This window comes from Nocardia vinacea (assembly GCF_035920345.1).
GTDB lineage: Bacteria > Actinomycetota > Actinomycetes > Mycobacteriales > Mycobacteriaceae > Nocardia > Nocardia vinacea_A.
Map to the genome: position 1 here is coordinate 5394346 of NZ_CP109149.1, position 115343 is coordinate 5509688.

Annotated in this window: 109 protein-coding genes and 2 pseudogenes (2 of these 111 only partly in view); 62 read left to right on the forward strand and 49 right to left on the reverse strand. The window is 66.0% G+C overall.

Translation table 11 applies throughout. From position 1 onward, the window contains the following. Together OIE68_RS24680 and OIE68_RS24685 are read left to right on the forward strand one after the other, a co-directional pair. Window positions 1-108, forward strand: the final stretch of a protein-coding gene (locus tag OIE68_RS24680) for a cytochrome P450 (protein WP_327093475.1). It extends 1119 nt beyond the left edge of the window; only the last 108 of its 1227 coding nucleotides appear in the window; its start codon lies off the left edge, out of view; it ends in the stop codon at window positions 106-108. Next, window positions 105-590: a glutathione peroxidase gene (locus tag OIE68_RS24685; protein ID WP_327093476.1), complete on the forward strand. Its 486-nt coding sequence runs from the start codon at window positions 105-107 to the stop codon at window positions 588-590. Before OIE68_RS24680 ends, OIE68_RS24685 begins: the two co-directional genes overlap by 4 nt. Before the next feature lie 45 nt (window positions 591-635). Here the strand turns inward: OIE68_RS24685 and OIE68_RS24690 are convergent, their stop codons facing one another. From OIE68_RS24690 to OIE68_RS24710, 5 genes are all read right to left on the reverse strand, one after another. Next, window positions 636-1217 carry a TerD family protein gene (locus OIE68_RS24690; protein ID WP_063045919.1) on the reverse strand — a complete coding sequence of 194 codons (582 nt, stop codon included), beginning with the start codon at window positions 1215-1217 and terminating at the stop codon, window positions 636-638. A 79-nt stretch (window positions 1218-1296) separates the two neighbouring features. Beyond that, window positions 1297-2652, reverse strand: a complete 1356-nt coding sequence (locus tag OIE68_RS24695; protein ID WP_327093477.1) for a cytochrome P450 — start codon at window positions 2650-2652, stop codon at window positions 1297-1299. A gap of 202 nt (window positions 2653-2854) precedes the next feature. Beyond that, complete coding sequence (tuf, locus tag OIE68_RS24700; protein ID WP_327093478.1) at window positions 2855-4030, reverse strand: elongation factor Tu; 1176 nt, start codon at window positions 4028-4030, stop codon at window positions 2855-2857. A 275-nt stretch (window positions 4031-4305) separates the two neighbouring features. Further along, complete coding sequence (locus OIE68_RS24705; RefSeq protein ID WP_327093479.1) at window positions 4306-6144, reverse strand: serine/threonine-protein kinase; 1839 nt, start codon at window positions 6142-6144, stop codon at window positions 4306-4308. A 174-nt stretch (window positions 6145-6318) separates the two neighbouring features. Next, window positions 6319-7494, reverse strand: a complete 1176-nt coding sequence (locus tag OIE68_RS24710) for a serine/threonine-protein kinase (RefSeq protein WP_327093480.1) — start codon at window positions 7492-7494, stop codon at window positions 6319-6321. 129 nt (window positions 7495-7623) lie between these two features. On the opposite strand from OIE68_RS24710, the gene OIE68_RS24715 reads away from it, so the two are divergent. From OIE68_RS24715 to OIE68_RS24730, 4 genes are all read left to right on the forward strand, one after another. Further along, window positions 7624-8394: a deoxyribonuclease IV gene (locus OIE68_RS24715; protein ID WP_327093481.1), complete on the forward strand. Its 771-nt coding sequence runs from the start codon at window positions 7624-7626 to the stop codon at window positions 8392-8394. A 327-nt stretch (window positions 8395-8721) separates the two neighbouring features. Beyond that, entirely contained in the window at window positions 8722-9651 is a 930-nt protein-coding gene (locus OIE68_RS24720) for a TauD/TfdA family dioxygenase (protein ID WP_327101791.1), read from the forward strand. A 134-nt stretch (window positions 9652-9785) separates the two neighbouring features. Next, window positions 9786-10994 (forward strand): CaiB/BaiF CoA-transferase family protein, encoded by a 1209-nt coding sequence (locus OIE68_RS24725; protein WP_327093482.1) that lies wholly within the window; start codon window positions 9786-9788, stop codon window positions 10992-10994. A gap of 222 nt (window positions 10995-11216) precedes the next feature. After that, on the forward strand, window positions 11217-12125 hold the full coding sequence (locus OIE68_RS24730) for a hydroxymethylglutaryl-CoA lyase (RefSeq protein ID WP_327093483.1): 909 nt from the start codon (window positions 11217-11219) through the stop codon (window positions 12123-12125). Between the two features lie 234 nt (window positions 12126-12359). Here OIE68_RS24730 and OIE68_RS24735 read toward each other — a convergent pair whose 3' ends face one another. Both OIE68_RS24735 and OIE68_RS24740 read right to left on the reverse strand, forming a co-directional pair. After that, window positions 12360-13211, reverse strand: coding sequence for a GNAT family N-acetyltransferase (locus OIE68_RS24735; RefSeq protein ID WP_327093484.1), 852 nt, complete (start codon window positions 13209-13211; stop codon window positions 12360-12362). A gap of 65 nt (window positions 13212-13276) precedes the next feature. Further along, complete coding sequence (locus OIE68_RS24740) at window positions 13277-13618, reverse strand: hypothetical protein (protein ID WP_063721640.1); 342 nt, start codon at window positions 13616-13618, stop codon at window positions 13277-13279. Window positions 13619-13845: 227 nt separating this feature from the next. Here OIE68_RS24740 and OIE68_RS24745 point away from each other — a divergent pair, with 227 nt between their 5' ends. Beyond that, complete coding sequence (locus OIE68_RS24745) at window positions 13846-14328, forward strand: hypothetical protein (protein WP_327093485.1); 483 nt, start codon at window positions 13846-13848, stop codon at window positions 14326-14328. 51 nt (window positions 14329-14379) lie between these two features. On the opposite strand, the gene OIE68_RS24750 is transcribed toward OIE68_RS24745, so the two are convergent. Further along, window positions 14380-15534 carry an acyl-CoA dehydrogenase family protein gene (locus tag OIE68_RS24750; protein WP_327093486.1) on the reverse strand — a complete coding sequence of 385 codons (1155 nt, stop codon included), beginning with the start codon at window positions 15532-15534 and terminating at the stop codon, window positions 14380-14382. A 9-nt stretch (window positions 15535-15543) separates the two neighbouring features. Next, on the reverse strand, window positions 15544-16716 hold the full coding sequence (locus tag OIE68_RS24755) for an acyl-CoA dehydrogenase family protein (RefSeq protein WP_327093487.1): 1173 nt from the start codon (window positions 16714-16716) through the stop codon (window positions 15544-15546). Window positions 16717-16935: 219 nt separating this feature from the next. Here OIE68_RS24755 and OIE68_RS24760 point away from each other — a divergent pair, with 219 nt between their 5' ends. Beyond that, window positions 16936-17697, forward strand: a complete 762-nt coding sequence (locus OIE68_RS24760) for a hypothetical protein (RefSeq protein ID WP_327093488.1) — start codon at window positions 16936-16938, stop codon at window positions 17695-17697. Between the two features lie 4 nt (window positions 17698-17701). Here the strand turns inward: OIE68_RS24760 and OIE68_RS24765 are convergent, their stop codons facing one another. Continuing rightward, entirely contained in the window at window positions 17702-18868 is a 1167-nt protein-coding gene (locus tag OIE68_RS24765; RefSeq protein ID WP_419150795.1) for an epoxide hydrolase family protein, read from the reverse strand. Window positions 18869-18981: 113 nt separating this feature from the next. On the opposite strand from OIE68_RS24765, the gene OIE68_RS24770 reads away from it, so the two are divergent. Further along, a complete protein-coding gene (locus OIE68_RS24770; protein ID WP_327093490.1) occupies window positions 18982-19941 on the forward strand; it encodes a YafY family protein in 960 nt (319 codons plus the stop codon). Window positions 19942-19998: 57 nt separating this feature from the next. Further along, the gene (locus OIE68_RS24775) at window positions 19999-20328 is read left to right on the forward strand and encodes an MmcQ/YjbR family DNA-binding protein (RefSeq protein WP_327093491.1); all 330 of its coding nucleotides are present in this window, start codon (window positions 19999-20001) and stop codon (window positions 20326-20328) included. A gap of 9 nt (window positions 20329-20337) precedes the next feature. On the opposite strand, the gene OIE68_RS24780 is transcribed toward OIE68_RS24775, so the two are convergent. Beyond that, window positions 20338-21168, reverse strand: coding sequence for a hypothetical protein (locus OIE68_RS24780; RefSeq protein WP_327093492.1), 831 nt, complete (start codon window positions 21166-21168; stop codon window positions 20338-20340). Window positions 21169-21374: 206 nt separating this feature from the next. Here OIE68_RS24780 and OIE68_RS24785 point away from each other — a divergent pair, with 206 nt between their 5' ends. Genes OIE68_RS24785 through OIE68_RS24800 form a run of 4 tightly spaced genes read left to right on the forward strand, consistent with a single transcriptional unit; the run spans window position 21375 to window position 24667 of the window. Further along, window positions 21375-22097 carry an alpha/beta hydrolase gene (locus OIE68_RS24785; RefSeq protein ID WP_327093493.1) on the forward strand — a complete coding sequence of 241 codons (723 nt, stop codon included), beginning with the start codon at window positions 21375-21377 and terminating at the stop codon, window positions 22095-22097. Between the two features lie 47 nt (window positions 22098-22144). Further along, window positions 22145-22522, forward strand: coding sequence for a hypothetical protein (locus OIE68_RS24790; protein ID WP_327093494.1), 378 nt, complete (start codon window positions 22145-22147; stop codon window positions 22520-22522). Beyond that, entirely contained in the window at window positions 22515-23816 is a 1302-nt protein-coding gene (locus tag OIE68_RS24795; protein ID WP_327093495.1) for a PPE domain-containing protein, read from the forward strand. Before OIE68_RS24790 ends, OIE68_RS24795 begins: the two co-directional genes overlap by 8 nt. After that, a complete protein-coding gene (locus tag OIE68_RS24800; protein ID WP_327093496.1) occupies window positions 23798-24667 on the forward strand; it encodes an ESX secretion-associated protein EspG in 870 nt (289 codons plus the stop codon). Before OIE68_RS24795 ends, OIE68_RS24800 begins: the two co-directional genes overlap by 19 nt. Window positions 24668-24702: 35 nt before the next feature. On the opposite strand, the gene OIE68_RS24805 is transcribed toward OIE68_RS24800, so the two are convergent. Both OIE68_RS24805 and OIE68_RS24810 read right to left on the reverse strand, forming a co-directional pair. Continuing rightward, complete coding sequence (locus OIE68_RS24805) at window positions 24703-25326, reverse strand: phosphoribosyltransferase (RefSeq protein ID WP_327093497.1); 624 nt, start codon at window positions 25324-25326, stop codon at window positions 24703-24705. 11 nt (window positions 25327-25337) lie between these two features. Continuing rightward, window positions 25338-26192, reverse strand: coding sequence for a carbon-nitrogen hydrolase family protein (locus tag OIE68_RS24810; RefSeq protein ID WP_327093498.1), 855 nt, complete (start codon window positions 26190-26192; stop codon window positions 25338-25340). Between the two features lie 62 nt (window positions 26193-26254). On the opposite strand from OIE68_RS24810, the gene OIE68_RS24815 reads away from it, so the two are divergent. Next, window positions 26255-28048 carry a DEAD/DEAH box helicase gene (locus tag OIE68_RS24815; RefSeq protein ID WP_327093499.1) on the forward strand — a complete coding sequence of 598 codons (1794 nt, stop codon included), beginning with the start codon at window positions 26255-26257 and terminating at the stop codon, window positions 28046-28048. Window positions 28049-28135: 87 nt separating this feature from the next. Then, a complete protein-coding gene (locus OIE68_RS24820) occupies window positions 28136-31528 on the forward strand; it encodes an AAA domain-containing protein (protein WP_327101792.1) in 3393 nt (1130 codons plus the stop codon). A 120-nt stretch (window positions 31529-31648) separates the two neighbouring features. Here OIE68_RS24820 and OIE68_RS24825 read toward each other — a convergent pair whose 3' ends face one another. Both OIE68_RS24825 and OIE68_RS24830 read right to left on the reverse strand, forming a co-directional pair. Further along, a complete protein-coding gene (locus tag OIE68_RS24825) occupies window positions 31649-32836 on the reverse strand; it encodes an amino acid deaminase/aldolase (protein ID WP_327093500.1) in 1188 nt (395 codons plus the stop codon). A gap of 39 nt (window positions 32837-32875) precedes the next feature. Next, complete coding sequence (locus OIE68_RS24830; RefSeq protein WP_327093501.1) at window positions 32876-33355, reverse strand: TetR family transcriptional regulator; 480 nt, start codon at window positions 33353-33355, stop codon at window positions 32876-32878. A gap of 419 nt (window positions 33356-33774) precedes the next feature. On the opposite strand from OIE68_RS24830, the gene OIE68_RS24835 reads away from it, so the two are divergent. Next, the gene (locus tag OIE68_RS24835; protein ID WP_327093502.1) at window positions 33775-34521 is read left to right on the forward strand and encodes a tyrosine-protein phosphatase; all 747 of its coding nucleotides are present in this window, start codon (window positions 33775-33777) and stop codon (window positions 34519-34521) included. 1 nt (window position 34522) lies between these two features. On the opposite strand, the gene OIE68_RS24840 is transcribed toward OIE68_RS24835, so the two are convergent. Together OIE68_RS24840 and OIE68_RS24845 are read right to left on the reverse strand one after the other, a co-directional pair. Further along, a complete protein-coding gene (locus tag OIE68_RS24840; protein ID WP_327093503.1) occupies window positions 34523-35791 on the reverse strand; it encodes a class I adenylate-forming enzyme family protein in 1269 nt (422 codons plus the stop codon). A 164-nt stretch (window positions 35792-35955) separates the two neighbouring features. Then, window positions 35956-36792, reverse strand: a complete 837-nt coding sequence (locus OIE68_RS24845; protein ID WP_327093504.1) for an enoyl-CoA hydratase/isomerase family protein — start codon at window positions 36790-36792, stop codon at window positions 35956-35958. A 101-nt stretch (window positions 36793-36893) separates the two neighbouring features. Between OIE68_RS24845 and OIE68_RS24850 the strand changes: the two genes are divergently transcribed. The 6 genes from OIE68_RS24850 (at window position 36894) to OIE68_RS24875 (ending at window position 48166) form a co-directional block, all read left to right on the forward strand. Next, the gene (locus tag OIE68_RS24850) at window positions 36894-37919 is read left to right on the forward strand and encodes a glutathione S-transferase family protein (RefSeq protein ID WP_327093505.1); all 1026 of its coding nucleotides are present in this window, start codon (window positions 36894-36896) and stop codon (window positions 37917-37919) included. Window positions 37920-38031: 112 nt separating this feature from the next. Beyond that, window positions 38032-38763 carry a hypothetical protein gene (locus OIE68_RS24855; protein WP_327093506.1) on the forward strand — a complete coding sequence of 244 codons (732 nt, stop codon included), beginning with the start codon at window positions 38032-38034 and terminating at the stop codon, window positions 38761-38763. Beyond that, window positions 38760-39734: an ABC transporter ATP-binding protein gene (locus OIE68_RS24860; protein ID WP_327093507.1), complete on the forward strand. Its 975-nt coding sequence runs from the start codon at window positions 38760-38762 to the stop codon at window positions 39732-39734. The genes OIE68_RS24855 and OIE68_RS24860 overlap by 4 nt, the downstream gene beginning before the upstream one ends. After that, the gene (locus tag OIE68_RS24865; protein WP_327093508.1) at window positions 39731-40513 is read left to right on the forward strand and encodes an ABC transporter permease; all 783 of its coding nucleotides are present in this window, start codon (window positions 39731-39733) and stop codon (window positions 40511-40513) included. The genes OIE68_RS24860 and OIE68_RS24865 overlap by 4 nt, the downstream gene beginning before the upstream one ends. 102 nt (window positions 40514-40615) lie before the next feature. After that, window positions 40616-44287, forward strand: coding sequence for an ABC transporter ATP-binding protein (locus OIE68_RS24870; RefSeq protein ID WP_327101793.1), 3672 nt, complete (start codon window positions 40616-40618; stop codon window positions 44285-44287). Window positions 44288-44383: 96 nt separating this feature from the next. Beyond that, window positions 44384-48166 (forward strand): multifunctional oxoglutarate decarboxylase/oxoglutarate dehydrogenase thiamine pyrophosphate-binding subunit/dihydrolipoyllysine-residue succinyltransferase subunit, encoded by a 3783-nt coding sequence (locus tag OIE68_RS24875; protein ID WP_327093509.1) that lies wholly within the window; start codon window positions 44384-44386, stop codon window positions 48164-48166. A gap of 199 nt (window positions 48167-48365) precedes the next feature. Here the strand turns inward: OIE68_RS24875 and OIE68_RS24880 are convergent, their stop codons facing one another. Continuing rightward, on the reverse strand, window positions 48366-50009 hold the full coding sequence (locus OIE68_RS24880) for an alkaline phosphatase D family protein (RefSeq protein ID WP_327093510.1): 1644 nt from the start codon (window positions 50007-50009) through the stop codon (window positions 48366-48368). 134 nt (window positions 50010-50143) lie between these two features. Beyond that, entirely contained in the window at window positions 50144-50779 is a 636-nt protein-coding gene (locus tag OIE68_RS24885) for a TetR/AcrR family transcriptional regulator (RefSeq protein WP_327093511.1), read from the reverse strand. Between the two features lie 68 nt (window positions 50780-50847). Between OIE68_RS24885 and OIE68_RS24890 the strand changes: the two genes are divergently transcribed. From OIE68_RS24890 to OIE68_RS24905, 4 genes are all read left to right on the forward strand, one after another. Next, a complete protein-coding gene (locus OIE68_RS24890; protein WP_327093512.1) occupies window positions 50848-52386 on the forward strand; it encodes an NAD(P)/FAD-dependent oxidoreductase in 1539 nt (512 codons plus the stop codon). 23 nt (window positions 52387-52409) lie between these two features. Continuing rightward, window positions 52410-53267 (forward strand): SDR family NAD(P)-dependent oxidoreductase, encoded by an 858-nt coding sequence (locus OIE68_RS24895; protein WP_327093513.1) that lies wholly within the window; start codon window positions 52410-52412, stop codon window positions 53265-53267. Window positions 53268-53294: 27 nt separating this feature from the next. After that, window positions 53295-54221: an alpha/beta hydrolase gene (locus OIE68_RS24900; RefSeq protein WP_327093514.1), complete on the forward strand. Its 927-nt coding sequence runs from the start codon at window positions 53295-53297 to the stop codon at window positions 54219-54221. 184 nt (window positions 54222-54405) lie between these two features. Continuing rightward, window positions 54406-56196: a long-chain fatty acid--CoA ligase gene (locus tag OIE68_RS24905; RefSeq protein WP_327093515.1), complete on the forward strand. Its 1791-nt coding sequence runs from the start codon at window positions 54406-54408 to the stop codon at window positions 56194-56196. A gap of 58 nt (window positions 56197-56254) precedes the next feature. On the opposite strand, the gene OIE68_RS24910 is transcribed toward OIE68_RS24905, so the two are convergent. After that, on the reverse strand, window positions 56255-57121 hold the full coding sequence (locus OIE68_RS24910) for an alpha/beta hydrolase (protein WP_327093516.1): 867 nt from the start codon (window positions 57119-57121) through the stop codon (window positions 56255-56257). An 88-nt stretch (window positions 57122-57209) separates the two neighbouring features. On the opposite strand from OIE68_RS24910, the gene OIE68_RS24915 reads away from it, so the two are divergent. Continuing rightward, entirely contained in the window at window positions 57210-57767 is a 558-nt protein-coding gene (locus OIE68_RS24915) for a CGNR zinc finger domain-containing protein (RefSeq protein WP_327093517.1), read from the forward strand. A 57-nt stretch (window positions 57768-57824) separates the two neighbouring features. After that, window positions 57825-59459 (forward strand): molybdopterin-dependent oxidoreductase, encoded by a 1635-nt coding sequence (locus OIE68_RS24920; protein WP_327093518.1) that lies wholly within the window; start codon window positions 57825-57827, stop codon window positions 59457-59459. Between the two features lie 115 nt (window positions 59460-59574). On the opposite strand, the gene OIE68_RS24925 is transcribed toward OIE68_RS24920, so the two are convergent. The 3 genes from OIE68_RS24925 to OIE68_RS24935 all read right to left on the reverse strand — a co-directional run bounded on the left by OIE68_RS24925 (window position 59575) and on the right by OIE68_RS24935 (window position 62986). Then, complete coding sequence (locus OIE68_RS24925) at window positions 59575-61056, reverse strand: DHA2 family efflux MFS transporter permease subunit (RefSeq protein ID WP_327093519.1); 1482 nt, start codon at window positions 61054-61056, stop codon at window positions 59575-59577. A gap of 66 nt (window positions 61057-61122) precedes the next feature. Further along, window positions 61123-61806, reverse strand: a complete 684-nt coding sequence (locus OIE68_RS24930; protein ID WP_327093520.1) for a PadR family transcriptional regulator — start codon at window positions 61804-61806, stop codon at window positions 61123-61125. 217 nt (window positions 61807-62023) lie between these two features. Then, complete coding sequence (locus OIE68_RS24935; protein ID WP_327093521.1) at window positions 62024-62986, reverse strand: glycine betaine ABC transporter substrate-binding protein; 963 nt, start codon at window positions 62984-62986, stop codon at window positions 62024-62026. 147 nt (window positions 62987-63133) lie between these two features. Here OIE68_RS24935 and OIE68_RS24940 point away from each other — a divergent pair, with 147 nt between their 5' ends. From OIE68_RS24940 to OIE68_RS24955, 4 genes are read left to right on the forward strand one after another with little or no spacing between them, the layout of a single operon-like run. Then, window positions 63134-64081: an ABC transporter substrate-binding protein gene (locus tag OIE68_RS24940; RefSeq protein ID WP_419150796.1), complete on the forward strand. Its 948-nt coding sequence runs from the start codon at window positions 63134-63136 to the stop codon at window positions 64079-64081. A gap of 8 nt (window positions 64082-64089) precedes the next feature. After that, window positions 64090-65238 (forward strand): ABC transporter ATP-binding protein, encoded by a 1149-nt coding sequence (locus OIE68_RS24945; RefSeq protein ID WP_327093522.1) that lies wholly within the window; start codon window positions 64090-64092, stop codon window positions 65236-65238. Continuing rightward, window positions 65235-65897, forward strand: coding sequence for an ABC transporter permease (locus tag OIE68_RS24950; protein ID WP_327093523.1), 663 nt, complete (start codon window positions 65235-65237; stop codon window positions 65895-65897). The genes OIE68_RS24945 and OIE68_RS24950 overlap by 4 nt, the downstream gene beginning before the upstream one ends. Continuing rightward, a complete protein-coding gene (locus tag OIE68_RS24955) occupies window positions 65894-66610 on the forward strand; it encodes an ABC transporter permease (protein WP_327093524.1) in 717 nt (238 codons plus the stop codon). The genes OIE68_RS24950 and OIE68_RS24955 overlap by 4 nt, the downstream gene beginning before the upstream one ends. 3 nt (window positions 66611-66613) lie before the next feature. Here OIE68_RS24955 and OIE68_RS24960 read toward each other — a convergent pair whose 3' ends face one another. Next, complete coding sequence (locus OIE68_RS24960; protein WP_327093525.1) at window positions 66614-67051, reverse strand: MarR family winged helix-turn-helix transcriptional regulator; 438 nt, start codon at window positions 67049-67051, stop codon at window positions 66614-66616. Between the two features lie 88 nt (window positions 67052-67139). On the opposite strand from OIE68_RS24960, the gene OIE68_RS24965 reads away from it, so the two are divergent. Both OIE68_RS24965 and OIE68_RS24970 read left to right on the forward strand, forming a co-directional pair. Further along, window positions 67140-67775, forward strand: a complete 636-nt coding sequence (locus tag OIE68_RS24965; RefSeq protein ID WP_327093526.1) for a maleylpyruvate isomerase family mycothiol-dependent enzyme — start codon at window positions 67140-67142, stop codon at window positions 67773-67775. A gap of 150 nt (window positions 67776-67925) precedes the next feature. Then, complete coding sequence (locus OIE68_RS24970) at window positions 67926-68342, forward strand: CBS domain-containing protein (RefSeq protein ID WP_327101795.1); 417 nt, start codon at window positions 67926-67928, stop codon at window positions 68340-68342. 66 nt (window positions 68343-68408) lie between these two features. Here the strand turns inward: OIE68_RS24970 and OIE68_RS24975 are convergent, their stop codons facing one another. The 4 genes from OIE68_RS24975 to OIE68_RS24990 all read right to left on the reverse strand — a co-directional run bounded on the left by OIE68_RS24975 (window position 68409) and on the right by OIE68_RS24990 (window position 72820). Beyond that, entirely contained in the window at window positions 68409-69605 is a 1197-nt protein-coding gene (locus tag OIE68_RS24975; protein ID WP_419150559.1) for an NAD(P)-dependent malic enzyme, read from the reverse strand. Between the two features lie 474 nt (window positions 69606-70079). Continuing rightward, a complete protein-coding gene (locus OIE68_RS24980; RefSeq protein WP_327093528.1) occupies window positions 70080-71651 on the reverse strand; it encodes an FAD-binding protein in 1572 nt (523 codons plus the stop codon). A gap of 51 nt (window positions 71652-71702) precedes the next feature. Then, window positions 71703-71963, reverse strand: coding sequence for a hypothetical protein (locus tag OIE68_RS24985; RefSeq protein WP_327093529.1), 261 nt, complete (start codon window positions 71961-71963; stop codon window positions 71703-71705). 2 nt (window positions 71964-71965) lie between these two features. Continuing rightward, a complete protein-coding gene (locus OIE68_RS24990; RefSeq protein ID WP_327093530.1) occupies window positions 71966-72820 on the reverse strand; it encodes a PHP domain-containing protein in 855 nt (284 codons plus the stop codon). A gap of 62 nt (window positions 72821-72882) precedes the next feature. Between OIE68_RS24990 and OIE68_RS24995 the strand changes: the two genes are divergently transcribed. Beyond that, window positions 72883-73959 (forward strand): magnesium and cobalt transport protein CorA, encoded by a 1077-nt coding sequence (locus tag OIE68_RS24995; RefSeq protein ID WP_327093531.1) that lies wholly within the window; start codon window positions 72883-72885, stop codon window positions 73957-73959. A gap of 3 nt (window positions 73960-73962) precedes the next feature. Here OIE68_RS24995 and OIE68_RS25000 read toward each other — a convergent pair whose 3' ends face one another. The 3 genes from OIE68_RS25000 to OIE68_RS25010 are packed head-to-tail and all read right to left on the reverse strand — an operon-like array spanning window position 73963 to window position 76024. Then, entirely contained in the window at window positions 73963-74544 is a 582-nt protein-coding gene (locus OIE68_RS25000) for a suppressor of fused domain protein (protein ID WP_327093532.1), read from the reverse strand. A gap of 4 nt (window positions 74545-74548) precedes the next feature. After that, window positions 74549-75040 (reverse strand): general stress protein, encoded by a 492-nt coding sequence (locus OIE68_RS25005; RefSeq protein WP_327093533.1) that lies wholly within the window; start codon window positions 75038-75040, stop codon window positions 74549-74551. A gap of 12 nt (window positions 75041-75052) precedes the next feature. Next, window positions 75053-76024, reverse strand: a complete 972-nt coding sequence (locus tag OIE68_RS25010) for a CoA ester lyase (RefSeq protein ID WP_327093534.1) — start codon at window positions 76022-76024, stop codon at window positions 75053-75055. A 64-nt stretch (window positions 76025-76088) separates the two neighbouring features. Between OIE68_RS25010 and OIE68_RS25015 the strand changes: the two genes are divergently transcribed. The 9 genes and pseudogenes from OIE68_RS25015 (at window position 76089) to OIE68_RS25055 (ending at window position 85658) form a co-directional block, all read left to right on the forward strand. Continuing rightward, window positions 76089-77396 carry a magnesium transporter MgtE N-terminal domain-containing protein gene (locus OIE68_RS25015; protein ID WP_327093535.1) on the forward strand — a complete coding sequence of 436 codons (1308 nt, stop codon included), beginning with the start codon at window positions 76089-76091 and terminating at the stop codon, window positions 77394-77396. Beyond that, window positions 77386-77979, forward strand: coding sequence for a DUF1003 domain-containing protein (locus OIE68_RS25020; RefSeq protein WP_040695080.1), 594 nt, complete (start codon window positions 77386-77388; stop codon window positions 77977-77979). The genes OIE68_RS25015 and OIE68_RS25020 overlap by 11 nt, the downstream gene beginning before the upstream one ends. A 118-nt stretch (window positions 77980-78097) precedes the next feature. Then, a complete protein-coding gene (locus tag OIE68_RS25025; protein WP_327093536.1) occupies window positions 78098-79561 on the forward strand; it encodes a lytic transglycosylase domain-containing protein in 1464 nt (487 codons plus the stop codon). A gap of 140 nt (window positions 79562-79701) precedes the next feature. Further along, the gene (locus tag OIE68_RS25030; RefSeq protein WP_327093537.1) at window positions 79702-80565 is read left to right on the forward strand and encodes a lytic transglycosylase domain-containing protein; all 864 of its coding nucleotides are present in this window, start codon (window positions 79702-79704) and stop codon (window positions 80563-80565) included. Window positions 80566-80585: 20 nt separating this feature from the next. Then, entirely contained in the window at window positions 80586-81722 is a 1137-nt protein-coding gene (locus OIE68_RS25035; protein WP_327093538.1) for an Mrp/NBP35 family ATP-binding protein, read from the forward strand. A 513-nt stretch (window positions 81723-82235) separates the two neighbouring features. Next, window positions 82236-82505 (forward strand): annotated as a pseudogene (locus OIE68_RS25040) (DivIVA domain-containing protein); the annotation flags it as partial. Between the two features lie 1376 nt (window positions 82506-83881). Beyond that, window positions 83882-84463, forward strand: coding sequence for a DNA-3-methyladenine glycosylase I (locus OIE68_RS25045; protein WP_327093539.1), 582 nt, complete (start codon window positions 83882-83884; stop codon window positions 84461-84463). A 180-nt stretch (window positions 84464-84643) separates the two neighbouring features. Beyond that, window positions 84644-84811 carry a DUF3117 domain-containing protein gene (locus OIE68_RS25050; RefSeq protein WP_011211259.1) on the forward strand — a complete coding sequence of 56 codons (168 nt, stop codon included), beginning with the start codon at window positions 84644-84646 and terminating at the stop codon, window positions 84809-84811. Between the two features lie 16 nt (window positions 84812-84827). After that, window positions 84828-85658 (forward strand): putative RNA methyltransferase, encoded by an 831-nt coding sequence (locus tag OIE68_RS25055; protein WP_327093540.1) that lies wholly within the window; start codon window positions 84828-84830, stop codon window positions 85656-85658. On the opposite strand, the gene glgA is transcribed toward OIE68_RS25055, so the two are convergent. After that, window positions 85634-86791, reverse strand: coding sequence for a glycogen synthase (glgA, locus tag OIE68_RS25060; protein WP_327101796.1), 1158 nt, complete (start codon window positions 86789-86791; stop codon window positions 85634-85636). The two genes, OIE68_RS25055 and glgA, sit on opposite strands and share 25 nt — an antisense overlap. A gap of 137 nt (window positions 86792-86928) precedes the next feature. Between glgA and glgC the strand changes: the two genes are divergently transcribed. Then, window positions 86929-88143, forward strand: coding sequence for a glucose-1-phosphate adenylyltransferase (gene glgC, locus OIE68_RS25065; protein ID WP_040695098.1), 1215 nt, complete (start codon window positions 86929-86931; stop codon window positions 88141-88143). On the opposite strand, the gene OIE68_RS25070 is transcribed toward glgC, so the two are convergent. The 3 genes from OIE68_RS25070 to OIE68_RS25080 all read right to left on the reverse strand — a co-directional run bounded on the left by OIE68_RS25070 (window position 88144) and on the right by OIE68_RS25080 (window position 89440). Then, complete coding sequence (locus OIE68_RS25070; protein ID WP_327093541.1) at window positions 88144-88338, reverse strand: hypothetical protein; 195 nt, start codon at window positions 88336-88338, stop codon at window positions 88144-88146. A 90-nt stretch (window positions 88339-88428) separates the two neighbouring features. Continuing rightward, entirely contained in the window at window positions 88429-88686 is a 258-nt protein-coding gene (locus OIE68_RS25075; RefSeq protein ID WP_327093542.1) for a hypothetical protein, read from the reverse strand. A 121-nt stretch (window positions 88687-88807) separates the two neighbouring features. Beyond that, on the reverse strand, window positions 88808-89440 hold the full coding sequence (locus tag OIE68_RS25080) for an O-methyltransferase (RefSeq protein ID WP_371856482.1): 633 nt from the start codon (window positions 89438-89440) through the stop codon (window positions 88808-88810). Between the two features lie 390 nt (window positions 89441-89830). Between OIE68_RS25080 and sigE the strand changes: the two genes are divergently transcribed. The 8 genes from sigE (at window position 89831) to OIE68_RS25120 (ending at window position 96283) form a co-directional block, all read left to right on the forward strand. Beyond that, window positions 89831-90436, forward strand: a complete 606-nt coding sequence (sigE, locus tag OIE68_RS25085) for an RNA polymerase sigma factor SigE (protein WP_419150797.1) — start codon at window positions 89831-89833, stop codon at window positions 90434-90436. A 90-nt stretch (window positions 90437-90526) separates the two neighbouring features. Then, window positions 90527-90913 carry a hypothetical protein gene (locus tag OIE68_RS25090; RefSeq protein ID WP_040695126.1) on the forward strand — a complete coding sequence of 129 codons (387 nt, stop codon included), beginning with the start codon at window positions 90527-90529 and terminating at the stop codon, window positions 90911-90913. A gap of 10 nt (window positions 90914-90923) precedes the next feature. Beyond that, window positions 90924-92477, forward strand: coding sequence for a trypsin-like peptidase domain-containing protein (locus OIE68_RS25095; protein WP_327093544.1), 1554 nt, complete (start codon window positions 90924-90926; stop codon window positions 92475-92477). Window positions 92478-92532: 55 nt separating this feature from the next. Continuing rightward, window positions 92533-92949 carry a Sec-independent protein translocase protein TatB gene (gene tatB / locus OIE68_RS25100; RefSeq protein WP_327093545.1) on the forward strand — a complete coding sequence of 139 codons (417 nt, stop codon included), beginning with the start codon at window positions 92533-92535 and terminating at the stop codon, window positions 92947-92949. A gap of 140 nt (window positions 92950-93089) precedes the next feature. Further along, on the forward strand, window positions 93090-93944 hold the full coding sequence (locus OIE68_RS25105) for a hypothetical protein (RefSeq protein ID WP_327093546.1): 855 nt from the start codon (window positions 93090-93092) through the stop codon (window positions 93942-93944). Between the two features lie 235 nt (window positions 93945-94179). Beyond that, a complete protein-coding gene (locus OIE68_RS25110; protein WP_327093547.1) occupies window positions 94180-94743 on the forward strand; it encodes a hypothetical protein in 564 nt (187 codons plus the stop codon). A 301-nt stretch (window positions 94744-95044) separates the two neighbouring features. Further along, entirely contained in the window at window positions 95045-96121 is a 1077-nt protein-coding gene (locus OIE68_RS25115; protein ID WP_419150798.1) for an XdhC family protein, read from the forward strand. Continuing rightward, window positions 96122-96283, forward strand: coding sequence for a hypothetical protein (locus OIE68_RS25120; protein ID WP_327093548.1), 162 nt, complete (start codon window positions 96122-96124; stop codon window positions 96281-96283). 106 nt (window positions 96284-96389) lie between these two features. Here OIE68_RS25120 and OIE68_RS25125 read toward each other — a convergent pair whose 3' ends face one another. Beyond that, window positions 96390-97631 carry an NAD(P)/FAD-dependent oxidoreductase gene (locus tag OIE68_RS25125; RefSeq protein WP_327093549.1) on the reverse strand — a complete coding sequence of 414 codons (1242 nt, stop codon included), beginning with the start codon at window positions 97629-97631 and terminating at the stop codon, window positions 96390-96392. 20 nt (window positions 97632-97651) lie between these two features. Then, window positions 97652-98137 carry a MarR family transcriptional regulator gene (locus OIE68_RS25130; protein WP_327093550.1) on the reverse strand — a complete coding sequence of 162 codons (486 nt, stop codon included), beginning with the start codon at window positions 98135-98137 and terminating at the stop codon, window positions 97652-97654. A 211-nt stretch (window positions 98138-98348) separates the two neighbouring features. Here OIE68_RS25130 and OIE68_RS25135 point away from each other — a divergent pair, with 211 nt between their 5' ends. After that, window positions 98349-99173 carry an SCO6745 family protein gene (locus OIE68_RS25135; protein WP_327093551.1) on the forward strand — a complete coding sequence of 275 codons (825 nt, stop codon included), beginning with the start codon at window positions 98349-98351 and terminating at the stop codon, window positions 99171-99173. 198 nt (window positions 99174-99371) lie between these two features. On the opposite strand, the gene OIE68_RS25140 is transcribed toward OIE68_RS25135, so the two are convergent. From OIE68_RS25140 to OIE68_RS25150, 3 genes are all read right to left on the reverse strand, one after another. Further along, entirely contained in the window at window positions 99372-99764 is a 393-nt protein-coding gene (locus tag OIE68_RS25140) for a hypothetical protein (protein WP_327093552.1), read from the reverse strand. Next, window positions 99761-100027, reverse strand: coding sequence for a hypothetical protein (locus OIE68_RS25145; protein ID WP_327093553.1), 267 nt, complete (start codon window positions 100025-100027; stop codon window positions 99761-99763). Before OIE68_RS25145 ends, OIE68_RS25140 begins: the two co-directional genes overlap by 4 nt. Before the next feature lie 76 nt (window positions 100028-100103). Beyond that, a complete protein-coding gene (locus OIE68_RS25150) occupies window positions 100104-100361 on the reverse strand; it encodes a hypothetical protein (RefSeq protein ID WP_327093554.1) in 258 nt (85 codons plus the stop codon). Window positions 100362-100519: 158 nt separating this feature from the next. Here OIE68_RS25150 and OIE68_RS25155 point away from each other — a divergent pair, with 158 nt between their 5' ends. Genes OIE68_RS25155 through OIE68_RS25165 form a run of 3 tightly spaced genes read left to right on the forward strand, consistent with a single transcriptional unit; the run spans window position 100520 to window position 101807 of the window. After that, window positions 100520-101395 carry a helix-turn-helix transcriptional regulator gene (locus OIE68_RS25155; RefSeq protein ID WP_327093555.1) on the forward strand — a complete coding sequence of 292 codons (876 nt, stop codon included), beginning with the start codon at window positions 100520-100522 and terminating at the stop codon, window positions 101393-101395. After that, window positions 101392-101598: a DUF397 domain-containing protein gene (locus tag OIE68_RS25160; protein WP_327093556.1), complete on the forward strand. Its 207-nt coding sequence runs from the start codon at window positions 101392-101394 to the stop codon at window positions 101596-101598. Before OIE68_RS25155 ends, OIE68_RS25160 begins: the two co-directional genes overlap by 4 nt. Then, window positions 101595-101807 (forward strand): DUF397 domain-containing protein, encoded by a 213-nt coding sequence (locus OIE68_RS25165; RefSeq protein WP_327093557.1) that lies wholly within the window; start codon window positions 101595-101597, stop codon window positions 101805-101807. Before OIE68_RS25160 ends, OIE68_RS25165 begins: the two co-directional genes overlap by 4 nt. A 277-nt stretch (window positions 101808-102084) precedes the next feature. Here OIE68_RS25165 and OIE68_RS25170 read toward each other — a convergent pair whose 3' ends face one another. The 6 genes from OIE68_RS25170 to dapE all read right to left on the reverse strand — a co-directional run bounded on the left by OIE68_RS25170 (window position 102085) and on the right by dapE (window position 108326). Next, window positions 102085-103026 (reverse strand): glucosyl-3-phosphoglycerate synthase, encoded by a 942-nt coding sequence (locus OIE68_RS25170; RefSeq protein ID WP_327093558.1) that lies wholly within the window; start codon window positions 103024-103026, stop codon window positions 102085-102087. Beyond that, on the reverse strand, window positions 103023-103904 hold the full coding sequence (folP, locus tag OIE68_RS25175; protein WP_327093559.1) for a dihydropteroate synthase: 882 nt from the start codon (window positions 103902-103904) through the stop codon (window positions 103023-103025). Before folP ends, OIE68_RS25170 begins: the two co-directional genes overlap by 4 nt. Before the next feature lie 143 nt (window positions 103905-104047). Then, window positions 104048-105817 (reverse strand): long-chain-acyl-CoA synthetase, encoded by a 1770-nt coding sequence (locus OIE68_RS25180; protein WP_327093560.1) that lies wholly within the window; start codon window positions 105815-105817, stop codon window positions 104048-104050. A 4-nt stretch (window positions 105818-105821) separates the two neighbouring features. Continuing rightward, window positions 105822-106424: a TIGR00730 family Rossman fold protein gene (locus tag OIE68_RS25185; RefSeq protein WP_327093561.1), complete on the reverse strand. Its 603-nt coding sequence runs from the start codon at window positions 106422-106424 to the stop codon at window positions 105822-105824. After that, window positions 106418-107224, reverse strand: a complete 807-nt coding sequence (locus tag OIE68_RS25190; RefSeq protein ID WP_327093562.1) for a TIGR00730 family Rossman fold protein — start codon at window positions 107222-107224, stop codon at window positions 106418-106420. The genes OIE68_RS25185 and OIE68_RS25190 overlap by 7 nt, the downstream gene beginning before the upstream one ends. Before the next feature lie 10 nt (window positions 107225-107234). Further along, window positions 107235-108326 carry a succinyl-diaminopimelate desuccinylase gene (dapE, locus tag OIE68_RS25195; protein WP_327093563.1) on the reverse strand — a complete coding sequence of 364 codons (1092 nt, stop codon included), beginning with the start codon at window positions 108324-108326 and terminating at the stop codon, window positions 107235-107237. 64 nt (window positions 108327-108390) lie between these two features. Here dapE and OIE68_RS25200 point away from each other — a divergent pair, with 64 nt between their 5' ends. The 3 genes from OIE68_RS25200 (at window position 108391) to OIE68_RS25210 (ending at window position 111629) form a co-directional block, all read left to right on the forward strand. After that, window positions 108391-108807, forward strand: a complete 417-nt coding sequence (locus tag OIE68_RS25200; RefSeq protein ID WP_327093564.1) for a hypothetical protein — start codon at window positions 108391-108393, stop codon at window positions 108805-108807. A gap of 70 nt (window positions 108808-108877) precedes the next feature. Further along, window positions 108878-109825, forward strand: a complete 948-nt coding sequence (dapD, locus tag OIE68_RS25205) for a 2,3,4,5-tetrahydropyridine-2,6-dicarboxylate N-succinyltransferase (RefSeq protein WP_327093565.1) — start codon at window positions 108878-108880, stop codon at window positions 109823-109825. Between the two features lie 1138 nt (window positions 109826-110963). Beyond that, window positions 110964-111629, forward strand: coding sequence for a class F sortase (locus tag OIE68_RS25210; RefSeq protein ID WP_327093566.1), 666 nt, complete (start codon window positions 110964-110966; stop codon window positions 111627-111629). Between the two features lie 81 nt (window positions 111630-111710). Here OIE68_RS25210 and OIE68_RS25215 read toward each other — a convergent pair whose 3' ends face one another. The 3 genes and pseudogenes from OIE68_RS25215 to OIE68_RS25220 all read right to left on the reverse strand — a co-directional run bounded on the left by OIE68_RS25215 (window position 111711) and on the right by OIE68_RS25220 (window position 113967). Then, a complete protein-coding gene (locus tag OIE68_RS25215; RefSeq protein WP_327093567.1) occupies window positions 111711-112769 on the reverse strand; it encodes a hypothetical protein in 1059 nt (352 codons plus the stop codon). 33 nt (window positions 112770-112802) lie between these two features. Continuing rightward, window positions 112803-113348 (reverse strand): annotated as a pseudogene (locus OIE68_RS47155) (cutinase family protein); the annotation flags it as partial. A 487-nt stretch (window positions 113349-113835) separates the two neighbouring features. After that, the gene (locus OIE68_RS25220; protein ID WP_327093568.1) at window positions 113836-113967 is read right to left on the reverse strand and encodes a hypothetical protein; all 132 of its coding nucleotides are present in this window, start codon (window positions 113965-113967) and stop codon (window positions 113836-113838) included. A 425-nt stretch (window positions 113968-114392) separates the two neighbouring features. Between OIE68_RS25220 and OIE68_RS25225 the strand changes: the two genes are divergently transcribed. Then, window positions 114393-115343, forward strand: partial view of an ice-binding family protein gene (locus tag OIE68_RS25225; protein WP_327093569.1) — the 5' portion only. It continues 201 nt past the right edge of the window; the window shows 951 of its 1152 coding nt (coding positions 1-951); its start codon is at window positions 114393-114395; its stop codon lies off the right edge, out of view.

Here is a 115343-nt window from a genome sequence, read left to right on the forward strand (position 1 = left end):
AATGCGATCGCCGATGCGATGCCCGAGATCAGCCAGGTCGCCGATCCGGTACGGTTGCGATCGGGGTGGATCAACGGAATCAAGAACTGGCAGGTGCGATACGAATGAATATCCGCAACATTCCCCTACGTACCCTCTCCGGCGACCCGGCAACACTGGGCGAATTGGTCGGAGATAAGGCGGTACTGCTGGTCAATGTGGCCTCCAAGTGTGGGCTGACGCCGCAGTACACCGGACTCGTCGAACTTCAGAAAACTTATGGCGACCGCGGTTTCAGCGTGGTCGGCGTGCCGTGTAACCAGTTCATGGGCCAGGAGCCGGGTACCGCCGAGGAGATCGCGGAATTCTGCTCGACCACCTATGGCGTCGACTTTCCGCTGCTGGAGAAGACCGATGTCAACGGCGACGAGCGCCATCCGCTCTACCAGGCGCTGGTGGAGACCGCGGATGCCGACGGCACGGCCGGTGATATCCAGTGGAACTTCGAGAAATTCCTGATCGATCGCGAGGGTGCGGTGGTCGGCCGATTCAGGCCGCGCACCACACCCGATGATGCGGTCGTCGTGTCCGCGGTCGAATCGGCTCTGTAGTAATAGGAGCCGGAGCTCGTCCGAGCTCCGGCTTTCGCTGCCTGCTTACGCCATCGCGAAGCGCAGCAGGGCCTGCTTATCGCCCTGCTTGATCTTGCCCTTGCGGTTGAGCACCTCGAGCTGCCAGCTTCCGCCGTTGCGGAACGCCTTGGCCACGGCATTGGCGTTGTCGGTGCCGAGCAGCGACGGCCAGATATCGGCCACCTGCTGGGCGCTGCCGCCGGTCGCGTCGTAGACCTTGAAGCTGATGTTGTTGGCCTTCTCGAACGACGAGCCCTTCTTGAATGCCGCGGCCACGAAGATGATCGCGTCGATGGCCTCGGGCACATTCGCGAAGGTGACGTGCACCGATTCGTCGTCGCCGGAGGCTGCGCCGGTCTGTTCGTCGCCGGTGTGCTGGACCGAACCGTTGCCGAGCGGGTCCAGGGAGTCGAGACCGGCGAAACGCACCGGCTCGGCGCCCTGCATAAGGATGGCGATCAGATCCAGGTCCACACCGCGCTTGCGGCGCAGTAATCCGACCGCGCCGCCGCTGGTGCCCCCCGATGGGTCCCAGCTCACCCCGACTGTCAGCTTGGTGATGCCGTTGAGATCAGCGGCGCCATCTTCCTTTTTGAGCGTGATCATGTCTTCACCCTACAAGCGAACTCGGAAGTCCATGGGGCCCAGAATCTTCCCGCTCACGCTCTCATAACTGGGCGTTTGCCTAGACCTTTCGCCGCCTGCGGTAGCGCACCGCACAGGGCTGTTGCAACTGCACCACCATCTTGCTGTGGTCGTTGCGGTAGCTGTCGGATGGTTGTGCCATCTCGAATTCCCAGTCCCGCAGCAGTATCGAGAAAATCGCCTTGAGCTGCATGAGCGCGAAGGCCGCACCGACACAGCGATGCCTGCCCGCCCCGAAGGGGATCCAGGTCCAGCGGTTGACGATATCCGCCTGATTCGGATCGATATAGCGGTTCGGGTCGAACAGATCCGGATTCGGGAAGTCCTCCGGAATCCGGTTGGAGATGGCCGGAGTCGCCGCGACCAGATCGCCCGGTGCGATGCGATGTCCGCACACCTCGAATTCGCCCTGCGCCACCCGCATCAGAATGATCAGCGGCGGATGCAGCCGCAGCGTCTCCTTGACCACCGCCTCCAGATTCGGAATCTGACGCAGCGCGCCGAAACTGATATCGGAACCGTCGGCGTACAATTCGTCGAGTTCATCGACGACGCGACGCAATTCCGCCGGATGCCTGAGCAATTCGATGACCGACCACGCCGCGGTACCCGAAGTGGTGTGATGTCCCGCGAACATCATCGAGATGAACATCCCGGTGATTTCGCTCGCACTGAATCGCGGCTGCCCCTGCTCGTCCTTGATCGAGATCAGGATGTCGAGCATGTCCCGATCTTCCTTGTTCGCCGGCGGATTCGCGGCGCGGCCGTCCATGATGCCCTGCACCAATTCGACCAGTTCCGCGCGGGCGGCGTCGCGGCGCTGGAAGCTTTCGATCGGCGCATACGGATCCACATAGGCCAGCGCGTCGGTGCCGCGCTCCAGATCGTGGTAGAGGTGCGCGAAGCGTTCGTCGAGTTCATCGCGGAAGCGCTTGCCGATCAGGCAGGCCGAGGAGGTATAGATGGTCAGCTCGGCGAAGAAGTCGAGCAGGTCGATCTGGCCCTCGTCGCCCCAGTTCGCCAGCATGCGCTCGACCTCGCCCTCGATGGTCGCCGCATGCCCGCGCATTTGCTCCGCACGCAATGCCTGGTTGTGCAGCATCTCCTTGCGGCGCTCCGGACTGGCGTCGAACACCACACCCTCGCCGAAAATCGGCTTCATGAACGGGTATGCGGCGGCCTGATCGAGATCCTCATCGCCGGACCGGAAGAAGAACTCATTGGCCTCGGCGCCGGACAGCAGAATCACATGCCGCCCCGCGAGATCGAACGCCCCGACATCCCCGCATTCCACCCGCACCCGCCGCATCAAAGCCAGTGGATCGACACGGAATTCCTCGAGATGCCCGTGCTCGTGATCGCCTCCGGAAACCCGCAGCGGCTTGACCAGGGTCATGAAATCCTCCTGGGATATCTGTCCACACACATGATGGACATGTGTCTGGACAGTACTACGATGACCATGGGCAGGCAAGGCTCAGCGCCCGACTTCGGATGCCCTGCACCCCTGCGCTCGGGAACGTTGCTGACGTGACAAAATACGACAACTTCCGGCCGCCGGGTTGGGCATACACGATGTATGCCCAACCCGGCGGGAACTAGCCGACGGTCAGGACGGTGCCCGCGCCGACGGTCCGTCCGCCTTCGCGGATGGCGAAGCCGAGGCCCGACTCCAGCGGGACCGGACGGCCCAATTCGACTGCCAGGTCGATGGTTTCGCCGGGCCGGCCGACCGCGATGTCGGCGGGCAGCGTCACGTTGCCGACGACGTCACCGGTACGCACGTAGAACTGCGGGCGGTAGCCGGTGGCGATCGGTGTGCGCCGACCGCCCTCCGCCGTGCCCAGCAGGTACACGCGCGCCGTGAACCGGGTGTGCACCGCGATGCTGCCCGGTTCCGCCGCGACCTGCCCGCGACGCACCTGACCGCGCTGCACGCCGCGCAGCAGCAATGCGACATTGTCGCCCGCTTCCGCGAACTCCATTGTCCGGCCGAAGGTTTCCACCCCGGTGACAACGGAGGTCAGCTCCTCGCCGCCGTAGAGCTGCACCCGATCGCCGAGGCGAATCCGGCCACGCTCCACCGCACCGGTGATGACGGTGCCCCGACCGGTAATGGTCAGGACGTTCTCCACCGGCAGCAGGAACGGCGCGTCGGTGTAGCGGACGGGCGTTGGCACATGGGTGTCCACGGCGTCCAGCAGGTCGAGCAGCGCGGCGGTCCACCGCGAATCCCCTTCCAGCGCACGCAAACCCGAAACCCGCACGACCGGCAGTTCCATACCCGGGTACCCCTGGGCGCTGAGCAGCTCGCGCACCTCGAGCTCGATCAAGTCGAGCAGTTCCGGATCACCCGCGTCGGCCTTATTGAGCGCGACCACGATGTGCTCCACCCCGACCTGACGCGCGAGCAGCACATGCTCGGCCGTCTGCGGCATGACGCCGTCCTGCGCCGAGACAACCAGGATCGCCCCGTCGAGCTGGGACGCACCGGTGATCATGTTCTTTACGAAGTCGGCGTGCCCCGGCATATCGATGTGCGCGTAATGCCGTGTGGCGGTTTCGTATTCGACGTGCGCGATATTGATGGTTATCCCGCGCAACGCCTCCTCCGGCGCCCGGTCGATCCGCTCGAACGGCACGAAGTTACCGCCACCGCGCTCGGCGAGCACCTTGGTGATGGCGGCGGTCAACGTGGTCTTGCCGTGATCGACATGGCCCATGGTGCCGATATTGAGATGCGGCTTGGTCCGCACATACGTCTTCTTGGACATGACTTCCCTGACTAGGAAATGATTTCCGGCGATCTCGCCGTGGGACCTCTCTGCGACGGGCCACCTTCCCCGTCAGAGGTCCCGAGACATCCCGGGGAAGGTCAGCTTCGGGCGCCGTCGAAGTGCGCCGCAGCCACTGCTGCGGACGCTGCCAGGGCAGCCGCCATCGCGTCCGCGACCGCGGACTCCAGAGCGATGGTGTGGCCGAACATGCGTAGAACTGTACGGGCCGAGCGGAACCGGGCGCGAGCCATTTTTCGCGCCCGGTTCGGCTGTCAGTTCAGTGGGGCCGAGCGCCACCAGCGCAGGACCTTGTCCTGAGCACCCGCCAAACCGTCGGCGTACATGAGGAATTGGGCCCGCTTGCTGTCGCCGGTGAACGCGGTGACGATCTTCGGCCCGTCGTTGACGAACTTGTAGTTGGTGTAGGTCTTGCCGCCGTTGGTGTCGGTCGACTTGGTGGCGTCGGAAGGCAGGTTGCTCAGCGCCTTCTGCACATCGGAGGCGTTCTTGTAGACGTAGATCGTGTAGAACGGGTCGTCGTTGTCGCCGCCGCCGTAGCAATCCCACTGCGCGGTCCAGGCGCCGAAGTCCGGCGTACCCGGCGTGGGCAGGGTCAGGTCGCCGGTCTTGTGGGCATTGCATTTCGCGCCGTTGTAGCCGACCGAATCGGATTCGCTGGCGGGCACCATGCGCGGGAACTCTTTGCTGATCGCGGCCGCGGTCGCGCCCACCGAGCCGCTGCCGCCGTTGGACGAACTCGACGAGGTCGTCGTGCTGCCGCCACCGGAGTTCGACGAACCACCGTTCGATACCACGCCGATGATCGCGAGCACGATCACCATCAGGATCACCAGACCGACGCACAGTGCGACGATCAGCCCGACATTCGATTTGCGCTGCGGCGGGGCGGGCGGGCGGGGCCCGCTCATCGGCGGCCGGGGCGCGAATCCGAGCGGCTGCTGGTTGTAGGGATTGCTCGGATGCGGTTGCTGTTGGGTCAGCGCGGTCTGCACCGGCGGGGTGCCCTGCGAAGCGGGATTGACGGTCGTCGGCGCCGGCGGCTGTGGCTGCACGGTGTGCGGTGCGCTTGTCTGCGGGTACGGGCCGCTGGTCTGCGGATACGGTCCGGCGGTCTGCGGGTACGGCCCGTTCGTCACCGGATGCGGCGTACCGGTCACGGGCATCGGCTGCCCGGTGACCGGCCGTGGCGCACCCGTCACCGGAATCGCCGGTCCGGTACCCGGGCGCGGGCCGACCACCGGCATCGCCGGGACACTCGGATTGGCGAACGCCTGCTTGGCGGCTTGCGCGAACTCCGAGCACGAGGCGAACCGGTCGTCGGGCCGCTTGGCCATGGCCTTCGCCAGCACCCCGTCCAGTTGGAAGGGCAGTCCTGGACGGACGCTGCTCAATGCCGGGGGCGTGCCCTGCAGATGTCCCTGGATCACCGCCGCCGGATTGGTCGCGGCGAACGGACCGGACCCGGTGAACAGCCAGAACAGCGAGCAGGCCAGCGAATACTGGTCCGAGCGGTGATCGAGCGATGCGCCGGTCAGCTGTTCGGGTGAGGCATAGGCCAGAGTCGCGGTGAAGGTGCCGGTCTGGGTGAGGTGGCCGGTGTCGTCGCGCAGCCGCGCGATACCGAAGTCGGTGAGGTAGACCCGCTCACCGCGCCCGCCGCCCGAGCGGGCCAGCAGAATATTCGCGGGCTTCACATCGCGGTGCAGTACGCCCATGCCGTGCGCGTAGTCGAGCGCGTCGGCGGTCTCCTTGATGATCTGGACCGCGCGTTCCGGCGGCAGCGACTTGGGATCGACCGATGCGGCATCGATGCCATCGATGTACTGCATCGAGATCCACAGCTGTTCGTCGTCGAGGCCGCGGTCGTAGACGGTGACGATATTCGGGTGATCAAGCTGGGCAACCAGATCCGCCTCCCGCTCGAACCGCGCCCGCACCTCCTTATCGAAGAACATCTCCCGATTCAGCAGCTTCAGCGCCGTCATCCGCGGCAGTCGCGGATGTTTTGCCAGGTACACCGAACCCATGCCACCGCGACCCAATTGCCGATCGATGACATAACCGGCGAATACGTCACCGCTGGCCAGCATGTCTGCTCCACTTCCCGCCGCCCACCGGGACCCACCGATGAACGGGCGTACAGCATAAGAATGCGCGATCAGGACCTCCTGACCACGGAAAACATCGAAACCTTAGCAGGATTCGCTTAAGCCCTGGTTATCGTCGACTTATAGGTATCGCATGCGACATCGGATCGTTTCCGGCTATGGCGGAGGGCGCGGCGCTGATCCGGGCGGCGTTCTGCCGGGGCGACGTGGGATATCGGGTAGGGCGATGGTGCCGGGACGCGGCGAACGGCGTGGCGGCAGCGGCAGGCGCGGCTGGGACGTTCGCGGAGACTCGGGGGTGCTACGGTTGGTCGGCTCGGACGGCCGGGCGGTTCTGCTGCTGCCGACCCGCTCGGAAGTGTTGGGGGGCACCGCGTTTCGGGACGGCACCGGGTTCCGGGCCGGACCGGCATCGCGAGGAGGTTCGGTGCCGGGATGCGATTCGGGACCCATGCCCATCGGCGGGCGATACGGACCGTTCGCTTGATGCGGGTGCGGCGCGGACGACACCAGCGCCCGCCGAGCCGCCACGGCGAATTCGGTACAGCTGCCGAAGCGGTCCGCGGACCGTTTGGCCATGGCCCGCGCCAGCACCGCGTCCAGCGCGGGCGGCACGTCGGGGCGATACCGGCGCAGCGACGGTATCGCCCCATACAGATGCCCGTTGATGACGGCCATGGGATTCGCCCCTTGGAACGGCCCGACACCGGTCAGCATCCAAAACAGCGAGCAGGCCAGTGAATACTGGTCGGCCAGGTAATCCGGCGTACCGGTCAGTTGTTCCGGCGCGGCGTATGCCAGCGTGGCGGTAATGGTTCCGGACGAACTCAACGTGGACTCGCCGTCGCGCATGCCCGCGATGCCGAAGTCGGTGAGCAGCACCCGTTCCGGCTGTCCGATCGGCGCCTTGGCCAGCAAGATATTGGCCGGTTTCACATCGCGGTGCAGCACACCGTTGCCGTGTGCGAAATCCAGGGCGGCCGCGGTATCGGCGACGATCTGCACCGCGCGGCCCGGCGCGAGCACATTGACATCCGCGCAGGACGCATCCGCACCCGGCACGAATTGCATCGAGATCCACAGCTGCTGATCCTCGGCGCCGCGGTCGTAGACCGTGACGATATTCGGATGGTCGAGCTGGGCGACCAGATCGGCCTCCCGCTCGAAGCGGCGCCGGATCTCGGCATCGGTATACAGCTCGCGCTTCAACAATTTCAGCGCGGTCAGGCGCGGCAGGCGCGGATGCTGGGCCAGGTAGACGGTGCCCATACCGCCCTGGCCGAGCACACGTTTGATCGTGTATCCAGCGAAAACATCGCCAGTTCGCAGCACAGTGGATTCACCCCCCGTATCGGGTCGAGCATCTGGATCCTACCGATGTATCTGTTCGCACGGTCTGGACGCAACATGTTCGTTGCGGTGCCGAAGACGTTGTCGGTGGCACTCGTTAGGCTCGGCCCCATGCGCATTGGAGCACACGTCCGGCTCGACAGCGATCCGATCGGCTTCGGTGAAAAACTCGGCGCCGATGTCATCCAACTGTTCGTCGTCGACCCGCAGAGTTGGGACAAACCGACCCCGCATCCGCGGACCGAGGAGATCCTCGCCAGCCCGATCGATGTGGTGGTGCACTCGTCCTATCAGATCAATGTGGCCAGCCTGAACAATCGCCTGCGCATGCCGTCGCGCAATGCGGTCGCGCAGCAAGCCAAGGCCGCCGCCGATATCGGCGCGTTCGGTCTGGTGGTGCACGGCGGCCATGTCCGCTCCGACAGCGAACTGGAGACCGGAATCGATAACTGGCGCAAGCTGTTCGAGCGTCAGCAGGACAAGGGCGGCTTCGCGGTGCCGATCCTGATCGAGAACACCGCGGGCGGCAACCACGCCATGGCCCGGCATTTCGATTCGATCGCCCGGCTCTGGGACGCGGTCGGCGATTTCGGCGCGGGCTTCTGCCTGGACACCTGCCACGCCTGGGCGGGCGGTGAGGATCTGGTCGGCGTCGTCGAGCGGATCAAGGCCATCACCGGCCGCATCGACCTGGTGCACCTGAACTCCTCCCGCGACGAATTCAATTCGGGCGCGGACCGTCATGCCAATTTCGCGGACGGGACGATCGATCCGGAGTTGCTCGCCGAGGTGTGCCGGACGGCGGACGCGCCGGTGGTTCTGGAGACGCCCGGCGAGGGTGTCGCCGAGGATCTGGCGTACTTGCGCGAGCACGTCGGCTGATCGCCCCGCCTTCCGCCGCCCCCTCCGAGGTGAGGCACGGGGCCGAGGGGACATCAGCGGACCCAACCGAACAGCTCACAGAGGGTAGTCGAATGGTGGCCCGAAACGCCCACCGACAACGGCCATTTGACTACCCTCGACAAACGCTCGACCACCACCCCATCGAGGGCAGGAATGGCGGCTCTGCGACATGCACTGAGCCGCCATGTGAATCCGCTCGGCGGGGCGTGGGGTTGGGATCAGGGCGACGGAAACCCTGGTTGGGGTGCGGGTTTCGGTGATGTGCTCGGGGCGCATCAACCGATTCAACCCAGCGAAGGTGATCTCATGACGGTCGACTACGCCCAGACAACCGCCACCGTGACCAAAATCGGCGCTCGCATCGGCGCCCAGGTCGACAATGTCCGGCTCGGCGGCGATGTGGACGCGGCAACCGTCGCGGTGATCCGGCGCGCGCTGCTCGAGCACAAGGTCATCTTCTTCCGCGGCCAGGACCATTTGACCGAGGACGGGCAGTACGAGTTCGCGCAACTGCTCGGCACCCCGACCACCCCGCATCCGACGGTCACCTCGCACGGCGTCAAGAGCCTGGCCATCGACTCGGAGTACGGCCGCGCCAATAGCTGGCACACCGACGTCACCTTCGTCGACCGGATCCCGAAGGCCTCCATCCTGCGCGCGGTCACCCTGCCGACCTACGGCGGCTCCACCACCTGGGCCTCCACCGTCGCCGCCTACGATTCGCTGCCGGAGCCGCTTAAGCGCCTGGCCGAGAGCCTGCGGGCCGTGCACACCAACCTCTACGACTACGCCGCCACCGACGTCGACCGGAGCAACCCGAATACCGACGCCTACCGCGCCGAGTTCCAGTCCGACTACTACGAGACCGAGCATCCGGTGGTGCGGGTGCACCCGGAGACCGGTGAGCGCGCACTGCTGGTCGGGCACTTCGTCAAGCGCTTCGTCGGGGTCTCCACCAGTGAGTCCCAGGCCCTGTTTCGCCTGTTCCAGGACCGGGTGACCCGGCTGGAGAACACCACCCGCTGGAACTGGCAGCCCGGTGACGTCGCTATTTGGGATAACCGCGCCACCCAGCACTACGCCGTCGACGACTACGACAACCAGCCGCGCAAGCTGACCCGGATCACCCTCGCCGGCGATATCCCGGTCGCGGTGGACGGCGTCAAGAGCACCTCGCTTCACGGCAATGCCGAGCACTACTCGATCATCGAGGAAGTTTCCCCACTGGAGTCGTGACGGCGACCGCACGGCTGCCGCAGTAGCTCCGATTGTGCTGCGGCAGTTGAGGGGCCGTGCGATCGCTTTACCGGACTTCGTGCTGGTACCAGGTCGGGCCGCTGCCGGGCGGCGCGATAGTACAGACTGATGCCATGAGCATCAGCCCGCTGGACGGGGTTCGCGTCCTGGAACTCGGCAATTACATCGCCGCGCCGACCGCTGGTCGCATCCTCGGCGATTTCGGTGCCGAGGTGATCAAAGTGGAGCGGCCGAAGGCCGGGGACGAGCTACGCAACTGGCGACTCTACGGCGGCGATACGTCGATGCTGTACCGCACCATCAACCGGAACAAGAAGTCGATCACGCTGGATCTGCGCACCGAGGCGGGCCGGGGCATCGTCCTGGATCTGCTCCGGCACTGCGATGTGCTGCTGGAGAACTTCCGGCCGGGCATGCTCGAGAAGTGGGGCCTCGGTCCGGAGGTGCTGAACGAAGTCAATCCGGATCTGGTGATCACCCGGATTTCCGCTTACGGGCAGACCGGGCCGCTGGCCGCGCGGCCCGGTTTCGCCGCGGTCGCCGAGGCGGTCGGCGGGCTGCGCGAACTCGTCGGTGATCCGGATCGGCCGCCGGTGCGGGTCGGCGTGTCCATCGGTGATTCGATCGCGGGGATCTACGCGGCGTTCGGCACAGTGATGGCGCTGTTCCAGCGGCAACGCACCAATACGTCGATACCGCTGGGGGAACGCGTCATCGATGTGGCGCTGAACGAGGCGATCCTGTCGGTGATGGAATCGCTGGTGCCCGACTATCTTGCGTACGGCATCAACCGCGAGCGGGTCGGCGGGCGGATGGAGGGCATCGCGCCGAGTAATGCCTACCCGACCAGCGACGGCGCGAGCATCATCATCGGCGGTAACGGGGACGCCATCTTCCAGCGCTATATGGAGGTGATCGGCCGTCCCGATCTGGCTGCCGATCCGGAACTGCAGGACAACGCCGGACGCTGGCGCAATCGCGAACGGCTCGACGCGTCCATCGCCGAATGGACCGTGCGGCACACCCGCGACGAGGCGCTGAAACTGTTGGAGGCGGCGGCCATTCCGTGCGGCCCCATCTACACCGCCGCCGATATCGTCGTCGACGAGCAGTACAAGGCGCGCAATATGATTCAGCCGTTCCCGGTGGATGTCGGTGCGCCGCAACCGAAGACGGTCGGCTTTCCCGGCATCGTCCCGGTGATCGGTGGAAAGTCCCTGCCCATCCGCAATGTCGGACCGGACCTGGGTGAGCACACGCGAGAGGTGCTGTCGGAACTGCTCGGAATGAGCGATGCCGATATCGCCGGATTGGAGGCGTGATGCGCGCCGGTATCGATGGAGTGGAGGCGGTATGACGCGACGGGTATACGGCAGGCGTCGACCGCCGGGGCGCAGTGCGCGCGAAGTGAGTGCGCCCGGACATGCGCGTCCGACGGTGCATCCCACCCCTGCTACGAATGAAAAGCCCTGCGGTGGGGTGATGTGCGTGCCGCCGCATGTGCGTCAGGCGCCGCCGGTCCGGGATGCACCGGAGGACGAGTGATGCTGCGCGATGTGACATTGCGCGACGGGCTGCAGTTGACCGGAAAGGTGCTGCCGGTCGAGCGCAAGGTGGATATCGTGCGCCAACTGCTCGCCGTGGGCGTGCCCGCACTGGAGATCGGGTCGATGGCGCGTCCCGATCTGGTGCCGCCGATGGCCAACACCATGGAACTCATTGCCGCGTTGAGTCCCGAAGAGCTGCAACGCTGTTGGGTCTGGGTAGCGACACCGCGCCATGTGGAGAAGGCCGCCGCCGCGGGCGTGCGCAACTTCCAGTACTGCTTCTCCGCATCGGACGCGCATAATAAGGCCAATATCGGCCGCAGCACCGAGGACAGTGTCGCCGCGATGCCGGATGCCGTTCGGTTGGCGCGGGAGGCGGACGGCGAAATCCAGCTCTGCCTCGCCACCAGCTTCACCTGCCCGTTCGACGGTCCCGTCGATCCCGAGCGAGTTCTGGCCATCGCCAACGACCCGCGCACGGAGGGCGCTTGCGACATAGTCATCGCCGACACTCTCGGCCAGGCTCACCCGACCCAGGTATCGGAGCTGATCTCGGCCGTGCGCGACCGAACCCCGCACCGCCGCATCGTCTTCCACGGTCACGACACCTGGGGCATGGGCGTCGCCAATACCCTCGCGGCCCTGCAAGCCGGAGCAACCATGGTCGACGGCTCCCTCGGCGGCCTCGGCGGCTGCCCCTTTGCCCCCGGCGCCAGCGGCAACACCTCCACCGAAGACATCCTCTTCGCCACCCGCCCCACCTGGTTCACCCCGCCGGTCCTGGCAGAGCTGGTCGGCCTCACCGAAGACCTACTGGCCGAGCTCGACGAACCCAACCGCTCCCGCACCGCCGAAGGCGCCCGCTCCAAAGCCGCCGCCTTCGAATGGGTCACCTCCGCCCCCTGACCGCCGCACAAGCAGTGCGTACCTCGCAAAAGCCATAGCCGCTGCGAGGTCACCCGATGCCTATGCGACACCGGCGACTTGCTCAGTCCTGGCAGACGGAGTCGAGGATTTGGGAGCGGTGGCCGGTGCCTTTTTGGATGGCGTTGTAGTCGGCTTCCTCGCGGGTGCGGCCGCGGCCGGAGGTGTACCAGGTTGTGCCCTCTAAAGAAGCGCACAATGTTTGGCGTAGCGCGATCAGGGAGTGATTGTGGCCGAGGTGAATTGGTAATCCACGAAATCGCGGACGGGTTCGAAGCCGATGGCGCGGTAGATGCGGTTCGCGGTGGAGTTGGCGATGTCGGCGAAGAGGCAGACGTTCAGGTTGTTCCAGCGCAGGGTGCGGGATACGTGGGCGGTGAGGATGCCGGCGTAGCCGTTGCCGCGGTGGGCGGGTGGGGTGTAGACGGGGCCGATTCGGGACCAGCCGAAGACCGGGATCTGGTGTGCGGCAAGGGAGACGGGCTCGCCGTCGCGCTCCCACAGCCACCAGCGACCGGTCGCGATGCGGTTCCGGATGGCGATGGCGGTCAAGGTCGGCGGCGGCATACCGGATTCGAGACGCATGGCTTCGGTCCATTCGACGCACAGCCCGACATCGGAATCGGTTGCACGACGGGCTGTTCCGGGGGCATCCGGAAAGTTCAGGTCCGCGAGCCGGTAGAGGCGGGTCGAGTACATCTCCCGATAGCCGACACCGTGCTGTTTGCCCCAGTGTTCGGCGAATTCGGTGGCATCATCGGTCGCGCCCTCGACCCCACCCGCATCCGCGGCGACCTCGGCCATCGCATCGGCAACGGGCACAACACTTCCCGTGGGCAGCTCACCGAGATACACGCCGCGGCCGGCCGCACGCATGGCGGCGCCGATCACTGTCGCGTCGTCGTCGTGGACGGACAGGAACCGCGAGCAGTCGGCATCGACCTGCATGCCGGTCAGGTGGTTGGCGATCCCGGTGGTGATCACCGTGTGTCGCAACGGATCGCGCAGCAGAAACGACTCGGCCAGCGACCGGAACCGTGCGGCATCGGCGGTGATCTCGATCCTCATACCGAATTACGCTAGAGCCCGAAAGCCCTGCGCGCTCGCGATTTTCCGCGCCGCCGCGGCACGGTTCAGCTGGTTCGATCCGCGCGTAGCTTCAACAGCACCAGACCAGCTGTGCACGCCAGAATCAGTCCGGCGACAGTGATTTCGACGTGCAGTCCGGCGATGCCGAGCACGGCTCCGACGATGCCGCCGATGAAAATCAACCAGGCCGTTATCCGCGACAAAATCGTGGACAGCGTGCGCACTGGCGGGTTCGACACGACTTGCTGCGAAGTTTCCGGGGCCGCTGATTCGTCGGCCGTGGCGGAGGCTCGCAACGGAGTTGTCGAGTAAGCTCCCATCATCAACTCCTCGATGACGCCGATCAGAGTATTGCCGTCGCCCGATTTCCACCGCGCGTCTCTCATCTAGGTACTGGCGTCTCACGCGTAACTTTGATCACACACGCTACGGCTCGGGACGTGGTTCGGCCACGACACGTGCCCGCGACACGCCGAAGAGACCAATTCGATATCTGAATCATCGCTGTTTAATCTGCACTGGGGCCGCGCATGCCCGGCGTGTGCTCTCGCCTGGCCGGGTCGACCGGCCTCGATTATTGTGAGCCCCACTCGAACGACGAGGAGTGTCACCGATGGAGAGCAGCAGGGCCAAGATCGCCGGTCCGGTGATCGCCGCGGGCGCGGTCTCGCTCGGACTCGTTCTCATCGGCGCCTGCGGACTCGGCAAACACGACACCTACGTCGCACCGCCACCGATCAAATCCGCCAATGATGACGCCGTCCCGGCCGTGCGCTACGGCACCAGCACCTCGGCGGCACCGAAGGTGTTCATCCCGCCGTCGCCGAGTTGGCAGGTCGCGCGCCCGGGACCGCCCCGCAAGTCGGTCGATTTCACCGTTCCGCCGTCGGCCGTGCCGGAATCCACGACCCGAGGGCCACGGAACTCCACGCCGTACGCCGCTCCGACAACCGAGCCGGTGCCCGCCTTCACCACCGAGATCGAGCTGCCGCCGACCACCCAGCCGCGTCCGACCACCGTCGACCCGGCCATCGAAGAACCGCCGACGACACGTCGCGTACCGGCGGCCACCTCACCGGGCCAGAGCGACGAATAGCAAAACGGCGGCGCATGCCTCGCACGCGCCGCCGTTCGGAACTACCGGGCCCTACAGCTCCGGCAGGTCGTAAGAACCGACCTGCGCACTGAGCACCCGCAAATGCTCCAACCCACCACCGAGCGTGCGCTCGATCGCGGTGAGCCGAGCGACGTAATGGCTCACCGGATACTCCGCGGTGACGCCGATGCCGCCGTGCATCTGGATCGCCTCCTGGCCGATATGCCGAGCCGAGCGACCGACCTGCAGCCGCGCCCGCGACGCGACGACCGCGTCCACGGAGCTTGCGGAGTGGCCGAGAGATTCAGCATCGGCACCATCGGCCAGCGACGCATTCACGTAGAGGCTCATGCTGCGCGCCAATTCCAGCGAGACGTACATATTCGCCGCGCGCTGGGTCAGCGTCTGGAACTTCGACAGCGTGACGCCGAACTGCTTGCGCGTCTTCAGATAATCCGTCGTCAGCCGCAGCGCCTCCTCCATCGCACCGATGGACTCCGCGCACAGCGCGGCCTGGGCGTGCCCGATCGTGACCTGCACCGCCTCGGCGGCGTCGATATTGTCACCGAGCAGTTCGCCTGGCACCTTGTCGAATTCGATCTGCGCACCACGCTGACCATCGAGCGTCCGGTACGACTTGCGCTGCACTCCGGCCGCATCCACCAGGAACAGTCCGATGCCGCCGGTCGGCAGCACCGCGCTGACCACCAGCTCATCGGCGCTGTCACCGTGCGGAACCGGATTCTTCAGACCCGTCAGCACCCACGAATCCCCCTGCTGCACAGCGGTGGTCGCGAGTTCGGTGGACGGCCAGCGCACACCGGGCTCGGCATGCGCGAATGCCAGCAGCTTGGTACCGCCGGTCACCTCGGGCAGAATCCGCTGCCGCTGTTCGGCACTGCCGACCCGCGCGACCAGACCGCCCGGCACCAGCACCGCATCCAGCAGCGGTTCGGGTGCCAGCCGGCGCCCGATCTCCTCGAGTACGACCATGGTCTCCACCGGACCGGCGCCGACGCCGCCGTCCTCCTCGGTGAAGCTCAGGCCGAGCACGCCGAGTTCGGCCAGCTGGTTCCAGACATCGCGGCTCCAGCCGAGTTCGGTGTCGGTGACCTTCAGACGGGTCTCGGAATCGTAGTTACGGGCGAGCAGGTCGCGAACCGTGTCGCGCAGCATGACCTGCTCATCGGTGAGTTCGAAATCCATGGCGGCGCCTCACAATCCGAGGATCGTGGAGGCGATGATGGTGCGCTGCACCTCGCTGGAGCCTCCGTAGATGGTGGTCTTGCGGTAGTTCAGATAGCTGGGGCCGCTGCGCTGTGCCCAACCGGGCGAGGCGATATCGGCGGCGTCGACCGGGAGTGCGTCCTGGCCCGCGATATCGAGCAGCAGCTCGGTCGCGGCCTGCTGCAGTTCGGAACCGCGCAGCTTGAGCACCGACGAAGCCGGATTCGGCTTACCGTCCGAAGAGTTCGAAACCACGCGCAACTGGGTCAGTTCCAGTGCGAGCAGTTCGTTCTCCAGTTCGGCGATACGCGCGGCGAATACCGGATCCTCGAGCAGGGTGCCCGAACCCGACTTGGTCTGGCGCGCGTAATCCTTCGCGACACCGAGCTTGACCTTGGTGCGCCCGACACCGGTGATGCCGGTGCGCTCGTTGCCGAGCAGGAATTTGGCGTAGGTCCAGCCCTGGTTCTCCTCGCCGACCAGCTGATCGGCGGGCACCCGCACGTTCTCGAAGAAGACCTCGTTGACCTCGTAGCCGCCGTCGATCAGCTTGATCGGGCGGATGGTGACGCCGGGAGACTTCACATCGAACAGCAGGAAGGAGATGCCCGCCTGCTTCTTCGGTGCGTTCGGATCGGTGCGGACCAGGCAGAAGATCCAGTCCGCGTACTGGCCGAGGGTGGTCCAGATCTTCTGGCCGTTGACGATGTAGGAGTCACCGTCGCGCACCGCGGTGGTGCGCAGCGAGGCCAGATCGGATCCGGCGTCGGGCTCGGAGAAGCCCTGGCACCACCAGATATCCAGCGCGGCCGTCGGCGGCAGGAAGCGCTCCTTGATCTCCTGCGAGCCGAATTGCGCGATCACCGGGCCGACCATCTGGGCGTTGAACGTCAGCGGCTCGGGCACCGAGGCCAGCTGCATTTCGTCCTGCCAGATGTGGCGCTGAATCGGCGTCCAGTCCTTGCCACCCCATGCGACCGGCCAGTTCGGCACTGCCAGACCGTGGTCGTTGAGGATCTTGTGCGAAGTGACGATGTCCTCGCGGGACAGTTCGTGGCCGTATTTGACGCGGTCACGGATGTCGGCGGGAATCTCGGTCCGGTAGAAGTTCCGCAGCTCGTCGCGGAAGCCCACCTCGTCGGGCGTCAGACTTAGTTTCATACACATCTCCCGGTGTGTCTCGTACGTCCGCGTCAAACCTACCCCCCGGTAATCTCTCACTGTCGAGTGGGTCACAAGGGCAGATCGGGTATCTGTCGCACGTCGGCCCTCAGCGGCCGGTCCAGTTGGTTGTGAGTCCCTGGGCGGCGTAAGCGACGAACTGGTACGTTGCTGCACGTGGGGCGGAGCTATCCCGGTGTTCGGTATCGAGGAGAACGAGTGAACGGCAGATCCATCGCACGCGCCGCCGCGGCAGTGACCTCTCTCGGCATCGGCGCGGTCCTCGCCCTCACCGGTACGGCGGTCGCCGAGCCATCCACTGTCGATACCGGACTCGAACAGCTCACCACCGATGCCGGATCCGATCCGGCCGCGCAGGCGGGCGTCGGCGCGCTCAGCCAGTTCACGAAGATGGTGGATATCGCCGAACTGCGCAACGTCTCGGCTGCCTTCACCCCGTTCGCCTACGCCGCCCCGACCTTCGGCTGCGGCAGCATCGGCCCGGTCACCACGATCATCGCGGCGGCCTCCACCGACGGCTCCAACCCCAATGGCGCCGCGGATCCGCTGCCCGGCACCCTGCGCTTCAGTGCGACGCCCGCGCATTCGGGCGCACCGATATCCTCCGGGCTCGTCGTGGCCTGGCTGAACGTCAATACCGGTGCGAGCGGCCTCACCACTCTCGACGACCGGACCGAATACAACATGCCGACGCTGTCGAAGACCGTGACCAGCGGTCCTGGCACGGTCATCGCCTCGATGTGGGGAATGATCGACTACCCGTTCGCGCATTGCGTAATGACGCCGACGGTCGGAATGTTCTACGTTCCGGATCTTCCGGTGCTGCCGCCGGCGCCGGCGCCGGAGAGCGCCGCACCGGCACCGGCACAGCCCGCCTCGACTCAGGACCCGGTGGCGCCGGCCGCCCCGAACCACGCGGACTCCGTATCACGGGACGAAATCGCGCACCAGAACAACTGAGCGCTCAAGCCACCTTGCCGAAGAACGCTCGGATATCGGCGACGTGCATATCCGGCAGTTCCATCGGCACGAAGTGGTTTCCGGTATTGCCCTCGGGCCAGTGCGCAATGGTGTTGTCGCGCTCGGCGAGTCGCAGCATGAGTGCGGAACCCCCCGCGTAGACACCCGTCGGTACCGCCTTTTGGCCGGTAGGCCAGACGAATCCGCCGTCGCCGAGTCCGTTGTACATCGGCCAGGACGACGTCCCAGCCGTGTTGGTGAACCAGTACAGGCTGATATTGGTCAGCAGATGATCGCGGTCCATGACGTCCTCGGCCAGTTCGGCCAACGGGGTGAACTCGTTGAATTTCTGCATCAGCCAGGCGAGCAGGCCCACCGGGGAATCGGTCCAGGCATGCGCGAAAGTCTGTGGCGCGGCACGCAATAGCACGTGGTGGTTCACGCCGCCGGACATCCAGCCCTGCATCTGGTCCCATTCCGCGCGTTCCTCGGGCGTCATGGTCGGCACATCGGCCTCGGTCGGCATGCCGATACCGCCATCGATATGCACACCGACCACACGATCCGGTGCGATAAGGGCGATTTCGGGTGCCACGTAGGCCCCGAGATCACCGCCCTGGGTGCCATAGCGCTGGTAACCGAGCCGATCCATCAGCTCGACCCACATCTCGGCCACCCGACGCACCGTCATCCCGGTCTCCTTCGGCCCTTCGGAGAATGCGAAACCGGGCACGGACGGGACCACGACATGGAACGCCTGCGCCGGATCGAGTCCGTGGGCGCGCGGATCGGTCAGCAGGCCGATGGTTTTGGTGAATTCGACGAACGAATTGGGCCAGCCGTGGGTCAGGATCAGCGGCAGCGCATCCGGCTCGGGCGAACGCACATGCAGGAAATGCACGTCCAGGCCGTCGATTTCGGTGATGAACTGCGGGAACTCGTTCAATGCCGCCTCCTGGGCCCGCCAGTCGAATCCGGTGCGCCAGTACTCGGCCAGCTCCCGCAGATAGTCGACCGGAACACCGCGCTCCCAGCCCTTGCCCTGCAGCTGCGCCGACCAGCGGGTGCGGACCAGCCGGTCGATCAGATCGTCGATATCGGCCTGCGGGATGTCGATCCGGAAGGGGCGAATCTCGTTCAGCCCACCCGTCTCCCGACCGCCACCCCTCATCGAATCGCTACGCGATGCTGTATTCATTTCAACTCCTAGCTCTTGGGTACATCGAGTACGTTAGAAGTCATATAGGACAATCTAAGTCCTAGTTATTTGGAATCCTGAAAATCATGAACGACACCCCCGCCCGCCTGCTGCGCCTGCTCTCCCTGCTGCAGACACCACGTGAATGGCCGGGTAGCGAACTCGCCGATCGCCTCGGCGTCACCGACCGCACCGTGCGCCGCGATATCGACCGGTTGCGCGACCTCGGCTATCCGGTCGAGGCGACGATGGGTGCGACCGGCGGCTACCGGCTGGTGGCCGGTACCGCGATGCCGCCGCTCCTGGTCGATGACGACGAGGCGGTCGCCATCGCGGTCGGGCTACGCGCCGCCGCCGGATCCGCCATCGTCGGCATCGAGGAGGCCTCGGTCCGCGCACTGGCCAAGCTGGAACAGGTGTTGCCCGCCAAATTGCGCCGCAGGGTGCGGGTGCTCGGCACCGCCCTGGTGCCGCACACCGACGACGCCCCGGCCGTCGATCCCGAGGTGCTGACCGCGCTGGCCGCGGCCATAACCAACAGGGAGCGGGTACGTTTCGCGTACCGGGGCGAATCCGGTGCCGAAACCCGTCGCCATATCGAACCGGTCGGGCTGGTGCCGTCACGGCGTCGCTGGTACCTCGTCGGCCACGATATGGACCGCGACGACTGGCGCATCTTCCGAGTCGATCGCATCGACCGACCGCAACCCACTGGAGCCCGCTACAGCCAGCGAGCACTGCCCGCCGCGGATCCGGCCGCCTATGTGGCGGGTCGCCGAACCGATTGGGGCACGCCGTCCTTCCGCGTCCGCGTGACCATCCAGGCCCCGATCGGCCGGGTCGCCGGCCGTCTCGGCGACTCCCCCGGCGATATCGCACCAATCGACGACGACTCCTGCCGACTGGAAGCCACCCGCGACGACGACCCGACCTGGTTGGCATACCGCCTGATCGAACTCGGCGCGAACTTCCGAGTCCACGAGCCGCCCGTCCTGGTGGAGCGGTTACGCACGATCGCGTCGCGCATAACCGACGCCGTCACTTGATGGCCGACGAAGCGATGTGCACGATAGGAGTCCGATTTCCGAACCGGAGGCTGAACCGTGCTCGACGCCGACGACGTGCGCCGCATCGCGTTGTCCTTTCCCAAGACCTTGGAGAAGGAACGCTGGAACCATCCCACCTTCGATGTGGCGGGCAAAATGTTCGTCACCATCCCCGACGATCAGACCTCGTTCGCCATCCGCTGCCCCAGACACGATCGCGAAGAACTCATCGCCGCCGAACCGGACAAGTTCTGGGTCCCGCCGCACGAGGCGTCCTCGTCCTGGATCCGGGCCCGGCTCTCCGCCGTGGAAGATATCGACGAACTGTACGACATCCTGCTGGATTCCTGGCGTCAGGCCGCACCCCCCGACCTCATCGAGGACTGACCGATTCGCTCAGTGCGGCAGGTGAATCCGCAGGATCGCGCCGCTCTCGGTGCCGGCGAGGAGTTCGTCGGAACGGCCGGGCACGACGACCACCGATGTCATCGGTTGGCCGGTGAGTACGGCACATGCGGTATTCGCGGCCGGGTCGACTCGAACCAGTTGGCCGGTCAAGGTGGTCACGTAGAGCACGCCCGCGTCAGTGATGACGAGATCGTCTACGAAGTCCGGTATTCCGGGTGACACCGTCAAGTCGGCGACCACGGCGACGCCGGCTGGATCGTCGATCGGAAAGCGCACGATCCGACCGAGCGGATTGCCGTTCATGCTGACGTAGATCGAATTGTCCTGCACCACAATGCCATTGGAACCGATGTACTTCGCCCGCGCCGTCCAGTCCGCATCGACGTTGCCGTCCGGACGGATCCGGATCACGCCGAGGCTGGATGCGACGTACAGATTGCCCTGCGCATCGAAGGCGGCGCCGTTGGGCATGGTGAATCCGGAGGCGAATACCGCAGGCCTGGGATCGTCGGGGTCGAAGCGCACCACCCCACCTGGACGGACCACGCTCGTCGGTGATTCGCCGAAGACGACGTAGAGCAGGCCGTCGGGCCCGAGCCGAATCGCGCCCGGGAATTCGACCGGCACCGTCGCGGTCAACCGGCCCGCGCTGTCGTAGCGCTGCACCTCATTGCGGTACAGCCGCGATACCCACAGGTTGCCCTGCGCGTCGTACCCCACGTTCTCCGACCAATCGAGCACCGGCAGACCGGCGGGCACGGCCGTCGCCGCCTGGGCCGGTGCGCATGCGGCGACCGCACCCGGTTGGGGCTCGGCCATGGCGGCCGACGCATCCACGCCGGCACAACCCAGCGAAAATGCGACAACCCACACTCGTACGTTCGGACGATAGAGCTTCCTCACAGCGAACCTCGACTCTCTTGCCCGACCCTCGGCCGGATGTCCAGCCACCTTGTCAGATATGAACTCAGCAGTAGTTATGTCAGGAACTCGACTGCATCGCTGCGAGTTGCCAGTATTTACGAATGCCTTTCTTCGACGGAGCGCGGGGCCGGATGCATTATCGGCGGTGGCCGGTCGGCAACCCGATGGCAATTGCGGTGCTCTTGCCCGGAATGGGCCAGCACAGCGGCCACTACCACCGCTTCGCCCGCCCCCCGAAATCCGCGGGGATCGAAGTGTGGGCGCTGGACACCGCGGGGCACGGATTGAGCGAGGGCGATCCGAATAATCCCGGCACGCTGGTGGAACTGGTGGCCGACGCGATGCAGCTGATCGAGCTGGTCCGCGCGGAACTACCGGGTACGCCGCTGATCCTGATGGGCCACTCACTCGGGGCCGTCACCGCCCTGGGCATCCTCGGCGCGGCGGTGCCGGATCAGAACAGTGCGGCCGACGAATTGCACGGACTAGAGGCCAAGTACCCGCTGCGGCCGAGCCTGCCGCCGAGCGAGCTGGTCGGGCTGGTGCTGTCGGGAGTGCCGAAGCGAGCGCTCGGTGGTGGCGCACCCGGTGCGCCCGGCACGCCGTTACCGAGCACCCTGCCCATCCTCGCCGTGCACGGCATCGAGGACCGACGGGCGCCGATCGATGCGATGAGGGTCTGGACTCGTCGCCACGATTGGGTAAGTTTGCGTGAGTACGCCGACGCCGGGCACGACCTGTTGCACGAGCCGGTGCACGCGCGGGTCGCTGCCGACATCGCGGACTGGATGCAGGGTGTCGTCGTGGGGTTGGCGCACCGGTGAGTTGATCACGGCTGCGCGGGCAGCACGACGAGGAAGGGGGCAGCGAGATGTCGGACGTGACAACTCTGAATCAAGCGATCGACGACGGCCAGCTCTGGATCGATGGGGTACTGGTCGCCGAGGGGGCACACGAGCAGTGCGCCAAGCGCTATGAACAACTCGCCGATGAGGTCGAGGGCCAGATCGCCGTATTGAGCGGGGCCACTTCGCTTCCCGGCTTCGGCGGCTTCGATTCCGGTGCGGCGCTGCGGCGCGGCTTCGAGGACAAGGCCGATGGCGCGATCACCCGATTGCGCGCATACGCCGACGCCGCGCGGGCGCTCGCGCAGACCTTCCGTGCGGCCGGAGCTGCGTACACCCAGGCCGATACGGATCTGGCAGCGGCGGTCGGTCAGGTCGAGGTGGCGGGAGCCGCGCATGCGTAAGATGCCGCACTCCGGTGAGAAGACGCCCATTCGGTATGCCGACCCCAGCTATACGGACCCCAACTACGCGCAGACCGTCGAAATCTTCGACAACCTGTCGCATCGGGAAATCCACGACGGTGTCCAGCTGATGAAACCGGTTGTCCTCGCGGCCGGACAGCAAGCGTGGCAGGACAGTTCGACTGGTCTTGCCACCGCAGTCGAGCAGGCGCACAGCGAGATTCGAGCCGCGATGGCCGATGGCTGGCGCGGTGCCGCGGCGGACTCCGCCGCCGACGCGGTACGTGAATTCGAGCGGCAGGGACAGCAACTCGCGGATGTCATGGCCGCGGTCGGTCAGCGAATCGGCCAGGCGGGCGATGCCGCAGAGGCACTTCGCGCGGCTGTAGTCGAACCATCCGGCCAGACAACGGATCTGGCTGGCGCACTGCTGGATCCGACCAAGGCGACCGAGAACACCGCCACCCAGAAATCCGCCGATGGCACTCGACAGGACGTCGTGCAGGCGATGGACAGCATCTACACAAATGTGTTCATCTCGACCGGCTCCAGTGTGCCCGCCTTCCCGGATGCGATGACTGCCGACGTGCCGCAGCCGTCCGACACCACACCGGCCCCGCAGGTGTCCACCACGCCTGCCCTCGACACCGGAACGCAAACCCTCACCACCCCAATGGCTTCGATTACCGCGCCGGTGCCGACCACACCGTACACCACCGTCGAGCCAGTCGCCGCGACGACCCAACCGGCGGCCGCGCCGACCACCGTGACTCCGTTGAGCACCGCCGCCGACACTACGCCTGCCGCCGCCAAACCCGTTGTGCCGACGGCAGATTCCCCCGCATCGACCACCCCCGCCGCAGCCACCACCACACCGACGACCACATCGGATCGCTCGGTGCGAACGGGTACCGCCGCACCGGTGGCCACCGCCGCGTCCACCTCGGCGGTGGCCCCGACCGTTCCCGGCACCTCGAACACCGACGACGAACGCAAACGCGATGAGCGCAAACGCGATGCGAGTGGCGATGCCATCAACGGCGTCGGCGCGGGCGCCGTCGGCGGACTCATGGGCGGCGCCATGGTCGCGGGTGACAGCCCGCGCTCCGGCATGAGCACCAGCGCGGCCGCCGCCCGCGCACAGGCCCGCGAAGAGGACGAATACGACGACGATTACCACTTCTTCGACGACGATCTGACCTTCCTGGAACCGGCCGATGACGGCGGTGAGCTGATCGGCGATATGGATCCGACGACGCCCCCGGTCGTCGGCGAATGGACCGAACTGGAGTGAACTGGACGCTGACCCCGGACCAGTTCGCCATGGCCTGGGCCCGCACCGATGGCGACCGCATCCCCTACCCGCTCGCCGTCCGCCTCTCGGCTCGCGACACCGCCGAGCGCGCCGCGCAACTCCCCGCCCTGAACCGTTGGTGCGACGAGACTCTCGACGCCGATCTGGAGGGGGCATTGCGGGTGCTCACACGCCCCACCGTGCGCATCGAGGTCTTCGGGGAGCGCGGCACGGCAGAGCCGTCGGCGGTCGATGGCGGGCCGAACGGCACGGTCGAGGCGACGGGTTTGGTCGAACAGACCGGTCCCGTAGTCGCCCAGCCTGGCATCGCGGCCGAATCGCGTCCGGTGCGTGTACTCGGTGCGATCGCCGGGGATATCGCGGTGGTCGCGGCACAGCGCGCGGGTGCGACCACCGATCGCGGCGGCGATATCCGACTGTTCGTCGATCGCGTGAAAAACCTTTCCGCACGGATTATTTCGGTGCTGCCGGAGAATTCGCCCGGCACCACTGCGCAACTGACCGCACCGCTGGCCCGAGTCACCGAGGACAGCCGGGATCTGGTGACCGTGCCGGTGGCCGGACCCACCACACCGACCCGAATTCGCAGGCTGCTCAGGCAATCTCGTGACGGCATCGGCCAGATCGTGGTGTCGGTGCGTCGAGCCGACGGCGAACTGCATCCGTTCGGAGCGCTGTGCTGGATCGACGTGATCGGCGACGGCAGATACTCGGTGCGCACCGGGGTCGATGTCGATATCGTGCCGGTCACCGCGCAGCGGTTCACCGCACAGCTACGGCCGATGGTCACCGCGGCCGAACGCACCCTCACCTTCGCTGAACGCTGGTGAGATTTGCCTATCGGTCGACGAGACGACGGGGCATCTCATACAAGGAGCGCAGTGACCTCGTCGTCTTCCAGTTGATGGAAGTCGCGGTACGCCATTCCGACACCGCCGAGCGAGCGCGGCACCCACGGGCAGACCACCTCATCCGCCTCGGCTGCCACCCGGCGCAACGCCTCGGTGGACGACACCGGCACCGCGACCACGATCCGCGTCGGCTGGTGCAACTGGGCGACCCGGCAGGCGACAGCCACCGTCGCCCCGGTTGCCATGCCGTCGTCCACGATCACCGTCGTGCGGCCGGAGATCGGAATAGGTTTGGCATCACCGCGCCACATCTCGCGTCGGCGTTCGAGTTCGGCGCGTTCCACATCCTCGACCTCGGCGAGCTGCCGCGTCGTTATCCCGGTGTGCGACAACACATCCTGATTGAGCACCCGGATCCCTTCCTCACCGATCGCGCCCATCGCCAGCTCCGGCTGCCACGGCACACCGAGCTTGCGGACCAGCAGGATGTCGAGATCGCCCCCGATGACCCCGCACACCGCGGCCGCGACCGGAACCCCGCCGCGGGGCAATCCGAGCACCAGCGGTTGCATCGCACGCAGGTGGCCGAGTTCCAAACCCAGCGCGCGACCGGCCGCTGTCCGATCGGAGTAGATCATCCGAATTAACGCTACTCCGGTGCACGGCCGGTAATCGCGAATCGCCGCAATGCCAGGCTGGGGTTGCTCCGGCGAACCGTAGCCAGCTGTTCGAGGTCGATATCCGCGGTGAGTACGCCGGGTTCGTCGCCGAGTTCGGCGAGGACGACACCGGTCGGGTCGATGATCATCGATGCGCCCGCACCGCGCGGTGCGCATTGATCGGCGGCGGCCACATAGACGGTGTTCTCGATGGCACGCGCGCGCAGCAGCGTCGTCCACTGATCCACCTTCGCCGGACCGGGAATCCACTGCGCGGGCAGTACCAGCACCTGGGCTCCGGCGGCCGCGACGCGACGGCAGCCTTCCGGGAAGCGAAGATCGAAACAGGTCTGCATGCCGAATGTCACACCGCCGACCGTGAAGGTGGCAGGGGCCTCGATCGCACCCGCCTCGACGACATCGGATTCGACATATCCGAACGCGTCGTAGAGATGCACCTTGCGGTATATCGTCACCAGGTTCGCGTCGGGTCCGAGCACGACGAGGGTATTGCGGATCCGCCCGGCCTCCGGCGCCACCTGCTCGACCGTTCCGGCGACCAGATACACCCCGAATTCGCGTGCGATTTCGCCGAGGCCGGTGACGAACGGCCCGGTCAGCGGTTCGGCGACGGCCACGACCCGTTCGTCGAGCCGAGCCACGGCAAACATCGAGTATTCGGGCGCGACCACCACCTTCGCACCCCGTTCGGAGGCGGCGCGAACGTGCGCGCGCAGAGCTTCGAGATTGGCGAACGGATCGGTTCCCGCTGCGAATTGGACCACCGCCACAGCCACCGCTGACGCCGCCGGTACGTGATGCGCGGACACGCTTTCGGGTTGCATACGTCTCACCGTATTGGCCCGGTGGCCGGGACGACCACTGCGAGGCAGTAAACTCCTGGTCAATGAGTACCAATCAGGTCGACAGCGTTCCTGGCGACAACGACAGGGACAACGACGGCCCGACCTTCGCCGATCTCGGCATCGATGACCGCGTCCTCGCGGCCATCGCCGATGTGGGCTATGAGTCGCCGTCGCCCATCCAGGCGGCGACCATTCCACCGCTGCTCGACGGCGCCGATGTGGTCGGGCTGGCCCAGACCGGCACCGGCAAAACCGCGGCGTTCGCCATCCCGATCCTCATGGGTATCGAGGCGACCGGCAAACTTCCGCGCGCCCTGGTGCTGGCACCGACGCGCGAGCTCGCGATCCAGGTCGCCGAGGCGTTCGGTCGCTACGCCACCCACATCCCCGGACTGCATGTGCTGCCGATCTACGGCGGCCAGGCCTATGGCGTCCAGCTCTCCGGTCTGCGCCGCGGCGCGCACGTCGTGGTCGGCACGCCGGGCCGGGTGATCGATCACCTGGAGAAGGGCACGCTCGACCTGTCGCAGCTGCAGTATCTGGTGCTCGACGAGGCCGACGAGATGCTGAAGATGGGGTTCCAGGAGGATGTCGAGCGCATCCTCGCCGACACCCCGCGAGAGAAGCAGGTCGCGCTGTTCTCCGCGACCATGCCCTCGGCGATCCGTAGCATCTCCAAGAAGTATCTGCGCGAACCGGTCGAGATCACCGTCAAGTCGAAGACCTCCACCGCGACCAACATCACCCAGCGCTGGGTGCAGGTCTCGCATCAGCGCAAGCTCGATGCCCTCACCCGGATCCTCGAGGTCGAGTCGTTCGAGGCGATGATCCTCTTCGTGCGCACCAAGCAGGCCACCGAGGAGCTGGCCGAAAAGCTGCGCTCGCGTGGTTTCTCCGCCGCGGCGATCAATGGCGATATCGCGCAGAACCAGCGTGAGCGCACCATCGGCCAGCTGAAGTCCGGTGCGCTCGACATCCTGGTCGCCACCGATGTCGCCGCGCGTGGACTCGATGTGGACCGCATCTCGCATGTGGTCAACTACGACATTCCGCACGACACCGAGTCCTATGTGCACCGCATCGGCCGCACCGGCCGGGCCGGGCGCAGCGGTGAGGCGCTGCTGTTCGTCGCGCCGCGGGAACGTCATCTGCTCAAGTCGATCGAGCGTGCCACCCGGCATCCGCTGACCGAAATGCAGCTGCCCAGCGTCGATGATGTGAACACCCAGCGCGTCGCCAAATTCGGCGATTCGATCACCGAGAACCTCAGCTCGACGAATCTGGCGCTGTTCCGCAAGCTCGTCGAGGACTACGAACGCGAGCACAACATTCCGCTCGTGGATATCGCGGCGGCGCTCGCGGTCAGCGGCTACGACGGCGACAACTTCTTCATGGAGCCCGAACCGGAGCCGGTCGAACGCCCGCAGCGCGAACGCATGCCGCGCGGGGATCGGCCCGCGCGCCGGTTCGAGGGCGAGGACCGCGGTCCATCGCACCACCGCGCGAGCGGAGCCGAATTGGCGACCTACCGGATCAGTGTCGGCAAGCGGCATCGGGTGGTGCCCGGCGCGATCGTCGGCGCCATCGCAAATGAGGGCGGACTGCGCCGCAGCGATTTCGGCCATATCAGCATCCGTCCGGACCACAGCCTGGTCGAACTGCCCGCCGACCTATCCTCGGAGACGCTGGATGCGTTGCGGCGCACCAGGATCAGCGGCCAGCTGATCCAGTTGCAGCTGGATTCCGGTCCGCCCGGCGCACGTCCGTTCCGCGCCGGACCGCGTCGGGATCGCGACGGCGGGAAGCGACCGGAACGGCGCAAGCCACGCTCCTGAACCGGGGAGGGGTAAACCAAGGTCAACGCGGCTAGCTACAGTGTTGCCGTCCGTGTCCGGCGAAGACACAGGAGGCCGCGTTTGATCGTGTTCGGTGATCGTGTCGTCTGTTCCGCCGTCGACCTGGTGCGCGCGGCGCAGTGTGAATTCGAGTTGCTGCGTGTCCTCGATACCGAACTGGGCACCATCGCGGGCACGGCGGATGTGGCGCCGGATCATGCGCAGCGCAGCGCATTCGACGATGCGCGCGCACGCAGGCTCGCGGATTTTCGTGATCGGTTCGGCAGTCGGATGGTGGAGATCCATTGCGCCGCCCACGATCCGGCGGCCGATCCCGAAAGATATATCGCCGCGCTGCGGGCCGCCAATGCCGAGACAGTCGCGGCACTGCGGGCCGGTGCGCACGTGATCCACGGCGCCACCTTCTTCGACGGAAAATTCGTCTGTAGCAGCGATTTTCTGGTTCGAGCCGGTCATCGGGTGCGCTATACCGTGCACGGCACCGCGGCGGGACCACCGGATCGGATCGACGCGGCACTCGAACTCGCCGCCTGCGCCGACGCTTTGGACCGCAGCGGCGCGCTCACCGCTCCCCTGGTCCGGTTGTACCTGGACGAGAACAGCGAGACCCTCGCGCTCACCGATCTGCTGCCGGTGTATCTGGCTCGGCGCGGTCGGGTGGAACGGATCCTGGAAGACAAACTGAGCGAGTTGCTGCCCGTGCAGTGGGGCGATCCGCGCTATCTCGCCTGCGGCCACTGCCCGACCTGCACCAGCGCGATTTCGGCGGCACGCGACCTGCTGCTGGTCGCCGGTATGCCGCGCACCGCGCGGGCCAGGTTGCGCGAGGCCGGGGTGAGCACCATCGACCGGCTGGCGAGCAGCACCGCGACCGTGCCCGGCCTCCCGCCGCGTACCTTCAGTGCACTGCATCGCCAAGCCGAAATCCAGCTGGCTCGAGAAGATTCCGGCCGGCCCACCCACACACTGGTCGACGCGATCGCGCTGGGCGCGTTGCCGCCACCGTCACCGGAGGATCTCTCACTAACCATCGAGGAAGACTCATCGGGTCGACTGCTCGGTATCGAGGTGGGCGGCAACGGCACGGTCCATCTGGCCTTCCGCGCCCCTTTCGGCGCGGCGCGCGCACCGTATCGGGCGATGGCCGATATCGCCGACGAGGAGGCCGGGCAGCGGCGCGCTTTGGACGAGGTGCTCGACTTCGTCGCGCAAAGGCTGCGGATGTATCCGGATATACGGGTGTACCACTACACGTCCGGCGTGCGCTCGGCGCTGCTGCGGTGGACCGGTCGGCACGGGGTCGGCGAGGAGACCGTCGAGGATCTGCTGCATGCCGGTGTGCTCGTCGATCTGTATCCGATCGTGCGCAATGCCCTGCTGATCGGGGAACGCTCCTATCGGCTGAGTCGACTGCGGCGGCTGCTGCCGAATGCCGCGGGCCAGGAACGCGATTGCGTCACCGTGCTGCGGCTACGCGACTGGCTGCTGGATCGGGTGGCCGAACGGCGCGTGGACTCGGATGCGGTGCTCCTGGATCAGGCGAGTTCGTGGTGCCTGGTGCCGAGTCCGGAGGAGCCCGATCCGCTGCCGCCGTCGCGGCCGTCGTCGATCGAGGCCGCACTCGCGGAATTCGCGGCGGCACAGGGCGAGCCACGCCATCCCGCGGCATTGATGGCGGCGGCGCTCGGCTATCACCGGCGCGAACGGCAGCCGCTGTGGTGGGCACATGCCGACCGGCTCAGTCATCCGGTCGACGAATGGGCCGACGCGCCAGGGGTATTGGTGGCCGATTGGGGCACGGTCGACACCAAATGGCATCGCAGCCCACACCAGCCGACCATGCGCAGGTACCTCACACTGACCGGACGCATCGGCATCGGCTGGGGCGGCAGCGATACCGCGGGCGGCGCCGCGACCGGCACGGTGCTGACGCCGGGCGCCACCGTGTACACCTTCTACGATCAGCCGGTCGCCGCCGGGATGATTACCGCCGTCGGCCGACGCGCGACCGCCACCGCGACCGTGCTCGGCTGCTCGGTGGACGCGAACTTCGACGACACCGTGCGGCTGGAGGAACTACTGCCGCACGGCTGCGAACCCTACGACGAGCTGCCGACCGCGATCGCACCCGGCCTGCCCGCCTGGGACGAGAATATCGAGACCGCGGTCGAATTCGCCGCCCAGCAACTGCTGATGGCACTACCGGAGATCCCGGCGGGCGCGGTCTTCGACATCCTCGCCCGCCGACCCCCGCGCCTACGGCGTGCCGAGCGGCTACCGGATGTGCACGGCGACCACGCGGCGGCCATCACGGCCGCGCTGCGCGATCTCGACGATTCCTATCTCGCGGTGCAGGGGCCGTCGGGCACGGGCAAGACCTCCACCGTCGCCAGGGCGATCGAACGTCTGGTCACGCGGCACAAGTGGCGCGTCGGCATTGTCGCGCAGACGCATTCGACGGTGGAGAGCCTGCTCGACATGATCGTCGCGATGGGCGTGCTGCCGGAACTGCTGGCCAAGAAGGATGTCGAGGCGGTGGCGCCGGAGTGGTCGGTGATCGACGGCACGCGTTATCCGCGGTTCCTGGACAATGCGGTGAACGGCTGCGTAATCGGCGGCGTACCGGCCGATTTCGCCGATGACGCGGTGGTGCCCGGCGACAGTCTCGACCTGCTGGTGATCGCCGATGCGGGCCGCTTCCCACTCGCCGATACCGTCGCGGTCGCGGTGAGTGCGCGCAATCTGTTGCTGCTCGGCGATCCGGCTCCGTCCGCGGCACGCAGCGCGCATCCGGAACCGGTCGACGAATCGGTGCTCGGCTGGCTCACCGAGGGCCGCCACACCCTGCCCGCCGACCGCGGCTACTTCCTGGACCGCACCTGGCGGATGCACCCGCGCGTCTGCGATCCGATCTCCCGGCTGTACTACGACAACCGGCTGCGCTCCAACGAAACCGTCACGCTCGCGCGGCAATTGGAGGGCATCGAACCCGGCGTGGAGACGGTGCTGGTGGCACACAGCGGCGATTCGACCGAATCGATGGCCGAGGCCCGCGAGGTGGTCCGCCGGGTGCGTGCCCTGCTCGGGGTCTCGTGGATGACCGGTGCGATGACGCGACGGCTGCATCCGCACGACATCCTCGTGGTCGCGCCCTACAGCGCCCAGGTCGGACTGATCCGAACGCTGCTGGCCCGGGCCAAGATCGAGGATGTGCTGGTCGGCACCGCCGAGCGATTCCGCGGTCGGGAGGCGGCGGTGGTGCTCATGTCGATGACCACCTCCAGCCCCGCCGACGCGCCCTACGGTATGCGATTCCTGCTGTCGCGCAGCCTGGTTCAGGCGACGCTGTGCCGGGCCATGTGGAAAGCCGTCATCATTCGGTCACCATTGCTCACCGAATATCTGCCGAGTACGCCGGACGATCTATCGGATCTGGCGACATTCCTACAACTCAGCTGAATATTTCTTTCAGCATTTGCTCGATTCGTGACCAAAATATTCAGTCCGAACCGGTTGGTTCTTTTAGTGAATTTCGATCTTGAAATTGCGATCACGCGCAATTCGCAATTAGCCGCCGGCTCAGCCGAAGCAGTTGCCCTCACCGCGATAAGTGGGCACCGTTGTCCGCGTGCCGTCCGCATCGACCAAGTGGACGTGGTTGAACCGCTCGCACAACTCCCCGGCCTTGGCATGCCGGAACCACACCCGATCGCCGATCCGCAGTTCGGCGGCTCCTGAGAGCGGCGTCTGCACCTCGCCCGCGCCCTCGGCGCCGAGCAGCTTCAGGCCGGTCGGCCACGCCGGCTTCGGCACCCGGGACGCCCCGGCCGGTCCGGAGGCGATGTACCCGCCCGCGAAAACCGTTGCGATGGACGGGGTCGGCTTGCGCAGCACCGAGGTGGCGAAGAACAGCGCTGGGCGCGGGGTGAAGGCGCGGTAGTGATCGAACAGCGTCGGTACATACAGCCCGGAGCCTGCGGTCACCTCGGTGACATCCGGATCGGTGACGCTGACCTCGATGGATCCGGAGCCACCGCTATTGACGATCTCCAGCTTGCCGACCACCGAGCGCACCGCGTCCAGAACTTGTCTGCGCCGCTTGCCGATTTCGGCCGCCGAGGCCCGCTTCACCAGGCGTACAGCGATATTGGAGTCGGGCAGCCCGGCGATCTGCGCCTCGTATGTCATTACGCCGACCACGTCGAATCCACGGTTCACAGCCTCGCGCGCGAGCGCGGCGACCTGTTCGGGAGTGCGCACCGGCGAGCGCCGAACACCCAAGTGCAGGGGTCCGATTCGCAGCGAGGCGTCCACATCGAGGCAGATCCGGGGCCGCACCAGATCGGTGCCGACCGCGGCGCGGATCAGGTCCAGCTGCGCGACATCATCGACCATCAACGTAATGGATTGGCGCAGTGTGTCATCGGTCGCGAGTTCGGCGAGCGCCGCGCGGTCGACGGTCGGATAGCCGAGCAGTACATCGCGCGCGCCGAGGCGGACCAGCCAGATGGCCTCCGCCAATGAGTAGGACATGATGCCCGCGAAGCCGCCGGACGCGGTGAGCTCGGCGCCGAGCACCTCTTCGAGCACCGCGCGGCAACGCACCGATTTACTCGCGACGCGGATGGGCACTCCACCCGCGCGACGGACCAGGTCAGCGGCGTTGACGCGCAGCGCGGTCAGGTCGAGAGCAGCCAGCGGCGGGTCCAGCTCGGCCGTGGCCGCATGCAGTGCGACAATCGGCGACGTGTCTGTCACCAGACCCACTCAACCACCAAACTGGTCAAACGTCCAGTACTGCGGGAATCAGACTTCGGCGGCCCGGCCGGCCAGGCTGCTGACCAGGTCGTCGAGCACCACCAGCATCGTTTCGTCATTGCAATCCGCGAGCCAGCGCAGCACCGTGCCCTGCAGCATCGAGACCACGTAGGCCGCGATGGCATCCGTCGGCTCCAACCACTGCGCGCCCGAACGGTCGGCGCAGAGATCCAGGAAGCTCGCGACCTCGGAGTCCATCTCGCGAAACAGGGCCGTGGCCTGCGGGTCGGCGACACATTCGGTCTGCGCCTCCCACCGTTCGGCCAACTGATGCGCGGTCGCCTCGTACCTGCGGGCCTGCTTGGCCGGAGCCGCCTTGACCAGCGGCCAGTACGCGCTCACGCCGGCATGCAGCAGCACCCGAAGTGCTCGCACTCCGGTGAAATCGAGCGAGGCGGCCGCCTTCTCGACGGCCTCGCAGATGGTCGGCCGCAGCCTGACCGCTGCTATTTCTCCACGTACGCTCAACGACGACTCCCTCGAGGAAAGAACTCGCGCACCCTCGTCGGCGCGACTCGCTGACCATGACAGGCAGCTCTCACGAATCCCCCGCTAGGGAATTTCCTGGATGCCCAGTCCAACATTCATCAATGGTAGAGGGTTTCCAGGTTTTAAGAACGGGTTCGATGGGTATTTCCAGACTGGAAGAATGTTTTGTTACCCAACCGGAATCCCACTGCGATCGAGCGGTGTTCACCGGAATCGCCTCCCTGGGCGTCACTCTCGCGTCTGCCCAACGCGAGATAGACCATCGATCAGACTACGGTACGAGGCGGTACCGCCCCGATATCCTGTGGCGGATCACACACCAATACCTCGCGAACTGGACGGCAGACGGTTCCGCGATCGACACCGTGCCGACACCGCGAGGTAGCTAGCCTGGACCGGTGACTCTCTCGCCCTCCGCCGACCAGTTCTATCTGACCGGCACGTTCAACTTCCGCGATCTCGGCGGTCTGCGCACCGTCGACGGCGCGCGGATCCGCCCCGGCGTGCTGTTGCGCTCGGCTCAGCTGAGCGGCCTCGATCTGCCCGGACACGCGATCCTGCGCGAACTCGGCGTTACCGATGTCTTCGACCTGCGCGGGCCGCGCGAGATCGAGCACATCGGCCACGACAATCTGCCCGAGGGCGTGCGACTGAATGTCACACCGTTCGACTCCCGGATGGCCGAGGCGCCGCCGCACGATGCGCAGACCGACGCCGCTTTCCCGCACATGCTCGAGGTCTACCGCGACTTCCCGGCCCGGCCCGAGGCAAATACCGCGATCATCGCCATCGCCGAGACGATCGCCCACGGCGACGGCGCGGTGCTGGTGCATTGCGCGGCGGGTAAGGACCGCACCGGGTGGGCGATCGCGACCCTGCTGCGCGCGGTCGCGGTCGGCGAGGCCGATGTGCGCGCCGACTTCATGGCCAGCAATGACGCCGTCCCCGCCCTGCGCGCCATGATGGCGCCGAAACTCACTGCGGGAGCCGAACTTTCTATCGATATCCTCGGCGTGCGCGAGGACTACCTGCGCATCGCGACGGATACGGTGCACGATAGCCACGGTGATTTCGAGACCTACCTGACCGCCATCGGATTCACCGCCGACCTGCGCGCGCGATTGCGCGACCGCATGCTCGTGTGAGTCACCCCGCCTGCGCCCGCTCGCGTCGGACCAGACCGTCGGCGTCGATGCTGACCTGATCGCCGGTGTGGAACCAATTTCCGGTGAAGCGGTCCGCGGTGGTCTCCGGATCGTTCCAGTAGCGGTGGGTGACATTCGGTCCGCGACACAGCAATTCGCCGTGCCCGGTCTGCGCCTGCGGCCCCCACAGCGCCAATTCGGTACCGCCGAAGGCGAATCCGAGCACCGGATCCGCGCCGGGCGCGGTATCGGTGTCGTCGTCGACGACCAGGCCGATACCGCTGGTTTCGGTCGCGCCCCAGACCGACCACCGCCGCGCGGCCGGGAACATATCCCGCAGGGGGGCGGCCAGATCCGCGGGATCGGTGGGAGCGGCGGCACGTTCGCCGCGATGCCCGGCATTGCTGACCCTAACGATGCCCTCGGTACACAGTCCCTCGGTGCGCAGCGCCGCGAGTTCGGGCAGCAGGCGGGCGAAGACGCGTGGTGTCGCGGAAACCATATCGATCCGTTCGGAGACAATGGTTTCCGCGAGACTGCGACTATCCGGCGCGAGGACGACCGTGCCGCCGACCGCGAAGGTCGGTAGCAGCTGGTCCACGCAGCCGCTCGCATGCGCCAGCGGTAACAGCACCAGATTGCGCAGCCCGTCGGTCGGCAGATCCAGCGCCGCAACGACAGAACGGATCGCGGAAAGCAGATTTTCGTTGGTCAGCTCGACGCCCTTGGGCGCGACGGTGGCATTGACCGGACACGGCCCGGCGCCACTGGTGTAGCAGAGCAGTGCCAGATCGTTCAGGGCCGCACCGTCATCGATGAAGGCGGCGCCGTCGGGCAGTTCGTCACTGCCATCGCCGAGTACGAGATCGGTACTGCTGTCGGCCATCACCCGCTCGGCCACCGCATCGGGCAGTCCGTCGTGCACCAGCACCGGGACCGCGCCGCTGAGCAGCGCCCCGAGGAAGGCCTGTACCCAGCGCACGCCCGTTGGCATGTGGATGGCGACCCGGTCGCCGTAGCCGATGCCGTGTTCCTGCAGACCGCCCGCGATGCGGGAGGCGGAGTGCCACAGTTCCCGATAACTCAGCCGGGGGCCGCCGATCTCCACCACCGCCTCCCTGGTCGAGAAGGCGTGCACCTGCAGATCCAATAGTTCGGTCAGCGCCGGGGTGAGGTTGCCGTAGCGCAGCACCCCATCGGCGCCGCGGGCCAGCGGGGCGTCGCGGGCATGCGGACGGTTGAGTGGATATTCGACCAAAAACTGCGACATGAATCCTCCGCACGCGCCTCGAGCTGCAGGCCCTTGCGACTATATGACGCGAGTCACATTTTCGCTGGCATAGGCGGTGAACTCGCCGACGCTCGTTCAAGCGCGGGGCTAATGGCGGACTCCGTCCGGCAGCGCCCGATTATGCGAGGAACGTGTCCTGGCTGTCACCGGCCGGTGTAAGTCGCCTTTCCCGGTCCGACCTCCAGGAAGCTACGCACCGCGCCGCGCAGATCCGCCGTGTCGAACAGTGCACCGGACACCTCCGGCGTCACCGAATCCGCGTGCGCCACACCGCCGGATCGCCACGCCTCGATGATCTGCTTGGTCGCGGCATGCGCCCGGGTCGGGCCCTGGGCCAGACGATTCGTCAATTCCCGTGCGGCGGTGTCGACATCGTCGTGGATGGCGTTGACCACGCCCCATTCGGCCATGGTCGCGGCGTCGTAGAGGTCACCGGTCATCACGAATTCGCGGGCGCGGCCCGAACCAGCGCGCTCGGCCAGTCGCTGTGGCCCGCCCATCGACGGCGTCAGGCCGACGACCGTCTCCACCAGCCCGAATTTCGCCTTCGGCGCGGCCAGGATGATGTCGCACGCCAGGGCCATTTCGAACGCGGCGGTCAGGGTCAGGCCGTGCGCGGCGAAGACCACCGGACACGGCAGCGCCTCCAGCGGATGGATGATCTGCGCGAACAGGGTGCGCCACAGCTCAGCGCCCTGCTCGGTCGCTCGGGGGACGGTAGCCGACGAAGTCGGCGGGGTGGGTGAGAGGAGCCCGTCGAAGATGTGCACGTCGACGCCACCCGAGACCAGCTTGCCCTCGGCCCGCAGCAGCACCGCGCGCGGCGGGTTGGCCGACAGCTCGGCGAGATCCTCGACGAGCGCGTCGAGCATCGACCGGTCGAACAGGTTCAGCGGCGGATTGGCCAGGGTGAGGGTCGCGACCTCGGCGCCGGCGTCGGTGGTTTCCCGGGTCAGCCTCGTGGCCTTGGTATCACTCATTCGGCAAGAGTAGGCACACCCACCCCGCCGGCTGCCATCCCCGGGCTCCCCGGCCCCGTTGGCGGGCATCTTCTCAGGCGTCGATCTGCGAGACTAGGCGAGTGACCAAGTCGGTATCGGAAAATGGCTCGTACGTCGAAGCCGGTGAGTTCAAGCGAGATACGAATTACATCACCACACGCATTACCGCCGACGGCCGCGACGGGTATCCGGTCGAGCCCGGCCGCTATCGGCTGGTCGCGGCGCGGGCCTGTCCGTGGGCCAACCGCACGCTGATCGTGCGCAGGCTGCTGGGACTGGAAGAAGTCATCTCGCTCGGGTTGTGCGGACCGACGCACGACAGGCACAGCTGGACCTTCGATCTGGATCCCCGTGGGGTGGATCCGGTGCTCGGCATTGCCCGGTTGCGTGATGCGTACCTTGCGAGATTCCTGGACTATCCGCGCGGCATCACAGTGCCCGCGGTCGTCGATGTCCCCACCGGGCAGGTGGTGACCAACGACTACGCGCAGATCACACTCGACTTCGCCACCGAGTGGACCGCATTGCATCGCCCCGGCGCGCCGCAGCTATATCCGCAGGAGTTGCGGGCCGAGATCGACGAGGTGAACCTGGCGGTCTTCCGGGATGTCAACAATGGCGTCTACCGGTGTGGATTCGCCGGAACGCAGGACGCGTACGAGGCGGCCTACGATCGACTCTTCGCGCGGTTGGACTGGCTGTCCGAACGCCTCACCACCCAGCGCTACCTGGTGGGCGACACCATTACCGAGGCCGATGTGCGGCTGTTCACCACGCTGGTCCGCTTCGATTCGGTCTATCACGGCCACTTCAAGACCAACCGCTCCAAACTGACCGAAATGCCGGTGCTCTGGGCCTATGCGCGCGATCTGTACCAGACACCCGGATTCGGTGACACCGTCGATTTCGCCCAGATCAAAGAGCACTACTACGTGGTGCACGCCGATATCAACCCGACGCAGATCGTGCCCAAAGGTCCGGATCTGACCAACTGGCTGACCCCGCACGGCCGAGAAGCGCTGGACGGCAGGCCATTCGGCGAAGGCACCCCGCCGCCACCGCCACCGCTCACGGAAAGGGTCCCCGCCCTTCGCGAACCGGCGTGATCGAACCGACACGCTGGGAACCCGGCCGACCGGGTACATCGTTGTCATGACGAGTTGATGGCGGCCGGTGCAATAAGGTCGTTCCGTACGGGCGGAAGAGGAGGATATCGCCGTGTTCAAAGGCACGTTCGAGAAGACGGTGGTCCAGCTACTCGATACCGGGTCGCGCCTGCAGGCGCCCGCGGTCGCCAAGTACGTGGACCGGCTGCGGCGTTCGCATCCGTCGGAGAACCCCGCGCAGATCATCGAGCGGCTGGAGCACCAGTACCTGCTCGCGGTCACCGGCAGTGGCGGTGCGGTCGGCGCGACGGCCGCGGTGCCGGGAGTCGGCACCATCGCGGCACTCGCGGCGGTCAGTGCCGAGACCACCTTCTTCATGGAAGCGTCCGCGGTGTTCACGCTGGCCGTCGCGGCCGTGCACGGCATCTCCCCCGAGGACCAAGAGACGCGGCGGGCGCTGGTGCTCGCGGTCGTGCTCGGTGAGAGCGGGATGGAGATCGTCGAGAAGACGGTCGGTCATTCGGCGAAGAACTGGGGCACGCTGTTCGCCAATAAGATTCCCGGCCTGTCGAGCATGAACGATTCGCTGCTCAAGCGATTCATCATCCGCTTCATCACCAAGCGGGCCGCATTGATGGCCGGCAAGGTGGTGCCCGCCGGAATCGGAGCGGTGATCGGCAGCGTCGGCAATCGGGCGCTCGGTAAGACCACGATCAGCAACGCGCGCAAGGCATTCGGCCCCGCGCCGGTGACCTGGCCCGCCGATCGGCAGCTCGTCATCGACGCCGACCCGCTGCCCGCCCTGGATCCGGCCAAGCCGCAACCCCCGACCACGCCACGATGAGCGCGGGCCGACCGCTCGCCTTCTCCGTCCGCGGCCTGACCAAGCGCTACGACCTGGTCACCGCGGTCGAAAACGTGAGCTTCACCGTGCCGTCCGGTACCACCGCCGCCCTGGTCGGCCCGGCGGGCGCGGGTAAGTCGACAATCCTGCGGATCCTGCTCGGTCTACACCAGCCGACGTCCGGAACCGCCGCGGTCGGCGGGCCGGGCTCGCGGCGGCGCGACGGATCCGCGGTTGTCGTCGGCGGCATGTTGCAGCCACGTGGACTGCACCCGGCTCGAAGCGCGCGTGATCATCTGCTGGTCTATGCGGCGGCCGCGGGAGTCGAGGACGCGCGGGTCGACGAGGTGATCCAGGTGGTCGGCCTCGGTGAGTTGGCGAGGACACGGGCGGGCGAGCTGTCGGACGGATCGCAAACCCGGCTGGCCCTGGCAACCGCGCTGCTGGGCGACCCGCAGCTGCTGATTCTCGACGAGCCATCGGCCGGTCTCGACGCGGCGGAACGCGCCTGGCTGGCGGACTTCCTGCGGCGGCACACCCGTCGCGGTGGCTCGGTCCTGTTATCCAGCGAAAGCCTCGCGAACGTGATTCCGATGGCGGACAACATCATTGTCGTGAGCGAGGGCTCGGTGGTCTATCAGGGCACCCCTGCCCGGCTTCGGCGCGGACACCCCGATCGACTGGTCGTCGCCGCATCGACCCCGATCGCACTCGCGACCATGTTGGCCGCACAGGGCTTCACCGATGCGGTGATCCGCCCCGACGGACGCCTCGCCGTCGCCGAAGCGACCGAAACGCAGATCCGCGCGGCCGCGACGACGGCCGGTGTGCGCGTGGACAATATCGCCGCCGACCAGATCCATCCCGACCGAGTGCTCGCCTCATTGGTCAAACCGGCCCGCCCACCCCAGCCCGCCCCCTATGCCGGGATCGCACCGCAGCAACCGACCTCCTACGGGATTACACGATGATCGCCGTTCTGCCACCGGACCTCGTTCCGGCCGTCAACTCCGAGGTGCGCAAGGTCAGCACACTGCGCGCCGGCCGAATCCTGGCCGCGCTGATTCCCGCGGTCGCCCTCGTCGCGTGCACGGTGACCGCACTGCTCGCCGGACCCGCCGATCCGAAATCCAATCCGGCCACGGGCGCGGCGACCATCGGGCTCTATATCGGTCTCGCGGTCGCGATCGTGGTGGCCGGAGCCTTCGGCGCGGCCGGTGCGGGAGCCGAATACCGTTACGCGACAATGCCGACCACCGCCCTGTTCGCCTCCGACCGGGACCGGCTCGTCGCCGCGAAGTTCCTCGTCACCGCGGGCTTCGCCCTGGCAGCGACCTTCGTCGTCGAACTCATCGCCTTCGCCTGCCTGCTCGGTTTCGGCCGCGGCAAATTCGACTTCGGAGTGCGCTTCCTCGCCGTCCTCGGCGGCGGGCTGCTCGCCGCGGTCTGCTGGTCCCTGATCGGCGCCGGCCTGGGCCTGCTGCTGCGCACCTCCACCACCGCGGTCGTGGCGATGCTCGGCTGGCTGGTGATCATCGAACCGTTGATCTGGGTCGTCGCTAAAGCAATCGGCCTCGCCGGAGTGGTCACCGTCCTGCCCGGCTCCGCCACTGTCAGCACCGTCGCCGTCGGTTCCTTCAAAGACAGCGACTTCCTGGCCCCCACCCCCGCCGCCCTGGTGGTCCTCATCCTCTGGACCATCGCCGCCGCCGGTGGGGCCTGGTGGTTGCTGCGCACCCGCGACATCTGATCCGGCCCCGGCCGCGGGGAACAAACAGCGGTGCGGCACGTGTCATTACCGTCGGTACCAGCACGACAAGACGGGGTGAGCAGCGGAGTGACCGAGCGCGATATGGGTTGGATGCGCAGATTGTGGACCGAGTGTTGGGGCCACCGGGGAACGGTCACGGGCATCGCGATCGCATTGACGGCCGGAGCGCTGGTCGAGATCTCCGCGCCACTGCTGACCAAGCGGGCGGTCGATGCGACCGGAGTCGGTGACACGTCCGTCATCGGGACCATCGCGGCTCTACTCGCCCTTGTCGCATTCGGCCGCTTCTCGGCGGCCTTCGGACGCCGCATGTTGGCCGGACGGCTTTCCCTCGATGTGCAGCACTCGCTGCGTGTCAGTCTGCTCGCCTCGCTACAGCGATTGGACGGCGCCGGGCAGGACACGCTGCGCACCGGACAGGTGGTGTCGCGTTCGATTACGGATCTGCAGTTGGTGCAGGGCCTTTTGGCGATGACGCCGCTGTCCGGGTTGGCATTGCTGGAGTTCCTGCTGGCCGCCGCAGTGATGGTGTGGCTGTCGCCACCGCTGGCCGCCGTCGCATTGCTGGTGGTCCCGGCAATCGCAGTGCTGGTGTATCGGATGCGGCCTCGACTGTACGCGGCAACGTGGTCGGCGCAGCAGCGAGCCGCCGAGGTCGCACAACATGTCGAAGAGACCGTCACCGGCGTCCGGGTGGTCAAGGGCTTCGGGCAGGAAGCTCGGATGGTGCGGGTGCTGGAGGAACAGGGGCGCGTTCTCTACGCCGAGCGCATGCGCGCCGCCAAGATCAATGCGCGCTTCGCGCCCGTGGTGACCACGATTCCGCAAGCCGGGCTGGTCGCGGTGATTGTTGTGGGCGGACTGCTCGCCCTGCACGGCGTCATCGGAATCGGCACCTTTCTCGCCTTCTCCGCATACGTCACCACCATGACCGTCACCACCCGCACCATGTCCTCGGTGGTGATCATGGCCCAGCTGACCAGGGCCGCCGCCGAGCGCGTCTACCAGGTCATCGACGCCGCGCCCGAAATCGCCGACCCGCCCGCTCCCGCCGAACTCCCCGATGGGCCCTTGGGCATCGAAATCGATTCGCTGACCTTCGGATTCGAGCCCTCGCAACCCATCCTGCGTGACCTCGATCTGACCGTGCAGCCCGGCGAAACTGTCGCCATCATCGGCCCGGCGGGCTCCGGAAAGTCAACGCTCTCACTGCTTCTCCCCCGCTTCTATGCCCCGGAGTCCGGCACCATTCGCCTATTCGGATCGACCGCCACCGCGGAATCCGCTGAGCAAGTGGATATCGCTGACCTGCGCGCATCCGATTTACGCAGCGCGGTCGGGGTGGTGTTCGACGACCCATTCCTGTTCAGCGACACCATTGCCGCGAATATCGCACTCGGCCGACCAGCGGCCACCGACGCCGAAATCCGCTATGCCGCGAAGCTTGCCGCGGCCGACGAGTTCATCACCGAACTCACCGACGGCTACGACACCGTGGTCGGCGAACGCGGATTGACGCTCTCCGGCGGGCAGCGGCAGCGAATCGCTCTGGCCAGGGCGCTATTGGCGCGGCCACGGATTCTGGTGCTCGATGACGCGACCTCCGCGGTCGATGCGGTGACCGAGGCGGCCATCTTCGAGAAGCTGCCCGATGCGGGCGGACGCACCACACTGATCCTGGCGCATCGGGAATCCACACTGGCCCATGCGGATCGGGTGATCCGGCTCCCCGGGCCGGTCTCACACGCCACCGATGAAGCCACAATCGCCGACATCCCACGGTCAGCCGGTTCCCGACGCACCGCAACACCCACCAGCGGCCCCGGCGGATTCTCCAGCGCCGCAGCCGATCTCAGCGAAACCCCCGAATTGCGCCGTACCCTCGAACGTCTGCCACCGGCCACCGAACAACCCGACCTGGACGACGAACAGCTGCGCCAACCAGACCCCGGATTCCGACTCACTCGCCTGTTGCGCCCGGTGCGCCGACTGGTTCTGACCGTAATCACCCTGCTCGCACTGGACACCCTCATCGGCGTCGCCTTCCCACCGATCGTCCGCTATGCCATCGATTCCGGTGTGAGCGGCCATGACTCGAGCGCACTCGCCCGGGCGGGCGCGCTCGGCGCGGCCTTGGTCGTGCTCGGTCTCGCGGTCGGCGCGGCGACCACCGTCCTCACCGCCCGCAGCGGCGAACGCGTCCTCTTCGGCCTCCGCGTGCGCAGCTACGCCCATCTGCAACGGCTGGGATTGGACTACTACGAGCGCGAGCTGTCCGGTCGCATCATGACCCGGATGACCACCGATGTGGATGCACTCTCGACCTTCCTGCAAACCGGCGTCGCGACCACGCTGATCGGCGCACTCACCCTGGTCGGTATCGCGGTGGCGCTATTGGTCATCGATGCCTCGCTGGCCGCTGTGGTGCTGATCGCGCTGCCGCCGCTGCTGGTCGCGACGGCGCTGTTCCGCCGCGTCTCCTCGACCGCCTACACCGTCTCGCGCGAACACGTCTCGACCGTCAATGCCGATTTCCAGGAAAACGTCGCCGGACTGCGCGCCGTCCAGGCCAACCGGCACGAGCCGATCGCCGCCCGCCGCTTCGCCGAATACTCCGATCGCTACCGCGCCAGCCGGATGCGCGCCCAGCGCGCGATCGCCATGTACTTCGCCTTCGTCATCGCCTGGGCCGATCTGGCGCTGGCCGCGGTCGTGTACTTCGGCGCGCGCGAAGTCGCCGAGAACACCACGACCGCGGGCACACTCATCGCCTTCGTGCTCTACCTGCAGCTGCTCTTCGGCCCGATCCTGCAGTTGTCCCAGGTTTTCGACGGCTACCAGCAGGCGCGCGTCGGTCTGCGCCGCATCGGCGACCTGCTGCGCACCCCGTCCTCGATCGCCGCCGATCCACCGGACGCGACCGCGATCGACCACGGATTGCGCGGCGAGGTCGTCCTCGACGACATCCGATTCCATTATCCGAGCACCGAGAAGCCCGCCCTCGACGGAGTGTCATTGCGGATTCCGGCCGGATCCACACTGGCTTTGGTCGGATCGACGGGCGCGGGCAAATCGACCATCGTCAAGTTGCTGGCCCGCCTCTACGATCTGCCCCGCGACAATCCGGGTGCGATCGCCGTCGACGACATCGACATCCGCGACTACCGCCTCACCGACTATCGCGCCCGGCTCGGCATCGTCCCCCAGGAAGCTCACCTCTTCACCGGCGACGTCGCCAGCAACATTGCATTCGGGAAACCTTCCGCGACCGAAGCGGAGATCGCGGCCGCCGCCACCGCGGTCGGTGCGGCCGACATGATCGCGGCGCTACCGCAGGGCATGCGTCATCCGATCGGCGAGCGCGGCCGCGGCCTCTCGGCGGGCCAACGCCAACTGATCGCACTCGCCAGGGCCGAATTGGTCCGTCCGGATCTACTGCTGCTCGACGAGGCCACCGCCACCCTCGATCCGGAGACCGAGGCATCGGTGCTGGTAGCGAGCCGATCGCTGACGCGCGGCCGGACCACCGTCGTCGTGGCACACCGGCTGGGCACCGCCGCGCGAGCCGATCGGATCGCCGTCGTCGAACGCGGACGAATCGCCGAAATCGGGCCGCACGACACATTGGTTGCGGCCGGTGGCCGCTATGCCCAGCTATGGGCGGCGGCCAGCGAAGCGGGGGGAATATTCTCGGGTGAGGACGGGTCGTCATCTTTGGGATCGGGGTTGTCCGGTGGTCAGTCGATCCACTGATTTGCTGCTGGGCCTATCCTCAGAGAGGGCGCATCGGCGCGCATCCGCTGATCCCCGTGCCGGGCACGTCACAAACGTCGCAGCGCGAAGAACGAAATGAGGCGAACACCTGCTGTGAGCAGCTCAACTTCCCAGTTCGGACAGAACCAGTGGCTAGTCGATGAGATGTATCAAAAGTACAAACAGGATCCATCTTCCGTCGATGAAAGTTGGCACGAGTTCCTCGCCGATTACACGCCCGAGATCCCGGGTGATTCAGGTAACAGCGCCGCGCCAGCGGCCGCGCCCGCGCAGGTGGCCACCCCGGCACCGGCCCCCGCGCCGGTGAACGCGGCCCCCGCCGCTGCGGCCCCCGCTCCGGCAGCGCCCGCACCCGCCGCACCCGCCGCACCCAAGCCTCCCGCGCCCGCGAAGCCCACCACCCGTGCGCCGCAGACGACGCCCGCGCCGACCTCGAATGCCGCGCCCACCTCAGGCGCGCCGAAGCCCGCCGACACCGCTGCCGACGAGGCAAAGGTTTTGCGCGGCCCGGCCGCCGCCGTGGTCAAGAACATGTCCGCGTCGCTGGCCATCCCGACCGCGACCAGCGTGCGCGCCATTCCGGCGAAGCTGATGATCGACAACCGCCTGGTCATCAACAACCACCTGGCCCGCACCCGCGGCGGCAAGATCTCCTTCACCCACCTGCTCGGCTACGCGATCGTGCAGGCGGTCAAGTCGTTCCCGAACCTGAACCGGCACTTCGCCGAAATCGACGGCAAGCCGAACTCGGTCACTCCGGCACACACCAACCTCGGTCTCGCCATCGACCTGGCGGGCAAGGACGGCAACCGCTCGCTGGTCGTCGCGGCCATCAAGGGCTGCGAGGCCATGACCTTCGGGCAGTTCCACACCGCCTATGAGGACATCGTGCGCCGCGCCCGCGACGGCAAGCTCGGCATCGACGACTTCACCGGCGTCACCATCTCGCTGACCAACCCGGGCACCATCGGCACCGTGCACTCGGTGCCGCGGTTGATGCCGGGCCAGGGCGCGATCGTCGGCGCCGGCGCGATGGAGTACCCCGCCGAATTCCAGGGCATGAGCGACGAGCGCATCAACGAGCTCGGCGTCGGCAAGTTGATGACCCTGACCTCGACCTACGACCACCGCATCATTCAGGGCGCGGAGTCCGGCGACTTCCTGCGGACCATCCACAACCTGCTGATCAGCGACGAGTTCTACGACGAGATCTTCCACGGCCTCGGCGTGCCCTACGAGCCGGTGCGCTGGCGCAAGGATGTCAAGGAACGCGGCGTCGACAAGAGCACCCGCGTGCTCGAGATGATCGCGGCCTATCGCAACCGCGGCCACCTGATGGCCGACACCGATCCGCTGCGGTTGGTCAAGGACAAGTTCCGCAGCCATCCGGACCTCGATGTCACCCAGCACGGCCTCACCCTCTGGGACCTGGACCGCACCTTCGATGTCGCGGGCTTCCATGGCCAGGAGCGGATGAAGCTGCGCGATGTGCTCTCGGTGCTGCGCGATGCCTACTGCCGCCACGTCGGTGTGGAGTACACCCACATCCTGGAAACCGAGCAGTTGCAGTGGATTCAGGAGCGGGTCGAGCAGAAGCACGTCAAGCCGACTGTCGCACAGCAGAAGTACATCCTGAACCGGTTGAACGCGGCCGAGGCCTTCGAAACCTTCCTGCAGACCAAATACGTCGGGCAGAAGCGCTTCTCGCTCGAGGGCGCCGAAACCGTCATCCCGATGATGGACGCCACCATCGACCAGTGCGCCGAGCATTCGCTCGACGAGGTCGTCATCGGTATGCCGCACCGCGGTCGCCTCAATGTGCTCGCCAATATCGTCGGCAAGCCGTACTCGAAGATCTTCACCGAGTTCGAAGGCAATATGAACCCGGCCGCCACCCACGGCTCCGGCGACGTGAAGTACCACCTCGGCGCGCGCGGCACCTACCTGCAGATGTTCGGCGACAACGAGATCGAGGTCTCGCTGACCGCCAACCCCTCGCACCTCGAGGCGGTCGACCCGGTGCTCGAGGGTCTGGTACGCGCGAAGCAAGACCTTTTGGACAAGGGCGACGGGCCGGAGGGCTTCTCCGTCATGCCGCTGATGCTGCACGGTGACGCCGCATTCGCGGGTCAGGGTGTGGTGGCGGAGACGCTGAACCTGTCGGGGCTGCGCGGTTACCGCGTCGGCGGCACCATCCACATCGTGGTGAACAACCAGATCGGTTTCACCACCGCACCGGAGAACAGCCGCTCCACCGAATACTCCACCGATATCGCGAAGTTCATCGGTGCGCCGATCTTCCACGTGAACGGTGACGACCCGGAGGCCTGCGACTGGGTGGCGCGTCTGGCGGTCGACTTCCGCCAGAAGTTCCGCAAGGACGTCGTGATCGACATGATCTGCTACCGGCGTCGGGGCCACAACGAGGGCGACGACCCGTCGATGACCCAGCCGTACATGTACGACGTCATCGACACCAAGCGCTCGGTGCGCAAGGCGTACACCGAGAGCCTGATCGGCCGTGGCGACATCTCGCTCAAAGAGGCCGAGGACGCGCTGCGTGACTACCAGGGTCAGCTGGAGCGGGTCTTCAACGAGGTTCGCGAGCTGGAGAAGTACGTCCCGGAGCCGAGCGAATCGGTCGAGGACGACCAGCAGGTGCCGGCTACGGTCGTGACTGCCGTGGACAAGACCGTGCTGCAGCGCATCGGCGACGCCTTCCTCGGTGTCCCCGAGGGCTTCAATGTGCACCCGCGCGTCAAGCCGGTGCTGGAGAAGCGGCGCGAAATGGCGTACGAGGGCAAGGTCGACTGGGCCTTCGCCGAGTTGCTCGCCTTCGGCACGCTGATCGATGAGGGTCGCGCGGTGCGCCTGACCGGTCAGGATTCGCGTCGCGGCACCTTCACCCAGCGCCACTCGGTGATCATCGACCGCAAGACGGCCGAGGAATACACCCCGCTGCACAACATCGGCAGCTCCAACCCGGGTTGGTTCGCGGTGCACGACTCGGCGCTGAGCGAATACGCCGCCGTCGGCTTCGAATACGGCTACTCGCTGGGCAACCCGGACGCACTTGTGTTGTGGGAAGCGCAGTTCGGTGACTTCGTCAACGGCGCGCAGTCCATCATCGACGAGTTCATCTCCTCCGGTGAGGCCAAGTGGGGTCAGCTGTCGGAGGTCGTGCTGCTGCTGCCGCACGGTCACGAGGGTCAGGGCCCGGACCACACCTCCGGTCGCATCGAGCGCTTCCTGCTGCTGTGCGCCGAGGGCTCGATGACGGTCGCCGTGCCGTCCACCCCGGCGAACTACTTCCACCTGCTGCGCCGCCACGCACTCGACGGCATCCGCCGCCCGCTGATCGTCTTCACCCCGAAGTCGATGCTGCGCAATAAGGCCGTGGTCTCGGACCTGAAGGACTTCACCGAATCGAAGTTCCGCTCGGTCTTCGACGAGCCCACCTACGAACAGGGCGTCGGCGACCGCAACAAGGTCAAGCGCGTCCTGCTCACCAGCGGCAAGCTCTACTACGAGCTGGTCGCCGAAAAGGCCAAGCAGAAGCGCGAAGACGTCGCCATCGTGCGCATCGAGCAGCTCTACCCGCTGCCCAAGTTCCGCCTCAACGAGGCACTGGCTGGTTATCCGAACGCGACGGATATCGCCTGGGTCCAAGAGGAACCGGCCAACCAGGGCGCCTGGCCCTTCTTCGGCCTGAACCTCCCGGAACTCCTCCCGGAGCGGTTCACGAAGTTGCGCCGGATCTCCCGCCGCGCCATGTCGGCTCCTTCTTCGGGTTCGTCGAAGGTGCATGCCGTGGAGCAAGCCGAAATCGTGGGCGAGGCCTTCGAGCCGACCGCGTAGTTTTCGCTGACCGAACGCCGGGCCGAATCCGCTCTTACTCAGAGTGATTCGGCCCGGCGTCGTTCGTACCTGACTTCGGGCAGACGCGTACGCTCGCGGCGAGTAGCGCGCGGCAGCGTTGCCGTAGCTTCTGACGATTCGGGGCCGCACTGCTCGGCTCTCCGGACATCGACGACCGCCGCAGCAACAAACCTACGGCTTACCGCGGTGCCGGACCTGCCGTTCGAGGATCAGCGGCCTGATCGGTGTGCTCGCTGGGGCGCGATGTCTCAACCACACCCGGGATCCGGTCTTGCACAACGAAACTCGCGCGGGTGCGGATCGGGGCGCCGGGGCGGCGAACATAGGGGACGACGCGGAAGTCGGTGCGCCACACCGAATGGTCGAATTCCACTCGGACGTATCCGCGTTGGGAGTTGAAGAATTTCATATCCGGGTTGGCGACAAGGAGGTTGCGGCCGGTGGGGTTGACATCGGTGCCGTCGCCGCCGGTTGTTATCGATGTGCCGGTGAATTCGGCTGCTACGACGGGGGATTCGGGGGTGGTGTAGTCGGGCCGGAGGTCGGCGGCGTAGTTGTGGTGGCGGTCGCCGGTGATGACGACGAGGTTGTGGATATCACGAGCGGCGGCGGTGGCGAGAACGGTGTTGCGGTCGGCTACGTAGGCGTCCCAGGCGTCGGTGCCGAAATTGGTACCGGGGCCGGGGTCATAGTCGGATTTCGCCATGGCCACCTGGTTGCCGAGGATCTGCCAGCGGACGGTGGAGTGGGTGAGGCCGTCGAGCAGCCAATTTCGTTGTGGTGCACCTAATATCGAGCGGTCGGGCGAGAGTCGGTCGGGACAATCGTCGCCGATATTGCCCTTACCGCAGGTCCCTCCGGTGCGGTATTGGCGGGTGTCGAGCATGGTGATGTCGGCGAGGTCGCCGAAGGTGTAGCGGCGGTGGATGCGCATGGTCGGGCCGGACGGCAGGGCCTCGATGCGCAGTGGCTGATGTTCGTACATCGCTTGGAAGGCGGCGGCTTTGCGGCGGCGGAACAGGGCGGGGATGCGGTAGATGTCGAGACCGAGGCCGGGGTTATCGGCGGACCAGTTGTTGTCGATCTCGTGGTCGTCGAAGGTGACGAGCCAGGGAAAGGCGGCGTGCGCGGCGCGCAACGGTTGTTCGGCCTTGGCCTGGGCGTAGCGCAGCCGGTAGCCGGGTAGATCGACCGCTTCAGCGGCCAGGTACGGCTCCACCGACATCCCCTCGCGGCCGCGGTTCCAGCCCCTTTCGTAGATGTAGTCACCAAGGTGCACAACCAGATCGAGGTCTTCGGCGCTCATATGCTCATAGGCGGTGTAGTAGCCGGAGGCCCACGATTGACAGGATGCGAACGCGAATCGCATGCGCGCAGTGGGCTGCCCGAGCGGCGGAGCCGTTCGGGTGCGACCGATCGGCGAAATTGCCGAGCCCGCGCGAAATCGATAGAAGTACCAGCGATTCGGCTCCAATCCGCGCACTTCGGGATGCACGGAATGCGCGAGTTCGCGCGTCGCGACCGCTGCCCCCCGGGCAACCACCTGCTGAAACTGTTCGTCGTGCGCGACCTCGTACTCCACGGTGACCGGATGCTGTGCCATCCCCCCGAGCCCGTCCGGCGCCAGCGGATCCGGCGCGAGCCGCGTCCACAACACCACCCCATCCGGCAGCGGCTCCCCCGAAGCCACCCCCAACGTGAACGGATCCCCCAACCACCGCGGCGCCCGAAACCGCCCACTGCTCGCCGCGGACGCCCCCACCAACACCGCAACCGATCCAGCGGTGCCGAACCGCAACAACTCCCGCCGCGACAGACCCATACGTCAGGGTATCCCCACCAACGCCCCCACCCGCCTGCCGAAGCACGCTGACGTCGAGCACACCAATTCGTGGCACTCCGCAGCGGACATCTTCCAGGAGTGCTCAATCGAGCGAATCGCCCACAGTCCGCAGATCACCCACGCAGGGCGGCGGCCAGTGCGGGATTCAGCGAAAGTGCCACGGCGAGTAGGGATTCGACCAAGAGGTCGACCAACTGCTCGCGGGTGATTATTTCGTGGCGGAGCCAGGTGAGAGTAGTTTCCTCGACGAAGGCGATCCAGCCGCGCATGGCGAGGATGAGGCGAGGACGGTCGGCGTCCGGAATGTCGACGGGCACTTCGGTCAGGATGATGTCGATGATGACGTTGCGGGTCTGGTCGACGAGCGGAAGCACCTCGGCGCTCACGCTGGCCGGGCCGCGCAGCAGCGATACGTACGAATTGCGGTTCTCGCCGACGTACTCGATGTAGCGCTCGATCGAATCGCGCAGCATCTCGAATACGCCGAGGGTGCGGTCGGGTGCGACGCGCTCCAGTAGCTCGGCATTGGCGTGGCGGACTATCGCCAGTTGGAAGTCCTGTTTGGTCGGGAAGTAGTGGAAGAGCAGGCCGCGGGAGATCCCGGCTTCCCCGGCGATTTCGGTGATCGAGATGTCTTCGATGGCGCGGTCCCCGAGCATCTTGGCGCCCAGGGTGATCAGTTGTAGACGGCGCTCTTCCGGGCTGAGCCGGGTGCGCTTGACAGTTTCTCCGGTGCCTCGACTACTCACGGGCCCATCTTACTGAACGCTGCTCAATACTGTTGACTCATGCTCAATAGGACCGTAGTCTGGATTATATGAGTCGCAAGGTTACAGACAAAGCTGTCGGCAACCGGCCAGCCCGCCACGTCAAGACCATCATCATCGGCAGCGGTTTCGCTGGTCTGGGCCTGGCGATCCGGTTGAGCAAGCAGGGCCGCAACGATTACCTCGTGTTGGAACGCGGCAGCGATGTCGGCGGCACCTGGCGCGACAACACCTACCCGGGCGCGGCCTGTGATGTGCCGTCGCACCTGTACTCGTACTCGTTCGCGCTGAACCCGAATTGGTCGCGCTCGTTCTCCAAGCAGGGCGAGATCCAGCAGTACATCCAGGGCGTCGCGCGCGAGTACAACGTGCTCGACAAGCACCTGTTCAACTGCGACGTGACCGCGGCCCGCTGGAACAACGCCACCAACCTGTGGCATATCGAATCGACCCGGGGCAGCTTCACCGCCGACACCGTGGTGTCCGCCGTCGGCGCGCTGTGCGAACCCGCGCTCCCGGATATCAAGGGCGTCAACGGTTTCGAGGGCGAGATCTTCCACTCCGCCCGCTGGAACCACGACGCCGATCTGACGGGCAAGCGCGTCGCCATCATCGGCACCGGAGCCTCGGCCATCCAGATCGTGCCGTCCATCGCCGCACAGGTCGCGCACCTGGACGTCTACCAGCGCACCGCGCCGTGGCTGCTTCCCCGCATGGACCGCCCGTACACCCTGCCGGAGCGTCTCGCCTTCCGGCACATCCCGGGCTTCCAGCGACTATCCCGCGCCGCCATCTACGCCGCGCGCGAAACCCAGGTCGTCGGCCTCGCCAAGGTTCCGGCACTGATGCAGGCCTTCGAGCTGATCGCCAAGGCCAAGCTGCAGCTGGAGATCCGGGATCCCGAGCTGCGCAAGAAGGTCACCCCGAACTTCCGGATCGGCTGCAAGCGCATGCTGATCTCCAACGACTACTACCCGGCGCTGACCCGCCCGAATGTGGACGTGGTCACCGACGGCATCGCCGAGGTGCGCGCGAATTCCATCGTCACCAAGGACGGCACCGAGCGCGAAATCGACGCACTCATCGTCGCGACCGGCTTCCACGTCACGGATTCGCCGACCTACAACGCCATCTCGGGCAAGGACGGTCGCACGCTGGCGGAGGTGTTCGACGAGATCGGCCAGCAGGGCTACAAGGGGTCGGCCGTCGCCAACTTCCCTAATATGTTCTTCCTGCTCGGCCCGAACGTCGGCCTCGGCCACACCTCGATGGTGTACATGATCGAATCCCAGATCAACTACATCGCCGACGCTCTCGCCACCGTCGATCGCCTCGGCCTGCGCACGGTCGAGGTGAAGCGCGCGACGCAGGACGCCTACAACCAGGATCTGCAGGGCAAACTGGTGAAGAGCGTGTGGAATACCGGCGGCTGTGCCAGCTGGTACCTGGACAAGCACGGCAACAACACCACACTGTGGCCGGACTTCACCTTCGAATTCCGCAGGCTGACCAAGAATTTCGACGTGTCCGCGTATGAAACGACGACCGTCGACACCGCACGAAACGATCTGAAAGTGGTGGCACAGTGAATACCGCATCGCGAAGCGATTCCGTGAGGGGTGGCGGTCGGGCGACGGGTGGGCGCAGTGACGCTTACTTCAAGGGCAAGGTCTGTGTGATCACCGGGGCGGGTTCCGGCATCGGCCGCGCCCTCGCGGAGAACCTGGCCAGGCGCGGCGCCAAACTCGCGCTCTCCGATATCGATACCGACGGCCTGGCCGAGACGGTGCGCCGCTGCGAGGCGTACGGAGCCGAAATCAAATCCGACCGGCTGAATGTGGTCGAGCGCGAAGCGGTGCTGCTGTACGCCGACGCCGTAAAGGCGCACTTCGGCAAGGTGCACCAGATCTACAACAACGCGGGCATCGCCTACCACGGCGAGGTGATCCGCTCGGAGTTCAAGGACATCGAGCGCATCATGGACGTCGACTTCTGGGGCGTCGTCAATGGCACGAAGGCCTTCCTGCCGCTGCTGATCGAATCCGGCGAGGGCCACGTCGTCAATGTCTCCAGCCTGTTCGGCCTGATCGCGGTCCCGGGCCAGAGTGCATATAACGCAGCCAAATTCGCGGTGCGCGGGTTCACCGAATCGCTGCGCCAGGAGATGCTGGTCGGCAAGCATCCGGTCAAGGTGACCTGTGTGCACCCCGGCGGCATCAAGACCGCCGTCGCCCGCAACGCCACCTATGCCGAGGGCATCGACAGCCAGAGTGCCGCATCGCTGTTCGACAAGAAGCTGGCCATTCACACACCGGAAATGGCCGCGCAGACCATTACCGAGGGCGTCCGCAAGGGACACGGTCGCGTGCTGATCGGTTGGGAGGCCAAGGTGCTCGACCTGTTCGTCCGGGTCACCGCCTCCGGCTACCAGCGCATCGCCGCCGCGGTGAACCGTCCCTTCCTACCCTGAACCAGCGCAGGGAATCGAGGAAAACCTATGCGTGACATCAACATTCCGCTACCCGTCGCGCGAGCGCTGCTGAGTCCGATTTTCCGGGTCTCACTGAACGCGCGACTGCCCTGGCAGATGCAGCGGCTGCTGCTCGATATCGGTTCGCGCGCACAGTTTTTGCCATCGGGCACAACCGTGCACCGGCTCAGGCTAGGCGGGCGACCCGCGGAAAGAATCACCGCAGGCTCGGCCAGGCCCAATCCGAACGCAGGCGCGGTGCTCTACCTGCACGGCGGCGGCTACGCGGTCGGATCGCCGGCGACGCACCGTTCGCTGGCCGCCCGGCTGGCGCACGAAACCGGCTGCACCGTCTATGTTCTCGACTACCGACTGGCGCCGGAGCACCCGTTCCCGGCCGGACTCGAGGACGCCGAATCGGCATTCCTGGAACTGGTCGGCAATATCGGTTACCGCCCCGAACAGATTGCGCTGTCGGGTGATTCGGCGGGCGGCGGGCTATCGCTGGCCACCGCACAGCGGCTCATCGCCGAACACGGCTACACCCCGGCCGCGCTCGGCCTGATCGCACCGTGGGTGGATCCGAATCAGGTCCCGGACAAGTTCCGCGATCTGGTGATCAACCGGCCGTGGTCGCGCGCATGCGCCGCGGCCTATCTCGGCGACGGGGACGGCAAGGACACCGGCTACGCACCGCTGCACGGTGAACTGCGAGGTTTGCCGCCGACGTATGTACAGGTCGATGTCAGCGAACTGCTGCATGCGCAATGTGTGGAGTTCGTCGCCGCGCTGCGGACAGCGGGTGTGCATGCCAGGTTCACCGAGAGCAAGGGGCTATGGCACGTCGCGCAACTGCAGGCCGCGCTGGTCGGACCGGCCGCGGCGGCGCTGACCGAATTGGCCGATTTCCTACGGGAAGCCATCCAGCCGGTCACGCTGCGCGACATAGGATAGAGAGTGCCTCACCTGCGCTCGTTCAAGCGCGTGAATACAAAATCGACGCCGCCCCGCCCGGGCCCGGCCGGACGCTGACCCGTCCGCCGATGTCGAACCGGCCCGGTTTTCCGGTGGCCGGAGTGACGTCCCGGTCACAGGTGTCGTAGATTACTGGCGAGTAAACCCACGTGGAAGGGCACTGATGCGAGAGTTCGAAGCCCCGGCTTCCTACACCGTCCCGGAAGATGCGAACAATTCCGATAACGTCTTCCGGCATGCCGAGCAGTCGCCCGGCGCGGTGCTGTTCAACGTCACCGAAGGTGGCGGCTGGCGGGAAATCAAGGCCGCGGAATTCGCCAAGACGGTCACCGATGTGGCCAAGGGCCTCATCGCCTCCGGTCTCGAGCTCGGCGATCGCGTCGCCATCATGGCCCCGACCCGCTACGAGTGGGTGCTGCTCGACTTCGCCATCTGGGCCGCCGGCGGTTGCACCGTCGCCATCTACGACAGCTCGGCCGCCGAACAGGCCAAGTGGATCCTGCAGGACTCCGCCACCAAGCTGCTGGTGGTCGACAGCGATAAGCACCGCAAGGTCATCGATGAGATCGAGGCGGGCGCGCTGCCGGATCTGAAGGAGACCCTGCAGATCGACAAAGGCGCCGTCGACGATCTGATCGCGCGCGGCGCCGACCTCGAGGACGCGACCGTGCACGCGCGCCGCGCCGAGGTCAATGCCAAGTCCCCGGCCACCCTGATCTACACCTCGGGCACCACCGGCCGCCCCAAAGGCGTCATGCTCTCGCATTCGAATCTGTACGCGGAGTCGAAGTCCGACCGGATCGCGCTGAACAGGTACGTCGCCGAGGGCAAGAAGACGCTGATGTTCCTGCCGCTGGCGCACGTGTTCGCGCGTGCCGTCACGCTGGCCGCATTCGACGCCAAGGTGATCGTCGCGTTCACCGCCGACTGGTCCACCTTGGTCGAACAGTTCGGCAGCTACCGCCCGCACTTCATCCTCGCGGTGCCTCGCGTGTTCGAGAAGGTGTTCAACAGCGCCAAGCAGAAGGCTCACGACGGCGGCAAGGGCAAGATCTTCGACGCGGCCGCCGATACCGCCATCGCCTACAGCCAGGCCCTCGACAACGGTGGTCCCGGCCTGGTACTCAAGCTCAAGCACACGGTTTTCGACAAGCTCGTCTACAGCAAGCTGCGGGTCGCGCTCGGCGGTCAGTGTGAGGCGGCGGTCTCCGGCGGCGGACCGCTCGGTGCGCGCCTCGGCCACTTCTTCCGCGGCGTCGGCGTCACCATCTACGAGGGTTACGGCCTCACCGAGACCACCGCGGCCGTCACCGTGAACACTCCCGGCAATATTCGCGTCGGCTCGGTCGGCAAGCCGATCGAGGGCCATGCGGTCAAGATCGCCGAAGACGGCGAACTGCTGCTGCGCGGATCGGTTGTCTTCAACGGTTACTGGGGCAATGCCGAGGCCACCGAGGAAGCGTTCACGGACGGCTGGTTCAAGACCGGTGACCTGGGCGCTGTCGATGGCGACGGGTACGTCACCATTACCGGCCGCAAGAAGGAAATCATCGTCACCGCGGGCGGTAAGAACGTCTCCCCCGGTCTGATGGAGGATTCGCTGCGGGCCCACCCGCTGATCAGCCAGGTAATGGTGGTCGGCGACGGACAGCCCTTCGTCGGCGCGCTGATCACCCTCGATCCGGAGGCCCTGCCGGGCTGGAAGGAACGCAACAACCTGCCCGTCGAGACCCCGATCGAGCAGGTGATCGAGAATCCGGCGCTGGTCGCGGAGATCAATGCGGCGGTCGCGGATACCAATAAGAAGGTCTCGCATGCCGAGGCGATCAAGAAGATCCGCATCCTGCCCGTCGACTGGACGCAGGAGACCGGTGAGCTGACGCCGAAGATGTCGCTGAAGCGGGCCGTGGTGATGAAGCAGTACGCGTCCGAGGTGGAGAAGATCTACAGCTGACGCTGATTTTGCGAGGCGCCGTCCGCGAGTTGCGGGCGGCGCCTTTGCTTTCGGCTGGTCACCTGGTCCGATCCAGGAAACCGGCGATGAGCGGCGCGATCTCGGATAGGTGTGTCTCCAACGCGAAGTGGCCCGTATCGAAGACGTGCAGCTCGGCGTCCGGGAGGTCTGCGAGATAGGCGTGCGCGCCGGGCTCGGGGAAGAAGGGGTCGTTCGAGCCCCAGACGATGAGGGTAGGCGGGGTGTACTTGCGCAGCCACTGCTGCCATTCGGGGTAGGCAGCGACATTCGACTTGTAGTCGAAGGCGAGGGCTGCCTGGGCCTCTTTGCGGCCGGGCAGGTCGAGGAAGTACTGATCCAGGATCCACGATTCGGGGCTGAGCACGGTCGGGTCGGGGACGCCCTGCTCGTACTGGCCGCGGGTTCCTTCCAGTGTGAGCAGACCGCGAATCGTGTCTTCCGCTCCTTCGTCCTCGGGCCGCAGTGCGGTGAAGTCGCGAGCGAGGTCCGACAGTCCCGCCTCGTAGGCATTGCCGTTCTGGACTATCAGGCCGTTGACCCACTCGGGGTGGCGCAGCGCGATGCGGAAGCCGACCGGAGCGCCGAAATCGAAGACATACATGGCGAACTCGCGCAGTTCCAGCCCTTCGACGAAACCCTCGACGACATCGGCCAATCGCTCGAACGAGTAGTCGAAATCGGCTGGTGCGGTGGTGTTTCCGAAGCCCGGGTAGTCCGGGGCGAGCAGCCGGTACTGCGCGCCGAGCACATCGAAGAGCCTGCGGAACTGGTGCGAGGCCGACGGAAAACCGTGCAGCAGCAATAGCACCGGAGCGTCCGCGCGGTTGGGGACCGATTCGCGGTAGTGGACCTCGACGCCGTCGACATCGATGTGGCGGTGGTGGATGGCCGGCAACTCGATCATGGCTTCACATGCTTTCTTTACGTGATGTTGCATTAGTTCTAGCCTATCGACTCCTAATGTGTCAACTGCTCCATGTAGCATTAGAGCCATGAGTGAAGCTCTGCTGATCGGCGAGCCGTTGGCGTTGGACCTGGTCAATACCCGGCCGACCGATGTCGATCTGCTGGCAACCCCGGAGGACCTCGCGAATTGGCTTGCGCTGCAGGCCGAACGGCACCCGGAGCTGGCGGTTGCACACCCCACTTCCGCCGACCTCGCCGCCGTTCATTCGGTGCGCGACCACAGCAGCGCCGTCCTCGACGCACTGCTCCACGATCGTCGCCCACCCATCGATGCATTGCGCGAACTGAATGCCGCACAGGCCGCCGCGCCCGCGATCCGACAGCTCGAGTGGGGCGGCGATGCGGTGATCGCGACCGTGCGTCGCACTGGCACGGCGGCAGAGAGGCTGGCCGCCGTCCTGGCCGAAGCCGTCGCCGACCTGCTCACCGATCCATCGATTGGCAAGCTGAAGCGCTGCGAGGCCGACGACTGCGTTCTGCTGTTCCTGCCCGCACACCCGCGCCGTCGCTGGTGCTCACCCGAACGCTGCGGCAACCGGGTCCGCGTCGCCCGGTACTACCAGCGGCACAAGTCCGCGGACTGACGTTCACGTCACCGAATGGTCATACTCCCCGACCGCACTCGGCAGTAGGCTCGGACCATGGCTGAACTGCGCTTTCGGGTGGCGGCCGGCATTGTCGCCGCCGGTCTGGCACTCGGCGCGTCCGAGCTCGTGGCCGCCTTCGTCGGCCCCGACAGCGCACCCCCCAACGCTCTCGGCTCCACCGTCATCGACCACACCCCGGACGGCCTGCGCGAATGGGTCATCCAAACCTTCGGCACCAATGACAAGACCCTCTTGTTCGTCTGTATGGCACTCGTGGCGGTGCTGGTCGCCGGATTCATCGGAGCCATCGAACGAACAGATCACCCGCGAGGGTCCTGGCTCCTGGCCGCCCTCGGCCTGCTCACCGCGGCCATCGCCTTCGGCCGCACCGGACTCTCCGCCGCCTGGCCCACCGTAATCGGCGTCGCCGCAGGCATTTACGCCCTCCGCATCCTGACCTCCCGCATCGACGACGCAGCGGCCGCCGCGCCGGTGGGCGTCGCACCGAAGGCCGCATCCGGCGGCGAAACGGTCACGGCTGAAGAACTAGCGTCGAGCAGCGCAGGGACGGCGGCCCGTTCGACCGCAGCGGCGGCCGAGAAGGAACCTTCGGCTTCGGGGGCGCAGCGGCGACAGGTGTTGCGGGGCATTGCGATTACGGGTGGGCTGGCGTTGCTCAGTGGGGTGGGCGGGCGGCTGATCGGGGCACAGCGGCGGGATGTCTCCGGTGAGCGGGCGGCGATTCAGTTGCCGGAGCCGAGTGGGCCAGCCGTTTCGCTCGCACCCGATGCGGATTTGAAATTGCCGGGGCTGACGCCGTATCTGACGTCCAATAGCGACTTCTATCGGATCGATACCGCGCTGATCGTGCCGCAAGTATCCGTTGACGATTGGTCGTTGCGGATCCACGGGATGGTGGATCACGAAATCCAGCTCAGCTGGGACGATCTCGCCAAACGCACGCCGGTCGAGACACTGGTGACGCTGGCCTGTGTATCGAATCCGGTCGGTGGCGATCTGATCGGCAATGCAAGCTGGCGCGGCTACCGCTTGGGCGAGCTGCTCGCCGAGGCCGGACCCCATCCGGATGCCGATATGGTCCTGTCGCACAGCATCGACGGCTTCACCGCGGGCAGTCCGCTGGCCGTACTCACCGACGGCCGCGATGCACTGCTCGCCGTCGGCATGAACGGCGAACCCCTCCCGGTCGCACACGGCTATCCGGCCCGACTGGTCGTTCCCGGCCTCTACGGCTACGTCTCCGCCACCAAATGGGTGACCGAACTGGAGATCACCCGCTTCGACCGGGCCACCGCCTACTGGACCCGTCGCGGCTGGTCCGCCTACGGCCCCATCAAAACCGGCACCCGCATCGACACCCCGCGCGCCCGCGCCGAACTGCAACCGGGCCGCACCGCTATTGCCGGCGTCGCCTGGGCCCAACACCGCGGCATCCGGGCCGTCGAAGTCCAAATCGACGACGGCCCATGGCAACCCGCCCGCCTGTCCACCGAGCAATCCATCGACACCTGGCGCCAATGGGTCTACGAGTGGAACGCCACCCCGGGCCCCCACACCATCCGCGCCCGCGCCACCGACGGCACCGGCGAAACTCAAACCGAAGCCCGCGCCCCCGTAGTCCCCGACGGCGCCACCGGATATCCATCCACCACTGTCACCGTCGGCTGAAGCGGAGACGATCATCGATCTGCCGATCCGGCGCGGTTCGACTGGAGTCGACTCGCCGAACTGATCCGCTGACGAGTGTGCCCCGTGCGCGAATTACGCACGGGGCACACAGAACTCAGACGCCGACGGTGTCGGCCTTGGCCAGGTTGGTCTTCGGGCCGGATGCGGCGGATTGGCCGTGCCGGATGAAGAGGGCCGAGGCGATTACACCGATCAGGAGGATGCCCGCGGGGAGCAGGATGGCTTGGCTGAGGGCGGTGCTGAAGGCGTCCTTGACGAATTCGGGGATGGGCCCTTGGCCCGCACCGCCTTCGGAGACCTTGCCGCCGCCGAGGCCATTTGCGCTCATGCGGGACGCGACCAAAGCGCTGATCGCGGCGCTACCGAGTACCGAACCCACCTGACGGGTCGTGTTGTAGACACCCGCACCCGCACCGGCCAGCTGGACCGGCAGGTTGTGCGTGGCAGTGGAAGCCAGTGGCGCCCAGATGCAGGCGTTGGCGAAACCGGCCAGCGCGCCCGAGAGCATGAACCACACCAATGAGGAATGCGGTGTCATCACTGCGGCGAACCAGAAGATCGAGGCCGAGAATCCGATGAATCCGATGGTCGGCACGAGACGCGGGTGCAGCCTGTCGGAGACCTTGCCGATGATCGGCGCGAAAACGCCGGTGACGATCGCCATCGGGGCGAATGCCAAGGCGGACTTGGTCGGTGACAACTCCCGCACCGCCTGCAGGTAGAAGTACGCCGGCACCATCAACGAGGTGACCGCGGCGCCCATGGCCGCGATGGCCACATTCGACATCGCGAAGTTGCGATCACGGAACAGCCCCAATGGCAGCAGCGGCTCACCGGTATTGCGCGACTGATTCACCAGGAACACCGCGAGCACAACAACACCCGCGCCGATCATCAGCCAGATGCGCAGCGACCAGTCGTAGGTATTGCCCTCCTGGATACCGAAGACCAGCAGGAACAGACCGATACCGCTCAGCACCACACCCGGGATATCGAACTTGTGCTCATGCGTCGGCAGCACCGGAACCAGCCAGACCGCGAACGCGAACGCGACGATGCCGACCGGAACATTGACGATGAAGATCCACTCCCAGCCGAGCCCGTCGACCAGCACACCGCCGAGGATCGGGCCGACCAGCGTGGCGAGACCCGCGACACCGCCCCATAGACCCATGGCCGCACCGCGTTTATCCGGCGGGAAGGTCCTGGTGATCACCGCCATAGTCTGCGGCGTCATCAGCGCGGCGCCGAGCCCCTGGACTGCCCGCGCGGCGATCAGCATGGCGATCGATCCGGACAGACCGCACCACAGCGAGGCGGCGGTGAATACGGCCAGACCGATCAGGTACAGGTTCTTGGGCCCGTAGCGATCGCCGAGCCGACCGGTGACCAACAGCGGCACCGCATAGGTCAGCAAGTACGCGCTGGTCACCCAGATGACCTGGGAGATGTCGGCCTGCATATCCTTCATGATCGCCGGATTCGCGACCGCGACGATGGTCATATCCAGCAGGATCATGAAGAAGCCGACGACCAGCGCGGCCAGCGCTAGCCACGGATTACGTTGTGTGGTCATGGATTTGGTTCCTATCTCGGATGTCTGTTCCGGAGGGCGTGCGCACACCGGTACACATCAGGGCGGTCACGCACTGGCCTCGTTCCAGCGGCGCGGCACCGGGGGTGGTTCGGAATGTTCCTGGTCGGACCAGGGGTGCTGATGTTCGGTTATGCGGGCGCCGGTGGCGGGGTCGAATTCGTCCCATTCCATCTCGCCGCTGTCCAGTTCGGAGATCAGGTTGCCGACCCACGCAATCTCGGCGGCGATGGTGGCATGCAGGTACGGGAGCACGATCCAGTAGCGCCGCGGCACGGCGTGTATACCTGCCCACTGGCTCATCATGTCGATATCGGCGAGGTCCTGCGCCAATCGCTCGACCCGCTCCCGCAGTAGCGCGAGCACTTCCGGCGCGGGCAGGTTGTGCGCTTCCGCGAGCGCGACCGGGAATACCGGGTATTCCCGCCCGGGATTGCGCAGGATCTCGGCGACCCGGGAACGCAATGTCTCCCGGCCGCTTTCGGTGATCCGGTAGGTGGTTCGCTCCGGCCGATTCCCGTCCCGGTCGACTCCCTCGGCCTGCACCATTCCTTGGTCGGCCAACCGCGTCACCGTGTGATACAGCGAGCCCGGCCGCACCTTCACCAAGATGTCCTCCCGACGGGCGATCAGCAGTTGATACGCCTCGTAGGGATGCATGGGCCGCTCGTCGAGCAGCGCGAGCACGGCGATCGCCAATGGCGTCACCGCCAGGCGCGCGTGCTGCCCCATTTTCGGTCACCTCCTGCACAACGCTCGTGGATGCGAGATCGAATTCCCGGAGCACGATAGCCACGGCCACCGACATACTCCGCATCAAATACTCCACGTGGAATATACGGTGCGGAACAGTCCGCCCACAAGACCGCAGTATCGAACGGAAATGTGATCGGCGACATAGCAAACGGCCCGAGCGTAATCGCTCGGGCCGTCGTGACCAGATGATTTGCTAGAGCGCGTGGTTGTCCAACCAGGTGCGCGCCACCTCCGCGGCAGCGGCACCTTCACGGACCTTGCGGATCATCTCCGCCAACTCATCGGTCGTGAGCTCACCCGCGACGTAGTTCAGCTTCTTGATCTGCCGATCATCCAGCAGACCTTTGCGGTAGACCGCAAGCACATTCTCGGCTCGCACCGCGTAGTCGTTATCGGCGAGGACCGTCAGCCCATCGGTCGCACCGGGGGTCAGCACGGGCGGACCGGTCAGGATTCCGGCCTGGATTTCGCCGTCCAGCAGTGCCTTTCGCAGCGCAGTCGCGTCGGGATAGGGCCTGGTACCGGCGAAGTCACAACCGGCAATCCGCACGGGCGCCGCCGTTTGCAGCACACCCGGCACCGACGCCACCCCCGCCTGGATTTCGCCACAGCGCGGTGCGAGCGCGCCGAGCGACCGGACCTCCTTGCCCGCGGCTTCGGTCAGCAGCACCCGGGCTCGCATATCCGTGCCGTCGGCCGGATCGGAGACCGCCAGCCCTTCCGGCAGCGACCGGTTCAACTCCTCGGTCACCGACAGCCGAACGGGTGCGGACTTGTCCGCCACCTCGGTCGTCACCTCGGGCTTACGCGCCTGCGCATCGGCATTCAGGAAGGTGAGCAGTTCGCCGCTGTGCTCGCCGACCACCGTCACCGTGCCCGCATCCAGTGCGGCCAGATAGTCCGCCCGACTACCGAGATCGGCGGTGACCGAGGTGCGCGCACCGGTCCGCGCCAACGCGCCCGCATAAATTTGCGCAAGCAGATTTGATTCCATCGAATCGCCCGCGCCGACCGCTATCGTCGGGCCCGGATTGTCGCTTCCACAGGAAACGGCCAGCCCGACGGCCGTGACGACCACGATCCGTGCGAGCATCCGCCTCGACGCGGCCAACCCCATCCGGCGACACCAACCTTCGGTAGTGAACAGGAACTGCATGCAGCGGGCAATATGAACAACCAGAATGTACCGGGTGGCCGTGCGAGCACGGCTTCTCGCACCGCCCGTCATGCCGGAAGGACTCCAGTGAAAACCACGATCAACCCCGATGCCGCGCGGCACGGGCGGTTCGCGCTGCGGCTGACGCTGCGCGCCGCCCGCATTCTCGTCGCCGCCGCGGCACTGGCCGCCGCCATGATCCTGTCCGCCTGTGGTAACTCCGATCCGCTTGCGGCCAAGGGCAATTGCGACGGCGACGGGCTGACCGTCGGCTCGGCGAACTTCCCGGAATCGGAAACGGTCGCGAATATCTACGCGGAAGTGTTGCGCGCCAACGGATTCAATGTCGACACCAAACTCAATATCGGTAGCCGCGAAGCGTATATCCCGGCACTGCGCCAGTGCGCGATCTCGGTGATTCCGGAGTACAACGGCAACCTGCTGCAGTACTTGGACAAGAACGCCACCGCGACCAGTTCCGCCGATATCGACGCCGCCCTCACGAAGGCACTGGGTTCCACGGGTTCGGGCTCCGATCTAGCCGTCGGCACCCCAGCCCCGGGCCAGGACTCGGACGCGGTCGTGGTCACCAAGGCCACCGCGGAACGCTGGAACCTGCACAGCATCGCCGATCTGGCCGCACATTCGGCCGAGGTGAAATTCGGTGCGCCCGCCGAATTCCAAGAGCGCGCAGGCGGTCTGCCCGGTCTGAAGAAGAACTACAATCTGGATATCGCCGCGAACAATTTCGTGCCGATCGCGGACGGCGGCGGACCCGCGACGGTGCGCGCATTGGTCGAGGGCACGGTGACCGCGGCCAATATCTTCACTACCTCCCCGGCGATCGCGCAGAACAATCTGGTGGTCCTGGAGGATCCGAAGCACAACTTCCCCGCCCAGAATGTCGTGCCGCTTTTCAACTCCGCCAAGAAGACCGATAAGGCGCTCGCCGCGCTCAACGCGGTCTCCGCGAAACTCACCACCGACGAACTGCTGAAGCTCAACGAGGCGGTCTCCGGTAGCAGCAAGACCGAACCCAAGGCCGCAGCACAGCAATGGGTCGCCGCCCAAGGGCTGAACAAGCCCACCGGGTAGGAGCCAGCGTGTCCGATATCGAATTCAGCCGTATCAGCAAGACCTATCCGGACGGCACGCACGCTGTCTCCGAACTCGATCTACACATCGAATCCGGTTCGTTCACCGTCTTCGTCGGACCGTCGGGCTGCGGCAAGACCACCTCGATGCGCATGATCAACCGGATGATCATTCCCAGTTCGGGCACCATCACCGTTGGCGGCGCGGATATTTCGACGGTGAATCCGGTCAAGTTGCGGCTCGGTATCGGATACGTGATCCAGAGCGCCGGACTCCTGCCGCACCGCACCGTCGTCGACAATGTCGCGACCGTACCTGTGCTGCAAGGAGTTCGGCGTCGCGCGGCCCGCGCGGCGGCACTCGAGGTGCTGGACCGGGTCGGGTTGGACCGATCGCTGGCCAACCGGTATCCCGCGCAACTCTCCGGCGGCCAGCAGCAGCGGGTCGGGGTGGCCAGGGCACTAGCCGCCGACCCGCCGGTGCTTTTGATGGACGAACCGTTCAGCGCGGTCGATCCGGTGGTGCGCGAGGAGTTGCAGGCCGAAATGCTGCGGCTGCAAGCGGAATTGCGCAAAACCATCGTGTTCGTCACCCATGACATCGATGAGGCGGTGAAACTCGGTGACCGGATCGCGGTATTCGGACCGGGCGGCGTCCTACAGCAGTACGACGAACCACAGCGCGTACTGGCCGCGCCCGCAACAGATTTCGTGGCGGGCTTCGTCGGACGCGATCGCGGCTATCGCGCACTGTCGTTCCGCAGTGCGGATAGCCTGACACTGCACGAGATTCACACCGCGACCGAACCCGAACTCACCGAATTGCGGCTGGACCCGGGCGAATGGGTATTGGTGGTCACCGATTCCGGTGTTCCGCGCGGGTGGATCGATGTCACCGGCGTAGAGAGCATTCGAGCCGGGCGGGCATTGCACGACAGCATCGCCGCGGGCGGCTCGCTCTTCCCACCGGACGGCGACCTCCGGCAGGCGCTGGACGCGGCGATCTCCTCACCGTCGGGAATCGGTGTCGCCGTTGACGATTCCGGTGCCGCTCGCGGCGGTATCCGGGCTCCCGAGGTGCTCGAGCAGCTCGCCGGGCAGCGCACGCTGGAGGACGACGAGCGCAATCGGCATTTCTTCGAAACCGAAAACGTATGAAGTATCTGATCGACAACTTCTCCGAGATCATGGGTTTCACCAGGACCCATCTGTATCTCGCCTTGGTGCCGCTACTGCTCGGGCTGATCATCGCGATTCCGGTGGGCGCGTTGGTGCGCCGGATCTCCTGGCTGCGGCGCGTCACGGTGACGGTGGCCAGCCTGTCGTACACCATTCCGTCGCTGGCCCTGTTCGTGATTATTCCGCCGCTGGCCGGGATTTCGACCATCGATCCGCTGAATGTGATCATCGCGCTCACCGTGTATTCGACGGCGCTGCTGGTGATCGCGGTGCCGACGGCACTGGACTCGGTGTCGCCCACCGTCATCGACGCCGCCGACGCCGTCGGCTTCAGTTCGCTGCGGCGCACCGTGACCGTCGATATGCCTTTGGCCATACCGGTTTTCGTCTCCAGCCTGCGCGTTGTGGTGGTCACGAATATCGCCATGGTTTCGGTCGGCGCGCTGATCGGTGTCGGCGGGCTCGGCAAACTCTTCACCCAGGGCTATCAGCGCGACTATCCGGACGAGATCGTCGCGGGCATCATCGTGACGCTGGCGCTGGCCTTGATCTTCGACCGCCTGGTGTACGCCATCGGACGCTGGGCGACCCCGTGGACGCGCGCGGACACCAGGACGGCGAAAGGCGCTGCGGCATGAACCTTTTCATCGATGCCTGGCACTACTTCACCGACGGCGCGAACTGGAGCGGCCCGGCCGGTATCCAACACCGCATCGCCGAGCACCTCTGGTACAGCTTCCTGACCGTCGTCGCCTCCGCGGCCGTCGCGCTCCCGCTCGGGCTGGTGATCGGGCACACCCGTCGCGGTTCCGCGCTGCTGGTCGGATTCGCCAATGCCATGCGCGCCCTGCCCACCCTCGGCCTGCTCACCTTCCTGGTGCTCGGCCTCGGACTCGGCCTGATTCCGCCGCTGCTCGCACTCGTCACGGTCGGCATTCCGCCGCTACTGGCCGGTGCCTACGCCGGAATCGCCAATGTTCCGGCCGATGTCGTGGACGCCTCACGCGCCATGGGCATGACCGAGCGCCAGATCCTGTTCCGCGTCGAGGTCCCCAACGCGCTGCCGATCCTGCTCACCGGACTGCGTGGGGCCACCCTGCAAGTTATCGCCACCGCCACCATCGCCGCCTTCGTCAACCTGGGCGGCCTCGGCCGCTACATCTTCGACGGCATCGCCGTCTACCGCTACGACCGGGTCCTGGTGGGAGCCCTGCTGGTCGCAGTCCTCGCCATGGTTATGGACGGCCTGCTGGCTATCGCGGTCTGGGTCAGCGCCCCCGGCACGGGCCGCCTGCGCCGCACCTCTCAGCTGCCCGTCACCCCTGCCGGAATCCTGCAGACCGCGGACTAGAGCTCAGGCATAGAGATCGGTGATCTCGCGCAGCCGGGCCAACGTCTCGCGCAGCTGCCGCATGCGCTGCGCACCGAGGTGCGTCGCCCACTCGGCCTCGATCCGGTCGGCGACGGAGTTCGCGTACGCCGCCATCTTCGCCCCGCGTTCGGACAGCACGACCAACCGCGCCCGACCGTCGCTCGGATCCGGCACGCGCTGCACATAGCCGGCGCGCTCGAGCTGATCGACCAGGAATCCGGCGGTCTGCTTGGTGACCTGGGCCTGCTCGGCCAATTCGGTCAGGCGGCTGCCATCGGGACCGATGCGCGCCGCGAGCCGCCCCTGGGCGACGGTGACGTCGTCGTATCCGGACTCGGCGAGATCGGCGAAGATCCGGTCCTCCATCGATCGGTGGGCAATGAACATCAGCAGGCCCACATTCATATCGTCGTCGGCCATCCCACTCCTTGACGTTGATCAGATAAGCTTACTATATTGGTAAGTCTATCTGACCAATTCTACAAGAGGTCCGACCCGGGAGCGCACCATGGACCGCGAAACCTGTTGGCAGACCATCGAACAGCAACGGCGCGCGATTGCCGACCTGCTGGCCGACCTTTCGGCCGACGAGTGGGAAACGCCGTCATTGTGCGCGGGCTGGCGAGTCCGGGAGGTCGCCGCGCACATCGCGCTGACACCGCAGCCGCCCCCGATCGGCGTCATGGTCGGCACCGGGATCCGCGCGCGCGGCAACTACAACCGGTTCATCGATGACCTCACCAGGCGATACGCGAAACATCCAGCCGCAGAACTTGTTTCGGCGATCCACGCCAACGCCGGTTCCCGGAAGCTGCCCAAGCTCACCAACTATCGCAATATCCTGTTCGACACGATGGTGCACGGTCAGGACATCGCGATTCCGCTCGGTCGCACGATCGAGATCGAACCAGCGGCCGCAGCCGCCGCAACCGCCCATGCGGTAACCGTCGGATGGCCGGTATGGGATAACCACCGCCTCGACGGCATCCGCTTGGTCGCATCCGACGTCGACTGGACCCACGGCAGCGGACCGGAGATCCGCGGCCCGATCACCGCACTGTTACTCCTGGTCACCGGCCGCTCAGCAGCAATGGACCTGCTGGCAGGCGACGGCGTCGCGGCGATGACCGCTCGCCTGCGCTGACCGCCCGAGCATTGACCAATGATGTGACATGGGTCACGATGTGACGTGCCGCAGGAGTTTGCTTCGCGGATGCTCGACACACGATCGCGGAGCCGAATTCTGCGGGATCACTCATCCGAGACCAGGAGGCGTACCGTGAACAGTCGCTCTATGAAGGCGCGCGACATCATGCACGAAAACGCGGAGTGGATCCCCGCCGACGAAACGCTGGATCGGGCCGCGCAGATGATGCGCAGGCTGGATATCGGCGCACTGCCGATCGGTAGCGACGACCGGCTCGTCGGCATGCTGACCGATCGCGACATCGTCGTGAAATGCATTGCGATGGGCCATGATCCGAGCAAGGTACGGGCCGGGGATCTGGCGGAGGGCACCCCTCGCTGGATATCCGCCGATGCCGATGTCCGCGAGGTGCTGAACATGATGGAGCATGATCGGATCAAAAGGCTGCCGGTGATCGACGACAAGAAGCGGCTCGTCGGCATGATCTGCGAATCCGATATCGCAAAGAACCTCAGCGACGCCGAAATCGCAAAATTCGTCTCGGCCGTCTTCGTTCCGCACTGATCAACCCGCACAGAGCGATACAGGGCTGCTCACGTGAGTGAGCAGCCCCGTATTTCCGGGTCGAAATTACGCGACGCCCTCCGCGCGGGCGGCGGCGGCCACGGCCTCGGCGACAGCCGGGGCAACGCGCGGGTCGAGCGGGCTCGGCACGATCTTGTCCGGGGCGATCTCATCGGCGACGACGCTGAGGATGGCATCGGCGGCGGCGATCTTCATGCCCTCGGTGATGCGGCGCGCGCCCGCGTCCAGCGCGCCCTTGAAGACGCCGGGGAACGCGAGGACATTGTTGATCTGGTTCGGGAAGTCGCTGCGCCCGGTGGCCACGATCGCGGCGTACTTGTGCGCGACATCGGGGTGGATCTCCGGATTCGGGTTCGACATGGCGAACACGATCGACTCCGGCGCCATCGAGGAGATCAATTCCTCGGCGATGGTGCCCGCGGAGAGTCCGAGGAAGACATCGGCGCCGGCCAGCGCCTCGGCCGCACCACCGGCGAGCCCGCGTGGGTTGGTGCGCTGCGCCAGTTCGGCCTTCACCGCGTTGAGATCGCCGCGCTCGGTGTTGACGATGCCCTTGGAATCGAGCACGATCACGTCCTTGACGCCCGCGGCGAGCAGGATATTCGTGCACGCCACACCGGCCGCACCGGCGCCGGACACCACGACCTTCATGTCATCGATGGCACGACCCTGCACCTTGGCCGCGCCGTTGAGGGCGGCGAGCACCACGATGGCGGTGCCGTGCTGGTCGTCGTGCATGACCGGGCAATCCAGGGCCTCGATGAGCCGCTGCTCGATCTCGAAGCAGCGCGGGGCCGAGATGTCCTCCAGGTTCACCGCGCCGAAGCTCGGGCGAAGCCGGATGACGGTCTCCACGATCTCGTCGACGTCCTTGGTGTCCAGGACGATCGGGATCGAGTTCAGTCCGGCGAACTTCTTGAACAGCGCCGCCTTGCCCTCCATCACGGGCAGCGAGCCGCGCGGGCCGATGTCGCCGAGACCGAGCACCGCGGTGCCGTCACTGACTACCACGACGAGCCGGTCGGTCCAGGTGTAGCGCTTGCACAGCGCCTCGTCTTCCGCGATCGCCAGGCTGACCTTCGCCACACCCGGGGTGTAAGCGATGGAAAGGTCGCGCTGGGTGTCCAGCGGTGCGGTGAGTTCGACCGAGAGCTTGCCGCCTAGGTGGCCCGCGAAAATTTCTTCTTGGGTGATTTCGGAAAGGCTTGCGGTGGCATTCGCTGCGTCAGTCACAGATGACACGATTTCACTCCTGGTCGGGTCGGACAAGCCGGGGGGACGGTTACCGCCGGGTACATGGGTATTAGCTGTTTCACACGCTCATCGAGTGCGCTGACCGGGACATTTCGGGTCGAGCCGAGAGCGTCGGAAAAGCGACGATCTACTACCGAAACGTGGCGCGGCACTGATCCGCAGGGCGAAGGTCGGACGGGTGTGTCCGTACAAAACGTGCAGGTCTTTTCGAGCGACCTGCAAGCAGTCGCTAACGATGGGGATCCTCGGGTCGCGACGGTGCGTCGCGAGGCGGTGATCGCCGTTGTTCCCGAACCCGGCGGTGGCGTAGGCGGGAATCCGCAACATTCTGCCAGCCGGGAGGACGCATTGCCAAACCGGCGTGTCGTATCCCGGTCGAGCGTCATCTCTCGAGGGTAGGTCGCGGGAATTACCAGGGGGTAAGCAGAAACTCGCAGTTCGGTAGCGGTATCCGGTGAGCTGTCACAACGGGAGCGGATCGGCCGCGGTGAGTTCCGGCCGCGCCGGTGGCCCGGGCATCATATCGGCAACCCCGGCGCGCACCCACACCGCCTCGAGTCCGCCGGAGGTCAGCCGCACCCGCCAATCCGCCGCTGCGCCAGGATGATCGGTGCGCCGGTGCATCCCGCGACTCTCCGCGCGCGCGAGCGCACTGTATTTGGTCCAGCGCGCCACCGCCAGCAGCGCCGCCGCCTGCCTGGCGCGCAACCGGTCCACGCCGAATCCGCCGAGATCGAAGTCGGCGCCCGGCCACATGGCGTCGAGTTCACCGATGCTGTCGCGCAGACTTCCCGCGCTGCGCCAGTAGCTGCGCCGCAATGGCAGCGTGTGCTCCTGCACCAACCCGATCACCGCGCGCGGATCGATGCGGGCCACCGGATTCAGTCCCGCACCGGCCACCTCGCGCACCGGGCCCGTCACGCCGCGCCCACGTGCGAAGCTCGCGGCACCCTTTCCGGCCCACACACCCGAGGCGATGGCCCATGCTCCGCCCTGACCGCCGAAGCCGCTGACCGCGCCCGTGATCGGCTCGCGCGTCATCACATCGCCCGCACCGTAGAGCCCGGCCACGGTGGTCGCGCAGTCGGTCCCGCCTATGCGCAACCCGCCGGTCCCGCGGACCGTCCCCTCGAGCACCGCGCGCAGCGGTACGCGGCGGGTGTGGTCGACCAGCCCCTGTCTGGAGAGCCACCGCCGGACCGGGTAGGGCACATCATCCAGGGCCGCGTAGATCCGGCGACCATCCGCGATCGCGGTGAATGCCGCCGAGCGATGACCGGTGATCTCCGCACCGGATTCGTCGTAGAGCGTCGCGAAATGCAGTGCCAGCCCGGGGGCGAAGGCGGTGTCGCGGGGTCCGGGCACATCTGGTACCAGACCGTAGGCGCTGGAGAATTCCATGCCCGACAGTTGCGCGCCCGCCTCGGCGGCCAGCAGCAGTCCGTCGCCGGTATCCACATCGGTGCCCGCGCCGCCGGAGAGGAAGGCGCAGCCGCCGGTGGCGACGACGACCGCCCCGGCTCGGATGGTCCAGATCCGAAAGCCGTTGTGCCGCTGCACACCGACCGCACCGGCGACCACGCCGTCGCGATCGACGAGCAGTTGCAGGGCGGGATGGTGATCGAGAATGCGCACTCCGGCTTCGAGCAGGCTGCGGCGCATCCGGCGCAGATAGCCTGCGCCGTCGAGGCATACGCGCAAGGGTGTTGCGCCGTTACCCTCACCGGGAAACCGATAACCCCACGCCACGAGCTGTTCGATCCGCCGGTGCGTTTCGTCGAGTACGCGCAGCATCCATTCCGGTTCGGCGAGCCCGCCGCCGTGTGCGTATGCGCGCCGCACCGCCTCATCTCGCGCGGTCCCCGGCGGGATATTCCACAGCGAGGTCGTCCCGGCGGCGGTCGGCCCGCTGGCACCGCAGCGGCTTTTGTCGACGAGCGTCACCCGAGCGCCCGCGGTGGCGGCCGAGATGGCGGCCCAAGTCCCGGCGGGGCCGCCGCCGAGGACGAGCACATCCGTCTCGAATTCCGTCACAAATAGAAATGTTCGGCCACAATTCACGCGCCCGCAACCATTACCGATTTATCAGCTCCACCACTGCGTCCACAGCAATATCCCGGCGACAATAAAAACGACCACCGATCCGGAAAAAGCTGCCAATCCCCGATGATGATCTGAAAAAATTTGTGCGCCGAGGCCGATCGCCGAGGTGGCGACATGCCACGTCACCGATTCGCCGCCGGGTCCGGGAAAGCCGCGCCGAGCAGCGATTACCGCGGTACCGACAACGACGAGGGCCAGCACGAACATCCCACCGGCGACGATTCCGCTGAGTCCGCGCAGCACTCTCACGAGGCGATCACCGGCACGCCCGTCGCTTTGCCCGCGAGTTCCTCGAATTGCGCGGGGTCGGTGGTGAATTCACCTAGCCGGATGGTTTTGTTGGATCCGTGATAGTCCGATGAACCGGTGGTGATGAGACCGAGTTCGGCGGACAACTCCGTCAGCAGCGCGCGATCGGCCGCGGAATGGTCCGGGTGATCGATCTCGAGCCCGCCGAGTCCGAGCGTGGCCAGTTCACGAATATCGTCGATCGCCAGCAGCCGTCCGCGCTTACGCGCCCGAGTGTGCGCGAGCACGCTGACCCCGCCCGCGGTCGCGATCATTTCGACGGCCCGGCGCAGCGGTGTATCCGCCTTCTCCGCGTAGTAGGGGCCGTGCGGGGCCAGCAATTCGGTGAAGGCCGCGTCCACAGTCGGCACCACACCGGCCGCGACGAGCGCGCGTGCCAGATGCGGACGGCCCGCTGACGGTCCGGCCGAGGCCAGGACCGCATCCGGATCGATGGGTAGTCCGTCGTCGCGCATGCGCTCGGCCATCGCGCGCAACCGCTCGACGCGTTCGGCGCGCAAGCGTTCCCGCTCGTCGGCGAAACACCGGTCGGTCGGGTCGAAGAGGTATGCCAGCAGATGCACCGGGACCGGCCACCCGTCCTCACCGAGCCCGATACACGACATCTCGATGCCCCGCACCAGCGTCAACCCCTTCGGTAGCGCGTCGACCGCTTCGGCCCACCCGGCGGTGGTGTCGTGGTCGGTGATCGCGACGACGTCCAGCCCGGCCGCCGCCGCGTTGCGGACGAGTTCGGCCGGGGTGTCGGTACCGTCGGACGCGGTCGAATGGGTATGCAGGTCGATGCGCACGCCTTCTTTCATACCGTGCGCTCACACGGCGCACGCACGCGCACGCGACGTAGCATCGGTCGGTGCCATCAATTCCGCCGCTACCGTCGTTCCGGAGCCAGAGCCGGGCACGTAGGCAACTGCCCCATATCCCGGTCCCCACAGCGCGTGCGGTGGTCGACTGTGCCGTATACATCGACGGCAGGCGGCTGCCCGGCCATTTCAGCCATGCGGACGCAATGGCCGAGGTCAGCAATCGCGGAGCCGGATTCGTATGGGTCGGACTGCACGACCCGGACGAGTACCAGATGGCCGATATCGCCAAGGTCTTCGACCTGCACCCCTTGGCCGTCGAGGACGTCATCCACGCTCATCAGCGGCCGAAGCTGGAACGCTACGACGACACGCTGTTCCTCGTCCTGCGCACTGTCAGCTACGTTCCACACGAAATCCATTCGGTCAGCGAGATCGTCGAGACCGGCGACCTCATGGTCTTCACCGGCCCCAATTTCGCGGTGACGGTTCGGCACGGTGAGCACACCGGACTAGCCGGTGTCCGAAAGGAATTGGAGGATCGTCCCGACCAGCTCATGCTCGGTCCCGGTGCGGTGCTGCACGCGGTCGCCGACCACGTCGTGGATTCCTATGTGGCGGTGGCCCAGTCGGTCGAGAACGATATCGACGAGATGGAAGAAGAAGTCTTCACACCGCGCAGCGCGGTGACCATCGAATCGATCTACCAGCTCAAGCGAGAGGTCGTCGAGCTGCGTCGCGCGGTGAATCCGCTAGGCACCGCGCTCGAGGCACTCGGCCGCAACACCACAATGCCGTTACCCAAGGAAATTCGGCGTTATCTGCGCGATGTCGCCGATCACCACACCGCGGTGGCCGAGCGGATCAACGATTTCGACGAGGCGCTCAGCGCTCTGATCACCGCGGCGCTCGCCAAGGTCGGCGTGCAGCAGAACACCGATATGCGCAAGATCTCGTCCTGGGTCGCCATCGCGGCGGTGCCGACGATGATCGCCGGCATCTACGGGATGAATTTCACACATATGCCGGGGCTGGAGGCAACCTGGGGCTTCTGGATCGTCATCGTGATCACCCTCGCCATCTGCCTCGGACTGTACGTCAACTTCCACCGCAACAACTGGCTCTGAGAACTACAGCGACGCAGCGCCTCTGGCCGGATCATGCACATCGATCCCGGCCTCGGCCCACGCATCACGCAACGCCTGCGCACCGCGCACCCGCACCCAGGCCGCCTCGGTCGCGGTCACCGGAACCACCGCGAAGTACCGCACCGGTTCGGCGGGTTCGGGCAGCGTGACTTCGGGAATATCGCTGTCCCCCAACAGCACCGCGGTGAACGGCGCGTCGCGCCACATCGGCTCACCCAGATCGAGCAGCGCATCGGCTTGCAGCACAACACCTTCCACGGCGGGCGCCGCGGCGAGCACGCCGAGCGTGCGGGCGAGTCCGGAACTCGGGCCGACCCCGGCACGCAGCGTCAGCACCAATTCGGCCCGCGGCCCGCGCACCGGATCGGCGTGCAGGTCACCGGGATCGCCCATGGGATGACGTGATCCGCCGAGGGTCACGTAGTGCACCAGCTCGTCGCCGGGAATGCGCAGAATCTCGATTGGCTCCAAGCCCAGGAAGGTCACCGACGCGGAGTCGACACCCGTCGAGGCGGCACCGAAGTGATCCAGCACCTCGGCGCGGACCTTGTCCACAACTTCCATGCGCTCAGATCGCCAACCGCGCCAGCATGTCCCGAGCCTGCTCGGCCGACTTCGGGTCGCACAGCACGTCATAGCGGCCCGCCACCAACTGCATCGTGGAGGCGAAATCGCGCTGTCCCCTGGTCGCCGCGTACGGGATCGAGGTGGAGATGACGCCGAAGATGATGCCGCCGACCAAGCCGACCAGCACCGGCGCGAAACCGCCGCTGGTGGTGAACAAGCTCAACAGCAGGCCGAGGAACAGGCCGAGCCACGCGCCCGAAACCACCCCACCGCCGATTACCTTGCCCCAGGTCAGTCGGTACAGCACGCGCTCGACCTGCATCAGGTCCACGCCGACGATGGTCACGTCTTGCACAGGGAACTCGTTGTCGGCCAGGAAGTCGACCGCCTTCTGCGCCTCGGCATAGGTCGGATACGAGCCGACCGGCCAGCCCGATGGCGGCGTCGGCAGACCCTGGCGCGCGCGATTCGAGTTCCCCAAGGGATTCGTCATATCTCTATTCTGCTATTCCGAACCGGAGTTCGGGGGTGTGAAACGCGTGGTCCCCATCTCTGGAGACCTCAGCATCCCCGCAGCTCGGCCCTTATCAGCGATTACCTGAGCCATCTTCGCGCTGGCCTCATCGATCATTTCGTCGCCGAGCATTACCGCTCCGCGCGCACCGCCTTTTTCCGAGGTGTGGAAGGCGTAGGCATCCAGAATCAGCTCGGCGCGATCGTAATCGGCCTGGCGCGGACTGAAGATCTCGTTCGCGGCTTCGATCTGTCCGGGATGCAACACCCATTTACCGTCGAAACCGAGTGCCGCGGTGCGCCCGGCCGCCCGGCGGAATCCATCGATATCCCGAATTTGCAGGTAGGGACCGTCGATTGCCTGCAGGCCGTGCGCGCGGGCGGCGAGCAGGATGGTCATCAGAATGTGGTGGTAGGCATCGCCGGTGTCATAGCCCTCGGGCTGTTCACCGACCACCAGCGTGCGCATATTGATACTGGCCATGAAGTCGGCCGGACCGAAGACCAGGGTCTGCACCCGCGGGCTCGCGGTGGCGATCTCATCTATATTGCGCAACCCCATGGCGTTCTCGATCTGCGGTTCGATTCCGATCCGCCCGACCTCGAGCCCGCTGGCCTTCTCCAATTGCGTGAGCAGCAGGTCCAGGGCCTGCACCTGACCGGCATCGGTCACCTTCGGCAGCAGAATCGCGTCGAGTGCCGAGCCCGCGCCCTCGACCACGGTGATCACATCGGCATAGGTCCACCGGGTGGTCCAATCGTTGACCCGCACCACCCGCAGCTGATCGCCCCAGCCGGTGTCGTTCAGCGCGGCGACGATATTCGCGCGGGCCTCGGCCTTGGCGGCGGGCGCTACCGCATCCTCCAGATCGAGAAATACCTCGTCGACCGGCAAGCCCTTGGCTTTATCGATCATCTTCTTGCTGCTACCGGGGCAGGCGAGCACCGAGCGGCGCGGCTTCATGATCACTCCCGTCGATCGTGGCATGGTGTGAGTACCGGTCCGCGAACCCTCTAACCTGACAGCCATGGCAGCAACCAGGGTGTACGTCGCCAGGCTGGCCGGACTGGTGGTACTCGGCCCGGACGGCGAGTCTATCGGCCGCATCCGCGACGTCGTCGTGGCCGTCCGCTACGACCGCCAGCAACCCCGGGTGCACGGCCTGGTTGTCGAATTGCCGTCCCGGCGCCGGATTTTCGTACCGATGCTGCGGGTGACCACGATCGAACCCGGTGTCGTCGCGCTCAATACCGGCACGGTGAGCCTGCGCCGCTTCACCCAGCGTCCGGGCGAGATGCTCGCCCTCGCGCAGATCGTGGATTCTTCGGTGCGCGTTGATGATCCGGATCTGCCGGATCTCGCGGATGTCGATGTGCTCGTGGTCGATCTGGGCATCGAACAGACCCGGACCAGAGACTGGCGGGTCACCAGGGTCGCGGTGCGCGGACATCGCAGGCTCGGCCGCCGCCGGACCGTGCATGTAGTGGACTGGATGCAGGTCAGCGGGCTGACGCCGTACGAGATCGGCAGGCCGGGCCAGGACGTCACCCAGTTGCTCGAGCAGTTCGAGGGCCTGCGTCCCGCCGATGTCGCGCATATGCTGCGCGAACTTCCCGAGAAGCGGCGCATCGAGGTGGCGATCGCACTCGACGACGAGCGACTCGCCGATGTCGTGCAGGAACTTCCCGACGACGACCAGGTCGATCTGCTCGGCCATCTCGAGGTGCGCCGCGCGGCCGACGTGCTCGAGGCGATGGATCCCGACGACGCCGCCGACCTGCTCGGCGAACTGCCGAAGGGTGAGCGGGAATCGCTGCTGGCACTGATGGATCCGGAGGAGTCCGAACCCGTCCGCAGGCTGCTCGAACACTCGCCCGATACCGCGGGTGGTCTGATGACGCCGAAACCGGTGGTCCTGACTCCGGCCACCACCGTCGCCGAAGCGCTTGCCCGAGTGCGCAATCCGGATCTGACACCCGCGCTGGCCACCATGGTGTTCGTGGTGCGGCCGCCGACCGCAACGCCGACCGGCCGCTTCCTCGGCACGGTGCATTTGCAGCGACTGCTGCGCGAACCCCCGGCACACCTGGTCGGCGGCATCCTCGACACCGATCTGGCTCCCCTGCGTCCCGATGCCTCGCTCGGGGCGGTGACCCGCTATTTCGCCACCTACAACCTGGTCTGCGGTCCGGTGGTGGACGAGGAGAACCATCTGGTCGGCGCGGTCAGTGTGGACGACGTGCTCGATCATCTACTACCGGAAGATTGGCGCGAGCAGGAAGATACGGCCCACGACGCGGTCGTGGGCCACGAGGGGGTAGCCGATGCCGAGTGAGAAGACTCCGGCGCGCCAGCGCCTGGAAACGCCGATGGAATCGCGGTTCCGCTTCGATTACGACGCCGAGGCGCTGGCCCGCTCCAGCGAGCGGGTCGCCCGATTCCTCGGCACCGGACGCTATCTCGCGATCCAGACGATTGTGGTGATCGTCTGGATCCTGCTGAACGTCTTCGTGATCGCGCTGCGCTGGGATCCGTATCCGTTCATCCTGCTCAATCTCGCGTTCTCGACCCAAGCAGCGTATGCCGCACCGCTGATCCTGTTGGCGCAGAACAGACAAGACAATCGCGACCGCGTGTCGCTGGAGGAGGACCGCACCAGGGCCGCCCAGACCAAGGCCGATACCGAATTCCTCGCCCGCGAGCTCGCATCGCTGCGGATCGCGGTCGGCGAGGTTGCTACGCGCGACTACTTGCGCAGGGAATTGGAGGAAATGCGAGAGGTGCTGGACCGGATCGAGGCCGCGCAGTCACCCGATTCCGAGTCGAGCCCCGATAAACCGCCGAAGGCCAATCGCAAGAAAAGCTCCGGCAGAAAGCCGGGCACAGTTCAGGTTTCACCGCCAGTTGCTGACGATTGACAGGAAATGCTCAACAAGGTTGTGACCCACGGGTAACCTGGACGACGTTGTCCCGAGCGGACGGGCAGGGGATGTCCCGGACAGGCGCTCTCACGACGTAGAGGATTGGTGTGGCCGAATGCGAATCTCTGCTCCGATAACCGTCTCGGCCCTGGTCGTCGCTGGTCTTGTGGCCACGGGCTCGGGTACCAATGCCACCCAATCCACCACTCCCGATACCGCACCCGAGGCTTTGCTCGCGGCGTCGACCGGGCCGTCCGCCGCCGACGGAACATCCGGCAACACCGGCGAAGCCGCATTGTCCCGGACAGTTGGTCTCCTTCCGGTAACGCCGGAGGCTCCCCGCAAACTTCGAGCAATGACTCCGCTTGCGGACGGCACGCCACTGTTCGCGGGTTCGGTGCCGTTGCACGACATCGCCCTGCCCGCCACCGGCGGCGCGCTCGGGATCCCGGAAATCGTGCTCGCGGCCTATCGCAATGCCGAACTCGCACTGGAATCCTCGATGCCCGGCTGCGGTCTGTCGTGGAGTCTGCTGGCCGGTATCGGGCGGATCGAATCGCTGCACGCGGGCGGCGGACGCACCGACGCCGCGGGCACCACCGTGACGCCGATCTTCGGACCCGCGCTGGACGGCTCGCTACCGGGCAATGAGGTGATCAAGGCCGCCGACGGCACCGCGGTGCGCGCCATCGGGCCGATGCAGTTCCTGCCGAGCACCTGGAGCCGGTACGCCGCCGACGGCAACGGTGACGGTATCGCCGACCCACACAATGTCTTCGACGCCTCGCTCGCCGCGGGCAAGTACCTCTGCTCGGGCGAGTTGAACCTGCGCGATCCGCAGCAGGAACTGCGCTCGGTGCTGCGCTACAACAATTCGCTCGCCTACGCCGCCAATGTGCTGAGCTGGTCGGCGGCCTACCGCACCGGCGGCACTCCGAGCCAGGTGAACATCTCCCCCGATCTCATCCCGCCGGGTACCGCGCCGATCACGACGGGCGCGGACATGTTGGCCGCATCCACGTCGACACCGAAGACCACCACCACGACCGAACTGCCGCCGAATACCGTGACCATCCAGACGCCGACCGAGGTGATGATCACCATCCCCGGTCTGCCGCCGATCCCCTGCGGCATCTTCTGCCCGCGGCCGGTACCCAAGCCGCCGTGCGATCCCCAGCAGGTGGCTCCGGCGCAGCTGCCCGCACCCGGCGATCCGGCGCAGTCGCCCATCGCGCCGGCGCAGACCTACGGTGCTGTGGAAAACGGTGAGCCGAAGGATCCTCAGCAGCAGAACCAGCAGCATCCGGATCAGCAGCAGCCGCAGCGGCAACCCGCCAATTGCACTCCGGCTCAACCGGATGCGGCCCAGCCCGCGCCCGCACCGAATGCACAGAATCCGGCGCAGTCGCCGGGCGAAACGCTGCAGAGCACCCTGGAGAAGACACCGGAGCCCGGTGTGGCCGATGCGCCGGAGCCGACGCAGACCGAAGCAGCTACCCCGCCGCCCGCACCGGGCATCACGCTCCCGTTCGGCATCGTGATCCCGCTGCCCGCCCCAGCACCGGCCCCGCAGGGCTGAGACCAGGACCGATATCGAAACGATGACGCCACACCGAGACCCGATAACGAAGCAGTAACAAAAAGGTCTCGAATGCGGTACTCTCTACTTCGTCCATCACGAAGGGCTCGTTATCGAGTCAATTGGAGGGTCACCGCACAGTGGGGCGTCACCGAAAGCAGTCGCCTGCGACGATCAAGCGCAGCTCCGTAATCGCATTGACCGGATTGGTCCCCGCTGGACTCGTGGCCGTCGCCGCGTCCGCAGGCACCGGCGATCCGACCGCAACGTCTGTCCTGCAACACATTCCGGGGGACGATCAAGACGACCAGGCGGCGAGACTTTCGGTCGCCGCGGAACCGGCGGCGACCGAATTCGTCGCGAACGCAATGGCAAAGCAGACGCCGAGTGCGCCGCCGATCGTGAAAACCGTTGCGCTGCCCGATGGTAGGCAACCGGCCGCACTGCCACCCGGTCCGCTCGGCATTCCCGGCGTCGCCGTCGCGGCATATCAGAACGCCGAAAACATACTCGCCGCCGAGAATCCGGTCTGCGGAATTCCGTGGTACCTGCTCGCCGGTATCGGCCGGGTCGAATCGACGCACGCCTTCGGCGGTAAGGCCGATGCGGACGGCAACCCGCTGACACCGGTCTACGGTCCGGTGCTCGACGGCAGCCTCGCGGGCAACCACGTCATTCGTGATACCGACGGCGGCTCGCTGGACGGACTCAGCGGATACGACCGCGCCATCGGCCCGATGCAGTTCCTGCCGGAGACCTGGAAGCGCTACGGCGCCGACGGTAACGGCGACGGCATCGCCGATCCGCAGAATCTGTTCGACGCGACACTGACCGCGGGCAGGTACCTGTGCGACGGCGGGCTGAATATGCGCGATCTCACCCAGCAGACCCGGGCGATCCTGCGTTACAACAACTCCATGGCCTATGTCGCGAATGTGATGGCGTGGGCCGGGTCTTATGCCTCCGGCATCGCACCGAAGCCCGGGGACCTGCCGCGAATCTGAGACAACGTAAAATTCATGCCATGCCAGTGGTAACGGAAGTGGATGTACGGGGAGCCCTCGCGAAGGTCGACGATCCGGAGATCCGCAAACCGATCACCGAACTGGGCATGGTGAAGAGCATCGCCATCGGTGCCGATAGCAATGTCCATATCGAGGTCTACCTGACGACGGCGGGCTGCCCGCTGCGCACCGAGATCACCCAGCGGGTCACCAAGGCGGTGGCCGACGTCGCAGGCGTCGGCGCGGTCACGGTCGACCTCGATGTGATGAGCGATGAGCAGCGCACGAATCTGCGCAAGCAGTTGCGCGGCGACTCCGCCGATCCGGTCATCCCGTTCGCCCAGCCCGGTTCGCTCACCCGCGTCTACGCGGTGGCCTCCGGTAAGGGCGGCGTCGGAAAGTCCAGTGTTACGGTCAATCTCGCCGCCGCGATGGCCGCGCGCGGTCTCTCGGTCGGTGTGCTCGACGCGGATATCTACGGTCACTCGATTCCACGGATGCTCGGTACCGACGCGCGCCCGACTCAGGTCGAGCGGATGATCATGCCGCCGCAGTCGCACAATGTGAAGCTGATTTCCATCGCCCAGTTCACCCAGGGCAATACGCCGGTGGTGTGGCGCGGTCCGATGCTGCACCGGGCGCTGCAACAGTTCCTCGCCGATGTGTTCTGGGGCGATCTCGATGTGCTGCTGCTGGATCTGCCGCCCGGCACCGGCGACGTCGCGATCTCCATCGCGCAGCTGATTCCGAATGCGGAGATCCTGGTCGTCACCACCCCGCAGCCGGCGGCCGCCGAGGTCGCCGAGCGCGCCGGTGCGATCGCGCTGCAGACCCGGCAGCGGATCGCGGGCGTCATCGAGAATATGTCCTGGCTCGATCTGCCCGACGGCACCCGGATGGACCTCTACGGTTCCGGTGGTGGCCAATCCGTCGCCGACCGTCTCACCCGGGCCGTCGGAGCGAATGTGCCACTGCTGGGCCAGATTCCGATCGAGCAGGAATTGCGCGAGTCAGGCGACGAGGGCACCCCGATTGTATTGCGCAATCCGGAGAATCCGGCCGCCAAGGCACTGCTCGAGGTCGCCGACAAACTAGCGGTGCGCCGCCGCGGACTCGCGGGCATGTCACTCGGAATCGACACCACGCGCCACCAATAGCCACAGGCCACACCCGCAGCTAAGGCGCTGCTCGAAATCGCCGACAACCCCGCGGCGCACCACCGCAGACTCGCAGGCATGCCACGGGAATCGACATCACGCGCCACCTAAAGCCGCAGGCCACACCTGTCACTGCGGATCACACCAGTCACCGCAGGCTACATCGCAACTGCGGGCCACACAGTCACCACAGGCCCCAGCTGTCGTGACGGGCCACAGCTGTCGTGACGGGCCGCACCGACACCGCGGGCAACATCTGTCACCGCATGCCCCGGTCCATCGCGGGACACACTGGCGGCTGGGTGAATCTCACCTTTCGTAGGGGAGTGGCCGCCCTGCGGCGCTTTCATAATCGCGGGTCCTCGTCGGGCCGCGACTGCGCCGTGCCGACTCGGATCGACCGGGCGATCGCACAGCTCGGCGGCCGATCACATGACCGCTCTGCAATTCGAGGTCCAATTTTCGCGGGCGGGCGGATGTCAGGTGTCGGCGTTGGCCAATAAGCTCGGGGACATGCTCACGCTGCTGTTGTACGTGCTGATCGTCGGCTTGGTCGCCGCGGTGCTGTTCCTGCTCGCCAGTGCGGTCTTCGGGCGAGCCGAGGAACTCGGACCACTGCCCGAGGGAACAACGGCGACCGTGCTGCCCGCCGAGGGCATCAGCGGCGCGGATGTGCGCGCCCTGCGCTTCCAGCAGGTGGTGCGTGGCTATAAGGCCGGTGAAGTCGACTGGGCGCTGACCCGGCTCGCGGCCAGAATCGACGAGCTGCAACTCCAACTAGCCGAGGCGCGCGGCACCCAGACCCCGAGCGTCCAGCTCCCGAAGCAGCCGCAGCCGAGCGCGCCGCACCAACAGCCCCAGCCAGCACCCGCGCAACCGAACGGCACGATCGCCCAGCCCCAGGCCCCGACCGGCCAGCCCCAGGTACCGACCAGCCAGCCCCAGGTGCCAACCGGCCAGCCCCAGGTACCGACTGTCCCGCCAAACGGCTCGACTACCCGGCAAGCACCGACCGTCCAGCCACCTGCGGCCCCGCAGCAGCCACCGACCGTCCCGCCGAACGGCACAGCGCCCCAGGCACCGACCGCACAACCATCGGTCGCCCCGCCACAGCCACCGACCGCCCGGCAGGCCACTCCCCTCCCGCCGAACGGCACGATTGATCCGCCAGTCCCGACCGGCCAGCTCCAAGCGCCGGCAGTCCCGCCGAGCGGCTCGACTACCCCGCAGGCACCTGCTGTCCAGCCGCCAGCGGGTCGACCGCAACTGCCGACCGGCACGGCTCAGACTCCTATCGCACAACCATCGGTCGCCCCGCCACAGCCACTGACAGACACAGCGCCCCAGGCCGGCACAACCCAAGGACCGATCGCACAGCCGTCAGTCGCCCCACTCCAGATGCCGACTATTCAGACCACGACTGTCCCGCAGAACGCCGCGATCGCCCAGCCGCCGACCATGCAGCCCTCCGTCACCGCTACGCAGGCTCCGACCGCGCAGCACGGCCCGGGCGCGCAGCAACTCCCAACCACACAGCAGGCCCCGACCGCACAGCAAGTCCCAACCACACAGCAGGCCCCGGGCGCGCAGCAAGTCCCGACCGTGCAGCAAGTCCCGGCCGCACAGCAAGTCCCAACCACACAGCACGCCCCGACCGCACAGCAACTCCCGACCGCGCAGCAGGCCCCGGGCGCGCAGCAAGTCCCGACCACACAGCAACTCCAAACCGCGCAGCAGGCCCCGGGCGCGCAGCAAGTCCCGACCGTGCAGCAAGTCCCGACCGCACAGCACGCCCCGACCGCACAGCAACTCCCAACCACACAGCAGGCCCCGGGCGCGCAGCAAGTCCCGACCGTGCAGCAAGTCCCGACCGCACAGCACGCCCCGACCGCACAGCACGCCCCAACCACACAGCAAGTCCCAACCACACAGCAAGTCCCAACCACACAGCAAGTCCCAACCACACAGCAAGTCCCAACCACACAGCAGGCCCCGGCCGCACAGCAAGTCCCGACCGCGCAGCAGGCCCAGGCCGCGCAGCAGACCCCAACCGCACAGCAAGTCCCAACCGCACAGCAACACTCGGCCGCACACCAAGCCCCGGGAACGCAGCACGGCTCGTCCGCGCAGCAACACATGCGATTCGGGGTGGGCCGGTAATGACCGCCGAAATCACTGTGGCCGCGGCGGATACGACCGAATCCGACGGCAAGATCCGCTGTCCGTGGTCGGAGGGCTCCCAGCTTTATCGGGATTATCACGACAACGAATGGGGCAAACCGCTGCACGGCGATGACGCCATGTTCGAGCGTATGTGCCTCGAGGCATTCCAATCCGGTCTGGCGTGGATCACCATTCTGCGCAAGCGTCCGGCCTTCCGAACCGCATTTGCCGGGTTCGCGATCGAGCGGGTGGCCGCCTTCGGCGATGACGATGTGGCGCAGCTGTTGGCCGACCCCGGCATTGTGCGCAACCGGGCCAAAATCGAGGCGTCGATCGCCAACGCCCGGGTGGCCGCCGCGCTCGATATCGGACTCGACGAGTTGATCTGGTCCTTTGCACCGGCCGCACGTCCGCGCCCGCGCGCGATTGCCGAGGTGCCCGCGACCACCCTCGAATCCATAGCTCTGGCAAAAGAATTGAAGCGGCGCGGGTTCCGCTTCGTCGGCCCGACGACGGCCTACGCGCTGATGCAGGCGACCGGAATGGTCGACGACCACCTGGCCGATTGCTGGGTCTAGGGAGGACGGCCCAACACAGGCCGAGCGGTCACATTTCGAACTCAGGTATCCGTCCACTCCGGCGATAGGGAAGAATGGGACGGGTGTAGCTCGCCAAATGCCGGCGAGCTCACTAGTTGGTGACAACTGGAGTTCCAAGAAAGTGCGCAGCATATCGCGCAGATCTGGAGGGAGCAGAGGATGGCGGCCATGAAGCCCCGCACCGGGGACGGTCCCCTCGAGGCAACCAAGGAAGGGCGTGGAATCGTGATGCGGGTTCCACTCGAGGGTGGCGGGCGTTTGGTCGTTGAGCTCACGCCGGATGAAGCGGCAGCGCTCGGTGACGAACTGAAGAGTGTCACCAGCTAATCCCACACTCGCTGATGTGGCCGGTCTGCTGGCCTGTCCGGAATGCGGCTCCGAAATGGAGTCGCGGGATCGGGCGCTGCGCTGCGGACAAGGGCACAGTTTCGACATCGCCAAACAGGGTTATGTCAGTCTGTTGACCGGTGCGTCGACGAAAATGACCGGCGATACCTCGGCGATGCTGGACGCGCGTGCCGCGTTCCAGGTCGGGGGACATTTCGCGCCGATCGCCGATGCGGTGGCCACGGCTGTCGCAGCCGACGATCCGGTGTTCGACGGCGCCGCCGTGCTCGAGGTCGGTGCCGGAACCGGCTACTACCTGGCCGCGGTGCTCGATGCCGTTCCAGCTGTCGGGATCGCATTGGATGTGGCCAAACCCGCGGCCCGACGCTGCGCCCGTGCCCATCCGCGTGCCGCCTCGGTACTAGCCGACGCCTGGCGCGGACTGCCGGTTCGAGACGGTGCGCTGCAGCGAGTGATCTCGGTTTTCGCACCACGTAATCCGAGCGAGGTCGCCAGGGTCCTCACCGCCGACGGCCGGTTCGTCGTCGCCACACCTACCCCACGTCATCTGGCCGAGCTTGTCGGTCCACTCGGCATGGTGACGGTCGACCCGGACAAGGACCGCCGTCTCACCGATGCCATGTCCGGCCACTTCGACGCGGTAGACCGCACTGTCGTCGAATATCCGATGAAACTCACCGCCACCGATATCGGCAACGTGGTGGCGATGGGCCCGTCCGCCCACCACGCGACCAACCACCTGGATGGCCTACCGGACGCGCTCGAGGTGACGGCCTCGGTCCAGATCTCGACCTACCGACGTCAGAACTTGCGAACCTGGTCGTAGATCGCCACGGTTTGTGCGGCGATCTGCAGCCAGTCGAATTCGGCGATGGCACGGTGGCGTCCGGCAGCGCCGAATTCGGCGGCGAGCACCGGATCACCGGCGACCTCGTTGACCGCCGCAGCCAGATCGTGTTCGTACTGCTGCGGCGCATTCGCGTCGTAGTGCACCAGACGACCGGTCTGTCCGTCCACGACCACCTCCGGAATACCCCCGACATCGGAGGCGACCACCGCCGTCGCACATGCCATGGCCTCCAGGTTCACGATCCCCAGCGGTTCGTAGACCGAGGGGCAGACGAACATCGTGGCCGCGGCCAGAATCTGGCGAATCTGCTCGGTCGGCAGCATCTCGCGCACCCAGAACACATTGCCGCGCGCGTTGGTGAGTTCCGCGACGGCTGCGGCGACCTCGGTTTCCAACTCGCGGGTGTCCGGCGCGCCCGCGCACAGCACCAACTGGATCTCCGGATCGAATTCGCGGGCGGCGGCGAGCAGATGCCCGACCCCCTTCTGCCGGGTGATGCGACCGACGAAGGCCACCATCGGCAGGTCGGAACGCACACCCAATTCGTCCAGGATCGTGCGGGATCCGCCGACGGGCGGTTCCGGATGCCAGACGGTCGCGTCGATGCCGTTGTGCACCACGTGAACCCGGTCCGGATCGATCGTCGGATAGGCGTCGAGCACATCGTGGCGCATACCCTCGCTCACCGCGATGATCGCATCGGCGTATTCCACGGCATTGCGCTCCGACCAGGACGACAGCCGGTAGCCGCCGCCGAGTTGTTCGGCCTTCCACGGCCGCCGCGGCTCCAGCGAATGCGCGGTCAACACATGCGGTATCCCATAAAGGGTCGCGGCGAGATGTCCGGCGAGCCCGGTGTACCAGGTATGCGAATGCACCACGTGCACCTCACCCGCGGCATCGGCCATCCGCAGCTGGGCCGACAGCATCTGCATCGCGGCATTCGCGGCGTAGAGCATCGGATCCGGTTGGTGGACTACGGCATCCGTGCGTGGCACGCCCATGCAATGCACGGTCACCTCGCACAATTGCCGCAATTGCGCGGCCAACTGGGTGACATGGACACCTGCCCCGCCGTACACCTCGGGGGGATACTCGCGCGTCAACATAGCAACGCGAAGCCGGTCGTGATCGCCGGCTCCCGCCCCCGCACCCCCACCGCCCGTGCCGAAACTCACGGCTTCAAACTAGACGTTCACTTCGGCATGGGCCACCTGTACCCGCGTCGCGCGGTAGTTTGGCAGGTGTGAGGAGCCAGCCGCACGTACTCGGGATCGTGCTCGCCGGTGGCGAGGGTAAGCGCCTGTTCCCCCTCACCGCGGATCGGGCCAAGCCAGCTGTCCCCTTCGGCGGTGCGTATCGACTTATCGACTTCGTACTCAGCAATCTCGTCAACGCGGGCTATCTGCGCCTGTGCGTGCTCACCCAGTACAAATCGCATTCACTGGACCGGCACATCTCGCAGACCTGGCGGCTTTCGGGTTTCGCGGGTGAATACATCACGCCGGTGCCCGCGCAGCAGCGCCTCGGTCCGCGCTGGTACACCGGCAGCGCCGATGCGATCATGCAGTCGCTCAACCTGATCTACGACGAGGATCCGGACTACATCGTGGTCTTCGGCGCGGATCACGTGTACCGGATGGATCCGGAGCAGATGGTCCAGCACCACATCGACTCCGGCGCGGGCGTCACGGTCGCGGGCATCCGGGTGCCGCGCAGCGAGGCGAGCGCCTTCGGCTGCATCGACTCCGACGAGTCCGGACGGATCACCCAATTCCTGGAGAAGCCCGCGCATCCGCCGGGTACACCAGACGATCCGAACGTCACCTTCGCCTCGATGGGCAACTACGTCTTCACCACCAAGGTGCTGGTGGATTCGATCCGCGCCGACTCCGACAACTCCGATTCCGATCACGATATGGGCGGCGACATCATCCCGGCGCTGGTCGCCGCGGGCGAGGCCTCGGTCTACGACTTCGCCGATAACGAGGTGCCCGGCGCGACCGAGCGCGACCGCGGCTACTGGCGCGATGTCGGCACCATCGACGCTTTCTACGAGGCCCACATGGATCTGGTCTCGGTGCATCCGGTCTTCAATCTCTATAACAAGCACTGGCCCATTCGCGGTGCGGCGGAAAATCTGCCGCCGGCCAAGTTCGCGCAGGGCGGGCTCGCGCAGGAGTGCGTGGTCGGAGCCGGTTGCATCCTGTCTGCCGCGACCGTGCGCAATTCGGTGCTCAGCTCCAATGTCATGGTCGACGACGGCGCCACCGTCGAGGGCAGTGTGATCATGCCCGGTGTCCGGATCGGGCGCGGCGCGGTGGTGCGCCGCGCGATTCTGGACAAGAACGTGGTCGTCGGCGAGGGCGAGATCATCGGCGTTGATCTGGATCGGGATCGGGATCGCTTCGCGGTCAGCAACGGCGGCGTGGTGACCGTCGGCAAGGGCGTCTGGGTCTGACTATGTCGGATTCGACGGACAGAACGGCGCGCAGGCACCGGGTGTTTTCGGCACGGTCGTGGCCGGTGACTTATCGCCGAAATCGGCGGTGACGACCAACAGCATCAACACAACGGCGAGACCGAGCACCAGCACAAGAATGATCGCCGACCAGCCCCAGTTGATCGGGTCTCGATCATCGTTGTCGCGAAACACGCTGAACCTCTCCCCGACGGCCACTCCCGGGACATCCTCTACTCCTTGATACCCAGTCGGCGGCGGTTTCGCGCGAAATATTTCCGACAGTTATCGCGGGCCGGGTTCCGGTGGCGCGACGGTGACCGTGCAGAACGGTTCGCAGGGACCGGGAGTCAGTGGAACTTTTGTGCGCTCGGTGCCGAAATCAGCATTACTGACCCACACCAGCACCACCACGGCCAGCACCATGATGAAAATCAGAAAGCCGAGAGCGGGCAGCAGACAACCGCCGCGTGCTCGTCCCTCTTTGATCGCGTGGCCGAAATGGCCGATTTCTAGGATCTGGGATCCGCGCTCCCACACCATGGGCGTACCTTGCCGTCGTCGAACCTGGCATCAGCTCGAATACCCGTCCGACGGCGATGAAATCAGCACACGGCGAATGAAATCCACACGCTCCCAACGCTTGTGAATAGCCGGGCGGTTACTAGCCCCTCGATGCGCAGAGCAGACCGTCGCCGACCGGAATCAGCACGCTGGTGAGTTCGGGATCCTCGGCGATCGCCCTGGTCGCGGCGCGCACGGCCTGTGTCGCCGGATCGCGCTGGGTCTGGTCCGGAACCCGGCCGCCGAGCAGAGCATTGTGCAGCAGGATCGCGCCGCCCGCGCGCAGCAGCCGCACGGCCTGGGTGACGTATTGCGGATGCTCGAGTGGGGCGGCATCGATGAACACCAGGTCATAGGCACCGTCGGCGAGTCGGGGCAGCACATCGAGGGCTCGGCCGTTGATCAACCGGGTACGCGCGGGCAGGATCTCGGCGGTTCGGAATGCCTCCTTGGCCGCACGCTGATGCTCGGGTTCGGAATCGATGGTGGTCAGGGTCCCGTCCTCGCGCATGCCATCCAGTAGCCACAGCCCGCTGATTCCCGCGCCCGTCCCCACCTCGACCACCGCACGCGCGCCGAGCAGCTGGGCATACATGCTCAGCAGGGCGCCGACCGAGGGTGGTACAGGTAACGCACCGAGTTCAGTGGCCCGCTCACGCGCGCTGACGAGGACCTCGTCTTCCACGACGGATTCCTCCACGTAGGAGAGATTTCGCTCCAGATTCGATGCCACGCCTATGAATCTAGGGCACGAAGTCGCAAGTTTGGCTCATCGGTGAAGCGTTATCCCGTGGCCGTGCGATTAATTGTTTGTCGGGGGCGGGGGCGGATTCTCAGGTGTCCCTCAGGATCTCCACATCCTCGGCATATCGAGGCAGGAAAGAGTATGGGCAAGCAAGACCAGCCGACCGTCCGGCACGGGGGCGCGGGAACAACAACATACCGATCGTCTGTTGTAACCGTACGTGACGATCCGAGACCCGGATCGCCACTAGATCCGCAGCCACGGTCCCGAGTAGGAGGTATCACCATCCACATGGTCGATGCGGCGCGCGAGTTCGCCACCCTGCCAGCGCAAGCTCTGCCGACGGAAGCGGCGCAAATTCTCCCGACGGAGGCCGAAATGCACGACGAGGACGCAACCGAAGTCGAGCTGACCGGCACCGCGGCCTTCGACGCGACGGGTGACCGTTCCGCGATGCCGTCCTGGGACGAATTGGTCCGCGAACATGCCGACCGGGTGTACCGGCTGGCCTACCGACTTTCCGGCGACGCGCAGGACGCCGATGATCTGACCCAGGAAACCTTCATTCGGGTATTCCGTTCGCTGTCGAATTACCAGCCGGGCACCTTCGAGGGCTGGCTGCACCGCATCACCACGAATCTGTTCCTGGACATGGTGCGCAGGCGCAACCGGATCCGGATGGAGGCGCTGCCCGAGGATTACGACCGCGTGCCCGCCGAGGGACCGAGCCCGGAGCAGGCCTATCACGACTCCCGCCTTGATCCCGACCTGCAATCCGCCCTGGATTCGCTGGCTCCGGAGTTCCGCGCGGCGGTCGTGCTCTGTGATATCGAGGGTCTGTCCTACGAAGAGATCGGTGCGACCCTCGGTGTCAAGCTCGGCACCGTGCGCAGCCGCATCCACCGTGGCCGTCAGGCACTGCGCGACTACCTTGCGCATAATGGAAGTGAGCAGCGGTTCGCCGCTGACGCGAACCTGGGGTGATCCGGCGCAAGCCGAACCGCACCCGACGGCCGGATATCCGTTCGGTCGAGCGCAGGAGTGGATGATGTCGGTTGGAAGGGTGAGCACCGAATGAGTGGCGACGCCAGCACGTCAGGTCGTCCCCGTTTCCGTCCCACCGAGCATCTGGCCAGCGAGGCGATCGCGGCCTATGTGGACGGCGAACTGCGGATGAATGCCTATCTGCGTGCCGCCCAACATCTTTCCGTCTGCCCCGAATGTGCGGCGGAGGTCGACGCACAGCAGCAGGCGCGGATCGCGCTGCGCCGGGCCGGTCAGGTCTCGATTCCGACCGATCTGCACGACAGCCTCACCCGTATTCCGCTCGCCGAACTGCCCGGCGGCGCGACCAGCGCGGCCGCCCGGCCGCCGGCCGGAAGCCCCCGCAACGAGGCGGTTTTCGGATTTCTGACCGATTCGTTCACCGCGACCCGGTGGACAACCTGGTGGCGCAAGTAGAGTTTGCCGAGTGACCACCGAATCGACGAATTCCGGGCCGTCGGAATCGCGGCCCTCCGCAGGCGACACCAACGATTCGGCGCCCCGGGGGAACTTAAGGCCGTCGGACGCGCCCGTACTCGGACCGCGCCCGGTCTACCGGCCCCACGTGGACGGTCACACGGCGCATGCGTTCCGCCGCCCCTCGGGCCAGGCCGGTTCGTTCGGCGAGCAGCCCAAATCGAGCGGTTCGGGTGCACCGCAGGTCGGCCCGGAACTGCACAACAGCCCGCCCGACGCGGTGCTTGCGGAGGCTTTCGGTCGCCCCGACGGCTCCTCCGAACTCCTGCAGCGTGATCCCGACGCCGCCGACACCGGCGCACCGGCGGCCGGTCCGGCCGATCCGTGGCGCGATCCCGACGCCGCCGCCCGTCTCGGCGCACCCGCCGTCGCGACCCCGCGGCCCGCACCGTTGCCGCAGGCGCGGAAGCTTTCCGCCAGGGAGGTGCTCTTCGGCTCCCGGGTGGCGCCCAAGGCGCTGGCTCTGCTCGCGGCCGTCGCGCTGGCCGTCGGTGTACTCGGCGGACTGGTCGGCCGGTTGACCGCGGAGGCGACGTCCCCGTTGACCTCGCGCAAGGTCGCCCTGGAGCAGTCCGGCGAGGTCGAGCGCCCGCACGGCCTGATCGCCAAGGTGGCCAATGCGGTGCTGCCCTCGGTGGTCTCGATCCGGGTCACGGTCGGCGACAACGGCGCGACCGGTTCCGGTGTGGTCATCGACGGTGCGGGATACGTCGCGACCAACAATCACGTGATTTCGATGGCGGCACAGGACAAGTCGAACCGGGCCGCCATTCAGGTGACCTTCTCCGACGGCAGCCGGGTGCCCGCGAATATCGTCGGTCGCGATCCGAAGACCGATCTGGCGGTGCTCAAGGTCGATGTGAAGAATCTCACTGTCGCCAATCTGGGCAAGTCCAAGGACGTTCAGGTGGGTGACGACGTGCTGGCGATCGGTTCACCGCTCGGCCTGAGCAAGACCGTCACCTCCGGCATCGTCAGTGCCCTGCACCGTCCGGTCGCGCTCTCCGGTGAAGGTAGCGATACCAAGGCCGTCATCGACGCGGTGCAGACCGACGCCTCGATCAACCCGGGTAACTCCGGTGGCGCACTGGTCGACATGGAGGGCCGGGTCATCGGGATCAATACCGCGATCCGCAGTGAGACCGGCGGTTCGGTCGGCCTCGGCTTCGCGATTCCGGTGGATATGGTGACCAATATCGCGCAGACCCTGATCCGCGACGGCCAGGTGCACCACCCGAAGATCGGTCTGAGCGCACGCAGCAAGCAGGTCGCAAACGATGTGATGAGCGGCGCGGCGGTCGCCGACGTGGAACCCGGCGGACCGGCGGCCAAGGCCGGAATCGTCGAGAACGACGTCATCGTGAAGATCGGCGATCGCGAGGTGACCGGCCCGGATGAGCTGGTGGTCGCCGTGCAGCAGCGCAAGATCGGCGAGACGGTGAACGTGCAGTTGATCCGCGATGGCAGGCAGGTGGACGTACCGGTCACGCTGGAATCGGACTGAGTCGCGGATGGAATCCGGAGCGGCTCGGCTACGTCGGCCCAGGTAGCCTGGACTCGTGTTCAGCAACATCAGCTGGGGCGAGATGGTCATCCTCCTCGTCGCCGCCCTCGTGATCCTCGGCCCGGAGCGACTGCCCGGGGCGATTCGCTGGACCACGCAGAGCCTGCGCAAGGTTCGCGACTACGCCAGCGGTGCGACCCAGCAGCTGCAGCAGGAGCTCGGACCGGAATTCGAGGACCTGCGTAAGCCGCTGGCCGATCTGAACGAGCTGCGCCAGATGTCGCCGCGCCAGATGGTCACCAAACATCTTCTGAATGGCGACGATTCGGTTTTCCGCGAATTCGAGAAGGCGATCCCCGATAAGCAGGACCTGCTCGGCGCCAACAGCGGCATGCCGGACTACCCGATGCCCAAGCTCGAAAAGCCCTTGGAGCACAACGAACGTCCGCCGATCGACACCGACGCGACGTAACTTGTGTCTGATGGCCGCGCCTGCCGCGCGGCGTGTTCGCTCGTAAGACTCGCTCCGTTGTGGTTGCCAAGGGCTGCAATGGGTCTGTTGTGTCAAGCAGACTAGACGCTTGATCGTGTCGAGATGTCTAGACTTCGCACATGTCGGCCGATGACGTGGCGCGCGTTTTCGCGATCGAAGATAAAGTCGAGCGACTCAAGGCGGCCACCGATGGGGTGGCAGCGGCCCAGCAGACCATCAACGAACTAACCCGTATCCGCAGGGCGGTGATCAGGGAACTTCATGCCGAAGGCTGGACCTTCGCCAGAATCGGTGCGGCGGCGGGACTTTCCCGCGCGCGAATCCATCAGGTGAGTACCCAGGGTCCCGCACCGGAAGGTCTGTTTTTCGGGCACGGATCGCTCACGGTAATCGCTCCGGAGGTGCGCGGCGGCCGAGTGCTCGGCGCACCGGATCCGAGTGCGGCACAACGACTGGTGGAGCTACTTCGCGAACTCGGCTTCACCGCAACGGTCGAACACTTCCTGCCGGGCCGACCCGTCGACCTGAATCGCGACGGCCTGATTGTGCTAGGCGGGCCCGAACTCTCGCCGAGCATTCGTCAGCTCATCGCGGCCGATCCGCGACTGCGGCGCGCGGTGGCGCGGGCCGGGGATGCCCGGCGCGGCATCGAGGATCGGGCGGCCAGGCGGGTATACCGGCCGGGCGGTCCGGAACCACACGATATCGCCTATGTCGCGCGACTCCCACGTCCCGACGGACGCGGCACCACCCTGATCATCGACGGCCTGCACCCACCCGGCTCGCTCGGTGCAATCCGTTTGCTCGCAACCAGATTGGCCACGCTGCACGAACGCGCTGCGACACATCTGTTTTCGGTACTGGTCGCGGTCCGCTACGACCGGTCCACGGGGGAACCGGTCGATGCCGATCTGCTCACACCGGTGTATCGGCACGATGCCGAGCCCAGATCGATCTCCGGCCTTCGACGCTGAGTTGTTCGACTGCCGGAAATCTTCTGGCAACCAAGTAGAGATCGCGACCGTCGCGCGGCACCTCGATTCAGTGGAGCCGCGCAATATTCACTCGGGCTCGAAGAATCCAGGTAGATTACAGGAGTTCGCAATGAAACCGTGATGTGTCACACATCACCTAAACCTTCCATCCAGGCTCGACAACCGCAATGCTGAGTTAGCTAGTCGATAACTATGGCGGTAGGTGGGTTTTCAAATGAAGGTTCCACGTCCGGTGCGAGCTCGCACCGCGTCCCCGAGCGCGCGTCCCGAACTCGGGTCGGGGTTCGAGCTCGAAGCGGGCGGTCCGACAGCGGAACCGGCGATCACCACCCATCGGCTCACCTACAGCAATCGACTCAAGGTCTTCATCGGTCCGGACGACTCCGTGATCAACTTCTTGCGCCCGCTGCACAGACTGGACGGATTCGATTCCTACTCGGTGAATCTCACCCGGCTGCCACATCCGATGCCCGCGTCCGAGATCACCGCGACGCTCAGCGCCGCGCCGGGCCGGAACTACGTGGAGTGCATCGGCTCGGCCGACGTGCTTGCCATCGAGCTGGGCACCGAAGACGACGGGACGCCGCGCCGCTACCAGCTCGGCCTGCCCGGCGATCGAGTCGGCTACCCGGGCGTCGATGTGCCGAATGGCGCAGACATACTGCGCGTGTATCCCGACGAGATCTTCGACGCCGAACACGCGGCCGAGGTATTCGCGACCTACTTCCACACCGGCGATATCCCGGCTGGGTTCCGACTACGTGAGGTTCTCGATTAATTCGCACAACCAAGGTCTGGAACGAACGACCGTGAATGTCATCGTGATCGTGAGTGTCGTGCTTATTGCCGCCGTGATCGCCGCGGTGGTCACGTGGCGGCGGCCGTACCGCATGCATGTGAGCGTTTCGGATCTGCGGGCGCGTCTGGCCTAGGAGGCCAAGCGTTTGCATCCGGACAGTCCGGTCGGCGTCGAGCACGCCGAACCGCGGGAACTCGGGCGCAGCGCATAGGAACTGGCTGGTAGCTAGCCTTGATGCCAGCGACGACGAAAAGCTCCGCCCGAGAAAGGATCGGTGGCCGTGCGCACGATGCTCGAACAGTTGGTGCAGCTTGCCGCTCGGGAGCCGGTGGCAATGGCCCGCATCGTGGATGCGACCGGGCCCGGCCCGCGCGAATTGGGCGCGGCGATGGTCGTTACCGCGGACGGCGAAGTGCTCGGCTCGTTATCGGGCGGCTGTGTCGAGGCCACGGTGGTCGAGTCGGCTCGGGAAGTGCTGGCCAGTGGACATGCGGTATCGGATCGGTTCGGATATGCCGAGGCCGACGGTTTCGCGGTGGGGCTGACCTGCGGGGGTGAGATCGAAGTCTTCGTCGAACGCGTCGATGGCACCCGGCTGCCGGTGCTGTCCGCATTGCGTGCGGCGATCGTGGCGGGTGAGCCGATATCGCTGGCCACCACCCTGGATGCCGCCCCGGACTGGAAACTACTGCGTCCCGGCGCTTCCGAGCCGTGGCGCGGCGTCGACCGCGACGCGCGGGCGCTGCTCGCCGCCGGGCGCAGCGGTCTGGTCGGCTCGGATGAATGCGAAACGGTCCAGGCCCCACGCCCTCGCGTCTTTGTCCAGACCTTCGCCGCCCCGGCCCGCATGATCCTGGCGGGCGCCAACGACTTCGTCCGCGCCCTCGCCCGCACCGGCCGTCAACTCGGCTACCGCGTCACCGTCGTCGACGCCCGCGAAACCTTCACCACCCCAGCCCGATTCCCCTCCGCACACGAGGTAGTCGTCGACTGGCCGCACCGCTACCTGACCGCCGAACACGCCGCCGGACGCATCGACGAACGCACCGTGGTCTGTGTCCTCACCCACGACACCAAATTCGATGTCCCGATGATCGTGGCGGCATTGAGCATCGAGGAAATCTGTTTTGTTGGGGCGTTGGGCTCCCGGCGTACTCACACCGAGCGCACCGAACGCCTGCGCGCCGCAGGCATCACCGACGATCAGCTGGCCCGCCTGAAAAGCCCACTCGGCCTTGATCTCAACGCTCACACCCCCGACGAAACCGCCATCTCCATCGCCGCCCAGATCCTCGCCGAACGCGGTGGTGCATCGGCGCAGCCGCTCGCGCGAACAGACGGACCGATCCACCATTGAATGACACGCGACGGCACGGGCCTGCGCAGGTCATGGGTGATGTTGCGGCGCAAGGTATTCCACGATCCACCCACGGACCGGAACCGAGTGTGGCAGACCGGTTTTTCCGAGTTCGAGACCACCGGTGACGGGATCTGGCGGATCTGCGCGGTGATCGATTAAGCCACCGAATACTGCCTGGCGGCTACCGTGACTTCTAACGCGCACGGGGCCGACGCGCTGGCTTGCCTGATGCTGACGGTCGCCGAGGAGACTGTCGCTGCTCGCCTCAGAGGACGGTGACGCGATGTAGCCGAGGTAGTGCGCGCAGCAGGACCCATCGTTGCACCGGATTGCTCCCGGTCAGGCGGCGTAGTTGTTTGGTTGCGTCGCCGACTGCTCGGAATGCATACGGCACCATCTCGGCTTGATAGGCCGACAGCGCGTGCTCGAGTGGATCGCCTTGCGCGGCAGCATGTTCCAGCTTGGTTGCCAGCAGGGCCGCATCCCGCAATGCGGTATTGCCGCCGTGGGCACCCACGGGTGGCATCGCATGTACCGCGTCCCCCATCAGCGTCACCCGCGACATCCGCCACCCACGAGGGCGAGGGGCGGCCATGAGTTTCACCTCCATGGTGTATTCGGGCTGGGACTCGGCGATGAGTTCCTGTACGGCAGGATGGAATTCGCCGACCAGGGTGCCGGCGAATTCGTGCAGCTTCGCCCGTGTGGGCTGGCGATCGGTGAATGGACTGTCGGCGCCTGGAAAGACCAGTCCCCACATCACATAGTCGTCGTCGACAGGGGCGCCGGTCCCGGGCGCCAGTCGCTCGAAGGCTGCCGCGGGTTGCTCACCGAAACGCATGGAGGTGAAGAACGCGCATCGTCCCGGCCTGTCACCGACGGCCAGCACTCCGCTCTTGGTCAGAGCCGGCGGCACCATGCACCGGCCGCGGATCTGCAGCGGCGTGCGGCCGTACAGCGCGCGCATGCCGGAGTCGATCGGTTCGTGGTCGGGGAGTGTGGCCGCGCGTAGTACCGAGCCGATGCCGTCGGCGCCGACGACCACGTCCGTGCGGGTCGAACTGCCGTCGGCCAGCTGTAACACGGCACCGTCGCAGTCCTCCTCGACACCGACCGCTCCCTTGCCGAAATGCACCCGGTCCTCGAGGCCCCGCAGCAGGATCGTGCGCAGCGTCTGGCGATCCATCTGGCCCGCGCCGTCGGGGACGTTTTCGTCGAAGTGCAGGGTGATGGCGTCGCGCAGATCCTTGTTGGTGATCCGGAAGTATCCGCCCGGGGCGCCCGCGACCGCCGATATCAGTTCGAACAATGTGGCGGGAACGCACTGCCGCAATGCCGCTCTGCCGTGTTTGTCGACCGTAATGCGGTATCCCTGGCGGCGCACGAACGGTCCGGAGTCCTGCTCGTACACCTGCACCTCGATCCCGGCCTTGTGCAGCGACTGCGCCAGGCACAGTCCGGCGAGACCGGCACCGGCGATAGCGATCGAAGAACGATTGGTAGCCATAAAATTTCTGCCCATCGAGGTCAGGTCCGGCTCCAGCCGAACCGATTCGGATAACGCGAGCCCGCCCGCTGCTGGTGCCGAACCCCGAGCGAGGACCAGGACTCGATCAACCGGTCGAGCAGCCGGGTGAGGGTGACGACGTCCTCGGCGGACCAGTCGGCGATCACCGCACCGAATACCTCGTCTCCCACTTCCAGGAATTGCTGGAGCTCAGCCCGGCCGGCGTCGGTGGCCTCGACCAGCACCGCACGCCCGTCGGCCGGGTCCGGCGAGGTCTGCGCCAGACCTGAATCAACCAGGGCGCGAACGTGTCTGGTGACCGACGATGGCAGCGCATCCAGCCGCTCGGCGATCTCACCGGCCCGCACCGGCCCGGACTCCACCGCGCACTGGAGCACCCCGACCCGCACCGGGTCGAACACCCGCGAGGTACCTTGCCGGATCGCCTCGGCGAAGCGAGAGGCCATCCGCGTCAACTCCGACACCTGCCGCTTATTTGCTTTCATGAATCAACTATATCATTTGTTTCACTGAAGCAAATAGTTGAAGGCTGGACTGGCCCGGGCAATCCAGCGACCACGGTGACCGAGTCCGTGTGACACCCCGACGCTGCCCAGCAGAATCGACCAGAGTTGTCGGATCCGGGCCGCGTTGTTCGTAGCTACGGTGAACGGCCGCCCATGAGGGCGCTGTCACGACCACAGGAGATGCTGACCGATGCCGCACCGACAGGCCAAGATCCACCGCATGTTCGAGCTCGTCGAGCCGATCGCCACCGTCACCTTCTCCAAGGTGGCGACCGAGGCGTTCCTGGCCCTCGGCATGCGCAACTACTGGGACGGATACTTCGCAGGCCGGGCCGCACCGCTGGGGCCGGCACCGGCCGCGGTGGTGCACGCGGTGTTCTACAACTTCGCCGACGGCGAGGTGGCACGCCACATCCCATGGGTCTGGGGCAAGATCACCCCGCAGGAGGCGATCGCCGTGCGCGAGCGAGGCAGCGCCGCCGCGCTGCGGCAGAAGATCGGGAAGCTCGCCGCGTCTCCCGGTCTGGTGCGGGTCGCCGACCTCGCCGCCCGAGCGGCGGTCAGCGCGCCGACCGAGGGCCGAGCGCTGTACGCCGGGCTCCGGGCGCTCGACGTGCCCGAGGAGCCGGTGACCAGACTCTGGCACGCGGCGACGCTGCTGCGGGAGTACCGCGGAGACGGCCACAACGCCGCCCTCGTCGCCCACGGCATCGGCGGCACCGAGGCCCACGTCCTCATGGCTCTCGCCCTCGGGATGAGGGCGGAGAAGTTCGACCGGATCCACCACCTGCCCAAGGAACAGCTTGCCGCTGTCGTCGACGGGCTGCGCGGCCGCGGCCTCGTGGATGCCGCCGGCGGGTTCACCGACGCCGGCCGGGAGACCAAGCAGCGGATCGAGGCCCTCACCGACGAGTTGGCGGCGCCGGCGTACGACGTGCTCAGCGCGGACGAGCTCGACGAGCTGGTCGCGAGGCTCGAGCCGATCGCCGCCGCGGTACAGGCCGTCGACGACTGAGTGGGCGCATCGAGCGACGGCCACGACCTCAGCTCGGCCAAGGGCGCCGATCGGGCATCGGTGCTGTGCGCGTACGCGCGGATCGCCTCAGGGGAATCCGTTCGGTAGCCGCAAAGTGCTGGGCTCCGCCCGGGTTGTCCCCGGGCGGAGCCCAGCACTTTGCCCGTCTTCTTCGGCGGGTTCGTCAACGCATGCGTGCTACCCGGATGAGGCATCCGGCGGTTCGGCGGCCCATTCGGTCACTGCGGTGGCGAACCGAGTCATCAGTTCGACCGGCAGCAGCTTCGCCGGACCGGCTGGCATGTATGCCGATGCACCCGGAACCCGTTGCGGCAAAGGGTTACCCGCCGTACAAATCGATGTCGTGGATTCGTTGTTTCGACGGATGAGCCACCGGTCGAGTCGATCCAGAGGTCCGCTGCACACAATCGAGCCCGATCCGTCGACAAGGTTCCAGCCATACGGCGGATTCGGCTCGCGCTCGACGTGATAGTTCGCACCGGCGCCATTCTCGATGGCGCGCAACCACTCTCGTATCGATGGCAATTCACCGGCGTGCCGCTGGTCGTCTGGTGGCATTTCGGGGGTCACTGCGGGTACCCGGCCGTGACCGAGGCCCGATACCGAGGAACCAACACCATCCACAGGTCGTGGCGTACGGCATCCCATAGCCGCGCCTGCTTCGGCCACTGGTCCCGCGCCTGAACCAGATCCGGAAACGTGCCCGGTCCGAACGTGACAGTCGGCAGAATCTCAGATGTGTTGTGTACGTGCATGATTTCGACCTGTCGTAAGTGATTCAGTCGCCAGGTGGCCCGTAAGCCGTCGATCTCGGTCCGATGTATCTCGCCCATCTCGCCCTCCCAGGTCGGGCCGATCGAGCTTGGCCCCTGGATTACCGGAGTTGCCGCTATCGTCATTCGATCCGTGTCACGCCTTCGCCGAGCTGCAATCAGATGCCTTTGCCGCCAACATATTTCGGCCTAGCCCGGTGATCTCGTACCGACCGCGCCGGGCTCCGGCAACGATCAGGTTTCGGCTGGCGAGGTTCGCCACGGTTTGGCGGGTGGTCCACGCGGTGAGACTCGCGGAAATCTTGATTTGCTGTTCGGTGAGCATCCCGCCGCAGCTCAGCGCCCGCAGGACGCACGCTTGCGGTACAGAGAGGCTTCCTTCTTGCTCGGCCATGGGGATATGGTGGCGCAGGTCGGGCTGGGTACGGAGTCTCTGAACGGGAGTCTCTGCAAGGGGCGAGAACACCCAGCATCATTCTTGGAAGTCACCTACGCTGATTCTCAGCCTGAGAATCAGCGGGTGCGCCGGTTGAGAAAGCAGGGGGCACGACTATGCCGAGACAGGCAGACCTCAGCGGCACAACACTTCAGCGACGCCAACTGGGGCGAGCACTACGGGACGCACGGCAGGCGCAGGGCTTGACGCTCGATCAGGTGGCGGCTGCAACGAAGATCAGCAGAGCTACGCTGAGCCGGATCGAGCTTGGGCAGTACGAGAAAATTAGGGACATGGAGGTCGATTACCTGTCCCGGTACTATTGCCTGCCGGACGCCCGGACCGAGTATCTGAAATCTCTTGCTAGCCAAGCCAATGTCAAAGTCTGGTACCAGGACTACCGCCATCTGATCGTGCCAGGTTTCGGCACGTACCTCGAGCTGGAATCATTCGCGTCGGACTTCTGGTTCTATCAGCCGATCGCCATACCCGGTTTGCTACAAACGGCGGACTACGCCCGCACCTTGGAGCAGCTCGGCCGACCGGACCACTCTCTAGACGAGAACAACACGCGAGTAGATCTCCGAATTCAGCGAACGAAGATACTCACCCGCCCGCACAACCCAGTCCGCGCGGAATTCCTGTTGCAGGAGAACACTCTCTATACCCTCGTCGGATCCGGCCCGATCATGGCAACTCAGCTGCGGCATATCGCCGACCTCAGCACCCGTGACAACGTGACGGTGCGTGTCCTTCCGTTCACCGCTGGCCTCCCGACTGGGAGCATGATGCCGCCACATATCATTCTCGACTTTCCGGACAACGAGCCATCGGTGGTTTACACCGAAGCTGCCATTGGCTCAATGACTTTCGATGGCACCGAAGACGTGAAGCGTTTTCGCACACTCCACGAAACCCTCCGAGGGGCCGCGCTGGACGAGCAGTTATCCAGGGACCGAATCAGGAAGATAGCAGGGAGACATAAACAGTGACCGTCGACCCGTCACGCACGCAGTGGTTCAAATCGTCGTACAGCGGCAGCCAGAACGAATGCGTCGAAATAGCCTGGCTCGCAGAGGGACTCGTCGGAGTCCGCGATTCGAAGAATCCCGATGGCCCCGCACTGACCTTCACGCCCGGCGCATGGAACGCCTTCACCGCCGTCGTGAAACTAGCAAGGAGGTCTGACCAGTGACCATCGACACCACCGGCGCGCAGTGGTTCAAATCGAGCTTGAGTAGTGGCAAGGAAGCGTGCGTGGAAGTCGCCTGGCTTGCAGCCGGGCATATCGGTGTCCGAGACTCCAAGAACCCGACTGGTCCGGCTCTCACCTTCACGCCCGGTGAATGGGACGCCTTCATGGCGGGCGTACAAGATGGGGAATTCAACCGGCCCGACGCCTAGCCTCGATCGACAGCGAGCGGCCCTGTTCCGGAACAGGGCCGCATACCGTATCTCTCGGTGCACAGCGCAGGGACTTATTCCATGGTGCCCAACTCCTCGAGATCGACTCGGTCCAGGTTTGCGGTAGGTAGCCGATTACCGGACGCGAAGCCCGTCCCCTGCCCTTTTCGCCTGCGAGAGCAGTCCTGAATCGACACGATCGCCGCAACCTCTCAAATCGAGAGTGCCGCGACGACCGCGTGAACCCAAGATGCACCCAGGGTTCGTCGTGGTTATCTCAGGCGGCGGCCCAAGCCGGGCGCAGCGTATTCATCGGCGGGCGATCGGCGAGGGAGACCTCCGTGCTGTGCGCGGTGAAGGCATCGCCGATCAGCGGGAACTGGGTCAGCGCCGCACCGGAGTCCTGGACGCCGCTGCGGCCGAGCACGGTGCCGAGGATCTGGCGGCTCATTACGCCGAGGTCGGCGAGGGGGCGGTTGCGGTGGGTGCGCACACCGAGATTCACCTGGCCGATCGCGGAAAGGCCGAGGCGGTCGTAGGTGTCCAGCAGCAGACCGATCTCCACGCCGTAGCCGGGGGCGAACGGCACCGAGGTCAGTAGTTCGCGGGTGCCCGCGTATTCGCCGCCGAGCGGCTGCAGCACCTGCGACAGTTCCGGACGCAATGCGGCGAGCAGCGGACGGGCCACGAGTTCGGTGACGCGACCACCGCCGTGTGCGTCCACGGCACCGGCCTGCCGCAGCGGCCTGCGGTAGTAGGCCTTCACCAGATGCATATCGTCGACCAGCAGCAGCGGACCGAGCAGCTTCGGCACGAAGGCCGGATCCGGGTCGATGAGATCGGAGTCGACGAAGGCGATGACATCGCCGCTGGTCACCGCCAGCGAGCGCCACAGCACCTCGCCCTTACCGGGCAGCGGATCGAGTTCGGGGACGGCCTGTTCCCGACTTATCACCTCGGCGCCCGCGGCGAGCGCGCGTTCGGCGGTGGCATCGGTCGATCCGGAATCGAGCACGACCAACTCGTCGACCAGGGTGCCCAGCAGCGGTCGAATGCTGGCCACCACATCGGCGACGGTGTTCTCTTCATTCAGTGCGGGCAGCACCACGGAAACAGTGCGCCCGCGCTTGGCGGCGATCAGCTCGTCGATCGTCCAGTCCGAGGTGTCCCAGGTATTCGTCGTCGCCCAGAGCGGGCTGTCGTGGTGGTGGAAATTCATACCAGACCTCGCAGGGTTCGTGCGGGGGGCCGGATGCCCTGTATCGCGGCGATCATGTCCACGACGCGCCGGGTTTCGGCAACCTCGTGTACTCGGAAGACTCGGGCGCCGGCGGCCGCCGACCATGCTGTTGCTGCCAATGTGCCCTCCAACCGTTCGGATAGACCGACACCTAAAGTCTCCCCGATAAAATCCTTGTTGCTGAGCGCCATCAAGACTGGCCATCCGGTATTTACAAGAACGTCTATTCCCCGCAACAACTCGAGCCCGTGGTAAGTGTTCTTGCCGAAATCATGGGTCGGATCGATCAGAATCGAATCCTTGCGAACCCCGGCCGCGAGCGCGTCTTCGGCGGCTCGCTGCACGGTTTGCGTTACTTCGGCCACCACATCGGCATAGCGCACCCGATGCGGACGGGTGCGCGGGACGGCCCCGCCGGTATGGCTGCATACGATGCCGACCCCGCGATCGGCGGCCACGTGCACCAGATCCGGATCGGCGCCCGCCCAGGTGTCATTGATCAGGTCCGCGCCTGCGGTGACTGCGGCCTCGGCCACCTCGGCGCGCCAGGTATCGATGCTGATCAGTAGCTCCGGATACTTCTCCCGGATAGCCGCGACGAACGGGACCACCCGGCGAGCCTCTTCCGCCGCATCGACAACGGTGCCCGGACCGGCCTTCACCCCGCCGATATCGACCAGATCGGTGCCCTCGTCGACCGCGCGCGCGACCGCTTCCATGGCAGCCGCATCGGTGAAGGTGGCGCCCTTGTCGTAGAAGGAGTCGGGGGTGCGATTGACGATGGCCATGACCAACGCCCGATCCGTCGCCACCGGCTTGCCGCACAAGGTCGGAAGCGGCGCTGCGGGGCTGAACATGCACCCGACTGTACCTAGTCCTGTAACACGCCCACAGGCAACGGGTTGTGGACGGTGCATTCTTGGGACGCGCAACAACGGGATCGGCGAGCACCTGGGTCGACTCGTCGCATGCGCCCAATGCGCTGCCGGACGATCGACGCTTAGTTCTTGGGCGCGCGGGCCGCGGCGACGTCGGCGACGTACTCGTCGTAGGCCGGGACGTAGCCGTCCGCGCGACCGGCGAGCACATACAGCTGACTGTCTGCGTCGGGTGCGTAGCCCCGCTTGCGGAGTTCGACTTTGCGGCTCTTGAAGGTGGAGGTCTGCTCGAGTTCGGCGACGACCCGGATGAACAGCGGGACCGCATAACCGGGCAACCGGGAGTAGGCCAGTTCGGCGAGCACGCGACCGTCGAATGGGGCGTCCGGGTACAGCGTCACCGCCGCCATGCCCGCCTTGCCGTCGGTGCCCGGGATATCCACGCCGAAGACGACCGCCTGCGAAATCGCGTCGGAATCGGCGAGTACACCCTCGACCTCGGTGGTGGCGACATTCTCGCCCTTCCACCGGAAGGTATCGCCGAGCCGGTCGACGAAGGCGATGTGATGCCAGCCCTGATCACGGACCAGATCACCGGTGTCGAACCAGACGTCGCCGTCGGTGAAGCCGTCGCGGACCAGCTTCGCTTCAGAGGCGGCCCTATCGGTGTAACCGTCGGCAGGCGAACGATCGGTGACCTCGGCCAGCAGCAGACCGACCCCACCGACCGGCACCCGGCGCAGCCGACCGTCCTTGTCGCGCTTGGCCTTTCCGGTCGCATCGTCGTATTCGACGATGGCGTAGGGCAACGGCCCGAAGCCCGCGGTGCGATCCAACCCGAAGGCATTGACGAAGGCGATATTCACCTCGCTGGCGCCGTAGAACTCGACGATCCGGCCGATGCCGAAACGGCTCTTGAACTCGTCCCACAGCTCCGGCCGCAGACCGTTGCCGACGGCGAGCCGGACCCGGTGCTGCCGATCGGTCGGCTCGAGCGGCTGATTGACCAGGTAGCGGCAGAGTTCACCGATGTAGATGAATGCGGTCGCCTGCTCCCGGATGATCTCGTCCCAGAACCGGGAGGCGGAGAACTGCCTGCCGAGTGCGAAGGCGCCGCCCGCGGCGAGCACCGACGACAGCGCGACGGTCAGTGCGTTGTTGTGATAGAGCGGCAGGCAGCAGTACAGAGTGTCATTGCCGCGCAGGCGAATTCCGAGTCCGCCGAGTCCGGACATGCTCTTGCTCCAGCGCAGATGTGTCATCACGCTGGCCTTGGGTAGGCCGGTGGTGCCGGAGGTGAAGATCAGGAAGGCACGTTCCTTCGCGGTGACCTGCGCGCAGCTCGGCGGATCGGCCGGGTCGGCATTCTCGGCCGCCTTGTCCAGATCCTGCGAAAAGAGCACATCGGCAAGGGGTTCGGCGAGCGAGTCCAGTGCCGCCTGGCATTCCTCGCCGACCACGTTGAGCACGCTGTCCAGTAGTCCGAAGCTGTGGGCGAGCACCTGGTCGCGCTGGTGATGATTCAGCAAGCCGACCGTCGCACCGAGTTTCACGGTGGCCAGCACCACGAACAGAGTTTCCGGACGGTTGGTCATCAGCACGCCGACCACATCACCGCGCTGCACGCCACGGTCGGCCAGCACCCGCGCGTACCGGTTCACCCGCGCGTTGGCCGAGCCGTAGCTGAAGGTTTCGCCCTCGTACTTCAGGAACGGCCGGTCCGGATGCCGGTGCGCGTTGCGTTGGAAGTACAGCCCGACCGAAGATTTGTCATCCGGCCGCACCATCATGCCGAGCGCGCCGCGCAGCATGGACGGTGCGTCGAATGCCATGAGCGGCAACCGCTTCGCGATATCGAATAGGCTGACCTTCGAGCGGGCGGGAGTGCTCAATGCGTCAGTTCTCCTCGTCGAGAGCGGTTTCCGGCTCCTGCGTCACCTCGGATGCCGGCACCGGTTTCAGCGCCGCGAAGGCCGCGGGCAGATCGTCGACCACGGTGATCCTGGCCATGGCCGACTGGGACACGAACTTCCGATCGTAGAGTTGGTCCAACCAGTCGAACAGACCCCGATAGAAACCATTGGGATCGAGCACAACCACCGGCTTATCGTGTTGGCCCAGATAACCGCCGGTCCAGGTTTCGAAGAATTCCTCCAGCGTGCCGATGCCGCCGGGCAGAGTGAGAAAGGCGTCGGCGCGGTCCTCCATGACCTGTTTGCGCTGGCGCATGGTGTCGGTGACGATCAGCTCGTCGGCATCGACATCGGCTACTTCCTGGTGCACCAAGTGTTTCGGAATCACCCCGACGGTATGCGCACCGCTCGCGCGAGCGCCGGTTGCGACCGCGCCCATCATCGAGACGTGACCGCCGCCGGAAACCAATTGCCAACCGCGCCTTGCGATCTCGGTGCCGACCCGGGCGGCGAGGGCGAGCATTGCCTGATCGGCGGTGCTGGCCGAACAGTAGACACAGACCGCGTATCCGGCTTCACTCACCATTGATCCTCCGTCCCGAGGGCATCGGTGTCGGTGGCCCCGTCCGCGGTGGCCAGGATGATCTGCACGACCTCCTCGACACTATCGGTCACATGCAGCAGGCCGAGGTCGCCGGGTGAGATCTTGCCGGAACCGCCGAGCGAATCGCGCAGCCAGTCGACGAGTCCGGCCCAGTACTTGCTGCCGAACAGGATGATCGGGAAGCGGGTGATCTTGTGGGTCTGCACCAGGGTGAGCGCCTCGAACAGCTCGTCCAGGGTGCCGAATCCGCCCGGCAGGCAGATGAATGCCTGCGAGTACTTCACGAACATGGTCTTGCGCGCGAAGAAGTAGCGGAAGTTGATACCGAGGTCGACCCATTCGTTGAGGCTCTGCTCGAACGGCAACTCGATGCCGAGTCCGATCGAGTACCCGCCCGCCTCCGACGCGCCCCGGTTCGCGGCCTCCATCACGCCGGGGCCGCCGCCGGTGATCACCGCGAATCCGGCCTGCGCCAGCGCACCGCCGATGGCCATGGCGGCGTGATACTCCGGATGCCCCGTCGACGTGCGGGCCGAACCGAAGACGGTGACCGCGCGCGGCAGTTCGGCGAGCGCACCGAAGCCCTCGACGAATTCGGCCTGGATGCGCAGCACCCGCCACGGATCGGTATGCACCCAATCGCTTGGTCCGTGCCGGTCCAATAGGTTCTGATCGGCGGTGCCGCCCGGTTTGCGATCGCGGCGGAACATGATCGGTCCGCGGTATTTGGGTGTCGACTTCGGCGTGCTTGCGATCTCGTTATCGGCGGCTTCGGCGGACATGGCGCCCACGCTACCGGGATGCACCGGTGAGGTAGCCGCGCAGCACCTCGGCGACCGAGCCGATCTGGGCGACCGGGACGTGTTCGTCGCGCTTATGGGCGAGATTGGGGTCGCCGGGACCGAAGTTCACCGCCGGTATGCCGCGGGCGGCGAAGCGCGCGACATCGGTCCAGCCGTATTTGGCGCGCACACTGTCGGCGCCGACCACAGTGATCAGATCCTTAGCGGCGGGAGCGGACAAGCCCGGCAGTGCGCCCGCAGCGGCGTCGGTGAGCTCGAAATCGAGCTCGAGCCCGTCGAATACCTCGCGCACATGCTCGGTGGCCTGGGCGACGCTACGGTCGGGGGCGAAGCGGAAGTTCACGTCGACCTCGGCCTCGTCCGGAATGACATTGCCCGCCACACCACCGCCGATGCGGACCGCGGAAAGGCCCTCGCGATAGATGCAGCCGTCGATATCGACCTCGCGGGCCTTGTATTCAGCAAGCCGTTGCAGCACCGGGGCCATGCGGTGAATCGCATTGTCGCCCTTCCACGACCGCGCCGAGTGGGCCCGCACGCCCTTGGTCGTCAGCCGGGCGCGGAGGGTGCCCTGGCAACCCGCCTCGATGACACCGCCGGACGGTTCGCCGAGGATGGCCAGATCGCCGACGAGCCAATCCGGGAGGTCGCGCTCGATGTGGTTGAGGCCGTTGTACTTCGCGGAGATCTCCTCGCAGTCGTAGAAGATCAGCGTCAGATCGTGCACCGGCTCGGCGACGGTGGCGGCCAGATGCAGGAAGACCGCATCACCGGATTTCATATCGACGGTGCCGCAGCCGTACAACTGGCGCTCCCCCGCCTCGTCCACAAAGGTGCTCGGCACATTGTCGGCGATGGGCACGGTATCCAGGTGACCGGCCAGGATGACCCGAGTCGGCCGACCGAGATCGGTGCGGGCGAGCACCACATTGCCATGCCGCAGCACCTCGAACCCCGTTGTCTGCTCGCGCAGCGCCCGCTCGACAATGTCGGCGATAACCGCCTCGTTCTGCGACACACTCGGGATGTCGACGAGAGCCGCGGTCAGCGTGATGGGATCGGCGCGCAAGTCGATGGTCACGCGCCCCAGCCTACGGTTCTCCGGTTGCACCCGTCGCCCTCGCGGCGGCGATACGGTGTTCGGTATGCACCCGGCCCATCGGCGCAATCGGTTACCGCGCCGCGATCGGCGACGGCCACACGAGACGGCGACGGTTTCGGTCGCCGGGGCCGACATCGTCGTAGTCGGCTTCTTCTCCGCCAGGGAGCCGGACTACGCGACGCGCATGGACGACGCCGCGAACGCCGTCGCCACCCTCGGCGGTCGGGTCGTCGCGACCTTCACCCAGCGACGTGGCGTCTCGGCTGGCGGCGTCCGCCTGATGGCGCGGCCGTTTTCACCCCGGACGCTGTTCAGCGCCGGAAAAGTCGGCGAGATCGCCACGGCCTGTGCGGAACTCGCTGCAGATGCGGTAGTGGTCGTCAACCAGCTCACCCCGCACCAACGCGCGGTGCTGACCGAGGCTTTCGGGCGGTCGACGATCAGCCTCGCGGAATTGTGACGGGCCGGGTGGTGGGTAGCGGTCGACGTGGCTCACCATGGGCCGCGGCGGGTGGGTAACCTCTGATGACGTGAGCATTCAGGGAGCAGCAGCAGTCGGTATCGCCAATGTGACCGCGGACGGGACCGTATTGGATACGTGGTACCCGAATCCCGAGTTGGGCGCGTTCGGTGATACCGGCACGAAGCGCCTGGACGAGGCGCCCGCGGAATACGCGGCGCTGCTCGGATTCGACGAGGCGCGCGGGGTCGATGTGATCGCGGTGCAGACCACGATCGCCGATCTGTCGGCCGCCCCCGTGGACGCGCACGATGTGTACCTGCGGCTGCATCTACTCTCGCATCGGCTGGTCAAGCCGCACGAGGTGAGCCTGGACGGGCAGTTCGGACTGCTCAGCAATGTGGTGTGGACCAACCACGGTCCGGCCGCGGTGGAGGGTTTCGAGGCGACGCGCGCCAAGCTTCGCGCCCGCGGCCCGGTCACCGTGTACAGCATCGACAAGTTCCCCCGGATGGTCGACTACGTCGTGCCGTCGGGCGTGCGCATCGGTGACGCCGACCGGGTCCGCCTCGGCGCGCATCTGGCCTCCGGCACCACCGTCATGCACGAGGGCTTCGTGAACTTCAACGCGGGCACCCTCGGCGCCTCCATGGTCGAGGGCCGCATCTCCGCGGGCGTCGTGGTCGGCGACGGCTCCGATATCGGCGGCGGCGCCTCCACCATGGGCACCCTGTCCGGCGGCGGCACCACCATCATCTCGATCGGCGAGCGCTCCCTGCTCGGCGCCAACTCCGGCCTCGGCATCCCCTTCGGCGACGACTGCGTCCTGGAAGCCGGGCTCTACCTCACCGCGGGCACCAAGGTCACCACCCCCGATGGCACCGTGGTCAAGGCCGCCGAGCTCAGCGGCCAGAACAACCTGCTCTTCCGCCGCAACTCCACCACCGGCGCCGTCGAGGTCGTCCACCGCAAAGGCACCGGCATCGAACTCAACGCCGACCTGCACGCCAACGATTGAGCGCTCCTCTCCCCGCCTCCCCGAACCTTTAGGCGCCAGACTCAGTCGCGACAACGATGACGTTGGCGGGCGGCGGTTGAGACGTAGGCAAGTTAGCCCGTCCTCTACGAGTTACCAGTGTGCTCTCTAAACTCATCGCCGCTGGTCATGGTGCCGACAGTACCCGGTGTTCTTACTGTCGAGTATGAAGCCGACTACCGTGCACACCGCGCCGAACAACCGGCCGGTGACAGATAGACCAAACCCGGGGAAGGTTCACCGGTGACTTGGCGAACCCCCGTTGTGGCGTGCATGCGGCCACCTCGAGAGCGGACGGTGTTACAGGCTTCGCGCTGTCGGACGCTGGTCCCGAATCCGCGTCCCCCGCGGAGATCGCCTGTTCCCGCACCCACGATAGTCGGCCTTGCTCGGCCCGGCGGCCTCTTGTCCTCGCTGCCACCACAGGCTGGCGGATCACTCAACGTCACCAGAACTTCCTGATCTCGCCCCGACTCACCCCTCTAAACCGACCGGTCACCCGGTTTAATACGAGTCCGACAGCAGAGGGGCCGCGCCACTTTCGCCCGATCACCACCCATGGCTGCTACGGCAGCCTAATAAATGCATCACATTTAGTTTCGATACCGACCACCCAAACCTAAAGTTTAATTAGGAGCTACAGCCTGAAGCCTATTATCGTAGTAACACGCGTCGAGTGCCATAAGTACTTCGATGGCTGCCGAGGCAATAGAACTGATCCGCTCGCATTCACAAACGCATGTGAGGCTTGTAGATAAATTCTATCTGTCGAGGAGTCCCTATGAGCTCGTCATTTCGTGCTGTATCGGTCATTCCAGGGTTGCCCGGCGGTCCCAGCCCACCGATTCCGGAACTGCCACCGCAAAGATCCGGCTGTCCAGGTGGACCCGGAGGTGAAGGTGGTCAGGGCGGCCCCGATATACCCGAGACAACACCGCTTGTGACCCCAGACCCCGGAGTTCCCCCAAAGGGTGCTCCAGGTACCGGCGAAGGCGGCACCGCCGATAGTCCGCGTCCAGTTGATGACCTTGGGTGTGCTGGCGGTACCCGGACTCAGCCTCCCGCTCGAGCGGACCACTCGCCGACGTCAGGGACCCACCGCAGCCCGGCCGGAACCGGAATGACTGAAGCACGAGCGCGCAGTCCAGGACGCAGTTCGCCGGTGTCGTCGAGGCACCTGCGGATAGCGGCGAGCATTCTGCTACTTCTTGCGGCACTAAGTCCGATCGCTCGACTGTGCCCAGGTGGGAACCTGGCCCCGGCCACCGATGCCACCGTGACCGGGTTCGACAACGTGGCCCCGGCCGGGCTCCCGGAATCGCTCCCTGTGGAACTACACATCCCAGCTATCGCCGTGGATGGACCACTGTCCGAGCTCGGCCTCAATCCTGATCGCACCGTAGAACTTCCGACGGACTTTCAGGTAGCGGGCTGGTACCGATACGGCCCCCCGCCGGGGGACATGGGCTCCGCGGTCATCCTGGGACACGTGGATTCCTACACCGGGCCCGCGGTCTTCTACCGACTATCGTCACTGCGCCCCGGGGACGAGGTCCACGTGACAAGAGCGGATCGATCGGTTGCTCACTTCCTCGTCCAGACAGTAGCCACCTATTTGAAGTCAGAGTTCCCAAGCCATGAGGTCTACGACCCGCGCGGATATAGCGCGCTGCAATTGGTGACGTGTGGGGGCGAATTCGACCACACCATAAGAAGCTATCAGTCCAACGTGGTGGTCTACACCGCGCTCGTGGGCATCACCCCGCCGCCCGCTGGCCCACCATGACAGACCGGGCCCCAGCAACAACCTTGGTCGATGAGGGCGCCAACCCACCACCACTGCAAAATGGCGATTTGTCGAAATCCCCTACAGGAGCTCGCGCGACGACACCGCGATAATCGACATGGCTCCGACTGCTGCGGCTATCGGCGGCGCGCTCCAATACCAGCTGGCGCTGTTCAAGGGTGAGTTCGCGGACCCTGCAAGAAAGTTGGATCGGACACCGGCGTCATCGCCAGCGGTGAGCCGATGTCGAAGCAGTCGCCACGAAACCAGGAACACCAGGAGCATCCACACGCAATCCCACATAGCGGTGTCGGCTTGGTCAGCGGTAACGGATGCTGACATGCGCTTTAGCGGTGCGCGATGTAGGAGCGTGGATTTGGCTGTAGCTTGTTCGGCGGCCTGGCTCGACGGTGGAGATGCATCGCCTGGCGCTACGGCCTGATGTGGATCGATTGGCCGACTGGCAGCACTCGGTGCAGCGGTAGCCTTGGCCTTAACGGTAGAGCCTGTCCGGGTCGCGAGACTGCGTGCCAGCGCTGAAAACCAGTCCGCGACGAATTGGGTGGGCGTCTGGCCGGTTTCGGTGACGGATTCCCATACATAGGCGCCGTGGCGTGCGACAACATCCTGATATCTCGCCCACATTGCGGGTTCGAGCAGCGCGGCGTTGTCTGCGACGGCAAAGGCGACCGCGTCGAACGCTTGTGTCACCAGGTTCCCGGCGGGTCCGATCGGCTCCGATGGGAATCGCGGGCCAGTAATCTTTTCCGTAAGAAGGGCAATGCCGTCCAACGGTTGATTCTCGCCCACGCTGAGAATCTCGGCGACCTCGCTCGGTTCGAGTGTCACACCTACTACCGCGAGCAAAATATTGAGCGTGACTGTAGCCACTTTGAGCAACGCCGCCTGCGCGTCGGGACCATAAACCGGTACCCGCGGGTCCGATGCTTCGGAAAGACGCTGACTGAGCGTCCTTTCGGACGTCAGCGTCAGTGATTCGACCGTATTGCCGTCCACGTCATGACTTACCACGGCGGCGGCGGTCTTCACGGTTGTCGCGACAACGGCTTGAATGATCGAGGACAGTACGGTGAATGGGTCGAGCGGGGAAAGCAGTGCCTGACCGATGATGTTCGTCAACGCGTGCAGTATCGGTGCGCCGGTGGGTGCGTCGCAGGCGAGGTCTTCTGCAACGCATAACGAGGCCACGCGTCCAGTGAGCGCGCCGAAGTCTGCGGCAATGTCTTGTTGCGGTCCGATGCCACCGCCCGCTGGCATCGTCTGTGCAACTGGTGGCAGCCCCGCGAATGCTGTTCGGTCGGTGCCGGGTGCGGGGGCGGGTGTGCGCTGTCCCGGCGCGCCGGGGAACACCGGTGCCCCCGGGTCACGGGTCGGGTCGGCGAAGAGTGCGGCGCCAGCTATCTTGTCCGGTGCCACCACACCGTATCCGAGCCCTACCTCCCGCAGGAACAACGAAACAACGTGTGCCCCTTGTGAATACCCCAGCAAAGCCAGGCTGGTGTTCTCGCATCTATTGCTGATCGCGCGGGCCATGCTGCGCAGCTCGTCGAGTCCCGCGAAGACGGATTGTGCGTACGGCGGCGTGGCAGCGCCGGGCACGATCCCGCCGAACGCCGCGGGATAGGGCACGTATGCGCGATCGACCGCTCCGGGCTTCGAAATGCTGGCCAGCAATGGCGCGAAAACGCCCGACAGCATGCCGGTGTCGACGGTGGGCGAGGCGCTGAGAGAGGACTGCCCTGTGCCCTGAACACCGAGGGTGTACAGGGCCGGGCAATCGCTCGGATCGAATTCCGGAGCAGCGGCAGAGGGTTGGGCGACGACGGCGCCGGTCGCTGCGATGACGGCACACACGCCGGTTACGGCGAGTGCTCGAGCTATCTTCCTCGACACTACGATCCGACCTCTCACAGACTCGAGCCTTTTACTTGGACTTGCCACACTTCACGTTCATCCCGCTGTGGTTGCCATAACCCCTAGAGCAGGCCGCCGGTCAGAAAATGGAGTGTGTCTCCCACGACGGCGAGAAGTCCTGTAACGAGGTTGATTACGGGCTGGAGGATCATTCGAACAGCCTCTCGGTCGGTTGATCACCTAGGTAGCGGGCGTAGTGAATTGTTTGCGGCCCGGCCCCCGACCGACTGTTTCGAGATATCGGGGGCCGGACCGCAACCAAACATTCGTGTCAGAGCAGCGAGTGGACCAGAACGCTGACGACACCGGTGAGAAGGTTGCCTATGATCGGCAGCAGACCGCTGATGAGACCGCCCATGTTTTGTTTGACCTCTTCCTGTTTGGTGATTGGTGGTGCCCCCAAGGACGGGCCTCGAGGGCGCTTGCGTGGTCGCCCGCCAGAAGAGGGATCGCGCAGTGTATTTGCGAACCGCTGATACTTCCGTGGCGAGACTCGACCGTGACACCGATCCAGTAGCAAGCAAACTGACGCGAGCATCGCCCACGCCCCGCTGCATCGGCATCGGCATCGAAAGGTACTTCGTAAGTCGATAGACCCTGGATGGGTTAATTTCTGGCTTCGTCTTATCGGCGTGGTCGGGCCGGTTTGGAAGCTTCTAGACCAGCGGTGGGCAAATCGCGACGGACCGACCCATCCACGCATCCCAGTTGCATCGAAGACAGACAGTGACATTCACACGTGTGCCGTTCAACGGCGAAGGGAAGCCAGTGACATTGCCGTCCAACTCGCCCCGGGCGCGTCCGGTCGGACGATTGATCATCGCTGCGGTGACGGTTGTGACCGCCACAGTTCTGTTGATATTCAATGGAACAGCGTCAGCGGCCCAGCCCCCTGTCGGGTTGGGGACAGCCGCGTCCTTCGCGGTACTGGCGGGCCAGACGGTCACCAACACGGGGCCTACGATCATCGCCGGTGATGTGGGGGTCAGCCCGGGGAGTGCGATTACCGGGTTTCCGCCGGGACTTATTACCCCCGGAACGGGAACCTTCCACGCTGCCGACGCGGTGGCGTTGCAAGCGCAAACGGATCTGACTACGGCATATAACGATGCTGCGGGTCGCGGTCCCGCCACCGCTGCTCCCCCAGATCTCGGCGGCCAAACACTGGTCGCGGGGGTGTACAACACGGCGGGCCCCATGGGCCTAACCGGGACAGTCACCCTCGATGGGCAAAATGATCCCAACTCGGTCTGGATCTTCCAAGCGGGATCTACGTTGATCACGGCATCGAACAGCACGGTCGCCCTCATCAACGGGGCCTCACCGTGCAACGTCTTCTGGCAGGTGGGTAGCTCCGCGACACTGGGCACCAACACCACCTTCGTCGGAACCATCATGGCGTTGACCTCGATCTCGGCGCAGACCGGAACCATCGTGGAGGGACGGCTTTTGGCGCGAAACGGCTCGGTCACCCTGGACAACAACAGGATCACCCGACCCAACTGCACTATCCCACCGACGTCCACGACGACAGCACCGCCGACAACGACAACGACCGGGCCGCCGACAACGACGACCGGGCCGCCGACAACGTTGCCGACAACGCCGGCGACAACCATCCCCGTCCCCGGCGGCGGTGGCGGAGTTATTCCCGTCCCCGGCGGCGGTGGCGGAGTTATCCCCATCCCCATCCCTATTCCCATCCCCATCCCCATTCCGATTCCCGAGGGCGGTATTCCCGGTATCGGTATTCCGGGTCTTCCCGGTGGTCCAGGTGGA

Excerpts from the sequence above, each read along its gene's own strand:
- OIE68_RS24920 (WP_327093518.1), top strand. The coding sequence starts at position 57,825 with ATGGCTGAACTGCGCTTTCGGGTGGCGGCCGGCATTGTCGCCGCCGGT.
- OIE68_RS24880 (WP_327093510.1), bottom strand. The coding sequence starts at position 50,009 with ATGGGTCTGTCGCGGCGGGAGTTGTTGCGGTTCGGCACCGCTGGATCG.
- OIE68_RS24690 (WP_063045919.1), bottom strand. The coding sequence starts at position 1,217 with ATGATCACGCTCAAAAAGGAAGATGGCGCCGCTGATCTCAACGGCATC.
- OIE68_RS24695 (WP_327093477.1), bottom strand. The coding sequence starts at position 2,652 with ATGACCCTGGTCAAGCCGCTGCGGGTTTCCGGAGGCGATCACGAGCAC.
- OIE68_RS24735 (WP_327093484.1), bottom strand. The coding sequence starts at position 13,211 with ATGAGGATCGAGATCACCGCCGATGCCGCACGGTTCCGGTCGCTGGCC.
- OIE68_RS25190 (WP_327093562.1), bottom strand. The coding sequence starts at position 107,224 with ATGTCCGCCGAAGCCGCCGATAACGAGATCGCAAGCACGCCGAAGTCG.
- OIE68_RS24780 (WP_327093492.1), bottom strand. The coding sequence starts at position 21,168 with ATGGCCGAGCCCCAACCGGGTGCGGTCGCCGCATGCGCACCGGCCCAG.
- OIE68_RS24790 (WP_327093494.1), top strand. The coding sequence starts at position 22,145 with ATGTCGGACGTGACAACTCTGAATCAAGCGATCGACGACGGCCAGCTC.
- OIE68_RS25025 (WP_327093536.1), top strand. The coding sequence starts at position 78,098 with ATGCGAATCTCTGCTCCGATAACCGTCTCGGCCCTGGTCGTCGCTGGT.
- OIE68_RS24795 (WP_327093495.1), top strand. The coding sequence starts at position 22,515 with ATGCGTAAGATGCCGCACTCCGGTGAGAAGACGCCCATTCGGTATGCC.
- OIE68_RS25050 (WP_011211259.1), top strand. The coding sequence starts at position 84,644 with ATGGCGGCCATGAAGCCCCGCACCGGGGACGGTCCCCTCGAGGCAACC.
- OIE68_RS25110 (WP_327093547.1), top strand. The coding sequence starts at position 94,180 with ATGAAGGTTCCACGTCCGGTGCGAGCTCGCACCGCGTCCCCGAGCGCG.
- OIE68_RS25125 (WP_327093549.1), bottom strand. The coding sequence starts at position 97,631 with ATGGCTACCAATCGTTCTTCGATCGCTATCGCCGGTGCCGGTCTCGCC.
- OIE68_RS24745 (WP_327093485.1), top strand. The coding sequence starts at position 13,846 with ATGGAGAGCAGCAGGGCCAAGATCGCCGGTCCGGTGATCGCCGCGGGC.
- OIE68_RS24865 (WP_327093508.1), top strand. The coding sequence starts at position 39,731 with ATGATCGCCGTTCTGCCACCGGACCTCGTTCCGGCCGTCAACTCCGAG.
- OIE68_RS24930 (WP_327093520.1), bottom strand. The coding sequence starts at position 61,806 with ATGGGGCAGCACGCGCGCCTGGCGGTGACGCCATTGGCGATCGCCGTG.
- OIE68_RS24845 (WP_327093504.1), bottom strand. The coding sequence starts at position 36,792 with ATGAGTGATACCAAGGCCACGAGGCTGACCCGGGAAACCACCGACGCC.
- OIE68_RS24890 (WP_327093512.1), top strand. The coding sequence starts at position 50,848 with ATGAGTCGCAAGGTTACAGACAAAGCTGTCGGCAACCGGCCAGCCCGC.
- OIE68_RS24685 (WP_327093476.1), top strand. The coding sequence starts at position 105 with ATGAATATCCGCAACATTCCCCTACGTACCCTCTCCGGCGACCCGGCA.
- OIE68_RS24935 (WP_327093521.1), bottom strand. The coding sequence starts at position 62,986 with ATGCAGTTCCTGTTCACTACCGAAGGTTGGTGTCGCCGGATGGGGTTG.
- OIE68_RS24840 (WP_327093503.1), bottom strand. The coding sequence starts at position 35,791 with ATGTCGCAGTTTTTGGTCGAATATCCACTCAACCGTCCGCATGCCCGC.
- OIE68_RS24800 (WP_327093496.1), top strand. The coding sequence starts at position 23,798 with ATGGACCGAACTGGAGTGAACTGGACGCTGACCCCGGACCAGTTCGCC.
- OIE68_RS24730 (WP_327093483.1), top strand. The coding sequence starts at position 11,217 with ATGCTGCGCGATGTGACATTGCGCGACGGGCTGCAGTTGACCGGAAAG.
- OIE68_RS25120 (WP_327093548.1), top strand. The coding sequence starts at position 96,122 with ATGACACGCGACGGCACGGGCCTGCGCAGGTCATGGGTGATGTTGCGG.
- OIE68_RS24715 (WP_327093481.1), top strand. The coding sequence starts at position 7,624 with ATGCGCATTGGAGCACACGTCCGGCTCGACAGCGATCCGATCGGCTTC.
- glgA (WP_327101796.1), bottom strand. The coding sequence starts at position 86,791 with ATGTTGACGCGCGAGTATCCCCCCGAGGTGTACGGCGGGGCAGGTGTC.
- OIE68_RS25035 (WP_327093538.1), top strand. The coding sequence starts at position 80,586 with ATGCCAGTGGTAACGGAAGTGGATGTACGGGGAGCCCTCGCGAAGGTC.
- OIE68_RS25105 (WP_327093546.1), top strand. The coding sequence starts at position 93,090 with ATGTCGGCCGATGACGTGGCGCGCGTTTTCGCGATCGAAGATAAAGTC.
- OIE68_RS24870 (WP_327101793.1), top strand. The coding sequence starts at position 40,616 with ATGGGTTGGATGCGCAGATTGTGGACCGAGTGTTGGGGCCACCGGGGA.
- OIE68_RS25000 (WP_327093532.1), bottom strand. The coding sequence starts at position 74,544 with ATGGAAGTTGTGGACAAGGTCCGCGCCGAGGTGCTGGATCACTTCGGT.
- OIE68_RS25045 (WP_327093539.1), top strand. The coding sequence starts at position 83,882 with ATGACCGCCGAAATCACTGTGGCCGCGGCGGATACGACCGAATCCGAC.
- OIE68_RS24875 (WP_327093509.1), top strand. The coding sequence starts at position 44,384 with ATGAGGCGAACACCTGCTGTGAGCAGCTCAACTTCCCAGTTCGGACAG.
- OIE68_RS25145 (WP_327093553.1), bottom strand. The coding sequence starts at position 100,027 with ATGGGCGAGATACATCGGACCGAGATCGACGGCTTACGGGCCACCTGG.
- OIE68_RS24785 (WP_327093493.1), top strand. The coding sequence starts at position 21,375 with ATGCCTTTCTTCGACGGAGCGCGGGGCCGGATGCATTATCGGCGGTGG.
- OIE68_RS24705 (WP_327093479.1), bottom strand. The coding sequence starts at position 6,144 with ATGCTGGCCAGCGGTGACGTATTCGCCGGTTATGTCATCGATCGGCAA.
- OIE68_RS24725 (WP_327093482.1), top strand. The coding sequence starts at position 9,786 with ATGAGCATCAGCCCGCTGGACGGGGTTCGCGTCCTGGAACTCGGCAAT.
- tuf (WP_327093478.1), bottom strand. The coding sequence starts at position 4,030 with ATGTCCAAGAAGACGTATGTGCGGACCAAGCCGCATCTCAATATCGGC.
- OIE68_RS25200 (WP_327093564.1), top strand. The coding sequence starts at position 108,391 with ATGCACCCGGCCCATCGGCGCAATCGGTTACCGCGCCGCGATCGGCGA.
- OIE68_RS24720 (WP_327101791.1), top strand. The coding sequence starts at position 8,722 with ATGACGGTCGACTACGCCCAGACAACCGCCACCGTGACCAAAATCGGC.
- OIE68_RS25130 (WP_327093550.1), bottom strand. The coding sequence starts at position 98,137 with ATGAAAGCAAATAAGCGGCAGGTGTCGGAGTTGACGCGGATGGCCTCT.
- OIE68_RS24770 (WP_327093490.1), top strand. The coding sequence starts at position 18,982 with ATGAACGACACCCCCGCCCGCCTGCTGCGCCTGCTCTCCCTGCTGCAG.
- OIE68_RS25015 (WP_327093535.1), top strand. The coding sequence starts at position 76,089 with ATGGCAGCAACCAGGGTGTACGTCGCCAGGCTGGCCGGACTGGTGGTA.
- OIE68_RS24765 (WP_419150795.1), bottom strand. The coding sequence starts at position 18,868 with ATGAGGGGTGGCGGTCGGGAGACGGGTGGGCTGAACGAGATTCGCCCC.
- OIE68_RS24755 (WP_327093487.1), bottom strand. The coding sequence starts at position 16,716 with ATGAAACTAAGTCTGACGCCCGACGAGGTGGGCTTCCGCGACGAGCTG.
- OIE68_RS24960 (WP_327093525.1), bottom strand. The coding sequence starts at position 67,051 with ATGGCCGACGACGATATGAATGTGGGCCTGCTGATGTTCATTGCCCAC.
- OIE68_RS24915 (WP_327093517.1), top strand. The coding sequence starts at position 57,210 with ATGAGTGAAGCTCTGCTGATCGGCGAGCCGTTGGCGTTGGACCTGGTC.
- OIE68_RS24970 (WP_327101795.1), top strand. The coding sequence starts at position 67,926 with ATGAAGGCGCGCGACATCATGCACGAAAACGCGGAGTGGATCCCCGCC.
- OIE68_RS25010 (WP_327093534.1), bottom strand. The coding sequence starts at position 76,024 with ATGAAGCCGCGCCGCTCGGTGCTCGCCTGCCCCGGTAGCAGCAAGAAG.
- OIE68_RS25150 (WP_327093554.1), bottom strand. The coding sequence starts at position 100,361 with ATGGCCGAGCAAGAAGGAAGCCTCTCTGTACCGCAAGCGTGCGTCCTG.
- OIE68_RS25185 (WP_327093561.1), bottom strand. The coding sequence starts at position 106,424 with ATGGTGAGTGAAGCCGGATACGCGGTCTGTGTCTACTGTTCGGCCAGC.
- OIE68_RS25135 (WP_327093551.1), top strand. The coding sequence starts at position 98,349 with ATGCCGCACCGACAGGCCAAGATCCACCGCATGTTCGAGCTCGTCGAG.
- OIE68_RS25170 (WP_327093558.1), bottom strand. The coding sequence starts at position 103,026 with ATGAATTTCCACCACCACGACAGCCCGCTCTGGGCGACGACGAATACC.
- OIE68_RS24905 (WP_327093515.1), top strand. The coding sequence starts at position 54,406 with ATGCGAGAGTTCGAAGCCCCGGCTTCCTACACCGTCCCGGAAGATGCG.
- OIE68_RS25210 (WP_327093566.1), top strand. The coding sequence starts at position 110,964 with ATGACTGAAGCACGAGCGCGCAGTCCAGGACGCAGTTCGCCGGTGTCG.
- OIE68_RS25075 (WP_327093542.1), bottom strand. The coding sequence starts at position 88,686 with ATGGTGTGGGAGCGCGGATCCCAGATCCTAGAAATCGGCCATTTCGGC.
- sigE (WP_419150797.1), top strand. The coding sequence starts at position 89,831 with ATGCACGACGAGGACGCAACCGAAGTCGAGCTGACCGGCACCGCGGCC.
- OIE68_RS24740 (WP_063721640.1), bottom strand. The coding sequence starts at position 13,618 with ATGAGAGACGCGCGGTGGAAATCGGGCGACGGCAATACTCTGATCGGC.
- OIE68_RS24810 (WP_327093498.1), bottom strand. The coding sequence starts at position 26,192 with ATGCAACCCGAAAGCGTGTCCGCGCATCACGTACCGGCGGCGTCAGCG.
- OIE68_RS24860 (WP_327093507.1), top strand. The coding sequence starts at position 38,760 with ATGAGCGCGGGCCGACCGCTCGCCTTCTCCGTCCGCGGCCTGACCAAG.
- OIE68_RS24750 (WP_327093486.1), bottom strand. The coding sequence starts at position 15,534 with ATGGATTTCGAACTCACCGATGAGCAGGTCATGCTGCGCGACACGGTT.
- OIE68_RS24805 (WP_327093497.1), bottom strand. The coding sequence starts at position 25,326 with ATGATCTACTCCGATCGGACAGCGGCCGGTCGCGCGCTGGGTTTGGAA.
- OIE68_RS24815 (WP_327093499.1), top strand. The coding sequence starts at position 26,255 with ATGAGTACCAATCAGGTCGACAGCGTTCCTGGCGACAACGACAGGGAC.
- OIE68_RS24950 (WP_327093523.1), top strand. The coding sequence starts at position 65,235 with ATGAAGTATCTGATCGACAACTTCTCCGAGATCATGGGTTTCACCAGG.
- folP (WP_327093559.1), bottom strand. The coding sequence starts at position 103,904 with ATGTTCAGCCCCGCAGCGCCGCTTCCGACCTTGTGCGGCAAGCCGGTG.
- OIE68_RS24910 (WP_327093516.1), bottom strand. The coding sequence starts at position 57,121 with ATGATCGAGTTGCCGGCCATCCACCACCGCCACATCGATGTCGACGGC.
- OIE68_RS25155 (WP_327093555.1), top strand. The coding sequence starts at position 100,520 with ATGCCGAGACAGGCAGACCTCAGCGGCACAACACTTCAGCGACGCCAA.
- OIE68_RS24900 (WP_327093514.1), top strand. The coding sequence starts at position 53,295 with ATGCGTGACATCAACATTCCGCTACCCGTCGCGCGAGCGCTGCTGAGT.
- OIE68_RS25020 (WP_040695080.1), top strand. The coding sequence starts at position 77,386 with ATGCCGAGTGAGAAGACTCCGGCGCGCCAGCGCCTGGAAACGCCGATG.
- OIE68_RS24965 (WP_327093526.1), top strand. The coding sequence starts at position 67,140 with ATGGACCGCGAAACCTGTTGGCAGACCATCGAACAGCAACGGCGCGCG.
- OIE68_RS25090 (WP_040695126.1), top strand. The coding sequence starts at position 90,527 with ATGAGTGGCGACGCCAGCACGTCAGGTCGTCCCCGTTTCCGTCCCACC.
- OIE68_RS24925 (WP_327093519.1), bottom strand. The coding sequence starts at position 61,056 with ATGACCACACAACGTAATCCGTGGCTAGCGCTGGCCGCGCTGGTCGTC.
- OIE68_RS24955 (WP_327093524.1), top strand. The coding sequence starts at position 65,894 with ATGAACCTTTTCATCGATGCCTGGCACTACTTCACCGACGGCGCGAAC.
- OIE68_RS25005 (WP_327093533.1), bottom strand. The coding sequence starts at position 75,040 with ATGACGAATCCCTTGGGGAACTCGAATCGCGCGCGCCAGGGTCTGCCG.